General features: G+C 71.9%; 101 protein-coding genes, 1 pseudogene and 1 riboswitch (2 of these 103 running past the window's edge). Of the genes and pseudogenes, 50 read left to right on the top strand and 52 right to left on the bottom strand.

Annotated elements, in window-relative coordinates; all coding sequences use genetic code 11:
- The 8 genes from ACIQIB_RS16165 to ACIQIB_RS16130 all read right to left on the bottom strand — a co-directional run.
- A protein-coding gene (locus ACIQIB_RS16165) for a trimeric intracellular cation channel family protein (protein ID WP_400758466.1) crosses the window boundary here: on the bottom strand, positions 1-249 show its beginning. It extends 411 nt beyond the left edge of the window; 249 of the gene's 660 nt are visible here — the first part of the coding sequence; the start codon lies at positions 247-249; its stop codon lies beyond the left edge, outside the window.
- A gap of 53 nt (positions 250-302) precedes the next feature.
- Positions 303-1,367, bottom strand: a complete 1,065-nt coding sequence (locus ACIQIB_RS16160) for an ABC transporter ATP-binding protein (RefSeq protein ID WP_400758464.1) — start codon at positions 1,365-1,367, stop codon at positions 303-305.
- 34 nt (positions 1,368-1,401) lie between these two features.
- The gene (locus ACIQIB_RS16155; protein ID WP_363610741.1) at positions 1,402-2,472 is read right to left on the bottom strand and encodes an ABC transporter ATP-binding protein; all 1,071 of its coding nucleotides are present in this window, start codon (positions 2,470-2,472) and stop codon (positions 1,402-1,404) included.
- A complete protein-coding gene (locus tag ACIQIB_RS16150) occupies positions 2,469-3,479 on the bottom strand; it encodes an ABC transporter permease (RefSeq protein WP_400758462.1) in 1,011 nt (336 codons plus the stop codon). The genes ACIQIB_RS16155 and ACIQIB_RS16150 overlap by 4 nt, the downstream gene beginning before the upstream one ends.
- A gap of 98 nt (positions 3,480-3,577) precedes the next feature.
- Positions 3,578-5,359, bottom strand: a complete 1,782-nt coding sequence (locus tag ACIQIB_RS16145) for an ABC transporter substrate-binding protein (protein ID WP_363610737.1) — start codon at positions 5,357-5,359, stop codon at positions 3,578-3,580.
- 56 nt (positions 5,360-5,415) lie between these two features.
- Entirely contained in the window at positions 5,416-6,405 is a 990-nt protein-coding gene (locus tag ACIQIB_RS16140; RefSeq protein WP_363610735.1) for an ABC transporter permease, read from the bottom strand.
- 468 nt (positions 6,406-6,873) lie between these two features.
- Positions 6,874-7,815, bottom strand: a complete 942-nt coding sequence (locus tag ACIQIB_RS16135) for an enhanced serine sensitivity protein SseB C-terminal domain-containing protein (protein WP_400758460.1) — start codon at positions 7,813-7,815, stop codon at positions 6,874-6,876.
- 148 nt (positions 7,816-7,963) lie between these two features.
- A complete protein-coding gene (locus ACIQIB_RS16130) occupies positions 7,964-8,758 on the bottom strand; it encodes an enhanced serine sensitivity protein SseB (protein ID WP_363610731.1) in 795 nt (264 codons plus the stop codon).
- A 189-nt stretch (positions 8,759-8,947) separates the two neighbouring features.
- Positions 8,948-9,053: riboswitch (glycine riboswitch) on the top strand.
- 228 nt (positions 9,054-9,281) lie between these two features.
- Between ACIQIB_RS16130 and gcvT the strand changes: the two genes are divergently transcribed.
- The 4 genes from gcvT (at position 9,282) to ACIQIB_RS16110 (ending at position 13,860) form a co-directional block, all read left to right on the top strand.
- The gene (gene gcvT / locus ACIQIB_RS16125) at positions 9,282-10,403 is read left to right on the top strand and encodes a glycine cleavage system aminomethyltransferase GcvT (RefSeq protein ID WP_363610729.1); all 1,122 of its coding nucleotides are present in this window, start codon (positions 9,282-9,284) and stop codon (positions 10,401-10,403) included.
- 161 nt (positions 10,404-10,564) lie between these two features.
- Entirely contained in the window at positions 10,565-10,945 is a 381-nt protein-coding gene (gene gcvH, locus ACIQIB_RS16120; RefSeq protein ID WP_363610727.1) for a glycine cleavage system protein GcvH, read from the top strand.
- A gap of 135 nt (positions 10,946-11,080) precedes the next feature.
- Positions 11,081-12,349: a serine hydroxymethyltransferase gene (glyA, locus tag ACIQIB_RS16115; protein ID WP_400758458.1), complete on the top strand. Its 1,269-nt coding sequence runs from the start codon at positions 11,081-11,083 to the stop codon at positions 12,347-12,349.
- A 143-nt stretch (positions 12,350-12,492) separates the two neighbouring features.
- Complete coding sequence (locus ACIQIB_RS16110) at positions 12,493-13,860, top strand: L-serine ammonia-lyase (RefSeq protein ID WP_363610723.1); 1,368 nt, start codon at positions 12,493-12,495, stop codon at positions 13,858-13,860.
- Positions 13,861-14,025: 165 nt separating this feature from the next.
- Here ACIQIB_RS16110 and ACIQIB_RS16105 read toward each other — a convergent pair whose 3' ends face one another.
- Both ACIQIB_RS16105 and ACIQIB_RS16100 read right to left on the bottom strand, forming a co-directional pair.
- A complete protein-coding gene (locus tag ACIQIB_RS16105; protein ID WP_363610721.1) occupies positions 14,026-15,663 on the bottom strand; it encodes a cytosine permease in 1,638 nt (545 codons plus the stop codon).
- A gap of 295 nt (positions 15,664-15,958) precedes the next feature.
- Positions 15,959-16,684, bottom strand: a complete 726-nt coding sequence (locus tag ACIQIB_RS16100) for a YoaK family protein (RefSeq protein ID WP_363610719.1) — start codon at positions 16,682-16,684, stop codon at positions 15,959-15,961.
- Between the two features lie 167 nt (positions 16,685-16,851).
- On the opposite strand from ACIQIB_RS16100, the gene ACIQIB_RS16095 reads away from it, so the two are divergent.
- The 7 genes from ACIQIB_RS16095 (at position 16,852) to ACIQIB_RS16065 (ending at position 24,235) form a co-directional block, all read left to right on the top strand.
- Entirely contained in the window at positions 16,852-17,346 is a 495-nt protein-coding gene (locus tag ACIQIB_RS16095) for a RidA family protein (RefSeq protein WP_400758456.1), read from the top strand.
- 89 nt (positions 17,347-17,435) lie between these two features.
- Entirely contained in the window at positions 17,436-18,203 is a 768-nt protein-coding gene (locus ACIQIB_RS16090; RefSeq protein ID WP_363610715.1) for an FCD domain-containing protein, read from the top strand.
- A gap of 53 nt (positions 18,204-18,256) precedes the next feature.
- Positions 18,257-19,861, top strand: coding sequence for a gamma-glutamyltransferase family protein (locus ACIQIB_RS16085; RefSeq protein ID WP_400758454.1), 1,605 nt, complete (start codon positions 18,257-18,259; stop codon positions 19,859-19,861).
- A 399-nt stretch (positions 19,862-20,260) separates the two neighbouring features.
- Positions 20,261-21,451, top strand: a complete 1,191-nt coding sequence (locus ACIQIB_RS16080) for a hypothetical protein (protein WP_363610711.1) — start codon at positions 20,261-20,263, stop codon at positions 21,449-21,451.
- Between the two features lie 24 nt (positions 21,452-21,475).
- Entirely contained in the window at positions 21,476-21,661 is a 186-nt protein-coding gene (locus ACIQIB_RS16075; RefSeq protein ID WP_363610709.1) for a hypothetical protein, read from the top strand.
- Between the two features lie 163 nt (positions 21,662-21,824).
- Positions 21,825-23,168 (top strand): DUF6895 family protein, encoded by a 1,344-nt coding sequence (locus ACIQIB_RS16070; protein WP_400758452.1) that lies wholly within the window; start codon positions 21,825-21,827, stop codon positions 23,166-23,168.
- Positions 23,169-23,344: 176 nt separating this feature from the next.
- Positions 23,345-24,235, top strand: a complete 891-nt coding sequence (locus ACIQIB_RS16065; protein ID WP_363610705.1) for a methyltransferase domain-containing protein — start codon at positions 23,345-23,347, stop codon at positions 24,233-24,235.
- 141 nt (positions 24,236-24,376) lie between these two features.
- Here the strand turns inward: ACIQIB_RS16065 and ACIQIB_RS16060 are convergent, their stop codons facing one another.
- The 6 genes from ACIQIB_RS16060 to ACIQIB_RS16035 form a co-directional block, all read right to left on the bottom strand.
- Positions 24,377-25,486, bottom strand: coding sequence for a glycosyltransferase family 4 protein (locus ACIQIB_RS16060; RefSeq protein ID WP_400654721.1), 1,110 nt, complete (start codon positions 25,484-25,486; stop codon positions 24,377-24,379).
- 122 nt (positions 25,487-25,608) lie between these two features.
- On the bottom strand, positions 25,609-26,268 hold the full coding sequence (gene folE / locus ACIQIB_RS16055; RefSeq protein ID WP_363610701.1) for a GTP cyclohydrolase I: 660 nt from the start codon (positions 26,266-26,268) through the stop codon (positions 25,609-25,611).
- A gap of 42 nt (positions 26,269-26,310) precedes the next feature.
- Positions 26,311-26,820: a 6-carboxytetrahydropterin synthase gene (locus tag ACIQIB_RS16050; RefSeq protein ID WP_363610699.1), complete on the bottom strand. Its 510-nt coding sequence runs from the start codon at positions 26,818-26,820 to the stop codon at positions 26,311-26,313.
- A complete protein-coding gene (gene queE, locus ACIQIB_RS16045) occupies positions 26,820-27,455 on the bottom strand; it encodes a 7-carboxy-7-deazaguanine synthase (RefSeq protein WP_363610697.1) in 636 nt (211 codons plus the stop codon). Before queE ends, ACIQIB_RS16050 begins: the two co-directional genes overlap by 1 nt.
- The gene (queC, locus tag ACIQIB_RS16040; protein ID WP_363610695.1) at positions 27,452-28,150 is read right to left on the bottom strand and encodes a 7-cyano-7-deazaguanine synthase QueC; all 699 of its coding nucleotides are present in this window, start codon (positions 28,148-28,150) and stop codon (positions 27,452-27,454) included. Before queC ends, queE begins: the two co-directional genes overlap by 4 nt.
- Positions 28,151-28,791: 641 nt before the next feature.
- Positions 28,792-29,211, bottom strand: coding sequence for an ATP-binding protein (locus tag ACIQIB_RS16035; RefSeq protein WP_400654714.1), 420 nt, complete (start codon positions 29,209-29,211; stop codon positions 28,792-28,794).
- A gap of 163 nt (positions 29,212-29,374) precedes the next feature.
- On the opposite strand from ACIQIB_RS16035, the gene ACIQIB_RS16030 reads away from it, so the two are divergent.
- Positions 29,375-30,187: a helix-turn-helix transcriptional regulator gene (locus tag ACIQIB_RS16030; RefSeq protein ID WP_363610691.1), complete on the top strand. Its 813-nt coding sequence runs from the start codon at positions 29,375-29,377 to the stop codon at positions 30,185-30,187.
- Positions 30,184-30,384 carry a DUF397 domain-containing protein gene (locus ACIQIB_RS16025; protein WP_400758449.1) on the top strand — a complete coding sequence of 67 codons (201 nt, stop codon included), beginning with the start codon at positions 30,184-30,186 and terminating at the stop codon, positions 30,382-30,384. The genes ACIQIB_RS16030 and ACIQIB_RS16025 overlap by 4 nt, the downstream gene beginning before the upstream one ends.
- Positions 30,385-30,688: 304 nt before the next feature.
- Here ACIQIB_RS16025 and ACIQIB_RS16020 read toward each other — a convergent pair whose 3' ends face one another.
- The 3 genes from ACIQIB_RS16020 to ACIQIB_RS16010 all read right to left on the bottom strand — a co-directional run bounded on the left by ACIQIB_RS16020 (position 30,689) and on the right by ACIQIB_RS16010 (position 31,967).
- Positions 30,689-30,892, bottom strand: a complete 204-nt coding sequence (locus ACIQIB_RS16020) for a hypothetical protein (RefSeq protein ID WP_400758447.1) — start codon at positions 30,890-30,892, stop codon at positions 30,689-30,691.
- Positions 30,893-31,051: 159 nt separating this feature from the next.
- Positions 31,052-31,240: a hypothetical protein gene (locus ACIQIB_RS16015; RefSeq protein WP_400654710.1), complete on the bottom strand. Its 189-nt coding sequence runs from the start codon at positions 31,238-31,240 to the stop codon at positions 31,052-31,054.
- A gap of 49 nt (positions 31,241-31,289) precedes the next feature.
- Positions 31,290-31,967, bottom strand: coding sequence for a hypothetical protein (locus tag ACIQIB_RS16010; RefSeq protein ID WP_400758445.1), 678 nt, complete (start codon positions 31,965-31,967; stop codon positions 31,290-31,292).
- A 242-nt stretch (positions 31,968-32,209) separates the two neighbouring features.
- Here ACIQIB_RS16010 and ACIQIB_RS16005 point away from each other — a divergent pair, with 242 nt between their 5' ends.
- The 4 genes from ACIQIB_RS16005 to ACIQIB_RS15990 all read left to right on the top strand — a co-directional run bounded on the left by ACIQIB_RS16005 (position 32,210) and on the right by ACIQIB_RS15990 (position 35,537).
- Positions 32,210-32,869 carry an HAD family hydrolase gene (locus ACIQIB_RS16005; protein ID WP_400758443.1) on the top strand — a complete coding sequence of 220 codons (660 nt, stop codon included), beginning with the start codon at positions 32,210-32,212 and terminating at the stop codon, positions 32,867-32,869.
- A 336-nt stretch (positions 32,870-33,205) separates the two neighbouring features.
- Complete coding sequence (locus ACIQIB_RS16000) at positions 33,206-34,021, top strand: helix-turn-helix transcriptional regulator (RefSeq protein WP_400758492.1); 816 nt, start codon at positions 33,206-33,208, stop codon at positions 34,019-34,021.
- A gap of 28 nt (positions 34,022-34,049) precedes the next feature.
- Entirely contained in the window at positions 34,050-34,178 is a 129-nt protein-coding gene (locus tag ACIQIB_RS15995) for a DUF397 domain-containing protein (protein ID WP_400758441.1), read from the top strand.
- A gap of 786 nt (positions 34,179-34,964) precedes the next feature.
- Positions 34,965-35,537: a hypothetical protein gene (locus ACIQIB_RS15990; protein ID WP_400758439.1), complete on the top strand. Its 573-nt coding sequence runs from the start codon at positions 34,965-34,967 to the stop codon at positions 35,535-35,537.
- Between the two features lie 60 nt (positions 35,538-35,597).
- Here ACIQIB_RS15990 and ACIQIB_RS15985 read toward each other — a convergent pair whose 3' ends face one another.
- Positions 35,598-35,777 carry an HNH endonuclease gene (locus ACIQIB_RS15985; protein WP_400758490.1) on the bottom strand — a complete coding sequence of 60 codons (180 nt, stop codon included), beginning with the start codon at positions 35,775-35,777 and terminating at the stop codon, positions 35,598-35,600.
- Positions 35,778-35,845: 68 nt separating this feature from the next.
- On the opposite strand from ACIQIB_RS15985, the gene ACIQIB_RS15980 reads away from it, so the two are divergent.
- Entirely contained in the window at positions 35,846-36,589 is a 744-nt protein-coding gene (locus ACIQIB_RS15980; RefSeq protein ID WP_400758437.1) for an ATP-grasp domain-containing protein, read from the top strand.
- Here the strand turns inward: ACIQIB_RS15980 and ACIQIB_RS15975 are convergent.
- Both ACIQIB_RS15975 and ACIQIB_RS15970 read right to left on the bottom strand, forming a co-directional pair.
- Positions 36,550-37,536 carry a phosphotransferase family protein gene (locus ACIQIB_RS15975; RefSeq protein WP_400758435.1) on the bottom strand — a complete coding sequence of 329 codons (987 nt, stop codon included), beginning with the start codon at positions 37,534-37,536 and terminating at the stop codon, positions 36,550-36,552. The two genes, ACIQIB_RS15980 and ACIQIB_RS15975, sit on opposite strands and share 40 nt — an antisense overlap.
- A 635-nt stretch (positions 37,537-38,171) precedes the next feature.
- The gene (locus ACIQIB_RS15970) at positions 38,172-38,945 is read right to left on the bottom strand and encodes a glycosyltransferase family 2 protein (protein ID WP_400758433.1); all 774 of its coding nucleotides are present in this window, start codon (positions 38,943-38,945) and stop codon (positions 38,172-38,174) included.
- Positions 38,946-38,976: 31 nt separating this feature from the next.
- Here ACIQIB_RS15970 and ACIQIB_RS15965 point away from each other — a divergent pair, with 31 nt between their 5' ends.
- The 7 genes from ACIQIB_RS15965 to ACIQIB_RS15935 all read left to right on the top strand — a co-directional run bounded on the left by ACIQIB_RS15965 (position 38,977) and on the right by ACIQIB_RS15935 (position 43,812).
- Entirely contained in the window at positions 38,977-39,246 is a 270-nt protein-coding gene (locus ACIQIB_RS15965) for a hypothetical protein (RefSeq protein WP_400758431.1), read from the top strand.
- A 97-nt stretch (positions 39,247-39,343) separates the two neighbouring features.
- Positions 39,344-39,985 (top strand): DUF6461 domain-containing protein, encoded by a 642-nt coding sequence (locus ACIQIB_RS15960; RefSeq protein ID WP_400758429.1) that lies wholly within the window; start codon positions 39,344-39,346, stop codon positions 39,983-39,985.
- Between the two features lie 67 nt (positions 39,986-40,052).
- Positions 40,053-40,881 (top strand): IS5 family transposase gene (locus ACIQIB_RS15955; RefSeq protein ID WP_400758427.1). Its coding sequence is split into 2 segments (ribosomal slippage): positions 40,053-40,363 and positions 40,362-40,881, totalling 831 coding nucleotides; the frame shifts between segments, so codons are not numbered across the junction.
- A gap of 358 nt (positions 40,882-41,239) precedes the next feature.
- Positions 41,240-42,223, top strand: coding sequence for a hypothetical protein (locus tag ACIQIB_RS15950; RefSeq protein WP_400758425.1), 984 nt, complete (start codon positions 41,240-41,242; stop codon positions 42,221-42,223).
- A 312-nt stretch (positions 42,224-42,535) separates the two neighbouring features.
- Entirely contained in the window at positions 42,536-42,895 is a 360-nt protein-coding gene (locus tag ACIQIB_RS15945; protein WP_363604885.1) for a type II toxin-antitoxin system RelE/ParE family toxin, read from the top strand.
- A 63-nt stretch (positions 42,896-42,958) separates the two neighbouring features.
- Positions 42,959-43,369: a helix-turn-helix transcriptional regulator gene (locus ACIQIB_RS15940; protein WP_363604884.1), complete on the top strand. Its 411-nt coding sequence runs from the start codon at positions 42,959-42,961 to the stop codon at positions 43,367-43,369.
- On the top strand, positions 43,369-43,812 hold the full coding sequence (locus tag ACIQIB_RS15935; RefSeq protein WP_400654681.1) for a hypothetical protein: 444 nt from the start codon (positions 43,369-43,371) through the stop codon (positions 43,810-43,812). The genes ACIQIB_RS15940 and ACIQIB_RS15935 overlap by 1 nt, the downstream gene beginning before the upstream one ends.
- Positions 43,813-44,127: 315 nt before the next feature.
- Here the strand turns inward: ACIQIB_RS15935 and ACIQIB_RS15930 are convergent, their stop codons facing one another.
- The 4 genes from ACIQIB_RS15930 to ACIQIB_RS15915 all read right to left on the bottom strand — a co-directional run bounded on the left by ACIQIB_RS15930 (position 44,128) and on the right by ACIQIB_RS15915 (position 48,938).
- Complete coding sequence (locus tag ACIQIB_RS15930; RefSeq protein WP_400654678.1) at positions 44,128-44,685, bottom strand: ATP-binding protein; 558 nt, start codon at positions 44,683-44,685, stop codon at positions 44,128-44,130.
- Between the two features lie 117 nt (positions 44,686-44,802).
- Complete coding sequence (locus ACIQIB_RS15925) at positions 44,803-46,050, bottom strand: Ig-like domain-containing protein (RefSeq protein WP_400758423.1); 1,248 nt, start codon at positions 46,048-46,050, stop codon at positions 44,803-44,805.
- Positions 46,051-46,273: 223 nt separating this feature from the next.
- Positions 46,274-47,446 (bottom strand): Ig-like domain-containing protein, encoded by a 1,173-nt coding sequence (locus tag ACIQIB_RS15920; protein ID WP_363604913.1) that lies wholly within the window; start codon positions 47,444-47,446, stop codon positions 46,274-46,276.
- A gap of 250 nt (positions 47,447-47,696) precedes the next feature.
- The gene (locus ACIQIB_RS15915; RefSeq protein WP_363604878.1) at positions 47,697-48,938 is read right to left on the bottom strand and encodes an Ig-like domain-containing protein; all 1,242 of its coding nucleotides are present in this window, start codon (positions 48,936-48,938) and stop codon (positions 47,697-47,699) included.
- Between the two features lie 209 nt (positions 48,939-49,147).
- Here ACIQIB_RS15915 and glgX point away from each other — a divergent pair, with 209 nt between their 5' ends.
- Positions 49,148-51,358 carry a glycogen debranching protein GlgX gene (glgX, locus tag ACIQIB_RS15910; protein ID WP_363604876.1) on the top strand — a complete coding sequence of 737 codons (2,211 nt, stop codon included), beginning with the start codon at positions 49,148-49,150 and terminating at the stop codon, positions 51,356-51,358.
- A gap of 147 nt (positions 51,359-51,505) precedes the next feature.
- Here glgX and ACIQIB_RS15905 read toward each other — a convergent pair.
- Positions 51,506-51,664, bottom strand: a pseudogene (locus ACIQIB_RS15905) (Crp/Fnr family transcriptional regulator); the annotation flags it as partial.
- 346 nt (positions 51,665-52,010) lie between these two features.
- On the opposite strand from ACIQIB_RS15905, the gene ACIQIB_RS15900 reads away from it, so the two are divergent.
- A complete protein-coding gene (locus ACIQIB_RS15900; protein WP_363604875.1) occupies positions 52,011-53,948 on the top strand; it encodes an ABC transporter ATP-binding protein in 1,938 nt (645 codons plus the stop codon).
- A complete protein-coding gene (locus ACIQIB_RS15895) occupies positions 53,945-55,924 on the top strand; it encodes an ABC transporter ATP-binding protein (RefSeq protein WP_400758420.1) in 1,980 nt (659 codons plus the stop codon). Before ACIQIB_RS15900 ends, ACIQIB_RS15895 begins: the two co-directional genes overlap by 4 nt.
- Before the next feature lie 49 nt (positions 55,925-55,973).
- On the opposite strand, the gene glgP is transcribed toward ACIQIB_RS15895, so the two are convergent.
- Positions 55,974-58,676, bottom strand: a complete 2,703-nt coding sequence (glgP, locus tag ACIQIB_RS15890; RefSeq protein WP_400758418.1) for an alpha-glucan family phosphorylase — start codon at positions 58,674-58,676, stop codon at positions 55,974-55,976.
- A 1,035-nt stretch (positions 58,677-59,711) separates the two neighbouring features.
- Here glgP and ACIQIB_RS15885 point away from each other — a divergent pair.
- From ACIQIB_RS15885 to glgB, 4 genes are all read left to right on the top strand, one after another.
- The gene (locus tag ACIQIB_RS15885; protein WP_400758488.1) at positions 59,712-61,682 is read left to right on the top strand and encodes an alpha-1,4-glucan--maltose-1-phosphate maltosyltransferase; all 1,971 of its coding nucleotides are present in this window, start codon (positions 59,712-59,714) and stop codon (positions 61,680-61,682) included.
- Positions 61,679-63,403: a maltose alpha-D-glucosyltransferase gene (gene treS / locus ACIQIB_RS15880; RefSeq protein WP_363604869.1), complete on the top strand. Its 1,725-nt coding sequence runs from the start codon at positions 61,679-61,681 to the stop codon at positions 63,401-63,403. The genes ACIQIB_RS15885 and treS overlap by 4 nt, the downstream gene beginning before the upstream one ends.
- Positions 63,404-63,682: 279 nt before the next feature.
- Positions 63,683-65,173 (top strand): maltokinase N-terminal cap-like domain-containing protein, encoded by a 1,491-nt coding sequence (locus ACIQIB_RS15875; protein ID WP_363604868.1) that lies wholly within the window; start codon positions 63,683-63,685, stop codon positions 65,171-65,173.
- A 112-nt stretch (positions 65,174-65,285) separates the two neighbouring features.
- A complete protein-coding gene (glgB, locus tag ACIQIB_RS15870) occupies positions 65,286-67,751 on the top strand; it encodes a 1,4-alpha-glucan branching enzyme (protein ID WP_400758415.1) in 2,466 nt (821 codons plus the stop codon).
- A 76-nt stretch (positions 67,752-67,827) separates the two neighbouring features.
- Here glgB and ACIQIB_RS15865 read toward each other — a convergent pair whose 3' ends face one another.
- Positions 67,828-67,965 (bottom strand): hypothetical protein, encoded by a 138-nt coding sequence (locus ACIQIB_RS15865; protein ID WP_400654662.1) that lies wholly within the window; start codon positions 67,963-67,965, stop codon positions 67,828-67,830.
- Positions 67,966-68,092: 127 nt separating this feature from the next.
- Between ACIQIB_RS15865 and pta the strand changes: the two genes are divergently transcribed.
- The 3 genes from pta (at position 68,093) to pyk (ending at position 72,964) form a co-directional block, all read left to right on the top strand.
- Entirely contained in the window at positions 68,093-70,231 is a 2,139-nt protein-coding gene (gene pta / locus ACIQIB_RS15860; RefSeq protein ID WP_400758413.1) for a phosphate acetyltransferase, read from the top strand.
- Positions 70,228-71,442: an acetate kinase gene (locus tag ACIQIB_RS15855; RefSeq protein ID WP_363604862.1), complete on the top strand. Its 1,215-nt coding sequence runs from the start codon at positions 70,228-70,230 to the stop codon at positions 71,440-71,442. The genes pta and ACIQIB_RS15855 overlap by 4 nt, the downstream gene beginning before the upstream one ends.
- Before the next feature lie 94 nt (positions 71,443-71,536).
- On the top strand, positions 71,537-72,964 hold the full coding sequence (pyk, locus tag ACIQIB_RS15850) for a pyruvate kinase (protein WP_363604861.1): 1,428 nt from the start codon (positions 71,537-71,539) through the stop codon (positions 72,962-72,964).
- Between the two features lie 67 nt (positions 72,965-73,031).
- Here pyk and ACIQIB_RS15845 read toward each other — a convergent pair whose 3' ends face one another.
- The 4 genes from ACIQIB_RS15845 to ACIQIB_RS15830 form a co-directional block, all read right to left on the bottom strand.
- Positions 73,032-74,354 (bottom strand): hypothetical protein, encoded by a 1,323-nt coding sequence (locus ACIQIB_RS15845; protein ID WP_400758411.1) that lies wholly within the window; start codon positions 74,352-74,354, stop codon positions 73,032-73,034.
- Positions 74,351-74,950 carry a DUF6114 domain-containing protein gene (locus ACIQIB_RS15840; RefSeq protein WP_400758409.1) on the bottom strand — a complete coding sequence of 200 codons (600 nt, stop codon included), beginning with the start codon at positions 74,948-74,950 and terminating at the stop codon, positions 74,351-74,353. Before ACIQIB_RS15840 ends, ACIQIB_RS15845 begins: the two co-directional genes overlap by 4 nt.
- Before the next feature lie 152 nt (positions 74,951-75,102).
- Positions 75,103-75,768, bottom strand: a complete 666-nt coding sequence (locus ACIQIB_RS15835) for a DUF6230 family protein (RefSeq protein ID WP_363604858.1) — start codon at positions 75,766-75,768, stop codon at positions 75,103-75,105.
- Between the two features lie 712 nt (positions 75,769-76,480).
- Positions 76,481-77,479, bottom strand: coding sequence for a tetratricopeptide repeat protein (locus ACIQIB_RS15830; protein ID WP_363604857.1), 999 nt, complete (start codon positions 77,477-77,479; stop codon positions 76,481-76,483).
- Positions 77,480-77,991: 512 nt separating this feature from the next.
- On the opposite strand from ACIQIB_RS15830, the gene ACIQIB_RS15825 reads away from it, so the two are divergent.
- A complete protein-coding gene (locus ACIQIB_RS15825) occupies positions 77,992-78,558 on the top strand; it encodes a TetR/AcrR family transcriptional regulator (protein ID WP_400654779.1) in 567 nt (188 codons plus the stop codon).
- A 54-nt stretch (positions 78,559-78,612) separates the two neighbouring features.
- On the opposite strand, the gene ACIQIB_RS15820 is transcribed toward ACIQIB_RS15825, so the two are convergent.
- The 3 genes from ACIQIB_RS15820 to ACIQIB_RS15810 form a co-directional block, all read right to left on the bottom strand.
- Complete coding sequence (locus ACIQIB_RS15820) at positions 78,613-80,298, bottom strand: methylmalonyl-CoA mutase (protein WP_400654651.1); 1,686 nt, start codon at positions 80,296-80,298, stop codon at positions 78,613-78,615.
- Positions 80,299-80,489: 191 nt separating this feature from the next.
- Positions 80,490-80,828 carry a DUF3817 domain-containing protein gene (locus ACIQIB_RS15815; protein ID WP_363604855.1) on the bottom strand — a complete coding sequence of 113 codons (339 nt, stop codon included), beginning with the start codon at positions 80,826-80,828 and terminating at the stop codon, positions 80,490-80,492.
- A 119-nt stretch (positions 80,829-80,947) separates the two neighbouring features.
- Positions 80,948-81,475, bottom strand: a complete 528-nt coding sequence (locus tag ACIQIB_RS15810; RefSeq protein ID WP_363604854.1) for a MarR family transcriptional regulator — start codon at positions 81,473-81,475, stop codon at positions 80,948-80,950.
- A gap of 490 nt (positions 81,476-81,965) precedes the next feature.
- On the opposite strand from ACIQIB_RS15810, the gene ACIQIB_RS15805 reads away from it, so the two are divergent.
- Together ACIQIB_RS15805 and ACIQIB_RS15800 are read left to right on the top strand one after the other, a co-directional pair.
- Positions 81,966-83,606, top strand: a complete 1,641-nt coding sequence (locus ACIQIB_RS15805) for a M4 family metallopeptidase (RefSeq protein ID WP_400758407.1) — start codon at positions 81,966-81,968, stop codon at positions 83,604-83,606.
- 434 nt (positions 83,607-84,040) lie between these two features.
- A complete protein-coding gene (locus ACIQIB_RS15800) occupies positions 84,041-85,654 on the top strand; it encodes a M4 family metallopeptidase (RefSeq protein ID WP_400654646.1) in 1,614 nt (537 codons plus the stop codon).
- Between the two features lie 121 nt (positions 85,655-85,775).
- Here the strand turns inward: ACIQIB_RS15800 and ACIQIB_RS15795 are convergent, their stop codons facing one another.
- A complete protein-coding gene (locus tag ACIQIB_RS15795; protein WP_400758405.1) occupies positions 85,776-86,108 on the bottom strand; it encodes a DUF3817 domain-containing protein in 333 nt (110 codons plus the stop codon).
- Between the two features lie 295 nt (positions 86,109-86,403).
- Between ACIQIB_RS15795 and ACIQIB_RS15790 the strand changes: the two genes are divergently transcribed.
- The 4 genes from ACIQIB_RS15790 (at position 86,404) to ACIQIB_RS15775 (ending at position 89,305) form a co-directional block, all read left to right on the top strand.
- Complete coding sequence (locus ACIQIB_RS15790; RefSeq protein ID WP_363604848.1) at positions 86,404-87,042, top strand: AIM24 family protein; 639 nt, start codon at positions 86,404-86,406, stop codon at positions 87,040-87,042.
- Positions 87,042-87,692 (top strand): AIM24 family protein, encoded by a 651-nt coding sequence (locus ACIQIB_RS15785; protein ID WP_363604847.1) that lies wholly within the window; start codon positions 87,042-87,044, stop codon positions 87,690-87,692. Before ACIQIB_RS15790 ends, ACIQIB_RS15785 begins: the two co-directional genes overlap by 1 nt.
- A gap of 260 nt (positions 87,693-87,952) precedes the next feature.
- Complete coding sequence (locus ACIQIB_RS15780; RefSeq protein WP_400758485.1) at positions 87,953-88,750, top strand: AIM24 family protein; 798 nt, start codon at positions 87,953-87,955, stop codon at positions 88,748-88,750.
- A gap of 39 nt (positions 88,751-88,789) precedes the next feature.
- The gene (locus ACIQIB_RS15775; protein WP_363604845.1) at positions 88,790-89,305 is read left to right on the top strand and encodes a MarR family transcriptional regulator; all 516 of its coding nucleotides are present in this window, start codon (positions 88,790-88,792) and stop codon (positions 89,303-89,305) included.
- Between the two features lie 77 nt (positions 89,306-89,382).
- Here the strand turns inward: ACIQIB_RS15775 and meaB are convergent, their stop codons facing one another.
- Positions 89,383-90,339: a methylmalonyl Co-A mutase-associated GTPase MeaB gene (meaB, locus tag ACIQIB_RS15770; protein WP_363604844.1), complete on the bottom strand. Its 957-nt coding sequence runs from the start codon at positions 90,337-90,339 to the stop codon at positions 89,383-89,385.
- A gap of 73 nt (positions 90,340-90,412) precedes the next feature.
- Complete coding sequence (locus tag ACIQIB_RS15765) at positions 90,413-91,606, bottom strand: acetyl-CoA C-acetyltransferase (protein ID WP_400654642.1); 1,194 nt, start codon at positions 91,604-91,606, stop codon at positions 90,413-90,415.
- Positions 91,607-91,889: 283 nt separating this feature from the next.
- On the opposite strand from ACIQIB_RS15765, the gene mce reads away from it, so the two are divergent.
- From mce to ACIQIB_RS15750, 3 genes are all read left to right on the top strand, one after another.
- Positions 91,890-92,333, top strand: coding sequence for a methylmalonyl-CoA epimerase (gene mce / locus ACIQIB_RS15760; RefSeq protein ID WP_363604842.1), 444 nt, complete (start codon positions 91,890-91,892; stop codon positions 92,331-92,333).
- A gap of 501 nt (positions 92,334-92,834) precedes the next feature.
- Positions 92,835-97,616 carry a hypothetical protein gene (locus tag ACIQIB_RS15755; protein WP_400758402.1) on the top strand — a complete coding sequence of 1,594 codons (4,782 nt, stop codon included), beginning with the start codon at positions 92,835-92,837 and terminating at the stop codon, positions 97,614-97,616.
- Between the two features lie 107 nt (positions 97,617-97,723).
- Complete coding sequence (locus ACIQIB_RS15750; RefSeq protein WP_363604839.1) at positions 97,724-98,653, top strand: cellulose-binding protein; 930 nt, start codon at positions 97,724-97,726, stop codon at positions 98,651-98,653.
- A 204-nt stretch (positions 98,654-98,857) separates the two neighbouring features.
- Here ACIQIB_RS15750 and ACIQIB_RS15745 read toward each other — a convergent pair whose 3' ends face one another.
- The gene (locus ACIQIB_RS15745) at positions 98,858-99,169 is read right to left on the bottom strand and encodes a hypothetical protein (protein ID WP_363604838.1); all 312 of its coding nucleotides are present in this window, start codon (positions 99,167-99,169) and stop codon (positions 98,858-98,860) included.
- Positions 99,166-99,960: an alpha/beta fold hydrolase gene (locus tag ACIQIB_RS15740; RefSeq protein ID WP_400758400.1), complete on the bottom strand. Its 795-nt coding sequence runs from the start codon at positions 99,958-99,960 to the stop codon at positions 99,166-99,168. Before ACIQIB_RS15740 ends, ACIQIB_RS15745 begins: the two co-directional genes overlap by 4 nt.
- Before the next feature lie 92 nt (positions 99,961-100,052).
- Here ACIQIB_RS15740 and ACIQIB_RS15735 point away from each other — a divergent pair, with 92 nt between their 5' ends.
- Entirely contained in the window at positions 100,053-101,060 is a 1,008-nt protein-coding gene (locus tag ACIQIB_RS15735; protein WP_363604834.1) for an ATP-binding cassette domain-containing protein, read from the top strand.
- Position 101,061: 1 nt separating this feature from the next.
- Positions 101,062-101,829, top strand: a complete 768-nt coding sequence (locus tag ACIQIB_RS15730; protein ID WP_363604832.1) for an ABC transporter permease subunit — start codon at positions 101,062-101,064, stop codon at positions 101,827-101,829.
- Between the two features lie 42 nt (positions 101,830-101,871).
- Here ACIQIB_RS15730 and ACIQIB_RS15725 read toward each other — a convergent pair whose 3' ends face one another.
- A complete protein-coding gene (locus ACIQIB_RS15725) occupies positions 101,872-102,195 on the bottom strand; it encodes an ATP/GTP-binding protein (RefSeq protein ID WP_363604831.1) in 324 nt (107 codons plus the stop codon).
- A 227-nt stretch (positions 102,196-102,422) separates the two neighbouring features.
- Between ACIQIB_RS15725 and ACIQIB_RS15720 the strand changes: the two genes are divergently transcribed.
- Positions 102,423-103,733 carry an LLM class flavin-dependent oxidoreductase gene (locus ACIQIB_RS15720; RefSeq protein WP_400758398.1) on the top strand — a complete coding sequence of 437 codons (1,311 nt, stop codon included), beginning with the start codon at positions 102,423-102,425 and terminating at the stop codon, positions 103,731-103,733.
- Between the two features lie 135 nt (positions 103,734-103,868).
- On the opposite strand, the gene ACIQIB_RS15715 is transcribed toward ACIQIB_RS15720, so the two are convergent.
- Positions 103,869-104,261 carry an SCO5389 family protein gene (locus ACIQIB_RS15715; protein ID WP_363604828.1) on the bottom strand — a complete coding sequence of 131 codons (393 nt, stop codon included), beginning with the start codon at positions 104,259-104,261 and terminating at the stop codon, positions 103,869-103,871.
- A 474-nt stretch (positions 104,262-104,735) separates the two neighbouring features.
- On the opposite strand from ACIQIB_RS15715, the gene nucS reads away from it, so the two are divergent.
- A complete protein-coding gene (nucS, locus tag ACIQIB_RS15710; RefSeq protein ID WP_363604827.1) occupies positions 104,736-105,395 on the top strand; it encodes an endonuclease NucS in 660 nt (219 codons plus the stop codon).
- A 26-nt stretch (positions 105,396-105,421) separates the two neighbouring features.
- Here the strand turns inward: nucS and ACIQIB_RS15705 are convergent, their stop codons facing one another.
- From ACIQIB_RS15705 to ACIQIB_RS15685, 5 genes are all read right to left on the bottom strand, one after another.
- Positions 105,422-107,722 carry an ATP-binding protein gene (locus ACIQIB_RS15705; protein ID WP_400758396.1) on the bottom strand — a complete coding sequence of 767 codons (2,301 nt, stop codon included), beginning with the start codon at positions 107,720-107,722 and terminating at the stop codon, positions 105,422-105,424.
- 284 nt (positions 107,723-108,006) lie between these two features.
- Complete coding sequence (locus ACIQIB_RS15700) at positions 108,007-108,351, bottom strand: STAS domain-containing protein (RefSeq protein ID WP_363604824.1); 345 nt, start codon at positions 108,349-108,351, stop codon at positions 108,007-108,009.
- 356 nt (positions 108,352-108,707) lie between these two features.
- Positions 108,708-109,577 (bottom strand): 3-hydroxyacyl-CoA dehydrogenase family protein, encoded by an 870-nt coding sequence (locus ACIQIB_RS15695; protein ID WP_400758394.1) that lies wholly within the window; start codon positions 109,575-109,577, stop codon positions 108,708-108,710.
- Positions 109,578-109,774: 197 nt separating this feature from the next.
- On the bottom strand, positions 109,775-110,425 hold the full coding sequence (locus tag ACIQIB_RS15690) for a response regulator transcription factor (protein ID WP_363604820.1): 651 nt from the start codon (positions 110,423-110,425) through the stop codon (positions 109,775-109,777).
- Positions 110,422-111,633, bottom strand: coding sequence for a sensor histidine kinase (locus tag ACIQIB_RS15685; protein WP_400758391.1), 1,212 nt, complete (start codon positions 111,631-111,633; stop codon positions 110,422-110,424). The genes ACIQIB_RS15690 and ACIQIB_RS15685 overlap by 4 nt, the downstream gene beginning before the upstream one ends.
- Before the next feature lie 157 nt (positions 111,634-111,790).
- On the opposite strand from ACIQIB_RS15685, the gene ACIQIB_RS15680 reads away from it, so the two are divergent.
- On the top strand, positions 111,791-112,381 hold the full coding sequence (locus tag ACIQIB_RS15680) for a hypothetical protein (protein WP_400654619.1): 591 nt from the start codon (positions 111,791-111,793) through the stop codon (positions 112,379-112,381).
- A 22-nt stretch (positions 112,382-112,403) separates the two neighbouring features.
- On the opposite strand, the gene ACIQIB_RS15675 is transcribed toward ACIQIB_RS15680, so the two are convergent.
- From ACIQIB_RS15675 to atpD, 4 genes are all read right to left on the bottom strand, one after another.
- Entirely contained in the window at positions 112,404-112,976 is a 573-nt protein-coding gene (locus ACIQIB_RS15675) for a cob(I)yrinic acid a,c-diamide adenosyltransferase (RefSeq protein WP_363604815.1), read from the bottom strand.
- A 60-nt stretch (positions 112,977-113,036) separates the two neighbouring features.
- Complete coding sequence (locus ACIQIB_RS15670; RefSeq protein WP_329489620.1) at positions 113,037-113,537, bottom strand: DUF2550 domain-containing protein; 501 nt, start codon at positions 113,535-113,537, stop codon at positions 113,037-113,039.
- Positions 113,538-113,688: 151 nt separating this feature from the next.
- Entirely contained in the window at positions 113,689-114,072 is a 384-nt protein-coding gene (locus ACIQIB_RS15665; protein ID WP_363604814.1) for a F0F1 ATP synthase subunit epsilon, read from the bottom strand.
- Between the two features lie 184 nt (positions 114,073-114,256).
- On the bottom strand, positions 114,257-115,343 hold the 3' portion of the coding sequence (atpD, locus tag ACIQIB_RS15660) for a F0F1 ATP synthase subunit beta (RefSeq protein ID WP_363604812.1). Its footprint extends 359 nt past the window's final position; 1,087 of the gene's 1,446 nt are visible here — the last part of the coding sequence; its start codon lies beyond the right edge, outside the window; its stop codon occupies positions 114,257-114,259.

Below are 115,343 nucleotides of genomic sequence, written 5' to 3'. Positions count from 1 at the left end.
GACCACCAGGCCGGCCACCAGCGGCGTCGAGAAGTAGCCGAGGTTGGAGAACGCGGCCACCGGTGTGGCCCCGATCACCAGGTCGCGCATCACACCGCCGCCCAGCGCGGTGACCTCCGCCAGCACACAGATCCCGAAGATGTCCATGTTCTTGCGCACGGCGAGCAGCCCCCCGGAGAGGGCGAAGACGAAGATGCCGACGAGGTCCAGCGTCTGCTGCACGTCGGAGGGGAAGATCTGCGAAGTCACCGGACAACTATGAACCCGCGGACACCTCCCCTCCGCCGTGCCTCACCCGGACATCAGGCCCCAGTGGGCGCCTCCCCGCCCGCGGGGGCGTTCTCCGGGAAGTGGCAGGCCACCTGGTGGCCGGTCTTCAGCGCGGCGAGCGGCGGCTCCTGGGCGGCGCAGATCTCCTGGGCCTTCCAGCAGCGGGTGCGGAAGCGGCAGCCGCTGGGCGGGTTGATCGGTGACGGCACGTCGCCCTTGAGCAGGATGCGCTCGCGCCCGCCCTGCTGCCTGCGGCGCGGGTCGGGCACCGGCACGGCGGACATCAGGGCGTTGGTGTACGGGTGCAGCGGGCTCGCGTAGAGCGAGTCCCGGTCGGCGATCTCGACGATCTTGCCGAGGTACATCACCGCGACCCGGTCGGAGACGTGCCGGACCACCGAGAGGTCGTGCGCGATGATCAGGTACGTCAGGCCCAGCTCGCGCTGGAGGTCGTCCAGCAGGTTGACCACCTGCGCCTGGATCGAGACGTCGAGGGCGGAGACCGGCTCGTCGGCGACGACCATCTTGGGCCGCAGGGCGAGCGCCCGGGCGATGCCGATGCGCTGGCGCTGGCCGCCGGAGAACTCGTGCGGGTAGCGGTTGTAGTGCTCGGGGCTGAGCCCGCACAGCTCCAGCAGGTCCTGGACGGCCCGCTTCACCCCGTGTTCGGTCTGCACCTTCTGCAGCCGGAACGGCGCGCCGACGATGGTGCCGACGGTGTGCCGGGGGTTCAGCGAGGAGTACGGGTCCTGGAAGATCATCTGGATGTCGCGGCGCAGCGGACGCATCGCACCGGCGCCCAGGTGGGTGATGTCGGTGCCCTCGAACTCGATCGTTCCGCCGGTCGGTTCGTCGAGCCGGGTGACCAGCCGGCCCATGGTCGACTTGCCGCAGCCGGACTCGCCGACGACGCCCAGGGTCTCGCCCGCGTTGACCGTGAAGTCGATGCCGTCGACGGCCCGCACCGCATCGGTCCGGCGCCGCAACAGCCCGCCGTGGATGGGGAAATGCCGGGTCAGACCGGCCACCCGGAGCAGCGGCTCGCGGTCGGGGGCGGGTGTCGGCGCAGGGATCCCCGCCGTCTGAGTGTCCGTCATCAGTGGTCTCCAGAAAGGTGGTACGAGGCCGGGCTCACAGCCGGGGTGCGATCTCTTCGGCGAAGATGCGGTGCCGGTCGGCGGCCCCGAGGTGGCAGGCCGCGTAGTGCCCGGGGGTGGCCTCGGCCAGCACCGGGATCTCCTCGGCCGAGCGCCCGCCGGTCAGTTCGGCGTACGGGCAGCGCGGGTGGAAGGCGCAGCCGGACGGCACGTTGATCAGGCTGGGCGGGGTGCCCTTGACCGGGACGAGCCGGTCCTGGAGCTCGCGGTCGAGTCGCGGCATCGAGCCCAGCAGGCCCCAGGTGTAGGGGTGTTCGGGCGCGTCGAAGAGGGTGTCGGCGGGTCCGCGCTCGACGCACTTGCCGCCGTACATGACCAGGATGTCGTCGGCGAGTTCGGCGACCACCCCGAGGTCGTGGGTGATGATGATGACGGCCGAGCCGAACTCCTGCTGGAGGTCGCGGATGAGGTCCAGGATCTGCGCCTGGACGGTGACGTCCAGGGCGGTGGTGGGCTCGTCGGCGATCAGCAGCGAGGGGTCGTTGACCAGCGCCATGGCGATCATGGCGCGCTGGCGCATGCCGCCGGAGAACTGGTGCGGGTAGTCGTCGACCCGGCGGTCGGGCTGCGGGATGCCGACCCGGTCGAGCATCTCGACGGCGCGGGCGCGGGCCTGCTTCTTGGTCGCCTGCGGGTGGTGCACCCGGTAGGCCTCGACGATCTGCGCCCCGACGGTGTAGTAGGGGTGCATCGCGGTGAGCGGGTCCTGGAAGATCATCGCCATCTGGCGGCCGCGCAGCTGGCGGACCCGGTCCGGTCCGGCCGCGATCAGCTCCTCGCCGTCCAGCCAGATCTCGCCGCCGATCCTGGCCCGCTTGGTGCGGTGCAGGCCCATGATGCCGAGCGAGGTGACGGACTTGCCGGAGCCGGACTCGCCGACGATGCCGAGGGTCCGGCCCTTCTGGAGGTCGAAGCTGACCCCGTCGACCGAGCGGACCAGGCCGTCGTCGGTGTCGAAGTGGATCCGCAGGTCGCGCACGGAGAGGAAGGCGTCCCGCGCCGCGCCCTCCCCCGCCGGGGCAGCGGTCTTCTGGAGGTCGGTCACGACAGCCTCACCCGGGGGTCGACAGCGGCGTACAGGAGGTCAACCACGAGGTTGCAGAGCACGATGAAGAAGGCGGCGAGCAGCGTGACGCCGAGGATCTTCGGCAGGTCGTTGTCGGTGATCGCGGAGACCGCGAACTGGCCGACGCCCTGGAGCGAGAAGACCTGTTCGGTGATCAGCGCACCGCCGAGCAGCAGGCCGAGGTCCATGCCGAAGATGGTGACGACGGGGGTGAGCGCGGAGCGCAGCCCGTGCCGGACGACCACCTTGCGCTCGGCCAGGCCCTTGGCCCGGGCGGTGCGGATGTAGTCCTCGCTCATCGTCTCCAGCATTCCGGCGCGGGTGAGCCGGGCGTAGAGCGCGGAGTAGAGGAAGGCCAGCGAGATCCACGGGAGGATCAGGTTGCGGGCCCACATCAGCGGGTCGTCGGTGAAGTTGACGTAGTGCGGGTTGTCCAGGATCGGCCACTCGTAGCTGAAGAGCGTGAGCAGCAGCGCGCCGGTGAAGAAGACCGGCAGCGAGACGCCGGCCAGCGCGACGCCCATGGAGAGCCGGTCGAAGATCGACTTCGGCTTGAGGGCGGAGACCACGCCGGTGGCGACACCGGAGACCAGCCAGACCACCGCGGCACCGCTGGCCAGCGAGAGGGTGATCGGGATGCGCTTGGTCAGCTCGGGCCAGACCTCCAGGTGGTTCTTGAACGAGTAGCCGAAGCACGGCACGTGGCAGGTGACCGGGTCCGGGCCGAACTTGTACTCGGCGCCGCTGACCAGTGCCTTCAGGAAGTGCCAGTACTGGGTGTAGAGCGGCTGGTCGAACCCGAGGTTCTTCTTGATCGCCGCGATCGCCTCGGGTGACGGGTTCTTCCCGATGTACTGCGCGGCCAGCTGGTCGGTCGTCTCGCCGGCCAGGCGCGGGAGCAGGAAGAAGATCGCGAAGGTGACCGCGCTGACCACCAGCAGCAGCACCAGGGCCGCGAGCGTCCTGCGGATGATGTAGGCAAACACAGTTGGGCGGCTCCGGCGGCCCGCCGCCGTCCGGGATCCTCCGGACGGCGGCGGGCGCCGCTGCCTTCACCTGCCTTCAGGGATGTGGAGCCAGGCTCTTACTTGTTGGTGCCGATGTTCAGGTAGTCGTACTCACCCGAGAAGGCCGAGGTGGACACCACGTTGGTGGCGCTGTCCGGGCGGTACAGGAAGACCTTGAAGTAGGTCAGCGGCACGTAGACCGCGTCCTCCATGACCTTCTTGTCGATCGCCCCGTAGATCTTCTCGCGGGCCGCCTTGTCGGTGTTGACGGCGGCCTCGTCCAGCAGCTTGTTGACGTCGGCGTTGTTCTCCTGGGCCAGGTTGCTGTTGCCGGAGGCCTTGATCGAGCGGCCGTCGACGATCTGCTGCAGGAAGCCGTAGCCGGTCGGCCAGTCGGCACCCCACTGCATCATCATCAGGCCGATGTTCTTGTCCTGGGTGAACTGCGGGACACCGGCGTGGTCGGTGAAGTACTTGCCCTGCGGGTACTGCTGGATCTCGGCGTTGATGCCGACCTTCTTCAGCGCGGCCTGGATCGAGGTGGCCGCGGCGACCTCGGGGGCGCGCTCGGTGCGGGCGGTGAGCACGGTGCTGAAGCCGTCCGGCTTGCCGCAGGCCTTGAGGGCCGCCTTGGCCTTGCCCTCGTCGCCCTTGTTGTCCTTGGTCTCCCAGACGTTGAAGTCCTGGTGGCCCGGGATGTCCGGCGGGAGCACGGTGCTGGCGATCGAGCCGCGGATCGGGCCGCCCATGGCGGTCTGCACCGAGACCTTGTCGATCGCGTACTGGACGGCCTTGCGGCACTCGATGTTGTCGAACGGCGCGACCTTGGTGTTGATCGCGGTGTAGACCAGGCGGCCGCCGAAGGCGTTGTCGGTGCTGGCCTTGAGCTTCTGGTCGCGCAGGATCTGCGCCTGGGTCTGCGGGTCGACACCGGCGCCGACGAGGTCCACCTGGGCGTTGCCGGCCAGCAGGTCCTTGTCGATGGTGGACTGCTCGATGTTCATCCTGACCACGATCTTGTCCGCGAGCTGCTTGCGGATCGGGTCGGTGCTCGGGTCCCAGTTGGTGTTGGGCACCAGGGTGAGCTGCTTGCCGTCCTCGTAGGACTCGAACTTGTAGGTGCCCGAGGCCACCACGTGCTTCACGTAGTCCGCGCCGGTGTCCTTGGCCTGCGGGACCGGCACCGTCTGCGGGGCGCTGACCAGGTAGTCGAAGTCGGCGAAGGCGTGCTTCAGGTGGAAGACGATGGTGGTGTCGTCCGGCGTCTCGATCGAGTTCAGCCCGCCGGTCTTGTCCTTGTACGGGCCCTCGTACGGCGTCGGGTTGTCGACCAGCAGCTCCTTGAAGTACGTCGGGCCGTTGGAGTTCACCTCCGCCGCGAAGTTGGAGCGCTCCACCGCGTACTTGACGTCCTTGGAGCTGATCGGGGTGCCGTCCTCGTACTTCAGGCCGGCCCGCAGCTTGTACGTCCAGGTCAGGCCGTCCGCGCTGGGCGTGCCCATGGACTCGGCCAGGTCCGGGACCAGCTTGTTGCCCTCGTCGCCGGGGCCCGGCGCGAAGGTGGTCAGCGGACGCCCGTACAGGCGCGAGAAGTTGTAGATGTACGCGTAGTACGTGTTGCCCGGGTCGAAGGAGTCCGGCGTACCGCGCATCTCGTAGGTGACGGTGCCGCCCTTCTTGTCCGAGGCGTTGACGATGCCCTTGGTGGCCGCGCCGGAGGCACCGCCGTCGCCGACACCGGCGGAGGAGGGGGCGGAGGAGGAACTGTCGCTCTTGGACGAGCCGGACGAGCAGCCGGTGACGATCAGGACCGTGGCAGCGGCCGCGGCGGTGAGCGCGACGGTACGGGACCTACGCATGGGTGGGATCAACCCCTTGAGGAAGTGGTGGCGGATCGAAGGGTCCTGAGGAGAAGTCAGTTGCTCTTGGGATCGAGGGCGTCACGCAGCCCGTCGCCGAGCAGGTTGAAGGCGAGCACGGTGAGGAAGATCGCCATACCGGGGACCACCATGTACTGCGGGTCCACCTGGTAGTACTTGATCGCGTCGTTGAGCATGCCGCCCCAGGAGGCCTGCGGGGCCTGGATGCCGACGCCGAGGAAGCTGAGGCCCGCCTCGAAGAGGATGTTGGTCGGGATCAGCAGCGTCGAGTAGACCAGGATCGGACCGACCAGGTTGGGCAGCAGCTCCCTGAACAGGATGAACGGGCCCCGGGCGCCCAGACTGCGGGCGGCGAACACGAACTCCCGTTCGCGCAGCGAGAGGGTCTGGCCGCGCACGATCCGGCCCATGTAGGGCCAGTTGAAGAAGCCGATCACGAAGATCAGCACGGCGATGTGCAGCGGGAGCCCGTGCAGGCCGAAGGCGCCGCCCTGGAGCGAGGCGGAGATCGCGATGGCGAAGAGCAGCAGCGGGAAGGCGAGGAAGACGTCCATCACCCGGCTGATCAGGGTGTCCACCCAGCCGCCGTAGTAGCCGGCCATCACGCCGAGCACCACGCCGATGGTGTTGGACAGCAGGGTCGCCCCGAAGGCGACGAGCAGGGAGACCCAGGAGCCCTCGATGACCCGGGTGAGCAGGTCACGGCCCTGCAGCGGGTCGACCCCGAGCGGGTGGTCCCAGCTCATCCCGCCCCAGTCGCCCAGCGGCAGGCCGCCGAGGTTGGCGTCCAGCAGGTCCTGGTTGAGGGCGTCGGGGTCCAGTCCGAAGACGGACTCGATCGGCTTGGCCAGCAGGGCGAGCAGGATCAGCAGGATCACCACGACACCGCCGGCGACGGCGGCCTTGTCCCGCTTGAAGCGGGTCCAGGCGATCCGGCCGAGCGAGCGGCCTTCGATCTTCTTGGCCGGGCTCGCGGCGGCGGCTGCCCCCGGTTCGCTCCCGGCGGTCTTGATGGGTGCGGTCATGGTCAGTTGGTCCCCTCGCCGACGGTGGCCGGCCCACGGGTGCCGGTCGCCGGTTCGGCGCTACGGCTGGTGCGGACGTGCGGAGGTGCAGGGTTCGGGTGGTGCACGGCGGTACGAGGTACTCGGTGCTGCTGCCACGCGGGATGGGCATCGCGCGGTTCGAGCGGTTCGCGGCGCGCGTTCACCTTTGTGGGGCTCCAAGTACACGCGGTGCGTTGCGCAGAACTCTCTGCCATCTGAACTGGCTTGCGCCAGCCCTGACCACCGACAGATGCCCAACTGTGATCTGTGCGCATGCACCTCCGGATTCTCGGCATATCCCTCTTCACACAGCTGTTACAGGCATGTCAAGATGTGTGACGGCACCGGCCGGAAAATCGTCCGGAAAAACCAGGAAGCCGACCTGACGTCACGTCAAGTCGGCTTCTCGTACTGGTTTTCGACGGTGCGGGGCTCCGGCGCGCCCGGTCAGCGCCCCGGATAGCCGGGCCACGGCTGCTGCTGCGGCGGCTGCCCCGGCCAGCCAGGGCCGGGCGGCTGGGTGCCGTAACCGCCGTACGCCGGCCCCGTCTGCGAGGTGTACGGCGGTGGCGGCACCGGCGGGTAGGGCGCGGTCGCCGGCCGCCCGTGGCCGGCCGGCTCACGGTCGAAGAACGGCCGCGCGTTGGCCCGCATCCAGAGCGCCACCGGGTCGTACTCGTCCCCCATCGCCACCGTGGAGACGGCCAGGCCCTCCGGGGCCACCGCGATCGCCCGCTGCATCAGGGCCCGGACGGCCTCCACGGTCGGTGGCGAACTCTCGTAAAGATCAAGGCCGATGGCCAGGTACGGCTCGCCGACGGCGGGCTGCACCCAGGCCCGGCACAGCGCCCTGACCGCCCGCACCTCGCCCGCCTGCCGCTCCAGCAGCGCGAAGAACTGCTGGGCCGGCACCTGCGGTTCGCTCAGCTTCAGCGGCCCGGCCGGCAGCCGGTCCAGCCCCGCCGCGATCCGCCGGAGGTCCGCCCAGGGCACCCCGACACCGCCGCCGGGGGCGTGCGGATTCAGCCAGAGGCCCCAGCGGGTGCGGTACAGCGAGGCGGCGATCTCCCGGCCGGAGATCACCTCGTGCGCCCGGGCCCAGCCGGACGCCGCCAGTTGCTCGGGCGAGGTGACGGCCGGCGCGTAGCCGTGGCCGCTGATCTCCATGTTCCCGTACTGGGCGTCCGGGCTGCCGGGGGTGCCGTGCCAGAGCAGCATCCAGACCTGGCCCGCGGCAAGGGCGTGCAGCAGCGCCTCGTACGCCTCGTAGCGCTCCGGCGCGACCTCGCGCAGGGCTCGCTCCAGCGCACCCGGATCCGCGCCGGGGCGCCCGGCGGGCGCCTGGCCCCAGGGCCCCGGTGCACCGCCCGCTACCGCTCCCGCACTCATGCGCCCACCTCGCTGCGCCTCTTCTTCTCTCACCCGCCGACCCGGCGGCTGCCTGCACGCACCCTATGGCGCGCCACCGACCGCCGCCACGCCGACGTGTCTGCCTCGTCCCCTCCTCCGGCCCGACGCCGGGCGGGGAGGGAACGCGTCACATCCGTGTGTAGAACGGCCGGACCTGGTTGAGCAACCACTCGACCACGGGATCCTCCACGAGATCGAGTAGTACGAGGTGGACGCCGCCGGGCAGCGGCGCGGTTCCCAGTGCCCGGCCCAGTGCTTCGTTCACGGTGGCCGGCTCGGCCGGGGCCGCCGGGTCGAGCTGGACCCCGATGAACATCACGGTCGGCTCGCCCTCGACGCTGGCCAGCGCCCGCCGGGCGGTCAGCACCCCGGGCAGGCCGGCGAGTTCGGCCCGGGCGGCGGCCAGGAAGGCCTCCGGGTCCTCGCCCGGCACCGGCTCGCGCAGCGCCACCCGGCCGCCGGTCGGGCTGTCCGGGGCCTCCCAGCGGTCCTCGCGCGGCCCGCGCCGCAGCTCGGCCACGCCCTCCGGCGGCACCGGGATGCCGACCGCCGCCTCCGGGTTCACCGCGATGCCGATGCCCAGCGGCAGCCCGCGGGCGAACTCCCAGACCGGCGCGACCGCGAAGGCCATCCCCGGCGCCTGCCGCAGGAACACCTCCTGCGAGGAGAAGACCGGCACATAGGGGTCGCCGGCCAGCTCGACGGTCGGCAGGTTCAGCGACTGGCCCTGCGGATCGGCCCCGGCCGGCAGCGGGATCCACACCTGGCTGCGGGCCAGTACCTCGATCACCCGGGCGGTCGCGCCCGGGTCGCCGAGCGCGGCGGTTAGCACCTGCTCCAGCTCGTTGGCCGGCCATCCGCCGCCCTGCGGCGCCGTCTCCGGGCCGCCCCACCCCTGCTGCTGCTCCGCCGGGTACCCCATGCGCCCCTGTACCGCCCTGTGTCCGTGTGTCGTGCTCGTGCGCCGCGCCGTGCCCGCCGGCGCGCCCGCCGACGCCGAGCAGCCTAGCGGGCCGCCCGGGCCCCCTCTCCCGCCCGGGGCGCAGACGTGCCATGATGTGCGCGTCTCCGCGCTTTCCCGACGGAGGCCCCTAACTCCATACAGGCCGCTCGAACCCGCGCGGGAGAGCCCGGAGTGCCCCGTCAGGCGGCACAGCCGGCGCCGAAGGAGCAAGTCCTCCCCGGAAACTCTCAGGCACCCCTACCGCACGGGTTAGGCACATCTGGAAAGCGGCGCACGGCTCTGCCACGCGCCCACCCACGGTGCAAGCCGCCATGTTGTCCTGTTAGCTGTAAAGAGCTGCGGGCCTGCGTGCGGTGAAGCTCTCAGGTACGACGACAGATGGGGAGACCCAGCCGCCGCATGCCCGCGCGCAGGGTCGGCCCCGAGCGGGACCGGTCCGGCGTGCGCACACCTGAGTGCCCAGACCGAGGAGTCCCAGGCCATGTCGTCCCTCCGCCTCACCGCGCTCGACGCGCTGCACCGCGCCCTCGGCGCGACCATGACCGACTTCGCCGGCTGGGACATGCCGCTGCGCTACGGCAGCGAGCGCGAGGAGCACCTCGCCGTCCGCACCAGGGCCGGCCTCTTCGACCTCTCCCACATGGGCGAGATCACCGTCACCGGTCCGCAGGCCGGCGAGATGCTGGACCACGCGCTGGTCGGCTTCGTCTCCGCGCTGGGCGTGCTGCGCGCCCGCTACACCATGATCTGCGCCGAGGACGGCGGCATCCTGGACGACCTGATCGTCTACCGCCTGCGCGAGGACGCCTTCCTGGTCGTCGCCAACGCCTCCAACGCCCAGCTGGTGCTGGACGAGCTGATCGCCCGCGCCAAGGGCTTCGACGCCGTCGTCACCGACGACCGCGACACCTACTCCCTGATCGCCGTCCAGGGCCCGGAGTCCACCGCGATCCTCGCCGACACCACCGACGCCGACCTGCCCGGCCTGAAGTACTACGCGATCCTCCCGGCCCGGGTGGCCGGCCGCGAGGTGCTGCTCGCCCGCACCGGCTACACCGGCGAGGACGGCTTCGAGATCTTCTGCGCCCCGGCCGACGCCGAGCCCGTCTGGACGGCGCTGACCGAGGCCGGCGCCGACCGCGGCCTGGTGCCCTGCGGCCTGTCCTGCCGCGACACGCTGCGCCTGGAGGCGGGCATGCCGCTGTACGGGCACGAGCTGTCCACCGACCTGACCCCGTTCGACGCCGGCCTGGGCCGGGTCGTCCGGTTCGACAAGACCACCAACGAGGGCGCGTTCATCGGCCGCAAGGCGCTGGAGAAGGCCGCCGCCGAGGCCGAGGCCCACCCGCCGCGGGTGCTGGTCGGCCTGGTCTCCGAGGGCAAGCGCGTCCCGCGCGCCGACTACACCGTGGTCTCCGCCGACGGCACGCCGATCGGCCGGATCACCTCCGGCGCCCCCTCCCCCACGCTGGGCAAGCCGATCGCGATCGCCTACGTGGACGCGGCGCACGCCGCGCCCGGCACCACCGTCGCGGTGGACGTCCGCGGCCGGCCCGAGCCGGTGCAGGTCGTGGCGCTGCCGTTCTACAAGCGCGCCCGCTGAGGGCCCGCTCCGTCCCGCGCCGGGCAGCTCCCCGGCGCGGGGCGGAGCCCGCCTCCGGCCCGTCCGCCGAGGCCCGCTTTCCCCCCCGTAGATCCACGTCGATGCCGTCCGCCCGCCGGACCGCTTCGTCGTACCCGCTTCCCATCCTGGAGAATGACGCCATGAGCAACCCCCAGCACCTGCAGTACACCAAGGAGCACGAGTGGCTGACGGCCGCCGCTGACGGTGTCTCCACGGTCGGTATCACCGCCCACGCGGCCGACGCCCTGGGCGACATCGTCTATGTGCAGCTGCCCGAGGTCGGCGAGACCGTGACCGCGGGTGAGACCTGTGGCGAGCTCGAGTCCACCAAGTCGGTCAGCGACCTGTACTCGCCGGTCACCGGCGAGATCGTCGAGGTCAACCAGGCCGTCCTGGACGACAACGCCCTCGTCAACAGCGAGCCCTTCGAAGGCGGCTGGCTGTTCAAGGTCCGCGTCGAGGCCACCGACGAGCTGCTGAGCGCCGACGAGTACGACGCGCTCACCAACCCCGAGGCCTGATCGTCCGCCGGGGCGGCCGCAGCGCGGCGGCCGCCCCGCGGCCGGCCGTCCCCGCCCTCCCGTCGCCCGCCGCCTCCCTCCCAAGGGCGCGCCAAGCGCGGCACGTCCTTCTCTCCTCCCCGGGAAGACCACACCATGACGGTTCTCAACCAGTCCCTGCACGCTCTCGACCCGGAGATCGCCGCCGCGGTCGACGCCGAGCTGCACCGCCAGCAGACCACCCTGGAAATGATCGCCTCCGAGAACTTCGCCCCGGTGGCGGTCATGGAGGCCCAGGGCTCGGTGCTCACCAACAAGTACGCCGAGGGCTACCCCGGCCGCCGCTACTACGGCGGCTGTGAGCACGTGGACGTCGTCGAGCAGATCGCGATCGACCGGATCAAGGCCCTGTTCGGCGCCGAGCACGCCAACGTCCAGCCGCACTCCGGCGCGCAGGCCAACGCCGCCGCGATGTTCGCGCTGATCCAGCCGGGCGACACCATCCTGGGCCTGAGCCTGGCCCACGGCGGTCACCTGACCCACGGCATGAAGATCAACTTCTCCGGCAAGCTCTACAACGTGGCCGCGTACCACGTCGACGAGAAGACCGGCCAGGTCGACATGGCCGAGGTCGAGCGCCTCGCCAAGGAGCACCAGCCCAAGCTGATCATCGCCGGCTGGTCCGCCTACCCGCGCCAGCTGGACTTCGCCGCCTTCCGCCGGATCGCCGACGAGGTCGGCGCGCTGCTGATGGTCGACATGGCGCACTTCGCCGGTCTGGTCGCCGCCGGCCTGCACCCCAACCCGGTGCCGTACGCGGACGTGGTCACCACCACCACCCACAAGACCCTGGGCGGCCCGCGCGGCGGCGTCATCCTCTCCAAGGCCGAGTTCGCCAAGAAGATCAACTCCGCGGTCTTCCCCGGCCAGCAGGGCGGTCCGCTGGAGCACGTGATCGCCGGCAAGGCCGTCGCGTTCAAGGTCGCCGCCTCGGAGGAGTTCAAGGAGCGCCAGCAGCGCACCCTGGACGGCGCCCGGATCCTGGCCGAGCGCCTGCTCCAGGCCGATGTCGCCGAGGCCGGCGCGTCCGTCCTGTCCGGCGGCACCGATGTGCACCTGGTCCTGGTCGACCTGCGCAACAGCGCGCTCGACGGCCAGCAGGCCGAGGACCGCCTCCACGAGGTCGGCATCACGGTCAACCGCAACGCCGTCCCGAACGACCCCCGCCCGCCGATGGTCACCTCCGGCCTGCGGATCGGCACCCCGGCGCTCGCCACCCGCGGCTTCCAGGCCGAGGACTTCCGCGAGGTCGCCGACATCATCGCCGAGGCGCTGAAGCCGGCCTTCGACGAGGCCGTCGCCACCGGTCTGAAGGCCCGCGTCTCCGCGCTGGCCGCGAAGTACCCGCTCTACCCGAACCTGTAGTCCGGCGCGGGTGACCGGCCTCACCCCGTCGGGCCACCTGCGATCAAGGGGCACCGCGCACACTGGACAGTGCGCGCGGTGCCCCGTTCCGTGCCGGCACCTGCCCGCCTGTCCTTCCACGAGACCAGACAAGGACGTCCCCCGTGGCCATCAGCGTCTTCGACCTCTTCTCCATCGGCATCGGCCCTTCGAGTTCCCACACCGTCGGCCCCATGCGCGCCGCCCGGATGTTCGCCCGCCGACTGAAGTCCGAGGGCCTGCTGGCCGGCACCACCGCCGTCCGCGCCGAGCTGTACGGCTCGCTCGGCGCCACCGGGCACGGCCACGGCACCCCGAAGGCCGTCCTGCTGGGCCTGGAGAACAACTCCCCGCGCACCGTGGACGTCGACCAGGCCGACCTGGACGTCGAGCGGATAAGGGCCGAGAAGCGCCTCAACCTGCTCGGCAGCCAGCCGATCGACTTCGACCCGGACACCCAGCTCGTCCTGCACCGCCGCCGCTCGCTGCCGTACCACGCCAACGGCATGACCCTCTGGGCGTACGCGGCCGACGGCTCCACGCTGCTGGAGAAGACGTACTACTCGGTCGGCGGCGGCTTCGTGGTCGACGAGGACGCGCTCGGCGCGGACCGGGTCAAGCCCGACGACACCGCCCTGCGCTACCCCTTCCGCACCGGCGAGGAACTGCTCCGGCTCACCCGCGAGACCGGTCTGTCCATCTCCGGCCTGATGCTGGAGAACGAGAAGGCCTGGCGGACGGAGGAGGAGATCCGGGCCGGGCTGCTGGAGATCTGGCGCGTCATGCAGGAGTGCGTCCGGGCCGGCATGTCCCGCGAGGGCATCCTCCCCGGTGGCCTCAAGGTCCGCCGCCGCGCCGCCTCCGGCGCCCGCGCGCTGCGCGCCGAGGGCATCGGCCCGGCCAACGCCATGGAGTGGGTGACCCTCTACGCGATGGCCGTCAACGAGGAGAACGCCTCCGGCCGGCGCGTCGTCACCGCCCCCACCAACGGCGCGGCCGGCATCATCCCCGCCGTCCTGCACTACTACCTGAACTTCATCCCCGGCGCCGACGACGAGGGCATCGTCCGCTTCCTCCTCGCCGCCGGCGCGATCGGCATGCTCTTCAAGGAGAACGCCTCCATCTCCGGCGCCGAGGTCGGCTGCCAGGGCGAGGTCGGCTCCGCCTGCTCGATGGCCGCCGGCGGCCTCGCCGAGGTCCTCGGCGGCTCCCCCGAACAGGTCGAGAACGCCGCCGAGATCGGCATCGAGCACAACCTCGGCCTCACCTGCGACCCGGTCGGCGGCCTGGTCCAGATCCCCTGCATCGAGCGCAACGGCATGGCGTCCGTCAAGGCCGTCACCGCCGCCCGGATGGCCCTGCGCGGCGACGGCCGCCACCACGTCTCCCTCGACAAGGCGATCAAGACCATGAAGGAGACCGGCGCCGACATGAAGATCAAGTACAAGGAGACCAGCCGCGGCGGCCTCGCCGTCAACGTCATCGAGTGCTGACCCCCGCACTCCCCCGCTGAGCCGGCCGGACGGCCCCCGTCCGGCCGGCTCAGCGGCGCGACACCCGGCCCCGGCCACGGACGCGCCGTCACCTCCAGGCGCGGCCGGGCGCCGGGCCCGTCCCCCGTGTCCTTCGGCACGTGAGGGGACGGGCCCGGCGCGGGCTCAGCGGTCTGCGGGCCGGCCGGTCGGGGCCGTGCGGGCTTCGAGCAGTACGGCCCGGCGGAACGCCGCGCTGCGTCCCGCGCAGTCGGCGCAGATCGCGGCGCCGTCCTCGGTGCTGGGGTCGCGGTCCATCTCCACGGCGATATAGGAGTGGTCGCAGGTGTGGCAGCGGACGCGGGTCTCCCAGATGTCCTCGACCTCGTCGCGCGGGTCGCCCGGCCGGTCGAGGGCGACGGGTCGGCCGAGCCGGTGGGCCACGGTGTACAGGACGATGCTGAGCACCAGGACCAGGGGGGTGGACCACGTGGTCCCGAAGGTGCCGGTGCCCTCGTACACCGCGATGCCGAGCACCGAGACGATCAGCCAGACGATCGCACCGGGGCCGAACGAGGCCACCCGGCCGGGGCGGAACTCCGGCAGCCCGTCGCGGTCGCCGTGGCGGCTGAGCCACATGTGGGTCAGGGCGATGCCCACCCAGGCGACGACGAACGCGCCCTGCCAGGCCAGCGCGGTGAGCAGGTAGCTGAGGACATCGGTGAGCATGAACAGGTAGGTCAGCACGCCGGCGAGCATCAGGGCGGCGACCCGGGGGACGCGGATCCGCAGCAGCCGCGTGAACAGGGCCTCCAGATTGGTGGAGGCGACGTAGTAGTTCGCCGTGTTGATCCTGGACTGGGTCACCCAGACGACGACCAGGCCCGAGATCCCCATCAGGTTGATGACGGTGTCGCCGATGGCTGTCTCCGACAAGGCGCCGGAGGTGCCGGCCGCCATCACCAGGAAGATCCCGATGAGACCGTTGGCGAGGTACACGAAGAGGTAGAAGACCGGGCCGAAGGTGACGACGCTGTGGTAGCGGCTGTCCTCGGGCTTGCCGAAGCGGGCGAAGTCCACCGTGTACATCATGAAGACGAACACGCCGAGGTAGACGAACAGGGCGTAGAGCCAGCCCGGCGCGCTGAGGTCCGGGGCACTGTCCGGGACGTGGGTCAGCCAGCCCTTGGAGGGGTACTTCACCGCGGCCAGGACGACGGCGACGAGCAGGCCGCCCCAGTACAGCGGCAGCAGGAAGCCGTTGAACTTGTCCATCCAGCGGCGCACTCCGCCGATGACCATCGGCAAGTTGGTGACGACGGCGACGGCGTACCAGATCCGGATATCCAGCACCCCGGTGTAGGCGTGCAGGGCGTGGGCGATGACGGAGCTCTCGAACACGGCGTAGTACAGCGCTGTGGCCGCGAGGATGAGCGGGGCCAGCACGGAGCCGGCGAGGCCGAAGAGCCGTTGCGAGAGCAGGGCGACGGTGAGCCCGGTGTGCGCGGCGTAGCGCGACAGGGCGCCGCCGACGACGCCGAACACGATGACGGCCAGGACGATGCCGATGAGGGTGTTGACGGTGCCGACCGTGACAGCCAGCGTCGCCGCGGTGACGAGGTAGAACATGCCGCTGATCACGGCGTACCAGGTCATCGTCAGGGAGAGCCGGCTGCTGCGCCAGCTCAGTGGGACGACGTGGGTGGAGTAGTCCTCGTTGGCGGCCTCCTTGACCACACGGGGGTCGTCGTGGAAGGAGACGTCCAGGGGCCTGGGTCTGCGGGTGGTCTGCTTGCCGTTGGTCCGGGTGCTGTCTGTGGTCACGGGGGTGTCCTTCTCCGGGCGGTGGTGAGCCGCGGGGTGCTGCCGGGGCGTCCGGAAGGAGGGCAGGCGGCCCGGTGGGGGCGCGAGTTGGGACGCGTACCGCCGTGGGGGAGGCGGTCCGGCGGGGCATGACTTGGCCGGAAGGACCGGGAGGCGTTCCGGCAGGACTGCCTCCGGGGCCCAACGTCTACGCGTTCCCCGACACGGAGTCAAGGTCCGGCGGAAAGATTTCCGCTGTCCTGACGGAATCGTCCGCGCGGGCGGTGCGAATCGACGGAATCCGTTGGCGCCTGGTTCAGCCGCGCCTTCCGTGCAGGCGGCGGCGAGCCACAACGAGCGTGGCAAGCACCAGAGTTGGCGCGATCGCCGCGGCCAGGACAGGGGCGAAGCGCAGCGTGACCGCACCCGCGAGTGCGCCCGCGACCAGGGCCAGGAGGACTGCGCAGCGCCGCAGGACGTCCTTGGTCGAGCCGTGGGACAGGGACTCGGCGACGGAGGTGAGCGTGCCGGTGACGAAGGTCGTGGTGATGCCGGCCCTGGCGATGCGGCGGGCGGTGGCGGTCTGGAGGCCCATGGCCGCTCCGGACAGCGCGACCAGGGCGATGTCGACCGCGCGGCCCGGCTCCGCGCCGGACTGCGCCCAGATGGCCAGAAAGCCCGTCTGCAGGGCGAGGTTGACGCCGAGCGCGGCGCTGATCCGCGGGTGCCAGAGCCAGTCGGACAGGCCGGACCGATCGGTTATCCGGTAGGCGGCGACGAGGCCCGCCGTGAAGGCGATCACGGCGATGCCCGCGCGGGCGAGGTGCATGTCCGCACCGTGCGCCCCGGCGATGCCGAACAGCACGAGATTGCCGGTCATGTTGGCCGTGAAGACGCCGCCGAGCCCCAGGTAGGCCACGGCGTCGGTGGCCCCGGCCGCCGCGGTGAGCAGGACCAGGAGCAGGTCCACCAGGCGCCGGTCGGACCCGGCGGGCGCCGCGGCGGGCTGGTCGGCGGCGGTGTTGGAGCGGATGGATCTCATCTGGGGCGGTCCTTACGGCAGGGTGCGCGGGCGAGATGTCCGGGCCCTCAAGGCCGGAAGCCTTGACAGGCAGCCGGGTGGTGTGGAGAGAATCCCCCGACTTGGTCGGACCATCTGACTATCTTGGCTCACCGGCAGAGCCGTCAACCTCCCCCAAGGAGCAGCGCATGTCACGGACCGATTACGAAGCGCGGGTGGCGGAGCTCGGGCTGGAACTGCCCGACTACAGCAGCCGCCCGTACTACGGCGCCGACTACGGCTCCATGAAGCCCCACCACATCACCGGCAACCTCCTCTTCCTCGGCGGCCACACCGCCGACGACGACCAGGGCAACGTGCGGTTCGCCGGACGTCTGGGCCAGGACCTGACCGTCGAGGAGGGCTACCAGGCGGCCCGCCTCACCGCGCTGAACTGCCTGGGCGGCATCCGGTACGCCCTCGGCTCGCTCGACCGGGTCGCGTCGGTGGTGCGGTCGCTGTGCTTCGTGGTGACCACGCCCGAGTTCGAGGACGTCCACAAGGTCTCCTCCGGGGCCACGGACCTGTTCCGCGACGTGTTCGGCCCCGAGGTCGGACTGGGTGGGCGTGCCACCATCGGCGTCATGAGCCTGGCCCGGCGGAGCTCCTTCGAGGTGTGGGTCACCGTCGAGATCCGCGACTGAGCCCACTCCCGCCGTCCGGCCGGTGTCCTCGGCCGGGGAGCATGGACGCCGTAGGTCATGTTCCGCCCCACCGTTATGGAGGTCGTCAGTTGTCCGTCAACTGGTCGCTCATCACTCCCGAAGCACGTTCCGGCCCGCAGCGGCTGGCCGGACGCATCCACCGGCTGATCGAGGACGGACAACTGGCGGAGGGCGACCGCATTCCTCCCGAACGAGAACTGGCGGACACCTGGCGGGTCTCCCGGGCCACCGTCCGCGAAGCGCTCCGCGAGTTGGAACTGCGCGGACTGGTGGACCGCCGCCCCGGCCGGGGCACCATCGTGGCGGGCATCGCCCGCCCGGCCCTGCGAGACTGGCAGCTGGGCGACATGGACTCGGCGGCCAGGCTCATCCACGAGGTGATGGACCTGCGCTCCGCCGTCGAGCCGCCCGTCGCCGCCCGCGCGGCGGTACGTGCCACCGACACCGACCTGCAGCACCTGAGCGACCTGCTCGCCGAGGCGGACCGGGCGCTGAAGCACGGCCTGCTGCCGCGCCTGGTCCAACTCGACAGCGAGTTCCACGTGGCGCTCGCCAAGGCCGCCCACAACCCGCTGCTGACCCAGCTGCTGGAAACCACCAACCAATGGGTCGAGCTCTCCCGCAACCCCGCCTACCAGAGCACCGAACGGCTCGTCAGCTCGTTGAGGGCGCACGGACGCATCCTGGAGGCCGTCATGGGCCAGGACTCCGAGACGGCCGCGCAGGCCATGTCCGAGCACCTGCTCGAAGTCCACCAGGCGATCGTGGAGACCATCCAGTCCGCGAGCCCGAACGAGCACCAGAGCCCGAGCCAGAGCCCCGGACCCGCTCGCTGACCGGTCGCCCACCGGCCGGGTACCATCCGCACCCCCGACGAACGGCCCCTCCCATGAGCATCCACGCACCCGCTCCCGCCCCGACCGCCTTCGCGCTGGCCACCCCCCACGCCCTCGCCACCGCCGCCGGCGAGCAGGCCGTACGCGACGGCGGGAACGCCGTCGACGCGGCCATCGCCGCGGCCATCGCACTCACCGTGGTCTACCCCCACCAGTGCGCCGTCGGCGGGGACTTGATCGCCCTGGTCGCCCGGCCCGGCCGGCATCCCGTCGCGGTCAACGGCAGCGGAGCGGCACCCATGGCCGCCGACCCGGACGCCCTCGCCGGCGCCGGCGGGATGCCGGTCACCGGCCCGCTCAGCGTCACCGTGCCCGGCGTCGTCGCGGGCTGGGCCACCCTCTCCCGGACCGCCGGACGGCTCCCCTTCGACCGGCTGTTCACCAGCGCCATCGCCTACGCCCAGGAAGGGGTGCCCACCGCGCCCGGCGTCGCGCACGCCCTCACCCTCGAACAGCCCCTGCTCGCACCGGACGAGGGCATGCGCGAGGTCTTCTTCGCCGCCGGCCGGCCGCTCGCCGCCGGCGAACCGCTCGTCCAGCCCGCCCTGGCCCGGACCCTCGCGGCCATCGCCGACCACGGACCGGACGCTCTCTACCACGGGGAGATCGGTGCCTCGATCGTCGGCCACCTGCGGAGCCTCGGCTCGCCCATCACCCGCGACGACCTCGCCCGGCACCGCACCGAGACCACCGAGCCGATCGGCCGGACCTTCCGCGGCGAGGAGTACCTCACCGCGCCACCGAACTCCCAGGGCCAGCACTTGCTGCAGATCCTCGGCGCCGTGGAACGCCTCGATCCGGGCCTCGACCTGCTCGGAGCCGACGCGGCCGTGCTCGCCCGCGTCTTCCGACAGGCCGCGAACGACCGGGACACCTTCCTCGCCGACCCCCGGTACGCGCCCGTCCCCGTCGACGACCTGCTCGGCGCCGCCCGGATCGCCCGGATCGCCGAGGCCGCCACCGACCCGGACGCCCACCCCGGCGGGCCCTCCCCGACCGCAGCCGCGCAGGCCGCCCGCCCCAGCGGCGACACCGTCGCCGTGGTCGCCATGGACGCCGAAGGCAACGCGGTCTCCCTGATCCAGAGCCTCTTCCACAGTTTCGGATCCGGCATCCTCGACCCGGCCACCGGTGTCGTCCTGCACAACCGGGGGTCGTTCTTCAGCCTGCTCCCGGGCGCCCCCAACCGCCTGCGCGGCGGCAGCCGCCCCGCCCACACGCTGATGCCCGTCCTGACCCGGCGGGACGGCGCCGTCACCGGCGCGCACGGCACCATGGGTGGTAAGGCGCAACCGCAGATCCACGCCCACCTCGCGCTGCGCCTGCACGCCGGGGACTCCGTCACCACCGCCCTGCACAGCCCCCGGTGGGTGGTCGGCGGCATGGAGGTGGACGCGCCGACGGACGCCGTCTTCGTGGAACCGGACGTCCCCGCCGCCGCCATCGGCTCCCTGCGCGGCATGGGTGCGCAGGTCCAGGTCGGCGGGACTCTCGACGAGCAGGTCGGCCACGGGCAACTTGTCCGGGTGGGCCCCGGCGGCACGTTGCACGCCGCCGCCGACCCGCGCAGCGACGGGGCGGCGATCAGCCGCGCCTGAAACCGCGACAGGGTCGCCCGGGCCGCGCGCCCTGGTAACCGGAGGAGCCCCTGCCGGGGCTTCCGCACGGCTGGAAGCCCCGCGCGCCCGGCGGAAGGGCACCTCGACCCGCCGTCCGGCCTGACGCAGCGAAGCGGGCGCGGCACGCGGCTGCGCCGCGATCGCGCTGCCGACCGCCCTCCACCTCTGGCGAGCGCACCGGGTTCAGCCGCTCGGCTCGGCGGATTCACTCCCCGGGGTATCTGACGCAGAGTGAGCAGGCCTCCCCCGGGTGCGCGGCTCCCGGGGGTGTAGGAAAATTGTAAATGCCCGAACCTCCGAGGCGTCTGCGCCTGGTGGGCATTGCCAGGTCGGCGCCGTGCACTGGATGGGTCGTCGGTCATCGTGGCTGGAAACGACGTGTGGAGTCCGTTCCGGGAGCTGGGTGACGCCGTCGCACGGGAGTGGCGGGCGCACGACTTCGGGGAGGACGCCTTCGTCGGCATCGCCGTGCGGCGCCTGTCGGAGGCCGCCTGCTTAGACGAGGTCGACGCGCTCGAACTGGCCGCGCGGGCCGCGAGTGAGCCGGTGCTTCCGGCGCAGACGGATCTCGACGCCCGTTTCGGCCAGCCGCCGCTCACGCTGTACAGCACCAGCCGCTTCCACATGACGCTGCTGTACTGGCTGGAGTCGACCACGTCCATCCACGAGCACGCGTTCCAGGGCGCCTTCCGCGTGCTCCACGGGTCGAGCCTGCACAGTTCCTGGCGCTTCGACGAGAGTGCGCGGATCTCGGGGCGGCTGCTCCTCGGCCGCACGACCCGGCTGCGGTCGGAGGTCCTGGCCGTGGGCGATGTGCGCCCGATCCTGCCGGGCGCCCGGGGCGCGCACGCGCTGTTCCACCTCGACCAGCCGTCGGCGACGCTGGTCGTCCGGACCCGGTCCGACCCCGGCGCGCAGCCCCAGTACGAGTACTGTCCGCCGTCGCTCTCGGTCAACCCGTTCGACGAGGACCCGTCGCTCACCCGCCGGCTCCAACTGCTGCACCTCTTACGGCAGGAGGACGAGAAGGGGCTGCGGGAGGCCGTCCGGCGCTCCCTCGCCACGGACGATCTCGTCTCCGCCGTCACCGTCTTGCTGGACGTGTGCGGGCTGGACCTCGACGGCGCCTTCACCGAGGAGGCGATCGGCCTCGTCGCCGACCGGCGGGCGGAGTTCGCCGACCCCTTGCGGGCAGCCGCCCGCGAGGTGGTGCGCGACCACCGGCTGACGGCCCTGCGCCGCCGGGTGAACTCCCCCGAGGCGCGGCTCGTGCTGGCGCTCGCGCTGAACGGCCTGGACCGCCGGGGCTCCCTGGACGCCTTCGCCGCACGGTACGGGGCCGATCCCGTTGGGCGGATGGCTGCGGGGATCGGCGATCTGCTCTCCCAGGCTGACGGCATCGATCCCGTCGAGCCGCTGCCGGAGATCCTCCGCCTCCTGCTGGGCGGGAGCCCGGCCGAACGCGTGGTCCACGAGCTGGGCGGGCGCCCGGAATACCATCCGCGTCTCATCGAGAAGATCACGGACATCCTGCTGCGGTCCCCCACTCTGCAGCGGCTGTTCCGCTAGCCGAACGGAAAGGAGGTGGGAGCGATGACCGAACGCCAGGTGGACCTGCAGAAGCTTGCCCAGGAGCTGTCCGACAGCGAGTTGATCAATTTGGCGGAGAAGCTCCGCGGGCATCTGACGCCCGAGGTGATCAACAGCGAGAAGCAGACCCAGTCGTTCGTGGCATGCAATCCCAACTACTGCGTCGTAGTCCGCCCGCTTGAGGAATGAGGAATGGCATCGTCGACAACCGGCACACGGTGACCGCAGGAGTCGGGGCGCCATCGCCACCGGCCCTGCGGCCACCCCCGAACAAGGCCACCCCGAACAAGGCCGCCCCGAACAAGCGGACCCACGAACAAGGGGACCGGACGCCCGGCGGAGGTTCATCACCATGGCCGGCCCGCGCGACCGCCTGACCGCCCCGCCCGGTGCGGCCCCCCTGGCGGAGTATCTGCACCACCGGATCGACGAGGTACTGGAGTTCGCCGCCGGGCAGCTGCGACACCTGGACGACTACGCCGCCCACTGGCACGACGACCCCGGCGAGATGGTCCGCAAGGAGGACAAGGTCGCCATCGAGACGGCGATGCTCCTGCTGGTGACCGGCCGGATTCCGGGTCACCGGGACGGCGAGGCCTGGCGGCGGCTCGTCGACGAGTGCGTACGGAGGTGCCGCGGCGGCCGGGTGCGCTGCGTGATCGCCCGCCACCCCAGAACGGTGTCGAGTCTGGGCCTGGGCCACCTTTTCCTTTCCGCCCTGGGCTGCCCGGACGAGGACCTGGACCACCTGCTGGAAAACGCGGTCGGGACCGGCCAGGTGGGCATCGAGGAGCATGTGCCGTTCCGTCGCCTGGAATTCGAGTGGGCGCGGCGCGGGGCGGCGCATCCGGCGTTCGCCGAATCCGGCCGGGCGGCGTCGAAGTGGCGTCCGGAGGTGTCGGCCATTGCCTCCGATCGGGACGGTCTTTACGCCACCCGGGAGGACTGCTACGCACTCACCCATACCCTCATGTACGCCACCGACTTCGGCGTGGCCGGGATTCCGGGAATCGACGCGGAAAGGCTCCGGTCCTCGATCGGATCCACCATCTGCTTCGCGCTGGCCATCGACGATTTCGACCTGCTGGGGGAATTGCTGCTGGCCGATGCGGTACTGCCGGGGCACGCCTCGGCGGCCGCACGCTGCGGCTGGGCGGTGCGCACCCGGGTGCTCGACGACCGGGGGGCGCTGCCCGGTCCCACGTTCCGGGACGCGGAGCTGGCGAAGCAGGAACCGGCCGGCCGCGCCGGCTACCGCTTCTACCACTCGTACCACACGACCTACGTCGACGCGCTGCTGTGCGCGGCCGTCCTCTCCCGGCGCCACCACTGGTTCGCCCCGGAACCGGCCGACGGGCCGCGGGCCGACGAACCGCAGGCCGACGACCGGAGGATCCGGCGGATCGCCGGTCTCGCCTGGCCCGGCGGCCCCCGTTCCGGGGCGGCGGCCGCACTTCTCGACCTGTGCACCCGGTCGATCGTGCCGGGCGCCCGCCTCGGGCCGCTGGCCGAGACCGCGATCATCGAGGTCGTGCGGCGGTACGACCTGGTCGCCCTGCGCAGGATCCTCCAGGAAGTCCGCGGCAGTTCGATAGCGGAGTCACGGAGCATCGCGGTGGCGACGCGCTTCCTGGCGAATCAGACGGCGCTCGCCACCTGCCTGGAATCACCGGTCACCCCTCGCAGTAAACCTTGAATTCGGCTCCAGTGAATGCCGGGGCACTGTCCGGTCGTACCGAGAGGTCCATTCCAAGCCATTTCATCAGACCTTTCCGGACCACCATTGACTGGCCACCGCCAATGGCTACGATGGAGACACCCTGCGCCACAATGGAATGCACCCGTGAACAATCTCCTCAGGGGAGCTCTAATTTGAACGCGCCGATATCCACCGCACTGGTTTCCACCGGCCTCGACGCCACGGGTGTGCGCACGCATCCGCTGTGCGGGCCGGCCGACCGCATGCCGGCCGCCTATCGCGGGCCGCACCGGCTGAGTCACGGCGGCTGGCTGGACTTCACCAGCCGGCTGGAGCGCCGGGAGGAGATCTCGCTGATCTGCTCCACCACCGCCGCCAACAAGCGCGCGCTCGACGTCGGCGGCGGCACCGGTGACCTCACCCGCGCCGTGGCCGTCCAGCTGGGCCACTGCACCACCGTCGAGCCGCACAGCCAGCGGGTGGCGACGCTCACCGAGCGCGCGGAGGAGGGCGGCACCGGCACGATCGAGATCATCCCCGGGCACGCGGAGTCGCTGCCGTTCCCGGACGCCTCGTTCGACGTGGTGTTCGCCACCTGGATCCTGCCCTACGTGGACGATCTGGAGCGGTCCGTCGCCGAGTTGGCGCGGGTCTGCGACCGCACCGACCCGGAGGCGAAGGTCGTACTGATCGGCGGCGCCGACGACAACGAGCTGGTGAGCATCCTCAACGAGACCTGCGTCCCGCTGGCCGGCGAGCCCCATGACCACCAGGGCTATCTGCTGGCCACCGCGGCCGAGTTGCTGAGCACGCACGGGTTCCACGACTTCTCGCTGTACCGGACGGAGGCCGCGCTGCACTTCCCCGAGCCCGACCTGGACGACCGGGTCCGGGCGGCGACGACGACGCTGGTCAACTTCTGGTACGAGGACCACCCGGACGCCGGGGCGATGCGGCAGGCGATCGCGCCCGCGCTGCGCCGCCACTTCGCACGCCGCCCGCACGCGATCGGGGACCAGGGTGCCGTCCTGGTCGCCCGGCCCGGATCGGCCGCCAAGTCCTGACCCCCACAGGCCGGTTGAGGGCCCCCGGACACCCCGGGGGCCCTCAGCCGTGTGGTCGCTCAGACACATGGCCGCTCAGACGCGATGACCACTCCACCGCACCGGCCGCTCAACCACGTGGCCGCTCAAGCACGCAGCCGCTCAGACCGCGTCCGGCGCCGCCGCCCGCAGGAACGCCCGCGCGACCGCGACCGGCGTCTGGTCGGCGACCTGCCGCGGCGCCTGCCCGACGGCCGCGTGGTAGGCCTCCGGGTCGTCGACCAGCTCCCGCAGCGCCCGCCAGATCCCCTCCGGCCCCTGCTCCAGCTCCACCATCCGGCCCGCCCCGCCGGTGAGCACGGGCAGGTGCCCGAGCCCGTACCCGACCACCGGCGTGCCCACCGACAGCGACTCGGCGGCGACGTTGCCGAAGGTCTCCGGCGCGTTCGAGCCCATCACGGTGACGGCGGCGCCCGCGAGGAACGGCTGCACCTCCTGCCAGGGCAGGGCGGGCAGGATCTCGACGTCCGGCAGGCCGGCGGCCAGGGCGCGGCATTCGCTGATCACCTGCTCCTGCATGCCGGGCCAGAACTCGAACCCGGCCGCCGCCAGCACGATCTGGACGGGCCGGCCGAGCCCTTCGGCGGGGTAGGCGCGGAGCAGCTCGGCGACGCCCTTCTGCGGATCGGCCCGGGAGAGCGTCCGCACCGGGCCGGTGCGCCGCAGCCGCTCGCGCTCCTCGGCGGTGGGCGGCGCACTGTGGTGCAGCAGGGCGTTGGGCAGGGCCTGCCAGCCGGTGGTGTCGAGCCCGGCGCGGGCGGCCTCGCCGGTCAGGAAGTCGCTGACCGGCAGGACGACGCCCGGCTGGTGCTTGAGGCTCTCGTGCATCGCGTCGTCGGTGCGCAGGAAGTGCACCATCAGCGCGGTGCGCACGCCGGGCGGGGCGGGGTTGAGGAAGCCGAGGCCGGCGCCCGCGTCGACCCAGCAGACCAGGTCGACCCGGTGGGCGGTGAGCAGGTCCCGCACCTCCCGGTCGACGGCGGCGGGTTCGGCGAGCAGGCGCATCACCTCGTCGTACTGGACGGGGCGCGGCAGGGCGAGGCTGGTCAGGCGGAGCAGGTCGGGGTCGTCGGCCGGGTGGGCCGGGCCGGCCGCCACGATGAGGGCGCGGTGGCCCAGTTCGCGCAGGCCGTCGGCGAGCGAGGCGATGCTGCGCTCGATCCCGGCCGGTTCGTCGGGGTTGTGGGTCAGCAGCACGAAGGCGATGTTCACGCGCGTGGTCCGTTCAGGGTCGGAGCAGGTCGGAGCAAGTCGGAGCAGGTCGGATCGGGGGCGAAGGCGCCTGGCGGCGGCGCCGAAGGGGCGCCGCCGCCGGGTGGTCGTGCGGGGAGCGGTCAGCGCCCGGTGTGGGCGGGCGCCAGGGCGAGGACCTGCGCGCGCAGGCCCTGGTCCGTGGTGAACTCCCCGGACAGGTGGCTGGTCACCATGACCGCCCCGTGCGCCTCGGCCCCGCGCAGGGTGAGGCAGGCGTGTTCGGAGCGGATCAGGCAGGCCGCGCCGAGCGAGGTCAGGTGCTTGCTGAGCGCCTCGACCACCTGCTCGCCGAGCCGCTCCTGCACCTGCGGCCTGGCCGCGTACTCCTGGAGCACCCGGGCGAGCTTGGAGAGGCCGACGATGTGGGCGCCCGGCGCCGGGAGGTAGGCGACGGTCGCCCGGCCGAGGAACGGCAGGACGTGGTGCTCGCACACGGCGACGAAGGGGACGTCGACGGCGGCGATGATCCCCTGGTTGACGGACTCGGCCGGGAACTGCACCTTCAGGTGCCGGGTCGGGTCCTGGCGCAGCCCGTCGGTCATCTCGGCCAGGGCCTTCACGAACCGGTAGGGGGTGCGCCGGGTGGACGCGCTGTCGCAGTCGATGCCGAGCGACGTGAGCATGGCGCGCGCGTGGGCGGTGGCCTGGTCCAGGGCGGCCTCGCCGGAGAGCTCGGCCCCGGAGAGGGCGGCCCCGGTGAGAGCCGATCCGGTGAGAGCCGGGCTGTCGATACTGGTCATGTCGTGAACTCCTCGGTGGACAACGGGGACGGCCGGCCGAGCTCAGGCCGGCACATTGCGCCATCCCGCGGCATTGACGTGGGTCTCGTTCACCAGGACCTCCTGGACAAACGCGCCGGGCGCACTGTCCAACGAGCGCAGCGCCTCGTCGGCGACCCGGGCGAGCAGTTCGGCGACGGCCTCGACGGTCGGGTACGACAGTCCTTCGGCGAGTCGTTCGGCCGGGGTCGGGTCGGCGGCGCCGAAGCGGAAGAGCTTGCTCTTGTGCTCGGTCAGCACCGCGGCGAGCGGGTCGTCGGCGCCCAGCATGGCGCCGTGGTCGAGGTGGGTGTCGATCCACGAGCGGATCCGCGCCTTGAACGCGCCGAACTCCACCACCGTGCCGTCGGCGAGGGCCGGCGCCGAGATGCTGGCCTGCATCCACCAGGAGTGCCCGTGGAAGTGGACGCATTTGCCTTCCAGGTGCGGAAGCCGGTGCGCGGTCTCGAAGTTGTGCCGCACCGACACGGTGTGCCGGGCCGCCGCCCCACCGGGCAGAAGCAACGTACTCATCAGGAAATCCCCAGGTACTTGTGGGTTTGCAGGGAGAAGTTCCAGAGCGGGTGGTCCAGGCAGTACTGGACGGCTGCGCGGGTGTTGGCCTCGATGTCGGGGCCGTCCATGGGCTGGAGGCGGAAGGACTCGAACGCCAGGTGCTCGAACTGGGACGGTTCGCCGTTCTCCTGCGGGTAGACCAGCTTCAGCTCGTTGCCCCGCTCGACGATCATCTCGGAGCCGAGCTTCGGGCTGACGCAGAGCCAGTCGATGCCGGGCGGCGGCGTCCGGGTGCCGTTGGTCTCCACCGAGACCTCGAAGCCCCGGTCGTGCAGGGCGTCGACGGCGGGGGCGTCGAGCTGGAGCAGGGGTTCGCCGCCGGTGATGACGACGAACCGCTGCTCGCTGGCGTCCGGCGCCCACACTCGTTCGACGGCGGCGGCGAGGTCCTCCGGGGTGGCGAACCGGCCGCCGTTCTCGCCGTCGGTGCCCACGAAGTCGGTGTCGCAGAACTGGCAGATCGCCCGGTGGCGGTCCTTCTCCAGCCCGGTCCACAGGTTGCAGCGGGAGAAGCGGCAGAAGACCGCCGGGCGGCCGGCGTGCCGGCCCTCTCCCTGGAGCGTGTAGAAGATCTCCTTGACGAGGTAGGTCATGCCGACACGCCCTGGTAGCGGACCGGGTCGGCGATGCCGGCCTCGCTGAAGCCCTTGAGCCGCAGCCGGCAGGTGTCGCACTGGCCGCAGGCGCGGGCGTCCTCGTCCGGGTCGTAGCAGCTGGAGGTCAGGGCGTAGTCGACGCCGAGCCCGATGCCGGTGCGGATGATGTCCGCCTTGGACAGGTGCAGCAGCGGCGAGTGCAGGCGGATGCGGTGCTCGCCGTCGGCCGTCGACTTGGTGGCGAGGTTGGCCATCGCCTCGTACGCCGCCAGGTACTCCGGGCGGCAGTCGGGGTAGCCGCTGTAGTCGACGGCGGTGACGCCGGTGAAGATGTCCAGCGCCCCGACGACCTCGGCGTAGGAGAGCGCGAAGGAGAGGAAGATGGTGTTGCGCGCGGGGACGTAGGTGAGCGGGATGCCGCTCTCCATCTCCTCGTCGCTCCGGCCCTTGGGGACCTCGATGTCGTCGGTGAGGGCTGAGCCGCCGAACACCCGCAGGTCGATGTCGGCGATGACGTGCCGCTCCACCCCCTGCCGCTGGGCGACCCGCTGCGCGGCCGCCAGTTCGACGGAGTGGCGCTGGCCGTAGCGGAAGCTCAGCGCGTAGGGCGTGAAGCCCTGATCCTTGGCGATCGCCAGACTCGTGGTCGAGTCGAGGCCGCCACTCAGCAGCACGATGGCAGGTTTCCCCATAGTGATTCCACTCTTCGGTCGATTACGGCATGACGGGGCCAGTCGAGGGTTGGTGGTGCATCAGAAATGGAAACGAAGTTGAATCCGGCGTAACGACGCATGACTCTGCGGCATTCGAAGTACGTGCGTTCACGGGGGCGCACAGGGACTCGAACACCGCGGAACCGGCCGGCCGGTAAAATTTTCAACAGCCGAAACCCAGGGAGATTCCGGCAGCTCATCCAGCTTTCAATGGGCAGCATGGCCCTGTCAAGGAGTTGGCCGGTTTGCGCGGTCCAGACCACGAGACGGCGGGTCGAGAACGGACATGCCAGGTCAGGCCGTACGCCGCCCACAAGTGGAGGTTTACCATTCCGCAGCATGGATCAGGGCAGATCGCAGTGGTCTTGACCAATCGGGGTACGCCGCCATCACCTTGCCATCCGCCCACCCCGCCCGTTACCGAAAGACTGTCCACGACTGGCATGGATTCGGCCAGGCCGGAGTTCCGGCCCGGCCGAATTGAGCGAGAGGCGCGGGGAATCGGCCACCGAAAGGGAATTCGGCCACGCATTGCCCGAAAGGGCAGGAGGAATGCCCGGATGACCTTGAAATGTTTATCAGAGCCTGCACCGGGAGACCGGCCCCCAGGCGCGCGGCCGCTACAGCGCGCCGCCCCAGAGCTTCAGTTGGAACCACACGGTCTTGCCGCGGTAGCCCTCACCGCGGAGGTGGGCGCCCCAGGAGTCGGCGAGGGCGTCGACGAGGTGCAGGCCGCGGCCGGCCTCGTCGTCGGGGGCGGCCTCGCGGGGCTGGGGAAGGTCCTCATTGGCGTCGGTGACCTCGACCCGGAGCAGGTCGTCGACGATCAGGCAGCGGACACCCACGAGACGGTCGCGCGGGCCACGGGCGTGCCGGCAGGCGTTGGTGACCAGCTCGCTGAGAAGGAGGACGGCGATCTCGGTGGTCTCGTCGGCGACCTGCCAGACGTAGGCCTGCCGGAGCAGTTGGACGCGGGCCCGGCCGGCGCTGCGGGGGTGGCGGGGGAACATCCACTCGATGTCGACAGCCTGAGTGATCATCAGTGTCCTTGGGGGCATGGGGAGGTCGGGCGTCACTCCGTGGGGCGGAGTTCGGCCATTACACGTTCCAAGCGTCGGCAACCGGGCATAGCCTCGGGAGTTACGACGCCGGTACCTCAGCACTTGCACCGCAGGTTGACCGGCACGAGGAGGGGATCCGGAGATGGCCACGCCCAAGCAGAACCCGACGGCATGGAAGTACTGCGGCGACCAAATCAAGCGCTGGCGCGCCCAAGCCGGTGTCACTCGAGATGAGTTGAGCACAGCCTCGAACTACGACTGCGAGAGCGTGCGGTCGATGGAGGCCGGACGAAGGAAGCCTTCACTGAAGCTCCTCACCGTTGCCGACGAGTTGTGCAACGCACGAGGCATGCTGCTCGGGGCCTACCAGTACCTGGCCTCGGAGAGCCCGCCTACTCGCACCGACTCGTACCGCGACGCCGAAGACGAGGCCATCGCGATGTACTCGTATGAGCCTCTCTACATCCCCGGCCTGCTACAGACGGAGGAGTATGCGAGAGCGATCTTGAGCAACACCATGCCGCCCGTGGACGATGCGACGGTCGAGGATCGCGTCAAGGCTCGGATGCTCCGACAGGAGAAGCTGACCCTCCGCCCCACCGTGCTGTACAGCTTCGTGATCTACGAGGCAGCCCTCCACGCCGGCCTGGGCGGCCCAGGAACGATGCAGCGACAGCTGCACCGCCTGCTGGAGACCGAACAGTTGCGCAATGTGCGAGTCCAGATCCTGACCATCGACCGGGCCATCCCCTCGGCCCTCTCCGGATCGATGGTTGTCATAGAGACGGTCAATCACGAGCACTACGTATATGTGGAAACCCATGGAACGAACGCACTCCACTCCGACCCGAAGGTCGTGAGCGAGCTCAGCACGCGGCACGCGATAATCCGCGCGCAAGCCCTCAGCGTTGAGGATTCCATGCAGTTCATCAGAAAGGTAGCGGAGCAACTATGAGCGTCGCAGCACCGTGGATCCGGTCCAGCTACAGCGACTACGAGGGCGGCAACTGCGTCGAGGTGGCTGCCCACCCCAACCTCGTCCACGTCCGGGACTCCAAGGACAAGGCCGGCCCGCAGCTCGCCTTCTCGCCCTCCGCCTGGGCCGCCTTCCTCGCCTTCGCGGCCGAAGCTCAGGTGTCGGCGGTCGAGTGACCTTCTAGTGGAATGGTTGGGTAGCCACCTCCCACCCACCCACCCAAGTACCGCCACAGTCAGCACATATGACCAACGACGTGAGAGTCGACCTCACCGTGACGCCGGAAGAGGTCATCCACTGCCCCAACGCCCGTCGGTCCGCCCGGATCCTCCGGGACGTCCTGCCGACGGAGAAGGCAGCAGCTGTCCCGGCCCTCGCCCGGCGGCGCGCCGCCGGGCGAGGGCTTGACCACTGCGCCGTCACCACAGGAACGCCCACGTCGACCGGCGCTGGGCGGGCAGCCAGGCTTGGCGGCGAGGCTCAGACGGATTCCTGCTTGGGCGCGTATCGCAGCACGACGACGTCACCGAGCTGCTGGACGCCGATCAGCCGCATCCGGTGGGTGCTGCACCACGCATGATCCTGGACTGGGAGCGCCGGGGGCTCCTCCCGTTCGGCTATGACCCCGCCGATCTGTGAGCGAGCAGCCTCCCCGTACCCACCCGGCGTTGGCGAAGCGAACAAGAGTGCACATTGCCTTTGACCCGCTGGTTCGTGGTGAGTGACCAGCGTGCGCAACGGTAGGCGAAGCCCCGCCCGTGCGCCGCTGTGGCGTGCACGGGCGGGACCGGATCTGGGTGGCGCTGCCAGACCGCCGGTAGGGCCCGGGGCGAGGGCGGCCCGTCAGCTCTGCCGCGGAACCGGGTGGTCAGGAGAGTCGAGCCAGGCCGTCTGGCCCTCCGGGGTGACCGTCAGGCCGAACCGCTCGTGCCCGGGGCCGTCCTGGTCGGCCCACCACCGGTACGCGGCGGCCACCTCGTCCCACAGCCGGCGGGGGCCGGACTGCACCACCTCGTACTCCGTGCGGTCCAACCATCTGTTCGAACTCCACAAGCAGGAGTGGGCAGCCGGCGGCGAAGCTTCAACCGACCGCTCGAAGCCGTTCGAGCAGTTCGGCGACGGAAGCGGTCTGCGCGTATCGCGACAGCTCTGGTTCGAGGTCGCGGATCATCGTCACGCACCTGGGGGCGTCGATCCGGCTGGCCAGGTCGAGGGAGCGTGTGGCGGTCTCCGCGGCGATGTCGGGTTCGCCGTCGCGGAGGTAGGTCTCGGCCTGGTAGGTCAGGAACACGGATCTGGTCTTGGAGCGGGTGGCGGGCAGCAAAGCAATGCCCTCGTCCATGAGCTGGTGGGCCTGGCGGCGCTGACCGAGGTCCGCGAGGCAACGGCCGCTGTCCGCGGCCAGGTCGGCGTGCGACATCCACGAGCACCAGGCGGGTGCGGGATCATACGGCGGGGTATCCAGCGCCTTCTCTGCGGCGGCGAGGGCCCGGCGGCACAGGCCGCCCTCGTCGAGCACGGCGAGGGCGCGGGCCTGTCGCAGGTGAAGGAGGGACCGCGCGGTGGGGTGCTGAGTCCGAGGGATGGCGTGGTCGAGGATGTCGGCGGCGGCTCGTGCGTCCTTGAGCCACAGCAGTTGATACGCGAGATCGGACAGGATGCCCGCGCCGAGGTCGCGCTGGTGGGCGGTGTGGGCGTTGTGGAGAGCGGCGTGCCAGAAGCGGCCCGCGGACGCGTGGCGCCGTTCGTCGAAGTGCACACCGTTCGGGATACAGCGAGGGGCCTTTGAAACCCCGCCCGGCAGACGGCCGGGCGGGGTGGTTGTGGCGTGGACTACCGGTCGTCGCCGATGGCGAAGACGGCACGTACGGCGGGGGCGCAGCGGGGGCAGGCGAGGGCTTCCGCCCCTGAGCCCTTGGCCGACCCGCAGCAGTGGGCAGTCCCGATCCCAGCCCGCGAATCAGGTCGTGCCACCTCTCAGATGTCGCTATGGTCTCCTCCGTGCAGAGACTCGCCCTGTTCGATCTGGACAACACACTGGTGGACCGGGGTTCGGCCTTTGCCCGGTGGGCGCAGGAGTTCGCCGCCCTCTGGGGGCTCGGTCCCGAAGTCGTCGAATGGCTGACGGAGATCGACGACGACGGCCTCTGTCCCAAGGCCGAGTTCTTCGCCACGGTCCGTGAACGCTTCGGCCTGGCGGCGTCGGTCGAGGATCTGTGGGCACAGTATCGGCGGCGTTACCCAGAGTTCATGCGGTGTGAGCCGGCCGTCCTCTCGGCCTTGTCGGAGCTGCGGGCGGCGCAGTGGCGTGTGGGCGTAGTGACCAACGGCGTCCACGAAACGCAGCTCGGCGCGATGAAGCACGCCGGGCTCACTGAATTATTGGACGGCTGGTGCATCTCCGAGGCCGAGGGCCTTCGCAAACCAGATCCTCGGATCTTCTCCCTCGCCGCGCAACGCTGTGGTGTCGGCGGACCCTGGACCGGCTGGATGGCCGGCGACAGCGTCACCGCTGACATCGCCGGGGGCCGCGAAGCGGGACTGCGGACGATCTGGATCCGCCGCGGTCGCTCCTGGCCTCGCGCCGAGACAGCACCCGATTACGAGGTCGACAACGCTCTTGATGCCATCAAGATTCTCCTCGACCGGTCCGAGGCTTGAGCGGCTCTCCTCAACACTGCCCTCGGCAACGGAGCCGGGCCCTCCCGGGCTGAGCCTGTCAGGGACACAGCCGAGGGGGCCCGGGACAGTCAACCTATCGACCGAGCAGCGACGAACCCGGTGACAACACCCGGAACATGAAACGTCGTGACGAAACATCACCCGATAGGGGTGGCTCCGAAACTCATTGCCGATCTTGCTCGGCCGACCTCACCGCGAGCTTCCCGAACGGAGCAATGTGGCTCTCATTCCCGTTGCCCGAGTGGCTCTCGTTGAACATGCCGAAAACAGGAGCTCCACCCGGAGAAGTCGCCCCGCCACTTCTATGGCTCGGAGATCCGCCGCCTCCGTAAGGCCAACGGCAACATGTCGCTTGGGCGACTCGCCCAGATCCTCAACTTCTCGAAGGGGCACCTCAGCCGGATCGAGAACGGCGAGTCGAAGCCACCCGAGGGCCTGTCCGAGAGCTTGGACGCCGCCTTCAACACAGATGGCTCGTTCCAGCGGTACTACGTGCTCGCGAAGAAGGAACCGTTCCCCGACAAGTACTCGACCTACCTCAAGTTGGCCAGCACTGCCATCGGGCACGAGTCGTACACGCTGACCGTGCCGGGCCTGCTCCAATCGCAAGCCTTCGCCAGCGCGGTGCTCCACGCTGGCGAGCCGTTCGCCACCCCGGGCGAGATCGAGGACTGGCTGACGACCCGAATGGCACGTCAGACCCGCGTCTACCAAGAACCGCCCGCGTGCCGGTACTGGTTCATCTTGGATGAGTGGGCACTTCGTCGGCCGGTTGGCGGGGCTGCTGTCATGGCCGAGCAGCTGTCCCTGATCCTCGCCGCGTGCCAGCTCCGGCATGTCACGATCCAGGTGCTTCCCCTTGGCTCTGGTGCGCACTCGGAACTGGGCGGTTCCTCCCTGATCTTGTTGACCACGGCCGACCACGCAGTGATCGCCTATGAGGAGGGCAGCCGATCGGGCCGCTTGTTCGATGACACGCAAGACGTGGCGCATCGGCAAGGGCTCTACGATCTGCTGAGGGCTCAGTCCCTATCTCCACAGGACTCTGAGACCGTGATCAGATCGGCATGGGAAGGATTCACCGATGCACTCCGAGGAACAGCCTGCCCGGTGGCGGAAGAGCAGCTATAGCAACGGTCAGGGCGGGGACTGCATCGAAGTGGATGACAACCGTCCCGGCACGGTACGTGACTCCAAGGACCCTGACGGCCCCCGGCTGCGATTCACCCCCGACGCCTGGGCGGCGTTCATCCACGCTGCCGTGGACGGCGAGTTCGGCGACGTTTGAGCCGTTCCTCAACACGCGAAGAACCCCCGACCGGAGAGGTCGGGGGTTCTGTTGCTTGCGCGCTGATCGGCGTCACCCGACCTTCGGCCGTCTCAAAGACGCGCCGTCGGAGTGCATGGTTACCCCGTGTTGTGAGGTCGCAGACCACCGCCAACCAGCAGGTCAGCCCCGGTCTGCTGCCCGTCTGACGGCCTTGGAACCCGTACAGCCTCCGAGTGGCTATACGCTAGCGGGGGGCGAAACGGACATAAGGGGGTCTACCCCCGGGGTCGGACAGGGCCGGGCGCGACGACCGAGCATGACTATGCGGGCCAGCGAGCATGACTATGCTCCGCGGCTTCGTGGCCTCAGAGGTCGGCAGGATGCCGACCAACCGGCCTCGCCCGCCCTGGCTGGGGCCTCGCCGCCCGCGCTGCCACGCCCTCGTATGCACTCTTGCGGCCGTGGTGCCAACCGCACAGTGCTTGAAGGTTCTCAAGGCTGTGGTCGTCGCCCGGCTGGATGTGGTCCACGTCCGTCGCCGGCTCCGCGCATCAATCGCCATCGCGCATGACCGCCACACACCGCCAATCGTCATGGCGCAGAACTGTCTGACGCAGCGTTGGCCAGTCTGCTGGCAGACGCTCTCGCCGATTGCTCGTAGACCATGGCACGGGCGATACCTCTAATCCGTTCTGTCGGTGGACGAAGGGCGCTAGTTCACCCATTCGAGTGGTTGATGTGTTTCGGGTAATCGCAGTGGGCAGTGCTCCGGCGACAAAGAAGCCACGGAGAGATGAGATGCCCATGGATGCGAGCACAGTGACGCTGGATCAGTTCACGCGGTGGCTCCAGCTGGCCGACCGGACCGGGGACGGGGACGGGGACGGGGACGGCATGGTCAGCAAGGAGGAGTGGCTCGCGTACGTCCGGAGCGGCAGGGGTGCGATGGACGGACTGTGGGATGAGCAGGAAGCCGCCAAGCTCTTCGATGACCTTGACTCAGACAAATCCGGCTTCCTCGACCGGGGCGACACCGAGGCCATGATCGAGCGCGAATGGGCTGCGCGCGAAGCTTCCACCACTAGGGTCAATAAGCTCAAGCCCCCCTATCCCACCGGGGAGGTGCGGATCATCAACACCAAGCTGAATAAGTCCACCGGCGGTCAGTATCAAGACGGCATCATCAAAAAGGTATGGCAAGGCGACGGTGGCGATGACGACTACGGGGTCACGCTATACCAGCCCGTTTACGGCAAAGAGGTGACCGTCTACCCCAAGGGCTCGGATCTGGTCGTCGAGGCCACGCGGAACGCTGGCTACGCCAGCGAGGCCAAGGACAACCAGCGTGAGAAGGAACGCAACTCCTGGACGAACTAGGGAAATCCTCCTGCGCTGACGCGTTTCGTTAGCCCCCCTTGTCGCCCCGGTGTGGACCTCTCAGAGCCCGTGCCGGGGCGTCGTGCTTTCAGAACGGCGGGCGCGCACCTGAAAGTCCGCCCGGGTCTTCGCCGCATGGCATGACAGGCAGAGGAGTTGGACGTTCCCGGCCACGTCCTCCCCGCCGTGGGCGATGGGCGTGATGTGGTCGACCTCCAGCCCGGAGGCAAGGTGCGAGATGCCGCAACAGGCTTACGTGCGACCGCTGCCCGGCCGGTGCGGCCGCAGCCGCCGACGCCGCCCGCGAGGTGGCCGACATGTACCAAAGCGGCGGCGACCCGCGCGTCCTGGTCCAGGCGTACGCCGCGGGGACGGAGTACAGCGTCGAGTCCCTCACGCAGGACGGCACCACGGCGCACCTCGCCGTGACCCGGAAGCAGGTGACCGGCGGCCCGAATAGAGTCGAGACGGGGCACAGCCTCCCCGTTCACCTGCCCCCGGCTGTCGAGGCAGCCGTGTACCGGGAGGTCGAAGCGGCGGTCCGGGCGGTCGGTATCCGGCACGGCGCCTCGCACACCGAGATCATCGTCGCGGCGGACGGGCGGTGCGAGGTCATCGAGATCGGCGCCCGCCTCGCCGCCGGGCACATCGGGGTCCTGATCCAGCACGCCCTGGGCATCGACGTGTGGGCGGCCCTGCTCGATGTCGCACTCGCCTGCCAGCCCGCGCTCGCCCCCACCGCCCGCGGATACGCGACCGTCCGGTTCCTGACCAGCCCGCGCGCCGGACGGCTGACGTCCCTCTCCGGATTCCCGAAGACGGGACCGGGCGTGCCGTTCGTCCGCTGGCGGGCTGCGATCGGCGGCGCGGTCCACGAGCCGGGCGCCAACAGCCACCGGCTGGGGTCGTTCGTGGTCACCGGCCCGGATGCCGCCGAGGTCGAGGAGCGGGCCGACGCGCTCCTGCGGCAAGTCCGCATCCGGGTCGAACCGGTCCCGGAGAACGGGCCCGGTCAGGTCAGACCGGTGAGCACCTCGGCCATCGCGCCGTAGCTCTCGCGGACCGCGTCCGTCTTGGCCAGCCGGTGGCGCTCCAGGCGGATCGCGCCCAGGTGCCGGGCCTCGTAGACCCTCGCCCGCCACACCGCTGCGGGCGAGCGGTCCAGGGCCCCGTAGGACTCCCAGAACGTGGTCCGTTCGTCGTCCTTGGCCGTCGCCATGCGGATGGTCCAGTCAGCGGCGGGGTCCCCGAACCAGGTGCGGTCGAAGTCCAGCACGCCGGTGATCACCGGCTCGGGAGCTGCCGGGTCCATGAGGGCGTTGACGGTCCACAGGTCCCCGGTCAGCAGCCTCGGCTCGGTGACCTCGTCGAACACGGCGCTCTCGTGCGCGGCCGCTGCGGCGACCTTCCGTACGTCGGCCGCGTCCAGGCCGGCACCGTCCAGGTCGGCGGCGATCTCCTCCAGCGACGCGATCACCGTCTCGCTCCACGTCCCGTACCCCGGACCGCCGACGGGCCCGAAGTGCGGGCCCCGCACGTCGTGCACGGAGCGGGCGATGGCGCCCATCTGCCGGAAGAACACCGGCCAGGCGGTACGCGGGTACGTCCCCAGGTGCTCCGGGGCCGGGATGCCGTCCAGGTGGGTCTGGATCATCCAGTCCCGGCCGATCACCTCGTGCGACCAGTCCGCGGCGAGGACTTGGGGCATCAGTGGTGCGATCACGGCCAGCCACGGCTGGCTCGCGTACTCGTTTCGCATCAGGTGGCGCTCGCTGAGGAACTGGCGGGCCTCCGGCGGCGCGACCCGCAGGATCACCGGCCGGTCCCGGCCGGCCAGGATGACACGGTAGACGTTGTTGTACATCCCCGTGCCCAGCTCGATGGCGGACACCGGCGCGGCGGCGTCCCCGAAGGCCCGTCGGCAGACCTTCCCGATCTCCTCCGCGGACAGTGACTGCTGGAACGCCTCCGAGGCGCGCTCAACCGGCTGGAAGTCCATGCCGCTCAGGATGCCCTGCTCGCCGGCTGTTCGTCACGTCCATCGCGTACGGCGCTACGGCCGGAACGCATCCGTCCTGGCGATGCGGCCCGGATCAGGACAAGGCCGGCCCGCAGCTCTCCTTCTCGCCCTCTACCTAGGCCGACTTCCTCGCCTTCGCGGCCGAAGCTCAGGTGTCGGCGGTCGAGTGACCTTCTAGTGGAATGGGTGGGCACCCACCTCCCACCCACCCAAGTACCGCCACAGTCAGCACATATGACCAACGGTCACCAGATCGCCACCATGCACATCCGCCATGTAGCGTGCGCACCACGTCGAGGCCGGTCAGCTCTTGAGCGTGGCGTCCAGGAACTCCTGCACCGGTTCGCAACCCCGACAGAGCCTGGGCCGCCGCCGAGCACCTGTCCGGGGTCGAATGCCTGGCCGGGATACCCGGCACGGTCGGCGCCGCTTGTTCCTGCGCGCGCCGGCCGGAGCCGGCTCGACCGCGTGGCCGACTGACGGCACCGGTGACCCGCCGAGTCCCGCCCTGCGGGTCCAGCCGCCGAGCACGCGGCACGGCCACGGGGCGGGGCCCGGTCGGGCGCCACCCGGAAACGGTCGCGCACCGGGCTCCCCGGGCTCGTGAACGGGTGCTAGATGTGCGACTTCCGCACTGAGTGCCATGCCGCTCCGGCCAGAGCCCGCGTCGACCGGAACACCGAGAGCTGTTCGTGCCGACGGTAGAGGTTCCAGTTGTACGGGACGAGCGACAGCTTGTTCGACGAGAGCGACCCGGCCCGCTGCGCCCGGTACACCGCCAGGGGTTCCCGCAGCGCCCGCGAGGGAGTCCCATCCCGCATGATCGACAACCAGAGCGCGTAGTCCTGCCTCTTCGGCATGTCCGGCATCAGCCTCGTCCCGACCACCCTGCGGTCGTACATGGCGGTCAGGGCGCCGATGTGGTCCTGGACCAGCATCGCGCTGTAGTCCACGCGCTCCGGCGCCCACACCACACGCCCGTTCGGGACGAAGTCGGCGGCCTCGCCCGAGTGCAGGGCGTCCATCTTGTAGTAGGAGGTGAACGTGAGGGGCGTCCCGGCCGTCGCGGCGAAGGCGAGCTGCTTCTCCAGTTTCGTCGGGAGCCACATGTCATCGCTGTCGAGGAAGGCGATGTAGTCACCCCGGGCCCGCGCGATGGCCAGGTTGCGGGCCCGGGCCGCGCCCCCCTGCCGGGCCGCTGCCTCCGGCAGGACCCGCTCGTCCTGCCGAGCCAGCTCTCTCAGCAGATCCATCGAACCGTCCGAAGACGCGTCGTCCGTGATCAGCAGTTCGAGATCGGTGTGGGTCTGCGCCAGCACCGACCGAACTGCGGGCCCGAGCGTGGCCACCGAATTGTGCACAGGCATCACCACGGAAACCAGGGCCACAGCGGTGCTCCTTACCCGGATCGGAGTCGTCATGGATGTTGTTGTCGCCGGCCAAGGCTACGTGGGACTGCCGCTCGCCGTGCGCGCCGCCGAGGTGGGCCATCGCGCCGTCGGCCACGACGTGGACCCACACCGCATCAAGCAGCTCACCGCCGGCGATTCCTACGTGGAGGACGTGGCCTCCTCGCGGCTCCGCGCGGTGCTGGACACCGGGGCCCAACTCCGCGACCGCCGACGCCGCCGCGCTGGCCGGCTTCGACATCGCGGGGTCGTTCTCGTACACCGGCGGCCGGTGAGCTAGGGGCTGTCTCCTTGATCGGGCCGGGTGGGCGGCCGGGCCGGAACAGTCCGGTGGCCCGGGGCGGGGTGTGTCGGTGTGGTGCGGCAGGATCACCTGCATGACGGACGGAATCGCCTGGCTCGCGGAGCCACAGAGCATCGCCTTCGGCGGCTACAGCGTGACGCTGGCCCGGGGACTCGGGATCGAGGCGCTGGCGGCGCGGATCGCGGCCTCGGCCCAATGGTCGGAGCGCACGGTGGAGCCGGTCGGTGAGCTCACCGGGGACGGGCTGGTCGAGGCGTTGGATTCCGAGTACGGGGACGCCTTGGACGGAATCGGGCTGCGGCTGGGGGTGAGCGGCGGGTGGACCTTCGCGGTGGCGTACGGGGGCTGGTTCGGGGAATTCCGGGACGATCCGGCGATCTCCGAGGGCGGGGCCGAGGTCTTCCTGGTGGAGTACGAGGAGGAGAACGGCAAGCCGGTGCCGCCGACCTTCCACTACCACCGGGACGGCCGGACGGTCTGCTCGTTCAATCTGCACCTGGACGACTCCTGGGGCAACGGCCAGGTCATCGGAGACCCCGATGTCGCGGGTACGGTCAAGGAGTTGCTGAATGCAGAAGGCCTGCCGGACGAGGAGCGAGCGGGCCGCGAGGTGCACCGGACCACCCTGGGGGTGCTGGGGCGGCACTTCGGTCTGACACTCCCCCGGGCCCTGGTACTGGAGGCCCCGCTGCCGGCCGTCCTGCTCGCCGACTAGAACGTGACTCTTTGATGGGCTGAGCTGTTGATCGGATGTGTCTGTCCGATTGGTAATCAGTGATGCGATGTGGGACCGGATCGAGCCCTTGATGCCGGCCGATCCGGTCCGCGGGCGGCGATGGGCGAACCACCGCCGCACTCTGGAGGCGATCGCGTGGAAGTACCGCACGTGCTCGCCCTGGCGGGATCTGCCCGACGAGCTCGGCTCGTTCAAGACCGCCCACAAGCGGCTGCTGCGCTGGGCAGTCGACGGTACCTGGGCGAAGGTCTTCGCAGTTGTTCTCGCCGCAGCGGACGCGGGCGACGACATCGGCTGGACCGTCTCGGTAGACTCCACCGTCTGCCGGGCCCACCAGCACGCCGCCGGTGCCCGCAAAGGGTGACACCGGCCGAGGAGAGCCAGCCGACCACGCGCTCGGACGCTCGCGGGGCGGCCTGAGTACGAAGGTTCACCTGGCCTGCGACAGCAACGCCCGTCCGCTCGCGGTTGTCCTCACCGCCGGACAAGCGGGCGACGCGCCCGCGTTCACCGCCGTCATGGCAGCGATCCGCGTCCCACGCACCGGTCCGGGACGACCGCGAACCCGCCCGCAGGTGGTGCTCGCGGACCGCGCCTACTCATCCCGGGCGATCCGTGCCCACTTGCGCAACCGTCACATCCGGGCCGTCATCCCACAGCCCGCCGACCAGGTCCACCACCGCCAGCGACGTGGTCCTCACGGCGGCAGGCCGCCTGCCTTCGACCCCGAGTCCTACAAGGAACGCAACACCGTCGAGCGGTGCATCAACCGCTTCAAGCAGTGGCGCGGCCTGGCCATGCGCACCGACAAACTCGCCATCGCCTACCAGGCCGCACTCCACCTCGCTGCCATCCTCATCTGGGTCCGCAGATAACCAAAGAGACAGCCCCTAGCTCATCAGCCCGGTGTTGCCCGTGTCCGCCGACGGTCCCGGCCCGGCCGCGAAGGCCAGGCCGACCCGGGAATCTCCACGTGCAGCGCGTCCGGTCCAGCTTGACGGTCGGCCGAAGCTCAGGTGTCGGCGGTCGAGCGACCTTCCAGTGGAATGGGTGGGTAACCATCCCCCTCCCACCCGCCCAAGTAGCGCCACAGCCAGCAGATATGACTAATGGTCACCAGGTCGCCACCATGCGCATGCGCCGTGTAGCGTGCGCACAAACGAATCAACCCCCGCCGGTGCTTGCGACACCAGACGGGGGTTTGACCAGCACGATCGAATCGAGCTCGATCTAGTGGCTACCCACGACCTTACCGCCGCCACCCCCTCCGACGCGCCCAGCATGGCCGCGTCGGGCTACGGAAAGAAGTCCGCGCCGGGCCAACGCCCGCGCCGCGCCGACGACTTCGCACACCTGCCCGGCCGCGAGGCGTACCTGGCAAGCCTGATCGACCGCCTCCCCGAGGGCGCCGCGATGGACACCAAGACCCTCGCCCGCGATCAGCCCCACTACGGGCAGCAGGCCGTCCGCACCGCCCTCAACAACCTCTCCGTCGCCGGGCATCTGCGCCGCATCCGCGAACGGGTCGGCGCCGACCGCACCCAGTGGGTGTTCCGCACCTACTTCTCCCGCACGGCCCGGGACGACGCCTGGTGGGCGCACTTCCTGGCCACCGGCGACCCCGCCGAGGTTCACCCGGACGAGCGCCCCGGCCCGCGCGCACCACGTCTCCCCCCGCACCGACCCCCGCACCGGCCCCCGCGCTCGCCCGCCTACGACGCCCTGGCCGCCCTCGGCCTGGCGGACGCCCGGCTCGCGCTGTCCGCCACCGAGTGCGCGGACCTCGAACCGCTCGCCGCCCAGTGGCTGGCGCGCGGGATGCCGCCCGACCTCTTCGCGGCCACCCTCACCGCGGGCCTGCCGCCCTCCGTGCACAGCCCGGCCGCGTTCACCCGCCGCCGCCTGCTCGACAAGATGCCGCCCGAACGCCCCTGGGCACCCGCGCCGCCCCCGTCCACGCGGATCATCGATTGCACCGACTGCCGCACGCCGAGCCGCCCGCAGGCCCTCCTCGGCGGCCTCTGCCGGGCCTGCCGCACCGGCGCGGCCACCTCGCCGCCGCCCCCGGCCCGGCTCTCCCCCGCCGCCGTCCACACCCACGCCACCCACGTGCGCAACGCCGTCCTCGCACGCAGAGCCGCCCGTCAGACCGGCCGGAACTCCTCACCCCGAACCCGCCAGGCCACCCCCAACGCACCCGCACCACAAGCACGGTGACCGCAGCCCCGGCGCCTTCCCCCAGAAGCGCCCCTTCGATCAGCTGCCAGGTGCGGTGGCGCTCATGCCGTGGGCGGCACGTGGAGACAGCTGCGACAGGGACCGGGATCTCCTTGACCGCCGGGCAGGTACGGCAATGCCGGCGCCGGCAGATCGGGAACCCGCAGGACTGCTCGCGGGAATCCGGTCGGTCGCCGGGGACGAGGGGGACGACGGCACCGTTGGGGACGAGAACCGCCACCGTGCGCACCGGGCACACCCCTAGACTTACCTGACGATCGCATCAGTCGGGGGGCATGGGCGGGGTGGGCGGTGGAGGAGCGAGGGTGGGCCTTCTACGAGGGCGCGGACGGCTCCGCGCCGGTGAACAAGGAGCTTGAGAAGGCCGGGCTCGCCCGGTACGAACTCACCAAGCTCGCCGTCCTGATGGACCGGGTCAAGGCCCGGCAGACCCTGCCGGGCGATGTGAAGAACGTCGGGCACGACCTGCTGGAGGTGCGGCTCACCGGCAACCGCCGCATCTTCCGCCTCCTCTACGCGGAGGAGACGGACGGGCTGGTCCTGCTCGCGCTGTCGTTCTTCCAGAAGACCTCCCGGAAGGCCCCGCCGAACGAGCTGGACACCGCCGAACGGCGGCTCAAGGAGTGGCGCAACCGTCGCCCGAAGGAGTGAGCGTCCCGTTCTCGGTATCGGCTTTGGGCGATAATGTTGAAGCACTCGGAGGGGAGGGCGACCATGGCACCCACATTGCATGATCTTCTCGGCATCGATCCGGACGATCCCCGCACCGCAGCCGGCCTGGAGGACGCACAGGCCTACGCCGAGCTGGTGGAGACGCTGGTCGTGGCCCGGACCAAGCGCGGCCTCACCCAGCGCGAGGTGGCGCAGCGCATGGGGACGTCCCAGTCCACGGTCTCGGAGTTCGAACGCGTCGGCGGCGACGCCCGCTACTCGACCCTGCAGCGCTACGCCCGGGCCGTCGGCGCCCGGCTGCACAGCATGGTCGACCACACCGGTGCGGACCTCACGCCCGCCTGGAAGCCCGCGCCGGTCGAGGTGCACGTCCAGGTGGCCGTCCGCGGGCGCGGTCACCGGGCCAGGCCGGCGGCCTGGGGCGACGACAGCCAGCGACCGGTGACGGTCTGATGGCGGGCCTGTCCACCCGGCGGCAGGTGCGGCGCTTCCGGACGTTCGACGAGATCGCGGACGCCACCGAGCTGGAGGAGGTCACCTTCCTGGAGGTGTCGGGCCGCCGCCTGTTCGATCAGCAGGAGCCGCGCGACGAGGCCGACAACCGCACCACGTTCCTGGTGTGGCTGCGGCAGGGCGACGACGGCACCACCCTGGAGGTGCGCTGCCGTCTGGAGCTGGGCAGCGCCCAGGCGGACTTCGCCGTGGACGCGGTGGCCGCGTTCTCCGTCGGCGAGCCGTTCGAGCTGCCGGCCGACCTCCAGCAGCAGTTCGTCGACAAGGTCGGTGTGACGGTGCTCTACCCGTACCTGCGGGAGTCACTGCACAGCACCGCGGCCAAGCTGGGCGTGGACACGCCGATGCTCTCGCTGCGGAACCCGTGGCGCACGATCCAGTAGGCCATTGCCTCGGCACTGTGAATAATCACAGGCGGTGGCGTTAACTCATGCAAATTCCAAAGGTGAACTAGGTTACAAGCCTTTCAATCGAAGCCATCTGGTTTGCCCGCATGCTGAGATCCATGCGATAGTCGGAGCAGTCCAACGGCGGACGACAGTGACCCCGCCCTGGGCGCGAACTACGGCTGGCCCGACCTGGCGCAGCCGTCGCCCATCGCGCGGCACGCACCCCCTTGGCCGGCGCGATGACTTGCAGGGGCCCCCACGCACCGAACCACGGTGACCTCGGGGGCCCCACATGTTTTCCCGGGCGGATCAGTGACGCTCGCGGACCTTCAGTTCGAACCAGACGCTCTTGCCACGCGGCATCAGGTCGGCGCCCCAGCGGTCGGCCAGGTCGTCGACGATTCTGAGGCCGCGCCCGCGCTCGTTGACCGGGCTCGTGTCGGCCAGGATCATGCAGGGCAGCGCTCGCGAGGAGTCCCGTACCTCCACCCGCAGCCAGCCCGGCTTCCGCGCCAGCTGGAGGCCGATCGTCCGGCCCGCCGCGTGCCGCACCGCGTTGGCCACCAGCTCGCTGGTCAGCAGCTCGCCGACCTCCAGCTGCTGGTGGAGCTCCCAGGTCTGCAGCACCGAGAGCACCAGCCGACGGGCCAGCGGACCGGACTCGGGCCTGGACGGGAGCCGCACCTCGCCCGGCCCCGACTCGTCGCTCAGCCGGTCGAAGTACATATGCTCCAGCTCCTTGGAGCTGAGCCTCTCCAGGGCCGCCAGCGCCTCCTGGAAGCACATCCACGATGCCTCGGTGACCAAGCTGGACACCTGAAGTGATGACTGATCTGTTTCGCCCCAACCCGCCATGCGGTCCATCATTGCGGAACGCAAGCGGCCGCGTACGGACAATGAGCAAACGATCACCGTCGCGTCGGCATATGCCGGATGCAACCCGGGCCGACCCCGCGTCAAGCCCAGGTTGCCGCGAACCCGCTCCTACCAGGCACTCCAGGGCAGGTTCCAACCGCTCAGACCGTTGTCCGGAGCCACCTGGCCGCGCGAGGAATTCTGCACGGTCACGATGTCGCCGACGAGCGAGCCGTCGTAGAACTCGCCCGCCGAGGTCGAACTCCCGCCGCCCTTGACGTCCTTGAGGCCCACGCAGCCGTGGCTGACGTTGTCCTCGCCGAAGGCGTCGCTCCAGTAGTTGCCGTGGACGTACGTACCCGAATCGGTCAGCCGCATCGAGTGCGGCACCATCAGGTCGTACGGCGCACCGGTCATCCCGGGCAGGGTGCTGGACTGCATCCGCACCACGCCCTCCTTGGACATGACGACCATGGTGCCGTTCCAGGTGGGGTGCTCGGTCGAACCGGAGGTGATGTCCACGACGGAGCTCCGGCCGTCGTGAACCACCGTCATCCGGTGGGTCCTGGCGTCAACCGTCGAAACCTGGGATCGCCCGATCGTGAAGGGCTCGTCCCGGTCCACACCGCCGTACACGTCCGGGGCGATCTCCACGCTCTTCAGCCGGTAGTGGACGGTGACCCTGGTCCCCGGCTTCCAGTACGCCTCGGGGCGGAAGTCCAGCCGGCGGGCGCCGAACCAGTGGCCCTTCACCACGGTGCCGTCGCTGGTCTCGAAGGTGATGCCCTCGGCGACGGCCTCCTTGTTCTTGACGTCCTTGTCGAAGGCCACCGAGACGATCATCCCGACGCCGTAGGTGGCGTCGTTGTCGACGTTGTCGCGCGCCTTGGCCTCCCGCTCCGGCGTCAGCGTGGTGAAGGCGCTGTCCGCCGTGGCGACCACGCCGTCGGCGTCCGCCGCCATCGCGCTCACCTGGTAGCCGGTGCCGACCGTGAGGCCCGCGGCCGGGGTCCAGCTGCCGCCGTCGGCCGCGATGGAGCCGGGTATCTCCTGGCCGCTCCGGTCGCTCACCTTGACGGTGGTGAGCCTGCCGCCCGCCACCGAGACCTTCAGCGCGCCGTTCGGCGCCACGTCCACCGCGCCGTTCCTCGGCTGGATGTCCAGCACCGCCCGCGACACCTTCGGCGTCGCGCCCGCACCCGCCGGGGCGGCGGCCGAGGCGGTCGGCGCGGCCCCCGCGGCCGCGCCGGCCCCCAGCTCGGCCCTGGCCGCGCCGCCGTCCCCACTGCTACCGCTGCCCCCGCCGCCACAGGCGCTGGTCAGCACCATCACCCCGCCGAGCACCCCGGCGGCCACCACCGTGCGTATCGATCTCACTGTCGACTCCTCCCGTGAACCCGCGAACCCGCGGATCCTTGAACCGCGTTGGCCTCCGAACCACGCGGACCCCGACTGATAGATGCCCCGGCACCCGGGAAAGGTTTCGTCGTCCGGGCGGCGATCCGCCCGGAAACGGCGGCCGGCCCGGTCCCCGCTACGGGGACCGGGCCGGCCGTCGTTCCAGGCCGTGGCTTTACCGGAGCCACCGCCGGGGCAGTGCCTACCAGTTGGCCCAGGTGAGGTTCCAGCCGCTGAGCCCGTTGTCGGGCGCGACCGTCTTCTCCTTGGAGTTCTTGATGGTGACCACGTCGCCGATCATCGAGTCGTTGAAGAACTTGCCCGCCACCGTGTTGTCACCACCGCCCTTGGTGTCCTGCATCGAGACGCAGCCGTGGCTGGCGTTGGTCTTGCCGAACGGGTTCGCCCAGTAGTTGCCGTGGACGAAGGTGCCGGAGGTGGTCAGCCGCATCGCGTGCGGCACGTCCTTGATGTCGTACTCGCCGCCGAGGCCGACGGTCTCCGAGTTCATCCGCGTGACCTTCTCCTTGGACATGACGACCATCGTGCCGTTCCACGACGGGTTCTTCTCGTCCCCGAGGGTCACCGGCACCGTGCTGCTCACGCCGTCCCGGACCACCGTCATCTGGTGGGTGGCGGAGTCCGCGGTGGAGACCTGCGAGCGGCCGATGGTGAACGGCTCGTCCTTGTCCACGTCACCGTAGACGCCCGGCGAGACCTCGACGTTCTTCAGCCGGTACTTGATGGTGACCTTGGTACCCGGCTTCCAGTACTCGGCCGGACGGAAGTCCACCCGGCGGGCGCCGAACCAGTGGCCCTTCACCTCGGTGCCGTCGCTGGTCGCGAAGGTGATGCCCTTGGCGACGGCCTCCTTGTTCTTGACGTCCTTGTTGAAGACCACCGAGACGATCATCCCGACGCCGTAGGTGGCGTTGTCGGTGATGTTGTCGTTGGTGGAGATCTTCTTGTCCGGCGTCAGCGTGGTGAACGAGGTGGTCGACGCGGCCACCAGGCCGTCGGCGTCCTTCGCCTGCGCGTTCACCTTGTACGCCATGCCGACGGCGAGCGCGGCGCTGGGCTTCCAGCCGGTGCCGTCCGCGGTGATCGCCCCCTCGACCGGCTTGCCCTCCTTGTCGGTCACCTCGACCGCGGTGAGCTTGCCGTTCGCCACCGCCACCTGAAGAGCGTTGGTCGGCGCCACGTCCTGGGCACCGTCCTTGGGCTCGACCGTCAGCACCGCGGCGGAGGTCTTCGGCTCGGCCGAGGTCTGCCCCGGCGCCGCCGTCCCACCCGCCGTCGCGGTGTCGTTGCTGCTCCCCTTGTCGCTGCCCTTGTCGTCCGAACAGGCCGCGGTGAGCAACAACACCCCACCCATCATCAGTGCCACCGCACCACGGCGCATTCGACGGCTGGTGATCCCTATCGCGGCATCGGCCGCCCTAACCGGCTTCACGGTCTCTCCCCTCCCGGTGTCCACTCCTGATGGACGCGCGACTACCCGGACGGGTTGCACCTGACCGGCGATCTTTCGCGCCGGTCTTCGGCGCGGCAAGCAGGATAGCCGGGCCATATGAGTGAATCCCGGGCGGAGGCCGGTGAATCACCGGGTTGCCTCTGAGTGAAGATCACCCCGGTGCCAGGGCGCTCCCGGCGAGCCACTGGTCCCAGGGCAGATTCCAGCCGTTGAGGCCGTTCTGCGGCGGGACGACCTCCCCGACGGAGGCCTTCACCTCGATCACGTCCCCGGGAATGGTGTGCTCGAACAGCCAGCCCGCCGGGGTCTCCCTGCTCCCCCCGCCCTTGGCGTCGGCCAGGCCGATGCAGCCGTGGCTGGTGTTGGCGGTGCCGAACACCCTCGGATCGGCCCAGTAGTTGCCGTGCACGAAGGTGCCGGAGGCGGTCAGCCGCATCGCGTGCGGCACGTCCTTGATGTCGTACTCGTCGCCCATCCCGACGCTCTGCGAGTTCATCCTGGTCACCTTGTACTTCTCCGACACCACCAGCGCGCCCCGGTAGGTGGAGTGGTCCGGGCTGCCGCCGGACACCTTCAGCGTCCGCACCACCGTGCCGCCCTGGCCCGCGCGGACGGTGAGGGTGTGCGCGTCCAGGTCCACCGTGCTCACCTGTGCCCGGCCGACGGTGAACACGATGTCCTTGGACTGGGTGCCGAACTCGCCCGGCGCACCCTGGACGTCCTTCAGCCGCAGCGCCACCGAGACCTTCGTCCCGGCCTCCCAGTACCGCTGCGGACGGAAGTCCAGCCGCCGGTTGCCGAACCAGTGCGCGGCCACCGGCACCGCAGGCTCCGCCGTCACGGCCACCGCCCGCTCCACCGCCGCGCGGTCGGTGATCGGCCGGCTGAAGCTCAGCGAGACCGGCATGCCGACGCCGACCGTGCTGCCGTCCTCCGGGGTGAAGAAGGCCACGAAGGTGTGCGCCCGCGCCACCGTCGAGAACGCCGCGTGCCGGGCCGCCTGCCGGCCCCGCCCGTCCTCGGCCACCGCGTCCAGGGTGAAGGCGGTGGCCAGCGGCAGCGGCCCGTCCGGCAGCCAGGAGGCACCGTCCCCGGAGACCGTCCCGGGCAGCTCCGTGCCCTTGGCGTCGGCCAGCCGGACCGAGACCAGCCGCCCCTGCTCCGCCGTCACCCGGACCGGGCCCTCCGGCGGAACGTCCTGGGCGCCGTCGGCGGGCAGCACGGTGACCACCGCCCTGGAGACGGCCGCCGGCGGCGCATGGCCCGCGGCCACCGCGTCACCGCCGCCCGGTCCCCCGGCCGGGCCGCCCCCGCCGGTGCACCCGGTCAGCACCGCCAGGCAGCAGCCCAGCGCCGCCGCACGCCGTGCCCAAACCCGTACTCCCGGCCGCATTCCAGGGCCTCCCGCCACGTCCGTCCGATACCCCGCACAACGAGGACAATCCCGACAGGACACGCGGAGGCCGCGAAAACCCCACACCCGTGGCCGACGCCGAACGGCCATCCGCCGGTAGGCCACCGTTCAGCGGCTTCCGATCAGCAGGATCAGGGAACAAGGAAGTGAACGGGGTCCGGGACACCCCGCTCAGGGAGGGTACGGCCATGGCGTCAGGACAGGAGCTGGAAGCCGCAGCACGGCCGCACGGCGGACCCGCCGCCGAGCCACCGTGGCCGGGCAGCTGGCAACCGCTCGGCGCCCGCTTCCGCACCGACGCCCACGGCCGGCGGGGCACCAACTTCGCGCTCTGGGCGGCCGGCGCCGAGGCCGTCGAGCTCTGCCTCTTCGACGAGGACGGCCAGGAGAGCAGGCACCCGCTCACCGAGCAGAACTTCCAGACCTGGCACGGCTTCCTGCCCGGCGTCCGGCCCGGCACCCGCTACGGCTTCCGCGTCCACGGCCGGTGGGACCCGTGGACCGGCGCCCGGTGGAACCCGGCGAAACTGCTGCTCGACCCGTACGCCCGGGCCATCGACGGCTGTTACACCTCCCACGACTCCGTCTGCGGCGCCGTCCGCAACTGGCCCGAGGCCGACGTGGCGGACACCGTCCGGGACAACCGCGACTCGGCCCGGTACGTGCCCAGGTCCGTGGTCGTCCACGACGACGACGACTGGTACGACGACCACCGGCCCAAGACCCCGTGGGCCGAGACCGTGCTCTACGAACTGCACGTCCGCGGCTTCACCATGCGTCACCCCGGGGTGCCGCCCGAGCTGCGCGGCACCTACGCGGGCCTCGCCCACCCGGCCGCGATCGAGCACCTGACCGGCCTCGGCGTCACCGCCGTCGAGCTGCTGCCCGTCCACCAGCACGCCTCCGAGGACCACCTCCAGGCGCGCGGACTGGTCAACTACTGGGGCTACAACACCATCGGCTACTTCGCCCCGCACGCCGGCTACTCCGCCGCCGGCGGGCGCGGCGGCCAGGTCGGCGAGTTCAAGCGGATGGTGCGCGCGCTGCACGCCGCCGGGATCGAGGTGATCCTCGACGTGGTCTACAACCACACCGCCGAGGGCGCCGAACTCGGCCCCACCCTCTCGCTGCGCGGGATCGACAACTCCGGCTACTACCGCCTCCCGCCGCACCGCGCCCGCGGCTACGCCGACTACACCGGCTGCGGCAACACCCTGGACACCCGGCGGCCCCAGGTGGTCCGGCTGATCACCGACTCGCTGCGCTACTGGGTCACCGAGATGGGCGTGGACGGCTTCCGCTTCGACCTCGCCGCCGCACTCGCCCGGGGCGCCGACGGCGTGGACATGGACCACCCCTTCCTCGCCGCCGTCTCCCAGGACCCGGTCCTCAGCCGGGTCAAGCTGATCGCCGAACCCTGGGACGTCGGAGCGGGCGGCTACCAGGTCGGCAACTTCCCGCCGCTCTGGGCCGAGTGGAACGACAAGTACCGCGACACCGTCCGGGACTTCTGGCGCGGCGCCCGGCCGGACGTCCGCGAACTCGGCTACCGGCTCTCCGGCTCCTCCGACCTCTACCAGCGCGGCGGGCGGCGCCCGTACGCCTCGGTCAACTACATCACCGCCCACGACGGCTTCACCCTGCGCGACCTGGTCTCCTACGACCGCAAGCACAACGAGGCCAACGGCGAGGCCAACCGGGACGGCACCGACGACAACCGCTCCTGGAACCACGGCGCCGAGGGCGAGAGCACCGACCCCGCCGTCACCGCCCTGCGGCAGCGCCAGCTGCGCAATCTGATGGCCACCCTGCTGCTCTCCACCGGTGTCCCGATGATCACCGCCGGGGACGAGTTCGGCCGCACCCAGGGCGGCAACAACAACGCCTACTGCCAGGACAACGAGGTGAGCTGGCTGGACTGGTCGCTGCTGGACGACCCGGCCCCGCGCGAGCTGCGCGAGCTCACCGCCCGGCTCGTCCGGCTGCGCCGCGCCCACCCGGTGCTGCGCCGGCGGGCGTTCTTCTCCGGCCGGGCCCCCGCCCCCGGCGGCCGGCCCGACCTGGCCTGGTTCACTCCGCTGGGCAAGGAGATGACGGAGGCCGACTGGTTCGCCCCGACGGCCTGCCTCGGCATGCTGCTCTCCGGCGCCGCGACGGCCGAACGCGACCCGTCCGGCCGCCCGTTGCAGGACGACAGCTTCCTGCTGCTGCTCAACGCCGGCCCGGAGCCGCTGCCCTTCACCCTGCCCGGCGAGCCCTGGACCGCGCCGCAGACGGCGTACGAGACGGTGCTCGACACCACCGCGGACGCGCCCGCACCCACGTGCCGCCCGCAGGACACCGTGCTGCTGGGCGGGCACTCGCTCCAGCTGCTGCGCACGCCCGCGGCCGGCGACTGATCAGACCTTGTCGGCGACGATCATCAGGTAGTGGAAACTCCCCTCCTTGCAGGTAGTGCCCGTCGATCCGGCTGACCGCCCTGGGCCGCAGACCCATCACGTCGTCGGAACAGCCGGTGACGCAGACGTAGCGGCCGCCGGGCCCCGGGGCAGCATCCGCAGCAGCCGGCGCGAGCCGATCTCCTGCATCTGCGGTACGGACCTGGTCGTGGTGGCGAGATTCTTCGCCGCCTCGACACTGAGGCTCTGCTGGGTCCGGGCCCGGGGGCCCGCCGCTCCTGGAGCCCGCTCGGTCGTGACCGTCATCGTCCTTCCTTCGTCAGCATAGTGACTTTCCGTCAGAAGTTGTCATCGGGTGGCTGCGGAGTGCACACGAGAGGCGCACGAAGCATGGCGATATGCACCATTCGCCACACGCGCCCCTCAAGGCAGCACGCGCCCCGCCCGTCCGGGTGATTCCGTCCGCCGAGACCGTGCGGGGCCGGTCGGGGCCGGTCGGGGCCGGTCCGGGCCCGTCCGGGCCGGGCGGAACCGGGCGGAGCCGGGCAGGCACGCACCCGGATCCGTACGGGTCCGCACAGGTGGCCGGTTCTCGTCGATAGGTCCGAAACCCGGATGAGAAATGACCGGATATCTGCTTACCCTCACCGCGATGGCCGAGAACCTAAACACCCTGCTGCCCGAAGCACCACCACCGCCGGGCCAGCGGCAGGAGGGCCCACCTGGCCTCCAGCCCCAGCAGATCGCACCGACCACACCGACCACACCGACCACCGAGACCGCCGCGCCCGCCGCGCCCGCTCACCGGTCGACGACCCGCTCCCTGCTACGCCTCTGGCCCTACGCCCGGGCGGTCCGCTGGCGGCTGGCCGCCTCGATCACCGCCGCCCTGCTCGCCATGTTCAGCTTGCTTGGCGTCCCGCTGGTGCTCGGCCGGATCGTGGACGGCCCGATCGCCGACCACGACCTCGACGCGCTCTGGCCGCTGGTCGGCCTGCTGCTCGCGCTCGGCCTGGCCGAGGCCGCGCTGTTCTACACCCGCCGGGTGCTCCTGGCCCGCCCGCTGGCCGAGCTGGAGACGGCGATGCGCGGCGACCTCTTCGCCAGGCTCCAGCGGCTGCCGATCTCCTTCCACGACCGTTGGGGCTCCGGTCAGTTGCTCTCCCGGGCCACCTCCGACATGTACACCATGCGGCTGTTCCTGACCTTTCCGCTGGTCTTCCTCATCGTCAACTCGGTGATGTTCCTGGCCGGCACCGCGCTGATGTTCGCCCAGGACTGGCGGCTCGCGCTGATCGTGCTGCTGCCCGCGCTGCCGCTGATCGTGCTGACCCGGCGCTTCGAAGCCGGCTACTCCGGCGCCGCCCGCCTCGCCCAGGACCAGAGCGGCGACCTCGCCACCGTCGTCGAGGAGTCCATCCTCGGCATCCGCATCCTCAAGGCCTTCGGCCGCCACCGCTCGATGACCGAGCGCTTCCACGCGCAGGCCCACGACCTGCGCCGCACCGAGCTGAAGAAGGCCGGTCTGCTGGCCACCCTCTGGGCGGTCGTCGTCGGCCTTCCCGAGCTGGCCCTCGGCTGCGCGCTCGCCGCCGGCGCCTACCTGGTCGCCCACGACGAGCTGAGCGCCGGCGCCCTGGTCGCCTTCCTCTCCACCGCGCTCGCGCAGCGCTGGCCGGTCGAGTCGCTCGGCTGGCTGCTCGCCAGCGCCAACGAGGCCGCCACCGCCACCGACCGCTTCTTCGAGGTGCTGGACGAGCCCGAACCGGCCGACCGGCCCGACCGGCCCGAGCAGGCCGACGCCCCCGGCCGGGAGCCGGGCACCACCGGCGACGGCATCCGGCTCAGCGGCGTCCGCTTCCGCTACCCGGACGCCCCGCCCGACACCCCCGACCTGCTCCAGGGCATCGACCTGCACATCCGCAGCGGCGAGACGATGGCCCTGGTCGGCGCCACCGGCAGCGGCAAGACCACGCTCACCGCGCTGCTCCCCCGTCTGTACGAGGCCACCGCCGGCACCATCACCCTGGACGGCCGCGACATCCGCGAACTGTCCCGGGAGCGGCTGCGCGAACTGGTCTCGGTGGCCTTCGAGGAGCCCACCCTGTTCTCCGCCACCGTCCGGGAGAACGTCCTGATGGGCGCGCCCGGCGCCGACGACGGCCGGCTGGCCGCCGCACTGGCCACCGCCCAGGCCGGCTTCGTCGACAAACTGCCCGACGGAGTGGCGACGGAGGTCGGCGAACAGGGCCTCAGCCTCTCCGGCGGCCAGCGCCAGCGGCTCGCGCTCGCCCGCGCGGTGGTCGGCGACCCGGCCTTCCTGGTGCTGGACGACCCGCTCTCCGCGCTGGACGTGCACACCGAGGCACTGGTCGAACGGGCACTGCGCCAGGTGCTCGGCTCCACCACCGCCCTGGTGGTGGCCCACCGGCCGAGCACCGTCCTGCTCGCCGACCGGGTCGCCGTCCTCGCGGACGGCCGGATCGAGGCCGTCGGCACCCACCACGAGCTGCTGCGCTCCTCGGCGCGCTACCGCGAACTGATGTCGGGCGAGGCCGCCCTCGTACCGAAGGGGAGTCCCGCCCGATGACCACCACGATCGAGCCCACCGAACGGGCCCAGAAGAGCCGGCCGGCCGAGGACGAGCTGCCGCCCCCGGTCGACGAGGAGGACATCCCCGTCCCGCCGGGCGCGCCCCGGGCGCTGCTGCGCTCACTGCTCGGCCCGCACCGGGCCCGGGTCACCATCGCGATGGTGGTGATCCTGGTCCAGCAGGCCGCTCTGCAGTCCGGCCCGCTGCTGGTCGCCATCGCGATGGACCGGGGCGTCCCGGCCCTGCGCGAGCACGACGCCGGCCCGCTGGTCGCGGTGGTCACCGCCTATCTCTCCTGCGCCGTGCTGAGCACCGTGCTGCAGTGGGCGTTCATCAGGATCAGCGCCCGGGTCAACCAGGACATCCTGCTGGACCTGCGCGGCCGGATCTTCCGCCACGCCCAGCGGCTCAGCCTCGACTTCCACGAGCGCTACACCTCGGGCCGGATCATCTCCCGCGCCACCAGCGACGTGGACGCCCTGCGCGAGCTGCTCTCCGAAGGCCTCCAGGAACTGCTGACGGTCTCCCTCTCGGTCTTCTACATCTCGGTGCTGCTGCTGGTGATGGACTGGCAGCTCGGCCTGGTCTCGCTGCTCTCGTTCCTGCCGCTCTGTCTGATCGCCCGCTCGTTCCGGGTCCGCTCGCGCCGGGTCTACCGCCGCTCGCGCACCTCGGCCGCCTCGGTGATCGTGCGCTTCACCGAGACCATGAACGGCATCCGCCCGGTGCAGGCGTTCCGCCGCGAGCGGGCCAACGACGCCGCCTTCGCCGAGGTGAACCGGCAGTCGGCCACCGCCACCGGGGACGGCCTGCTGGAGATCGCCCGCTACGTCGGCCTCTCCCGCACCGTCGCCAACGTCTGGACCGCCGGCGTGGTCCTGCTCGGCGCCTTCCTGGTCACCGACGGCGCGGTGGAGCTGGGCGTGCTCACCGGCTTCGTCCTCTACCTGCACCGGCTTTACGAACCGATCGACCAGCTGGCGATGTTCCTGAACAACTACCAGTCGGCCGCCGCCGCCCTGGAGAAGATCTCCGGCCTGCTCGCCCACGAGCCGACCGTCGCCGAGCCGGCCCAGCCCGTCGAGCTGCCCGCCCTGACGGGCGCGCGAGGCACCCCGCACCGAGCCGAAGGGCGCGCCGGCGCCGAAAGCGACGAGCGACAAGCGACCGACGGAGGAGGGAGTGCCGGAGCGAGGAACGTCGGCGCCGGATCCGAGCGCCCGGAGGCGAGCGCGCGAGGCAGGGAAGTGCGCTTTGAGAAGACCCAGTTCGCCTACCGGACCGGCAAGGAGGTGCTGCCGCCGTTCAACCTGGTGCTGCCCGCCGGGCAGACGGTGGCCGTCGTCGGCGCGACCGGTGCGGGCAAGTCGACGCTGGCCAAGCTGCTGGCCCGGTTCTACGACCCGACCGACGGCCGGATCACCCTGGACGGCGTGGACCTGCGTGACCTCGCCACCGCGGAGCTGCGGCGCGGCGTGGTGATGCTGACCCAGGAGTCCTTCCTCTTCTCCGGCACCGTCGCCGAGAACATCGCGATCGGCCGCCCCGGCGCCACCCGCGAGGAGGTCGAGCAGGCCGCCCGGGACATCGGCGCCCACGAGTTCATCGCCGCGCTGCCGGACGGCTTCGACACCGATGTGCGCAAGCGCGGCGGGCGGATCTCGGCCGGGCAGCGCCAGCTGGTCGCCTTCGCCCGAGCTCTGCTGGCCGACCCTGCCGTGCTGATCCTGGACGAGGCCACCAGTTCCCTGGACGTCCCGGGCGAGCAGGCCGTCCAGCGGGCGATGCGCACCGTGCTGGCCGGGCGGACGGCCGTGATCATCGCCCACCGGCTCTCCACCGTGGAGATCGCCGACCGGGTGCTGGTGATGGACGAGGGCCGGATCGTGGAGGACGGCACCCCGCAGGAACTGATCGACGGCTCCGGCCGCTTCGCCGAACTGCACCAGGCCTGGCGGAACAGCCTGGTCTAGGAGGGTGGGGAGACCGTGTCGGTCTCCCCACCCCACCGTCAGGGCATCATCAGCGCAGCAGCCCCGCGTCCATCCCCGCGGACTCGGCCGGCAGCGTGACCAGGCCCAGCTCGGCCGGCGAGGCCAGGCCCGGATGGGCCGGCAGCACCCGGACGGTGTAACCGAACGGGCCGGTCCGGCAGAGCTCCAGCGAGCCCTCGTACCGGGTGCGGCCGTCCAGGTCCGGGCCGCCCACCGGCTTGAGCGCGAGCAGGCAGGCGTCCGAGATGCCGTCCGACTCGTCCACCCGCCCGGACACCACCTGCACCTCGACGTCGTCCGGCTCCAGCGTGCCCAGCGCGACCTGCACCCGCAGCGCCAGCGCACTGCCCAGCTCCTGCGCCTCGTCCCGGTTCTCCGCCTCGACGTGCTCGACCCGGACGGCCGGCCAGGCCTCGCGGATCCGGGCCTTCCAGCCGGCCAGCACGCGCGCCCCGGCGTACGGGCCCTCACCCGGACGGGCCGCCGCCAGCTCCCGCTGGGCCAGCGCCGCCGGGGCGTACAGCCGCTCGACGTACTCACGGACCATCCGCCCGGCCAGCACCTTGGGGCCGAGGGTGACCAGGGTGTGCCGGACCATGGCGATCCAGCGGTGCGGCAGCCCGTCCGCACCGCGGTCGTAGAACCGGGCGGCCACCTGGTTCTCGATCAGGTCGTACAGCGCGGCGGCCTCGATGTCGTCCCGCCGCTCGGCCTCGACGCTCTCCGGGTCGAGCACCCCTCCGGTGCCGTCGGCGGTGGGGATCGCCCAGCCGTTCTGGCCGTCGTACCACTCGTCCCACCAGCCGTCCAGGACGGAGAGGTTGAGGCAGCCGTTGAGCGCGGCCTTCATCCCGGAGGTGCCGCAGGCCTCCAGCGGGCGCAGCGGGTTGTTCAGCCAGACGTCGCACCCCGGGTAGAGGTGCTGGGCCATCGCCATGTCGTAGTCGGGCAGGAAGACGATCCGGTGCCGGACGACCGGATCGTCGGCGAAGGCGACCATCTGCTGGATCAGCCGCTTGCCGCCGTCGTCGGCCGGGTGGGCCTTGCCCGCGACCACGATCTGCACCGGCCGGGTGGGGTGCAGCAGCAGGGCGCGCAGCCGCTCCTGGTCGCGCAGCATCAGGGTGAGCCGCTTGTAGGAGGGCACCCGGCGGGCGAAGCCGATGGTGAGGACGTCCGGGTCGAGCACCGAGGAGACCCAGCCGAGCTCGGCCTCGCCCGCGCCGCGCTGGCGCCAGGAGGTGCGCAGCCGCTGGCGGGCCTCGTCGACCAGCTGGGCGCGCAGGTTGCGGCGCAGCTCCCAGACCTCGGTGTTGCCGATCCGCTCCAGGCCGGTCCAGCGCTTGGCGTCGCCGGTGGTCATGGCGGCCTCGGCGCGGTCGGCGCCGAGTTCGGCGGCGCCGAGCCGGACGACGGCCGGGTCGATCCAGGTGGCGGCGTGGACGCCGTTGGTGACGGAGGTGATCGGGACCTCGGTGACGTCGAAGCCGGGCCAGAGGCCGTTGAACATGGACCGGCTGACCTCGCCGTGCAGGGTGGAGACGCCGTTGGCGCGCTGGGCGAGCCGCAGGCCCATGGCCGCCATGTTGAACAGTTTCGGGTCCCCGCCGCGCCAGGTCTCGGCGCCGAGTGCGAGCACCTGCTCGGCCTGGACGCCGGGCAGGGCGGCGTCGCCGCCGAAGTGGCGGGCGACCAGCTCGCGGTCGAAGCGGTCGATGCCGGCCGGGACGGGGGTGTGGGTGGTGAACAGGGTGCCGGCCCGGACGGCCTCCAGGGCGGCGGCGAAGTCGAGCCCGGGGCCGGCCGCGTCGTCGGCGATCAGTTCGCGGATCCGCTCGACGCCGAGGAAGCCGGCGTGGCCCTCGTTGGTGTGGAAGACCTCGGGCGCGGGGTGGCCGGTGAGCCGGCAGTAGCCGCGGACGGCGCGGACGCCGCCGATGCCGAGCAGCATCTCCTGGAGCAGCCGGTGCTCGCTGCCGCCGCCGTAGAGGCGGTCGGTGACGTCGCGTTCCGCCGGCGAGTTGGCCTCGATGTCGGAGTCGAGCAGCAGCAGCGGGACGCGCCCGACCTGGGCCTTCCAGACGTGCGCGGCCAGGGTGCGGCCGCCGGGCAGGGCGAGGTCGATCCGGCAGGGGGCGCCGTCACTCTCCCGGAGCAGGCTGACCGCGAGTTCGTCCGGGTCGAGCAGGGGGTAGCGCTCCTGCTGCCAGCCGTCCCGGTTGAGGGACTGGCGGAAGTAGCCGTGCCGGTAGAACAGGCCCACGCCGATGATCGGCACACCCAGGTCGCTGGCGGCCTTGAGGTGGTCGCCGGCCAGGATGCCGAGACCGCCGGAGTACTGGGGCAGCGCGGCGGCGATGCCGTACTCGGGCGAGAAGTAGGCGATGGCGGCGGGCAGCGGGGTGCGGACCGCCTGCTGGTCGTCCCCGGCCGGGGAGCTCTGGTACCAGCGCGGGCCGGTCAGGTAGTCGCGCAGGTCCTCGGTGAGGTCGCCGAGCCTGCGCAGGAAGCGCCGGTCGGTGGCGAGTGCGGCGAGCCGGGCGGCCGGGACCTCCCCGAGCAGGCGCACCGGGTCCTCACCGGACGCGGCCCAGACCTCCGGGTCCACGGACCGGAAGAGGTCCCTGGTCTCGGGGTGCCAGGACCAGCGCAGGTTGAGGGCCAGCTCGTGCAACGGCTGGAGTTGTTCGGGCAGGACGGTGCGGACGGTGAATCTGCGGATTGCCTTCACGGCGTGAAGCGTAGCCCCGGCAATCGTCATGAGGGTGCGTCAAGTGGGCTATTGGGACTCCGTTCGGCCTATTGATGAGATCGCATTCGGCGCATTGGACTGCACAGGGGGCGCGCGAGGCGCACTTTCCGAGGGAACGCGCTACCAATGCGTGAACGCTGCGGAACAGATCCATTTCCACCGGAGGATCCGCCCCGGACGACGCCCGAAACTACTGTCGTACCGCTGCGAAAACCCTGCCCCCGGTGCGACGATGAACGAAGGTCGTTGATGCTGCGGGGAGTACGGCGAAGGGTGGCGCCCTTCTCGAAGCAGCACGTCCGAATCCTTTTCGCGTTGATCGATCCTCATCCTCCTTAGCCCATTCGGCGCTCGCCGCGCACCGACGCGTGTCCTCCGACTCGGCCTGCTCGTTCACGGGTGGGTCGGGAACCCCCCGGGGTGTCCCCGCAGAGGCGTGCGCCGGGACGCACACGGGTTCCGGGACCTCCCGCCACAGCCTCGGCGGGAGACGGGCAGGTTGCCGGGGACGACGGCGCGGGCAGGCTTCCGGTCGCACGTCCTCCCCACCCAGCAATCCTCCCGGTACTCCCCTGGCCCGCGCGGCCCGCGGGAGCTGCCGCCGATCTCGGGCAGGAGTTTGGCATGCACGGCGACACGCGGGACCAGTCCACACCGGTGGCCGACACACTCGACGCAGCGGTCGCGGAATCCGCCGGACGGATGGATTCTGACAGTCGGGCAGACACGGCGATGCCGGGGCCCCGAGGGGCCGGGGCCGTCCCTCCGGAACGGGCCGAACCGGCCCGGCACCCGGGGGCCGAGGAGCACCGGGCCGCGGCACCGCGCAGGCGCACCACCACGAAGCGCCGCACCGCCGCCGCCACCGGCACACCCGCCGGGCCGACCGGCGCACCCACCGGCACACCCGCGGCCGGGTCCGCCACCGCGCGGGCCGGTACGCCCGCGAAGGCCGCCCCCCGCAATGCCCCCGTCCGCAAGCCCTCCGCCCGCAAGACGACAGAGAGCGACACCGTGATCGGCCGCATCCCCGTCCTGGACGTCAGCCCCCTCGTCGACGCCGGCCGCCGCCCGGCCAAGGCCGTCACCGGCGAGTCCTTCCTCGTCAGCGCCACCGTCTTCCGCGAGGGCCATGACGCGGTGAACGCCAATGCGGTCCTGCGCGACCCGCGCGGCCGCAGCGGCCCCTGGACGCCGATGCGCGAGCTCGCCGAGGGCAGCGACCGCTGGGGCGCGTACGTCACCCCGACCGCACCCGGCCGCTGGTCCTACCTGGTGGAGGCGTGGAGCGACCCGATCGCCACCTGGCGCCGGACCGCCGCCGTCAAGCTGCCCGCCGGGATCGACACCGCGCTGGTCCTGGAGGACGGCGCCCGGCTGCTGGAGCGGGCCGCCGCCAACGTGCCGAAGAAGGAGGGCCGGGCACACGTGCTGTCCGCCGCCGACGCGCTGCGCGACACCGGTCTGCCGCCGCTCTCCCGGCTGGCCGCCGCGCTCGCCCCGGACGTGCTGGACCTGCTGGCCCGGTACCCGCTGCGCGAACTGGTGAGCGCCTCCCGCCCGCTGCCGCTCCAGGTGGACCGGGAGCGCGCGCTCTACGGCTCCTGGTACGAGTTCTTCCCCCGTTCGGAGGGCGCGGTGGTGGACCCGAACGGCGTCGAGCCGCCGGTCTCCGGCACCCTGCGGACCGCCTCCGAACGGCTGCCGGCCGTCGCCGCGATGGGCTTCGACGTGGTCTACCTGCCGCCCGTCCACCCGATCGGCCGAGCCTTCCGCAAGGGCCCGGACAACACCCTGACGGCCGGTCCGCACGACGTCGGCTCACCCTGGGCGATCGGCTCGCCGGAGGGCGGCCACGACGCCGTCCACCCGGACCTCGGGACCATCGAGGACTTCGACCACTTCGTCGCCGAGGCCGAGGCGCTGCACCTGGAGGTCGCGCTGGACTTCGCGCTCCAGTGCTCCCCCGACCACCCGTGGGTGAACAAGCACCCGGAATGGTTCAGCCACCGGGCCGACGGCACCATCGCCTACGCCGAGAACCCGCCGAAGAAGTACCAGGACATCTTCCCGGTCAACTTCGATCAGGACATGGATGGAATCGTCAAGGAAACCATCCGCATCCTCCACTTCTGGATGGCCCACGGGGTACGGATCTTCCGGGTCGACAACCCGCACACCAAACCGGTGGTGTTCTGGGAGAGGGTGCTCGGCGACATCGCCCGCACCGACCCCGATGTGCTGTTCCTGGCGGAGGCGTTCACCCGGCCCGCCATGATGCACACCCTGGGGAAGATCGGTTTCCACCAGTCGTACACGTACTTCACCTGGCGCAACACCAAACAGGAACTCACCGAGTACCTCACCGAACTCTCCGGTGACGCCGCCGCCTACATGCGGCCCAACTTCTTCCCCAACACCCCGGACATCCTGCACGAGTACCTCCGGACCGGTGGCCGGGCGGCGTTCGCGATCCGCGCCGTCCTGGCCGCCACCCTCTCCCCCAGCTACGGCGTCTACGCCGGCTACGAGCTGTACGAGAACGAGCCGGCCCACCCCGGCTCCGAGGAGTACCTGCACTCGGAGAAGTACGAGCTGCGCCCGCGCGACTGGACCCGGACGGACACCCTCGCCCCGCTGCTCACCGTGCTGAACCGGCTGCGCCGCCGGCACCCCGCCCTCCAGCAGCTGCGCGGCCTGCACTTCCACCCCACCGACAACGACCAGGTGCTCGCCTTCTCCAAGACCGCGACCACGCCCGAGGGCCTCACCGACCACGTCATCACCGTGGTCAACCTGGACCCGCACCACGCCCAGGAGGCCACCGTCACGATCGCCCTCCCGGGCCGTGAGGCGGACGTGCCGTTCACGGTGCACGACGAGCTCACCGGCGCCGCCTACACCTGGGGCCGGCACAACTACGTCCGGCTCGATCCCTCTGCCGAGCCGGCTCACCTCCTCACGGTTCGGAGGAACCCAGCGTGACAGTGAACGAGCCCGTCCCCGACACCTTCCCCGAGACCTCGAAGAAGAACCTGGACCCGGAGTGGTTCAAGCGGGCGGTCTTCTACGAGGTGCTGGTGCGGTCCTTCCAGGACAGCAACGGCGACGGGATCGGGGACCTCAAGGGGCTCACGTCCAAGCTCGACTACCTGCAGTGGCTCGGGGTCGACTGCCTCTGGCTGCCCCCGTTCTTCGCCTCGCCACTGCGCGACGGCGGGTACGACGTGGCCGACTACAAGTCGGTCCTGCCGGAGTTCGGCGACCTCGCCGACTTCATGGAGTTCGTCGACGCCGCGCACGCCCGCGGCATGCGCGTGGTCATCGACTTCGTCATGAACCACACCAGCGACCAGCACCCGTGGTTCCAGGCCTCCCGGGAGGACCCGGACGGCCCGTACGGCGACTTCTACATGTGGGCCGACGACGACAAGCAGTACCCGGACGCCCGGATCATCTTCGTCGACACCGAGAGCTCCAACTGGACCTACGACCCGGTGCGCAAGCAGTACTTCTGGCACCGGTTCTTCTCCCACCAGCCGGACCTCAACTACGACAACCCGCGGGTCCAGGACGAGATGATCGCCGGGCTGCGGTTCTGGCTCGACCTCGGCATCGACGGCTTCCGGCTGGACGCGGTGCCGTACCTGTTCGCCCGCGAGGGCACCAACTGCGAGAACCTGCCGGAGACGCACGAGTTCCTCCAGCGGGTCCGCAAGGAGATCGACGCCAACTACCCCGACACCGTGCTCCTCGCCGAGGCCAACCAGTGGCCGGAGGACGTCGTCGACTACTTCGGCGACTTCGGCTCCGGCGGCGACGAGTGCCACATGGCCTTCCACTTCCCCGTCATGCCGCGGATCTTCATGGCGGTCCGCCGGGAGTCGCGCTACCCGGTCTCGGAGATCCTCGCCAAGACCCCGCGCATCCCGCACGGCTGCCAGTGGGGCATCTTCCTGCGCAACCACGACGAGCTGACCCTGGAGATGGTCACCGACGAGGAGCGCGACTACATGTACGCGGAGTACGCCAAGGACCCTCGGATGCGGGCCAACGTGGGCATCCGCCGCAGGCTCGCCCCGCTGCTGGAGAACGACCGCAACCAGATCGAGCTGTTCACCGCCCTGCTGCTCTCCCTGCCGGGCTCGCCGGTGCTCTACTACGGCGACGAGATCGGCATGGGCGACAACATCTGGCTGGGCGACCGGGACGGCGTCCGCACGCCGATGCAGTGGACGCCGGACCGCAACGCGGGTTTCTCCTCCGCCGACCCGGGCAGGCTCAGTCTGCCGCCCATCATGGACCCGGTGTACGGCTACCAGGTGACCAACGTCGAGGCGCAGCAGAGCAGTTCGAGTTCGCTGCTGCACTGGACGCGTCGCATGATCGAGATCCGCAAGCTCAACCCGGCGTTCGGCCTCGGCACGTACACCGAACTGCCCTCCAGCAACCCCGCCGTGCTGGCCTTCGTGCGCGAGCACGAGGGCGACCTGGTCATGTGCGTGAACAACTTCTCCCGGTTCGCGCAACCGACCGAACTGGACCTGCGGCAGTACGGAGGACGGTACCCGGTCGAGCTGATCGGCGGGGTGCGCTTCCCCTCGATCGGCGAGTGGCCGTACCTGCTGACCCTCGCCGGGCACGGCTTCTACTGGTTCCAGCTCCGGCAGCCCCCGCGCCTGAGCGGGACCAGGCGGTCGAAGTAACGATCCGCCAGAGCCGCCCCGGCACCTCCGCTGCACCCCCTCAGCACATTCCGCACCACCGACCGCACCAAACCTCCCGGGGGCGCGGGAGTTTGACCCCGCGCCCCCGGAGGTCTTCGGACCACCGCGTACGGAGAACAGCCCAACGGCCACCCACACGAAGGCGTGACACCTGAGCCCCGCTCGCGTGCCGTCGCCGCCGCGCCGCCGAATTCCGGAAGACTGACGGACCCGGCCAGACCCGTCGGGCAGTCCGCCCGCTTCCGGGGAAAGGGAGTCATGTCCGAAACCTCCCGTTCTCAAGCCCACGTTCACCGCGACACCCCCGCCGGTTCCGCCGCGCCGGTGGGCGCGCGCGGCACCGGGGCCCGGAGAACCGCCCTGGGGGTCAGCGAACTCGTCCAGGCAGCCCTGCCGCTGATCGCCGAATGGCTCCCGACCCAGCGCTGGTACGCCGGCAAGGGCCGGCCCATCACCGGCCTCACCCCGGCGGTCGGCACCCCGCTCCAGGTCGGCGACCCCGCCCTGCTGCACCTGCTGCTGCGGGTCGAGCACGCCACCACCGCCGGCGCGCCCCACGGGGACATCTACCAACTGCTGCTCGGCATCCGCTCGGAAGGCCCCTCGGACATCGAACCGACCGCCGTACTCGGCCGCCTCAGCCAGGGCCCGTACGACGGCGCGACGCTCTACGACGCCGTGCACGACCCCGAGCTGACCGGGCGGCTGCTGGAGCATCTCGCCACCGGCGACCGGTTCGGCTCCCTCTCGTTCCGCCGCACCCCGGGCTCCGGACTGCCCGCCAACCTCCCCGGCCGCGCCTCCACCGCCGAGCAGTCCAACAGCTCGGTCATCTACGGCACCTCCTACATCCTCAAGCTGTTCCGCCGGATCCACCCCGGCACCAACCCCGACCTGGAGCTCTCGCTCGCGCTCTCCCGGGCCGGCTCCACCCGCATCCCCCGGGTCGCCGCCTGGTTCGAGAGCCGGCTGGAACGCGCCGAACCCGCCACCCTCGGACTGCTCCAGCGCTATCTGCCGGAGGCCGAGGACGGCTGGGAGCTGGCGCTGGACCAGGTCGGCCGGCTCAAGGGCGACCGCTCCCCCGGCAACTTCGCGATCGAGGCGCACCGGCTCGGCCGGGCCACCGCCGAGGTGCACCGGGTGCTGGCCCGCTCGATGCCGGTCGCCCGGCTGGACCGCGCCCAGACCCGGCAGCTGGCCACCGCGATGGCCGACCGGCTGGACAGCGCGGTCGCCGCCGTCCCCGGCCTGCTGCGCTACCGGGCCGCCCTGCGCACCGCCTTCCAGCAGCTCGCCGACGCCCACCCGGACGGCCTGCCGGTCCAGCGCATCCACGGCGACCTGCACCTCGGCCAGGCCATGCGCACCCCGCACGGCTGGGTGCTGCTGGACTTCGAGGGCGAGCCGGCCAAGTCCGTCGCCGAGCGCCGCGAGCCGCAGACGGCGCTGCGCGACGTCGCCGCGATGCTGCGCTCCTTCGACTACGCCGCCGCCCACCTGCTGGCCGGCGGGCCGGCCGACCCGGAGCTGGCCCACCTCGCCGCCGCCTGGGCCCAGCGCAACCGCACCGCCTTCTGCGCCGGCTACACCGCCGGCGGCGGCACCGACCCGGCCGCCTCGCCGGAGCTGATGCGCGCCCTGGAGATCGACAAGGCGGTGTACGAGGTGGTCTACGAGGCCCGGCACCGGCCCGGCTGGCTGCCGATCCCGCTGGCCGCGATCAACCGCCTCGCGCTGACCGTCTGAGCACCCCCCGCTTCCGCGCCTTCCGTACCCACGCCTGCCCGCCCGCCCCGGAGAAAGCCCACCCCGCCGCCGACGATCCCGCGGCCATCCGATTCCGCAGGAGGACCCCGCCGTGACGCCGCTCGACCCGCCCGGCCGCACCACCCGCCCCGTGCCAGCCACCTTCCTGGCGGACGCGGACTCCCCCCAGCGCGAACCCGTGACGGCCCGGTCGGCCGAACCGCGGCCGTCGGCGACCGCCCGCACGCCGGCTGCCGACGCCGTGCCCACCAACGCTGCGCCCTCCTGTGCCGTGCGCTCCAACGCCGTACCCACCGGCGCCACGCCCTCCGGTGCCGCTCCCGTCGCCCCGGCCACCGCGACCGCCGCCGTGCCCACCGGCACCCTGCGGCTGCCCGAGGCACCGCTGCCACCGGCCGAGGTGGACCGGCTGCTCCGCGGCGAGCACCACGACCCGCACGCCCTGCTCGGCGCCCACCCTGTGCACGGCGGCACCGCCATCCGGGTCCTGCGCCCGTTCGCCGAGCGCGTGGTGGTGGAGACCGCCCACGGCCCCGCCGAGCTCACCCACCAGCAGAACGGGCTCTTCACCGGCCTGCTGGCCGGCACCGAACTGCCCGACTACCGGCTGCTGGTGACCTACCCCGGCGGTGAGCCGCTGGTCCAGCCCGACGGCTACCGCACCCCGCCCACCCTCGGCGAGCTGGACCTCCACCTCATCTCCGAGGGCCGGCACGAGCAGCTCTGGCAGGCCCTCGGCTCGCATGTGCGCACCGTCGACGGGGTGGACGGCACCGCGTTCGCGGTCTGGGCGCCGAACGCCGTCGGCGTCCGGCTGATCGGCGACTTCAACCACTGGGACGGCACCGGGCACCCGATGCGCTCGCTCGGCTCGTCCGGCATCTGGGAGCTGTTCGTGCCCGGCCTCGCCGAGGGCACCCAGTACAAGTACGAGATCCACACCCGGCAGGGCTGGGTGCTCGACAAGGCCGACCCGCTGGCCCGCGCCGCCCAGTGCCCGCCCGGCACCGCCTCCGTCGTCACCTCCTCCGCGTACCGCTGGCAGGACGGCGACTGGATGGCCCACCGGGCCCGCACCGCCCACCACCGGGCCCCGATGTCGGTGTACGAGCTGCACCTGCCGTCCTGGCGGCCCGACCTCACCGGCTACCGGGAGATCGCCGAGGAGCTCCCGGGCTACCTCAGGGACCTGGGCTTCACCCATGTGGAGCTGATGCCGGTGATGGAGCACCCCTTCGGCGGCTCCTGGGGCTACCAGGTCTCCGGCTACTACGCCCCCACCGCGCGGCTGGGCGGCCCGGACGACTTCCGGTACCTGGTCGACACCCTGCACCGGCACGGCATCGGGGTGATCGTCGACTGGGTGCCGGCGCACTTCCCCAAGGACGACTTCGCGCTCGCCCGCTTCGACGGCGAGCCGCTGTACGAACCGGCCGACCCGCAGCGCGCCGAGCACCCCGACTGGGGGACGCTGGAGTTCGACTACGGCCGCACCGAGGTCCGCAACTTCCTGGTCGCCAACGCGGTGTACTGGTGCGAGGAGTTCCATATCGACGGCCTGCGGGTGGACGCCGTCGCCTCGATGCTCTACCTCGACTACTCCCGCGAGGACGGCGGCTGGACCCCCAACCGGTTCGGCGGCCGGGAGAACCTGGACGCGGCCGCGTTCCTCCAGGAGATGAACGCCACCGTCTACCGGCGCTGCCCCGGCGTGGTCACCATCGCCGAGGAGTCGACCGCCTGGGACGGCGTCACCCGGCCCACCGACAACGGCGGCCTCGGCTTCGGGCTGAAGTGGAACATGGGCTGGATGCACGACTCGCTGGTCTACATGTCCAAGGAGCCGGTGCACCGCAAGTACCACCACAACGAGATCACCTTCTCGATGGTGTACGCCTACTCGGAGAACTACATCCTGCCGATCTCGCACGACGAGGTGGTGCACGGCAAGCAGGCGCTGATCTCCAAGATGCCCGGCGACTGGTGGCAGCAGCGCGCCAACCACCGCGCCTACCTGGGCTTCATGTGGGCCCACCCGGGCAAGCAACTCCTCTTCATGGGGCAGGAGTTCGCCCAGGGCGCGGAGTGGGACCACGAGCAGGGCCCGCAGTGGTGGGTGCTCGACGAGCAGTGGCCGGCGGCCGGCGACCACCGCGGCGTCCGGGACCTCGTCCGCGACCTCAACCGCACCTACCGCGCCAGCCCCGCGCTCTGGGAGCAGGACACCACCCCGGACGGCTTCCGCTGGCTCGACGGCGGCGCCGCCGAGGACAACCTGCTCTCCTTCGTCCGCTACGCCGCCGACGGCACCCCGCTGGTCGCCGTCTGCAACTTCTCCCCGGTCGTCCGGCACGGCCACCGGGTCGGCCTGCCCGCCCTGGCCGGCCGCGACCAGCTCTGGGAGGAGGTGCTGAACACCGACGCCGAGACCTACGGCGGCAGCGGCCTCGGCAACTCCCGCCCGGTGAAGGCCGAACCCACCCCCTGGAACGGCCAGCCCCGCAGCGCCGAACTCGTCCTCCCGCCCCTCGCCACCCTCTGGCTCCGCCCGGTCTGACCCGGCCCGCCGGCCGGTGCCGGACCGTTGCGTCCCGTACCGGCCGGCCCGGGCCCGCCCCGGGCGGGGCGTTCCGTCACACCGGAGCCGCCACCGGGAAGCCGAGATCGGCCGCGGCCCTGGCCGGCTCCTGGTCACAGGTGATGAACTCGGCGAGCTCCTCCCGGTGGACGGTGCCGGCGACGTGGCGCGGCGACGGGTCGCGGGACCACACGACAGCCCCGGAAGGGACCTCCGTCCCTTGCCTCCTTCGGCTTCACGCGCATGCGTACACCTGTCCTAAATGCGAAGGTATGGTCACTGGTGACGACGGCATGGGACGACGGGACGGAGACACCCACGTGGCGCGCAGCGTGTACGTGACCGGTATCGACCGGGGGGACGGCCGCCAGGCGGTCGAACTCGGGGTCATGGAACTGCTCACCCGCCAGGTGGACCGGGTCGGGGTGTTCCGGCCGCTCGTCCACGCGCCCGCCCCCGGCGAATCCGGCTCCGACCACGTCGTGGAGCTGCTGCGCACCCGCTACCGGCTCGACCTGCCCTCCGCCGAGCTGTACGGCCTCACCTACGAGGAGGCCGCCGCGTTCCAGGCCACCCACGGCCAGGACGAGCTGGTCTCCACCCTGGTCGACCGGTTCCGGGCGCTGGAACGGCACTGCCAGGCGGTGCTGGTGCTCGGCACCGACTTCGCCGACACCAACATCCCGGACGAGCTGGCCTTCAACGCCCGGCTCGCCAACGAGTTCGGCGCCGCCGTCCTCCCGGTGGTCGGCGGCCACGCCGAGGACGCCGAGGCCGTGATCGCCGAGGTCCGCAACGCCCACCGCGCGTACACCGACCTCGGCTGCGCGACCCTGGCGATGATCGCCAACCGGGTCGCCCCCGGCGCCAAGCAGCGGATCCAGCGCACGCTCACCGAGAAGCTGCCGATCCCCGCCTACGTCATCCCTGAGGAGCCGGCGCTGGCCGCGCCGACCGTCGCCCAGCTGATCGAGGCCACCGGCGCCGACGTCCTGACCGGCGACGCGGCCGGCCTGGCCCGGGACGTCCGCGGGTTCGTCTTCGGCGGCGCCATGCTGCCGACCTTCCTGGACGCACTGACCGAGGGCGCCCTGGTGGTCACCCCCGGGGACCGCGCCGACCTGCTGATCGGCTCGCTGGCCGCACACGCCGCCGGTGCCCCGCCGATCGCCGGCGTCATGCTGACGCTCGGCCAGCACCCCGGCCCGAACGTCATGGCACTGGCCGCCCGGCTCGCCCCCGGCACCCCGGTCGCGGTCGTCCCCGAGGGCAGCTGGATCACCGCCGCCGCCCTCACCCACCTGGAGGGCAAGCTCTCCGCGGCCAGCCCGCGAAAGGCCGAGATCGCCCTCGGCCTCTTCGAACTGCACGTGGACACCGCCGAGTTGACCAACCGGATCGAGGTCGGCCGGTCCGAGCGGGTCACCCCGATGATGTTCGAGCACGAGCTGCTGGAGCGCGCCCGGTCCGCCCGCCGGCACGTGGTGCTGCCCGAGGGCACCGAGGAGCGGGTGCTGCGCGCGGCCGAGATCCTGCTCCGCCGCAACATCTGCGACCTCACCCTGCTCGGCGAGACCGACGCCGTCCGCCGCAAGGCCGCGAGCCTCGGCATCACCCTCCCGCAGCCGGGGGGAGACCCGGCCGCCGACCGCGTCCAGGTGCGGATCGTCGACCCGGCCACCAGCCCGCTGCGCCGGCAGTTCGCCGAGCTGTACGCCAGGCTGCGCGCCCACAAGGGGATGACCGTCGAGCTGGCGCTGGACGTCGTCACGGACGTGAGCTACTTCGGCACCCTGATGGTCCAGGAGGGCATCGCCGACGGCATGGTCTCCGGCGCGGTGCACTCCACCGCCGCCACCATCCGGCCCGCCTTCGAGGTGATCAAGACCTCGCCGGGCGCCGCGATCGTCTCCTCGGTCTTCTTCATGTGCCTGGCCGACAAGGTGCTGGTCTACGGCGACTGCGCGGTCAACCCCGACCCGGACGCCCAGCAGCTGGCCGACATCGCCATCCAGTCCGCCGCCACCGCCGCCCAGTTCGGCGTCGAGCCGCGGGTCGCGATGCTCTCCTACTCCACCGGCACCTCCGGCTCGGGCGCCGACGTGGACAAGGTCCGCAAGGCCACCGAACTGGTCCGCGAGCTGCGCCCGGACATCCTGGTCGAGGGCCCGATCCAGTACGACGCGGCGGTGGACGCCCATGTCGCGGCCACCAAGCTGCCGGGCTCCTCGGTGGCCGGCCGGGCCACCGTGCTGATCTTCCCGGACCTCAACACCGGCAACAACACCTACAAGGCGGTCCAGCGCTCGGCCGGCGCGGTGGCGGTCGGCCCCGTCCTCCAGGGGCTGCGCAAGCCCGTCAACGACCTCTCGCGCGGCGCCCTGATCCAGGACATCGTCAATACGGTCGCGATCACCGCGATCCAGGCACAGGGCCGCACCGAAGGAGCCCAGGCATGAGTGGCGGCACCCGTGTCCTCGTCCTGAACGCCGGCTCCTCGTCGGTGAAGTACCAGCTGATCGACATGCTCGACGGCGCCCGGCTGGCCTCCGGACTGGTCGAGCGGATCGGCGAGGCGAACGGCCGGCTGGTGCACACCCCGCGCTCCGGCCAGCGGCGGGAGACCCTCCAGGTCTTCCCCGACCACGACGCCGGGCTGAAGGCCGTCGCCGAGGAGCTCGCCGCCGACGGCCTCGGACTGGACTCCCCCCAGCTGGCCGCGATCGGCCACCGGGTGGTGCACGGCGGACTGCGGTTCACCGAGCCGACGGTGATCACCGACGACGTGCTCAAGGAGATCCGCCGGCTGATCCCGGTGGCGCCGCTGCACAACCCGGCGAACATCACCGGCATCGAGGTGGCCCGTGCCCTGCGCCCGGACCTGCCCCAGGTCGCCGTCTTCGACACCGCCTTCCACGCCTCGATGCCGGAGTACGCGGCCCGGTACGCGGTGGACAAGGCGGTCGCGGACGAGCACCGGGTGCGCCGCTACGGCTTCCACGGCACCTCCCACCAGTACGTCTCGCGGGCCACCGCCCGGCTGCTCGGCAAGGACCCGGCCGAGGTGAACGTGATCGTGCTGCACCTGGGCAACGGCGCCTCCGCCTCGGCGGTCGGCGGCGGGCGCTGCCTGGACACCTCGATGGGCCTGACCCCGCTGGAGGGCCTGGTGATGGGCACCCGCTCGGGCGACATCGACGCGGGCGTGGTGTTCCACCTGCACCGGGTCGGCGGGCTCTCCATCGACGAGATCGACGACCTGCTCAACCGCCGCAGCGGCCTGCTCGGCCTGTGCGGCGACAACGACATGCGCGAGATCATGCGCCGGGCGGAGGAGGGCGACGCGGACGCCGGGCTCGCCTTCGACGCCTACATCCACCGGCTGCGCAAGTACATCGGCGGCTACTACGCGGTGCTCGGCCGGGTGGACGCGATCGCCTTCACGGCGGGCGTCGGCGAGAACGCGGCGCCGGTGCGCGCGGCGGCCACGGCCGGACTGGACGAACTGGGCATCGCGGTGGACCCCGAGCTCAACTCGGTGCGCTCCGGTGAGGCCCGGATCATCTCGCCCCCGTACGCGCGGGTGGCGGTCGCGGTGGTGCCCACCGACGAGGAGCTGGAGATCGCCCGACAGGCGTTCGCCCTGGTACACCGGCAGTCCGGGGAATGACACGCCGTCGTCTCGGCTCCCGGAATCCTTCGTCGGCGATTCCTCACGATTCGTGCCGAATGCACCTATAACACGAACGGATAGACTGATCCATATGCGCCGAGCGAAAATTGTCTGCACCCTGGGTCCGGCGACGGACTCCTACGAACAGCTGAAGGCCATCGTCGAGGCGGGCATGAACGTCGCCCGACTGAACATGAGCCACGGCACCCACGCGGACCACGAGGAGCGGTACCACAAGGTCCGCCAGGTCTCGGAGGACACCGGCAAGGCCATCGGCGTCCTTGCCGACCTCCAGGGTCCCAAGATCCGTCTGGCGACCTTCGCCAACGGTCCGGTGACCGTCGACAACGGCGACGAGTTCACCATCACCACCGAGGACGTCCCCGGTGACCAGCACATCTGCGGTACCACCTACAAGGGCCTGCCGGGCGACGTCAAGGCCGGCGACCCGATCCTGATCAACGACGGCGTCATCGCCCTGGAGGTCGTCAGCGTCGACGGCCCGCGGGTGAAGACCGTGGTCGTCGAGGGCGGCGTGCTCTCGAACAACAAGGGCATCAACCTCCCCGGCGCGGCCGTGAACGTGCCGGCCCTGTCCGAGAAGGACAAGGACGACCTGCGCTTCGCGCTGCGGCTGGGCGTCGACATGGTCGCGCTCTCCTTCGTCCGCAACGCGGACGACATCAAGGACGTCCACGAGGTCATGGACGAGGTCGGCATCCGCGTGCCGGTCATCGCCAAGATCGAGAAGCCGCAGGCCGTCGAGGCCATGGAGGAGATCGTCCTCGCCTTCGACGCCATCATGGTGGCCCGTGGCGACCTGGCCGTCGAGTACCCGCTGGAGCGGGTGCCGCTGGTCCAGAAGCAGCTGATCACCCTGGCCCGCCGGAACGCCAAGCCGGTCATCGTCGCCACCCAGATGATGGAGTCGATGATCCACGCCTCGCGCCCGACCCGCGCCGAGGTCTCCGACGTCGCCAACGCCATCCTGGACGGCACCGACGCGGTCATGCTGTCCGCCGAGTCGAGCGTCGGCAAGTACCCGGTCGAGACCGTCCGCACCATGAGCCGGATCGCCGAGAAGGCCGAGGAGGAGCTGCTCTCGCACGGCCTCCAGCCGCTGAACCCGGGCCGCAAGCCGCGCACCCAGGGCGGCTCGATCGCCCGCGCCGCGTGCGAGCTGGGCGACTTCCTCAACGGCAAGGCGCTGATCGCGTTCACCAAGTCCGGTGACACCGCGCGCCGGCTCTCCCGGTACCGCTCGCCGATCCCGGTGATCGCGTTCACCCCGGACAACGCCACCCGCAACCAGCTCTCGCTGAGCTGGGGCGTCGAGGCGCACGTCACCGAGCAGGTCGAGACCACCGACGAGATGGTCGCGCAGGTCGACCGCGAGCTGCTGAGCATGGGCCAGCTGGGCGAGGGCGACACCGTCATCGTCACCGCCGGCTCGCCGCCCGGCATCCCCGGCAACACCAACATGGTCCAGGTGCACCACCTGGGCACCCGGAGCGAGTGACACCCGGTCCGCAGAACGCCCCGTGGGGCGGCTCCTCCACTGTGGAGGGGCCGCCCCACGGGCGTTGTCAGGTGTTGCTGTAGGGCTCGTCGTCGTTGTACAGCCGCATGCCCGGGATCCGGAGCGTGCCGCCGAACTGGCCGGCCTGCTTGGCGGTGACGCCGGTCAGCTCCAGGTCCAGCGGGACCGGGACGGATCCGATCAGGTCGTAGAGCCAGCGCGGCAGGGTGTCCGGGGTGAGGGTGAGCTCGCCCAGGTCGATCGGCAGCGGGAGGCCGAGCACCTTCGAGAGGTGGCCGGAGAGCCGCTCCACGTACATGGTGACCGCGCCCTTGCGCATGGTCGAGGTCGAACCGTCGGCGCTCTTGACGTGGAAGGTCTTGCCGTTGCCCTCCAGCGTCGACATGTCGAGGTTCTCGATGTCCACGGTGTCGACCACGAACTTCAGCACCCGCTTGGTGCCGGTGGGCGTCTTCACGTCGTAGACGCCGTGGAAGACCGCGCCGTGCAGGCCCAGCCGGCTGGACCGCAGGGTCCAGTTCTGCTCCGGGACGACGTGCCCGGGCGCGGCCGCGCCGGCCGTCAGACCGCGGGCGTCCACCGCGCAGTTGGGGTTGGCGCTCGGCGAGCCGGAGGCGGCGGACGGGGCGGCGGACGGCGCCGTCCTGGGGCTCGCCTTGCCGCCGCCGGGCGCCTTCGGGCCGGACGAGGCCTGCGGCGAAGTCGTGGACGACGGCGTGGACGACGGCGCGGCGGTCGGGCCGCCGTCGGCGGTGGGCGTGGACGAGGCCGGCGGCTGCGGGGGCTGGACCGGGTCCGCCGCGCGGGCGGCGGCGGTCGGGGCGGTCGTGGCGCTCGGGCCGGAGGCCGGTGGCGTGGCGGTGGCACCCGCCGTCGGACCGGGCGAACCGCCCGGGTCGGCCAGGTGGGTGACTCCGCCGAGGAGGTCGTCGACGAGCCCGGCCGGGGCGGCGGTACCGGCGCCGCCGGCGGCGGTCGGGGTGTCGGTCGGGGTGTCGGTCGGGGCCGGCGCCGTGGGAGCGGTCGAGGGAGCGGTCGTCGGCACCTGCGTCGGCACGGTCGTCGGAGCCGTCGTCGGCGCTCCGGTGGGCGTCGCGGACGGGCCCGGCGGCTCGGGCAGCTCGCTCTTGGGGACGGGCGTCTCCTCCACCGGCGCGACGTCCGGGACGCTCTCCGGCGCGGTGGCGCACGGCTTGCCGCCCGAGGGCTCGGCGACGGCCGGGCTCGGCGTGTAGGCGGCGGCCATCAGCAACGCGGTCGGCACCGCGGCCATCGCCAGCGCACGGCCTCTCAGCCGGACCCGGGCGGGCGTCCGGGGCGCCGCGTGCCGTGCCGAGCGCTGTTCCGGCTGCTCCTGCGGCTCGGTCACCGCCCCTCCTCGGCGTCACCGGTCCGCGACGGGACGGTGCCCTCGACGGACTGGGCCGGGGCCGCGTCCGGGGCCGGCGGCGCGGCCTGCGCGGGGACGGCCGGGAGCGGCGCGGTGGCACTCTCGGCGGCGGTGCTCTGCGCCATGGCGGTCTCGGCGACGGCCGCCTCGGCCTCCGGCTCCGGCAGCGGCAGCGGCGCCCAGGCCAACATCAGCCCGCCGCCGATCAGGCCCGGAAGCAGCGCCGTACCGAAGCCGGACAGGTTGGAGACCGGGATCGAGACCAGCACGAGCAGGGTGGTGGCGACCCCCGCGAAGACCCGGATGGCCGGCTGGAACCAGGCGGTCAGCCCGAGCACGATCAGCAGGACCCCGATGATCAGGGACCCGGCTCCCGCCGTGGTCGCCATGGTCATCGTCATCCCGCTCAACGACAGCTTGGCGTACGGGAAGTACATGATCGGCACGCCGGCGATCATGGCCAGCAGGCCGCCGTAGAACGGGCGGGACCGGCGGAAGTTGCGGAACACCCGGCGCAGCCACTGGGCGGGGTGCTCGTGCTCGGCGGGCCGCAGCTCGGCAAGGGCGCTGGACACGGTGCAGCTCCTCGATGGTGTGAACGAGGGAGGGAACGGGACGGGGAGGACCGGGGGCGGCGCGCGCACCATCCCCGGTCCCCCGATGCCGCCGACCGGCGCCGGGCACAGCGCCCGCCACCGGTCGGCGGCCAGGGCGTGTCAGACACGCCTCAGTAGCACTCGTGCCCGCCGTCGGTGTGCAGCGCGAGCTTCAGGCCCTGGAGCTTGAAGGTGCCGGCCGAGGTGGCCCAGGCGGTCTGCTGCACGTTGGTCAGGTCGGCCTTCTCGGCGGCCTGGGCGAAGCCGACCCCGCCGGAGGGCTTGCCGGTGCCGAGCGCCGACTTCCAGCCCGCGGTCGCCTGGCCCTTCAGGGTGGAGGCGTCCTGACCGATGTTGATGTTGGTGAACTCGGCGTCGGCGTTGAGTGAGTCCAGGTCGATCAGCAGGTTCTTCGCGGAAACCTGCCGCGCCGGGTCGTCGCTCTGGCCGGCCTCAAGACGCAAGGTGATCTTCGGCAGCTTCCACGGCAGGCCCGGGATGATGTTCGGGTCGGTCACCACCGACTGGCAGAGGCCCTTGATCGTGGCCGAGTCGAAGGCCGACACCGCGATCGGGTGCGGGGTGCCGTTGACCTCGGCGTCGATCGAACCGAACTGCGCGAAGTTCTGGCCGTGCAGCTCCTCCGCGGTGACCTTGAACTGCTGGCCGGAGACGCTGAACGAAGCGGCGAGCGCGTTGTTCGCCAGGCTGACGCCGACCGCGGCGGTGGCCGCGAGACTGGGCACCATCACCAGGGCGAAGCGCTTCCAACGGGTCTTGCCGTAGGTCTGGGACATGCGAGTCCTCCTTCTAGGACGTACATCTCCGGCTCACCGGCGGTGCGTCCCGCACCGCGGGGGGCCTGGGATGGGAGAGAGCTACGTCCTCGGTAGCGAAGAGCGCCGCAGGCGTCGTCGGACCCGGGAGCGGCCGGCACACGGCGGCACTCCCGTCCCTTCGCCGGCCGCCCTTGCGAGGCGGCGGGCAGGGCCGACGACATCGGCGATCACCCCCGAGCGACAACCAGCGACCGCGCGGGCCGCGCGGCCGGACGAAGGACAGGAACCGCCGTGGGACCGCGGATACCCCCCTGCCCTCCCTGCCGTCGGCCATGGCCGACGGCTCACCCGGTGGGGATCCCGCGCTCCGCCCGCCGACCGGCTGTCGGAGGGGGTGGAGTCTGGGACCGGGCGTCGCCGATCGTGCTGGAATCCCGGGCGAAGCACAAGGGGTTCATTACTGACGGGTAATCCAACATCGGGCGGTAATGATCATGACATTGGCCACCTGAACACTCTGCGTGACCTCTTGAAGAATTCGTAACGGCCAAATCCCCCGGAAACGCCAGCGAAACACCCGTGGACGGTCACCTGAAGTGACCGTCCACGGGTGTTGTCAAGATTTGGTAAACCTCTGACGCGATGACCGGATTGTCGCCAAATCGCCAGCGACACCGCAGGTCATTCGGCGTGCCGGCGAGGGCGCGTCAGAGCGGGGTCGGAAGGGCCGTCAGAACAGGACGCGGGCCAGCGCGGTACGCGCCGCCGTCACCCGTGGGTCCGTCGTGCCGATCACCTCGAACAGCTCCAGCAGCCGCACCCGGGCGGTGTCCCGGTCGTCGCCGAAGGTCCGGCCGACGGTGTCCACCAGGCGCCCGAAGGCGTCCTCGACGTGTCCGCCCACCAGGTCCAGGTCGGCCGCGTCCAGCTGCGCCGCGACGTTCTTCGGGTCGGCCGCGGCCGCCGCGCGGACGTCCTGCGGGTTGAGCCGCTCCACCCGGCGCAGCAGTTCCGCCTGGGCCAGCCCGAGCTTGGCCTCGGTGTTGCCCGGCTGGTCGACCAGGACGTTCCGGTAGGCCTGGACGGCACCGCCGAGGTCACCCCGGTCCAGCGCCTCGTGGGCGGCGGCCAGCGCCGGGTCCTCCGGCAGGTACGGGGCGGCGGCCTCGCCGGGGACCGCGCCGGGCACCGCCGCGCCGCCGGCCACGCCGAAGCGCTGCTCGGCGACCAGGATCAGCTGGTCCAGCACCTTGCGGACGTTGGCCTCGCTCTCGGCCCCCTGGAACAGCGGCACCAACTGCCCGGCCACGACGGCCATCACGGCCGGAATGCCCTGGATGCCGAACTGCTGGGAGAGCTGCGGGCTGGCCTCCACGTCGATCTTGGCGAGCACGATCCGGCCGGCGTACTCCTCGGCCAGGCGCTCCAGGATCGGGCTGAGCTGCTTGCAGGGCCCGCACCACTCGGCCCAGAAGTCGATGACGACCGGAACCTCGGTGGAGCGCTGGACGACCTCGGCCTCGAAGGTGTCCTCGGTGACATCGATGACGAGCTCGTAGGCAAGCGGGGCCGGGGCGACTCCGGCCGCTTCGGCGGCGGCCGCCTGACGGGCCCGCTCGGCCCTGGCCTGCTCGGCCTTCTGGGCAGCCTCGCCGGCTGCCTTCACTGCGGCGAGGTCGACCGCACCGCGCAGGGCGGAGCTGTTGGGACGCGAATTCCGTGGCTGCATGGCACCATCCTCCCCCGTCCGCACCGCCGACGGGCACCAACCGCCGGGAAATCCCTCCGCGCGGGCTGCGCGGCTTCCGTTCCCTGACGGGCGGCCCCGTACCAGGTAGCCTGAACCGTTCGGCGCGGATCCCCACCCGCACCCGCGCCGCTCCCGTCCCACGGGTCGCGGCGCCTGGTTGTCACTGCTTTCGCTACGAGCCGTAGCGTAACTGGATCGAGGGCCCCCGCCGCAAGCCCCGTCGGCCATCCCGGGACGTGAGCTGCCCCACTTTCCCCGGCACCCCGGCTGCCCCGGACGGCGAACAGTCGCTACCGTTACCAGCCCCACCCAAGTTACTTACCAGTAGATCGCAAGGAGGCCCGGTGTCGGCCGCCCAGCCCCCCTTGACCCCGGAGCACCCGGCAGTCCGGGAGCACCCCCCAGCAGCCGCGGCGGCCCGGGAGGCCCCGGGGAGCCCCGACGGCGCCGCGACCAGAGCCAAGGGGCGCCCGCGCAGCGCCGCCGCCGATCTGGCGATCCTGGACGCCACCCGCGAGACCCTGGCCGAACTCGGCTGGGGCGGACTGACCATGGGCCACGTCGCCACCCGCGCCAAGGTCGCCAAGACCACCCTGTACCGGCGCTGGCCGTCCAAGAACGAGCTGGTGGTGGACGCCGTGGCCAGCCTCTTCGACGAGCTGGTCATGCCCGACCTGGGCAGCCTGCGGGCCGACATCGAGGCCGTGGTGGTCCAGTTCGCGGACCTGCTGGCCCGCCCCGAGACCCAGGCGGCGCTGCTCGCGCTGTTCGCCGAGGGCACCCGCGACCCGCAGCTGCGCCGGCGGATCCGGGAGGCGATCGTCGACCCGCAGAAGCACCTGGTCCGGCAGGGCCGGGCGGCCGCCCAGGCGCGCGGCGAACTCGCCCCGGACGGCGATCCGACGGCGGCCTGCGAGGAGATCGACATCATCTTCGACACCATCGCGGGGACGGTCGAGCACCGCGTCCTGGTCAGCGGCGAGCCGATCACCGCCGACTGGACCCGCCGCTTCACCAGCCTGCTGCTCGGCCCCTTCCCCAGCCTGCCGGCCGCGTGAACGCGCGGAGCCGCCCCGCACGCCCGTGCGGGACGGCTCCGGACGCCGACGGGGTCAGAAGGAGGCGGACTCCCGGTAGGTGCCCCACTCCTCGCGCAGCGCGTTGCAGATCTCGCCCAGGGTGGCCTCGGCCCGCACCGCGTCCAGCATCGGCGGGATCATCGACGCGCCCGAGCGCGCCGCCGCCAGCATCGCGTCCAGCCCGGCCCGTACCGCCGCGTCGTCCCGGCCCGCCTTGCGCTCGGCCAGCACCCGCACCTGCTCGCGCTCCACCTCGTGGCTGACCCGCAGGATCTCCAGCTCGGGGGTGACGCTGCGCGGATGGCAGTTGACACCGACCACCCGCTTCTCGCCCTTCTCCACCCCCTGCTGGTACTGGAAGGCCGCCTCGGCGATCTCCCCGGTGAACCAGCCCTCCTCGATCCCGCGCAGGATGCCGGAGGTGATCGGCCCGATCCCGTGGTCCTCGCGGCCCTTGTCGAGGATCCGCTGGAAGATCGCCTCGGCCTGCTCCTCGATCCGGTCGGTGAGCGCCTCGACGTACCAGGAACCGCCCAGCGGGTCGGCCACGTTGGCGACGCCGGTCTCCTCCATCAGCACCTGCTGGGTGCGCAGGGCGATCTCGGCGGCCTGCTCGGAGGGCAGCGCCAGGGTCTCGTCCAGGGCGTTGGTGTGCAGCGAGTTGGTGCCGCCGAGCACGGCCGACAGCGCCTCCACGGCGGTGCGGACCACGTTGTTGTACGGCTGCTGCGCGGTGAGCGAGACGCCGGCGGTCTGGGTGTGGAAGCGCAGCCACTGCGCCTTGTCCGTCTTCGCGCCGAAGCGGTCGCGCATCCAGCGGGCCCAGATCCGGCGAGCCGCGCGGAACTTGGCGATCTCCTCGAAGAAGTCCAGGTGCGCGTCGAAGAAGAAGGAGAGGCCGGGGGCGAAGACGTCGACGTCCAGGCCGCGGGAGAGGCCCAGCTCGACGTAGGCGAAGCCGTCCGCCAGGGTGTACGCCAGCTCCTGCGCGGCCGTGGCCCCGGCCTCGCGGATGTGGTAGCCGGAGACGGAGAGCGGCTTGTACGCCGGGATGCCCCGGGCGCAGTACGCCATCAGGTCGCCGATCAGGCGCAGGTGCGGCTCGGGGGCGAAGAGCCACTCCTTCTGGGCGATGTACTCCTTGAAGATGTCGGTCTGCAGGGTGCCGTTGAGCACCGCCGGGTCGACCCCCTGGCGCTCGGCGGCGACCAGGTACATGCAGAAGATCGGCACGGCCGGGCCGCTGATCGTCATCGAGGTGGTGACCTCGCCCAGCGGGATGCCCTGGAACAGCACCTCCATGTCGGCGGCCGAGTCGATGGCCACGCCGCAGTGGCCGACCTCGCCGAGCGACTTGGCGTCGTCCGAGTCGTAGCCCATCAGGGTGGGCATGTCGAAGGCGACCGAGAGGCCACCGCCGCCCGCCTCCAGGATCATCCGGTAGCGCTCGTTGGTCTGCCGGGCGTTGCCGAAGCCGGCGAACTGGCGGATCGTCCACGTCCGCCCGCGGTAGCCGGTGGGGTGCAGGCCCCGGGTGTACGGGTACTCACCCGGCCAGCCGATCCGCTCGAAGCCCTCGTAGGCCTGCCCGGCGGGCGGGCCGTAGACCGGCTCGACCTCGTCACCGGAGAGGGTGGTGAAGTCCGCGTCCCGCTTGCGGGCACTGTCGTACCGCTGCTGCCAGCGCTGCCGGCCGCGCTCGATCTCCTCGGCGTCCATGGACCCGAACTCCGCTCCGTACGGCCGCCACGGTACCGGGGCGGCACAACTATGAGGACGTCCTACCAATTTACTCGGACGTCCTAGTACTTGTCGATGGCGACGGGTCGGAGGATGCCCACGCCACGCCCCGGACATGCGCGAGGGCGCCTCCCCATGATCGGGAGAGGCGCCCTCGGGAACGCGTACGGTCAGACGCCGGCCGGCTGGCGGGCCTCACCGGCGGGCAGCCGCTCGACGGCGTCGCGCACCACACGGCGCTCGGCGACGAAGGAGGCGAACGGAATGCAGCCGGCCGCCAGGGTGAAGATCATCCGACCCAGCGGCCACTTGAGCTTCTGGCCGAGCAGGAAGGTGACCACGAAGTACCCGATGTAGAGGTAGCCGTGCAGCATCGCCACATAGGTGGTGACGGACTCGGCCGTGTCGAAGCCGTACTTCGCGACCATGAAGCCGCAGAACACCAGCAGCGCAACACCGGTCGCAATGGCCAGGGCCCGGTACCAGCCCAGCAGGGGGGTCGCCTTCATACTTCTCATCGCCTCACTCGGCAGGATCGGCCGGTACGCCCCGATCCGCGCACCGCTCCAACGAGGGTAGCCGCCCTCACGGGTACCGCCGCGCAGCCCCCGGGCGCCTTCCACCGCTCCTACCGCGCCGCCTCCGCGTCCGGCCCGGTGAAGTCGCCCGCGGCCACCCGCAGCGGGCGGAGCAGTTCGAACACCTGGCGGCACTGGTCGGCGCCGTACTCCTCCAGGCCGAACTCCATCGCCATCAGCTCCCGGGTGGCCTCCTCGACCACCTCACGGCCGCGGTCGGTGATGGCGGCGAGCACGCCGCGACCGTCCAGCGGGTTGGGCCGGCGGGCGACCAGGCCGGCCCGCTCCAGCCGGTCGACGGTGTTGGTGACGCTGGTCGGGTGGACCATCAGCCGCTCGCCGATCTTGGAGAGCGAGAGCTCGCCGGTCCGGCTGAAGGTGAGCAGCACCAGCGCCTCGTAGCGGGCGAAGGTCAGCCCGTACGGCTTGAGCACCGCGTCCACCCGGGAGAGCAGGATCTGGTGCGCCCGCATGATCGAGGTGATCGCCGCCATCGAGGGGACTCCGCCCCAGCGGCGGGTCCACAGCTCGTCGGCGCGGGCGATCGGGTCGAAGTCGAGTGCGAGGGGCTTGGCCACGTCCTTACCGTACCGGCGGGCGGGACGGGTGGTACCAGGCGTCCTGATGGTGGACAAGTGTGACGCGTGGCGGGATCACGCCAGCCGGGGCCACAGGTACATACCAGGACATTGCGGGAGCGTGAACCCCCGCCAATCCGCCCGCACCGGCCGTCGGCCGGCCGCCGATCGGGCGCGCGGCCCGGTATCAGGCCTCGGTTCGGGCGGTAACCCACCGAACGGCCGGGTGTTTTGACCGTTTCGCCCCGCTGTTGGCGATCCGCCGGACTGGCGAGACCTGGCCAATCGATGATCGAGACCTGTCATTTCACTTGTTGGATTGTCATGCTTTCGCCCAGCCCCGTCCGGCGGGCACCGCCCCACTCACCGGTGCCCGCCGCTCGACCGCACGGAGCAGCACGTCAGCGCCCGTTCCGCCCCTCAGGTGCCAACCCCGGCACCCCGGGACGAGGCGCGCCCGCACCCGCGGTATCTCCGGAAGGACCTGTACGTGAAGCGAAAGCTCGCAGTCGGCGCCGTACTCTCCGCCGCCGCCCTCCTCACCGGTGTCATCCAGGTCGGCACCGGCATCGCCCAGGCCAGTCCGACGCCCACCGCGCAGGCCCGGGCCGCGCAGCAGCACGCCGCCGCGATCGCGCTGGCCGGCGGCCAGGCCGGACCGCTGGCGAAGGCGCTCGCCCTGGGCGGCCAGGAGCAACTGGTCGCCAAGGACGCGGTGGTGGACCCGGACGGCACCCGGCACCTCCGCTTCGAGCGCACCTTCGCCGGCCTGCCCGTCCTCGGCGGCGACCTGGTGGTGCACCAGGGCACCGACGGCGCGCTGAAGTCGGTGGACAAGGCCGTCACCGCGCGGATCAGCGTGCCCAGCCTCACCCCGAAGCTCTCCGCCGACAAGGCCGCCGCCCAGGCCGCCGGCGCGGTGCAGGCCACCGTCGGCATCGCCGCCGACAAGGACGACTCGCCGCTCACGGAGGTGCACCGGACCGGCGCCGCCAGGCTGGTCGTCTGGGCCGCCGACGGCAACCCGCGACTGGCCTACCAGACCGTGGTCGAGGGCCTGCACGCCGACGGCACCCCGAGCAGCCGGCAACTGGTCACCGACGCCGCCACCGGCGAGGTGCTCTCCACCCACGAGCAGGTGCAGACCGCCGGCGGCACCGGCACCGGCGTCTTCGTCGGCAACGTCCCGCTGACCACCACCCAGAGCGGCTCGGCGTACCAGCTGAAGGACGCCTCCCGCGGCGGCCAGTCCACCAGCGACCTCAAGGGCCGCACCTCCGGCTCCGGCACCCTGTACACCGACGCCGACAACGTCTGGGGCGACGGCACCGTCGCCAACGGCCAGTCGGCCGCGGTGGACGCCCAGTTCGGCGCGGCGGCCACCTGGGACTACTACAAGAACACCTTCGGCCGCAACGGCATCAAGAACAACGGCGTCGGCGCCACCAGCCGGGTCCACTACGGCAAGAACTACGTCAACGCGTTCTGGAGCGACAGCTGCTTCTGCATGACGTACGGGGACGGCGTGGGCAACACCCACCCGCTGACCGCGCTGGACGTGGCCGGCCACGAGATGACCCACGGCGTCACCTCGGCCACCGCGGGCCTCAACTACTCGGGCGAGTCCGGCGGCCTCAACGAGGCCACCTCGGACATCTTCGGCACCATGGTCGAGTGGTACGCCGACCTGCCCTCCGACAAGCCGGACTACCTGATCGGCGAGAAGATCGACCTCAACGACAACGGCACCCCGCTGCGCTACATGGACAAGCCCTCCAAGGACGGCGGCTCGGCCGACTCCTGGTCCTCCGGCGTGGGCAGCCTGGACGTCCACTACTCCTCGGGCGTGGCCAACCACTTCTTCTACCTGCTGGCCGAGGGCAGCGGCGCCAAGACCATCAACGGCGTCAGCTACAACAGCCCGACCTCCAACGGCTCGACCGTCACCGGCATCGGCCGGGACAAGGCCGCCGCGATCTGGTACCGCGCACTGACCGTCTACTTCACCTCCACCACCAACTACAAGGCCGCCCGCACCGGCACCCTGAGCGCGGCGGCGGACCTCTACGGCGCGGGCAGCGCCGAGTACAACGCGGTGGCGGCCGCGTGGAGCGGCGTCAACGTCAACTGACGCCCGGGCGAACGGCGCCCGGGGCCCACGAGGCCCCGGGCGTCTCGGCGCCGGCGCGGTGGCGGCGGCCCCCGAGGGGAACGGGCGCGCGGTAGCAGCGGGTGCCCGGACCGGCAAGGGTGGCCGCTGGCGGGATCCCGCCAGCCCGACGAACCGCCCGATAACGGGGCATTCACCCCTGCCGAACCATCCGCACCGCCCGCTGGCGAGACCTGGCCAATCGCCGGAGGCGCCCTGTCCTTTCACCCCCTGCATTGTCATGCTTCTGCCCAAGCCCCGTTGGGCGGCCGTCGCCCCCACCCATCCCATCGACCGGCCGTCAAGAACCGCACGGGAGCAGCACGTCAGCGCCCTACCGCCCCACGGCGCCAACCCCGGCGCCCCGGTATGCGGCGTGACCGCGCACACGCGGTTTCGTGGAAGGGACCCCGTACGTGAAGCGAAAGCTGACAGCCGGAGCCGTACTCTCCGCCACCGCCCTGCTGGCCGGCGCCATCCAGGTCGCCGCCGCTCCCGCCCAGGCCGCCACCCCCTCGGTGGCGCAGCAGCGCGACGCGCTGATCGCCCTGGCGGGCGGGCAGACCGGCCCGGTGGCCAAGGCGCTCGCGCTCGGCGGCCAGGAGCAACTGGTCGTCAAGGACGCCGTGGTGGACGCCAACGGCACCCGCCACCTGCGCTACGAGCGGACCCTGGGCGGCCTCCAGGTGATCGGCGGCGACCTGGTGGTGCACCAGCGGGCCAACGGCTCGATAGCCTCGGTGGACCGGGCGTTCGCCGGGCAGCTGTCGCTGCCGAGCCTGACCCCGAAGCTCTCCGCCGCCACGGCCGCCACCCAGGCGACCGGCGCGGTGCGGGCCACCGTCGGCATCGCGGCCGACAAGGAGGACGCGGCGATCAGCCGGGTCGACGGCGCCGGCGCGGCCACCCTGGTGGTCTGGGCCGCCGACGGCAGCCCGCGGCTCGCCTACCAGACCGTGGTCGAGGGCCTGCGGGCCGACGGCACGCCGAGCCGCCAGCGGCTGATCACCGACGCGGCCACCGGCGCGGTGCTCGCCGCGCACGAGGAGATCCAGACCGCGACCGGGACCGGCAAGGGCGTCAACGTCGGCTCCGTCACGCTGACCACCACCCAGAGCGGCTCGACGTACCAGCTGAAGGACGCCTCCCGCGGCAACCAGTGGACCGGCAACGCCGCCAACGGGAACGCGCTCTACACCAGCACCACCAACGCCTGGGGCAACGGCCTGCCCTCCAACACGCAGTCCGCCGCGGTGGACGCCCAGTTCGGCGCGGGTGCCACCTGGGACTACTACAAGAACACCTTCGGCCGCAACGGCATCAAGAACAACGGCGTCGGCGCGAGCAGCCGGGTGCACTACGGCAGCAACTACGTCAACGCCTTCTGGGACGACTCCTGCTTCTGCATGACGTACGGGGACGGCTCCGGCAACACCCACCCGCTGACCGCGATCGACGTGTCCGGCCACGAGATGACCCACGGCGTCACCTCGGCCACCGCCGGGCTGATCTACTCCGGCGAGTCCGGCGGCCTCAACGAGGCCACCTCGGACATCCTCGGCACCATGGTCGAGTGGTACGCCAACCTGCCGGTGGACGTGCCGGACTACCTGATCGGCGAGAAGCTCAACATCAACGGCAACGGCACCCCGCTGCGCTACATGGACAAGCCCTCCAAGGACGGCGCGTCCAAGGACTCCTGGTACTCCGGGGTCGGCAACGTGGACGTCCACTACTCCTCGGGCGTGGCCAACCACTTCTTCTACCTGCTGGCCGAGGGCAGCGGCGCCAAGACCATCAACGGCGTCAGCTACAACAGCCCGACCTCCAACGGCTCGACCGTCACCGGCATCGGCCGGGACAAGGCCGCCGCGATCTGGTACCGCGCGCTGACCGTCTACTTCACCTCCACCACCAACTACAAGGCCGCCCGCACCGGCACCCTGAGCGCGGCGGCGGACCTCTACGGCCTCGGCAGCCCCCAGTACAACGCGGTGGCCGCGGCCTGGAGCGCGGTGAACGTCAACTAGCACCTCACCAGCCACCTCCGGAAACGGCGACAGGCTGCCGCGGCCCACTGGGAGAGGGGGGCCTCGGCAGCCTGTCGGCCGTTACCGGTCCGCGCGCGGCGGGCGGCGGGCGGTCAGCGGGTCACGCGGCGGCGGGCTCGCGCTCGGCGGCGGCCGGGTGCTCGCCGCGCTCCTCCTTGGCGAGCATCCGCTCGGCGAAGAAGCCGCCGGTGGGCAGCACCGAGAGGACGAAGAGCAGGACACCGCGCTTGAGGTCCCACTTCTGCGCCTGCCAGGCCATGATCCAGAAGACCGCGTACAGGATGAACAGGGCCCCGTGGATCGAGCCCATCACCGGGACACCGTCGAAGCTGGTGGTGCGCTTGAGCACCGAGCAGACCAGCAGCAGGATGAAGGAGACCCCTTCGGGGCCGGAGACCAGGCGCAGTCGGTGGACGGCGGCGTTGCTCTTCACGTTCGGTTCCTCACCGGGGCGGGGGCGGCGGAGTGCGCGGTTCGGGAGCCGGGCATGCGCACAGTGCTTGTGAACGGGCTCACAAGCCGTCACCCATTATCACCGACCCACCCGCCTGGACGACCCCGGGGGCCGGACACGTGCCCGATGTCACAGGACCGTCCGGATCGCCGCCGGCCGGGACCGCGCGCGCGTCCGCCGCCCGCCCCGGCCTGAGCTGCGAATTTGTCCCAGGCCCGTACCAGAACCTCCCCGCCCCTCCCCCGAGGGCGCCCGGTCCCGCTAGATTGCGGCCGTGGCACAGTTTCGACTCCAGGGGTCCAAGGTGCTCGCCGTCGACATGACGGGCGACGCCGTGAAAGCCAGAAATGGCTCGATGGTCGCGTACAGCGGCCAGATGAACTTCAAAAAGCTCACCGGCGGCGGCGACGGCCTGCGCGGCATGGTGACCCGACGGCTGACCGGCGAGCAGATGACGGTCATGGAGGTGAAGGGGAAGGGCACCTGCTACTTCGCCGACAAGGCCACCGAGATCAACCTGGTCCGGCTGAACGGCGAGACGCTCTACGTCGAGTCGGACAACCTGCTCTGCACCGAGGCCACGCTGAAGACCGGCACCAGCTTCACCGGTCTCAACGGCATGTCCTCGGGCAACGGCCTGTTCACCACCAAGGTCGAGGGCCACGGCTGGGCCGCCGTCACCTCCAAGGGGCCGGCGGTCATCCTGCGGGTCTCCCAGGGCATGCCGCTGCGGGTGGACCCGGGGGCGTACGTGGCGCACACCGGCAGCCTGCACCGGAGCCTGAAGTCGGGCGCCGGCTGGAGCACCTTCATCGGCGAGGGCGGTGGCGAGGCCGTCCAGGTGGAGTTCACCGGCGAGGGCCTGGTGTACGTGCAGCCGTCGGAGAAGGCCACCATCGGGGGTGACGTCTGATGCCGTTCACGAAGGTCAACAACAAGATGGTCGAGGCCCGGGTCGTCCCCGGGCAGCGGCTGTTCAGCCAGCGCGGCGCGATGCTCGCGTACACCGGCGAGGTCCGCTTCACCCCGAACATCACCGGCGGGCAGGGCGGGGTGATGTCGATGATCGGCCGCCGGGTGGCCAACGAGGACACCCCGTTGATGACGGTCGAGGGCCAGGGCACCGTGATGTTCGGCCACGGCGGCCACCATGTGCACGTGATCGAGCTGGCCGGCGACACCCTCTTCGTGGAGGCGGACCGGCTGCTGGCCTTCGACGGCTCGCTGCAGCAGTCCACCATGTTCATGGGCTCGCAGGGCGGTGTGATGGGGATGGTCCGCGGCCAGGTCACCGGCCAGGGCCTGTTCACCACCAAGCTGGACGGCCACGGCTCGGTGGCGGTGATGGCCCACGGCGGTGTGTTCGAGCTGCCGATCACCCCGAACCAGCCGGTGCACGTCGACCCCCAGGCCTATGTCGCGCACCGCGGCCAGGTCCAGAACAAGCTGTCCACCGCGCTGGGTTGGCGCGACATGATCGGGCGCGGCTCCGGCGAGGCGTTCCAGCTGGAGCTGTCCGGGAACGGCACGGTGTTCGTGCAGGCGAGCGAGGAGAAGCTCTGATGTCCTACCCGCCGCCGCCCCCGTACGGCCAGCCGAACAGCCCGTACGGCCAGCAGCCGCCGTACGACCAGCCCACCCAGCCCGGCTATCCGGCGCCCCCGCCGCCCGGCTACGGCCCGCCGCCGGGGCCCGGGTACCCGCCCCCGCCGCCGCAGGGCCACCCGCAGCAGGGCGGCTACCCGCCGCCCCCGCCGCAGGGCTACCCCGCCCAGCCGCAGCAGCAGTACGCCCAGGAGCAGTTCGGCGGCGCCCAGGCCCCGCTGCCGACGGCGCAGAGCGGCTCCGGCCCGGTGGTGTACGACGCGCACAGCCTGCCGGTCAACGACAACGTCAACCCGTACGCCTTCTCGGTGGACCTGAACGGGGCGTACTTCCTCCAGAAGGGCAAGATGATCGCCTACTACGGCGACATCTCCTTCAAGGGCGTCGGCTCCGGCGTGCTCGACCGGATGATCGGCCAGCACTTCAACTCGCCGATGCACGCGGCGGACTGGGTGGTCGCCGAGGGCCGCGGCAGGCTGCTGCTGGCCGACCGCGCCTTCGACCTCAACTCCTACGACCTGGAGGACGGCAACCTGACCGTCCGCTCGGGCAACCTGCTGGCCTACGAGCCCACGCTGCGGCTCAAGCAGTCGATCATCCCGGGCTTTCTGACCCTGATCGGCACCGGCAAGTTCGTCGCGGCCTCCAACGGCCCGGTGCACTTCGTCGAACCGCCGATCCGGGTGGACCCGCAGGCGCTGGTCGGCTGGGCGGACTGCCCGGCGCCGTGCCACCACTACGACCACGACTACATGCACGGGGTGATCGGCGGGCTCCGCCGCCTCACCGGGCTGGGCGGAGCGTCCGGCGAGGAGCACCAGTTCGAGTTCATCGGCGCCGGCCAGGTGCTGCTGCAGTCCACCGAGATCCTGCTGGCCGAGCGCGCGGTGGGGGACGTGCACGTCGAGGCGGGCGTGCCGATGGGCGGGGTTCCGCCCCAGCCCGGACAGGGCCACGGCGGGGGCGTGCCCGGCCTCGGTAACCTGGGCGATCTCGGGCGACGTTTCGGCCTGTAAATTTGTACAAGATTTAACTAAATGGGGTATGCTGTCCCCATGGATGCGCACACGATCGACGCCGCGGACGTCTCCCCCTCGCCACCCGGGGAGGAGACGCCCTGGCTGACGGCCCGGGAGCAGCAACTCTGGCGCGCGCATCTGGAGGTCTCCAGACTGCTGGACTACCAGCTCGGCCGTGAACTCCAGCCGCACAACCTGGCGATCAACGACTACGAGATCCTGGTCGTGCTCTCCGAGGCACCGGAGCGCCGGATGCGGATGACCGACCTGGCGACCGCGACCCTCCAGTCCAAGAGCCGGCTCTCGCACCAGATCACCCGGATGGAGACGGCCGGCCTGGTACTCCGCCAGGAGTGCCCGGGCGACCGCCGCGGCCTCTACGCCCACCTCACCGAGCAGGGCTGGGAGACCATGCAGAAGGTCGCCCCGGACCACGTGCGCAGCGTCCGGGCGCACTTCATCGACCGCTTCACCCCGGAGCAGCTGGACGCGATGTACGAGGCGCTGGCACCCGTCGCCGAGCACCTGCGCGGGCTGCGCGGACGGGCCTGACCATCGGTGAGGGCCCGGCCTCCCCCCGTCGGGGAGGCCGGGCCCTTCGGCGTCCCGGCCCGGAAACCGGCCCCGGCTCAGCTCTGGGTCAGCCCGGCGACCAGTTCGTCGGCGGCGCCGTACGGGTCCAGCCCGCCGGCCACCACCCGCTCGGCCAGGGCGGTCAGGTGACGGTCGCCGCGCAGGTCGCCGATCCGGGCCCGCAGCGCGGCCAGCGCGATCGCCTCGATCTCGTCGGCCGCCCGGCGGCGACGGCGCACGGCCAGCTCGCCGTGCTCCTCCAGCCAGGCCCGGTGCTTCTCCAGCGCCTCGACCACCTCGTCCACACCCTCGCCGCGGGCCGCGACGGTCTTCACGATCGGCGGCCGCCAGTCCCCCGCCTCCCGGGCCTCGCCGAGGCCGAGCATGTGGTTCAGCTCCCGGGCGGTCGCGTCGGCGCCGTCCCGGTCGGCCTTGTTGACCACGAAGACGTCGCCGATCTCCAGGATCCCGGCCTTGGCGGCCTGGATGCCGTCGCCCATGCCGGGGGCGAGCAGCACCACGGTGGTGTCCGCCTGGGCGGCGATCTCCACCTCGGACTGGCCCACGCCGACGGTCTCGACCAGGATCACCTCGCAGCCGGCCCCGTCCAGCACGCGCAGCGCCTGCGGGGCCGTCCAGGAGAGCCCGCCGAGGTGGCCGCGGGTGGCCATCGAGCGGATGAACACCTCCGGGTCGGTGGCGTGCTCCTGCATCCGGACCCGGTCGCCGAGCAGCGCGCCGCCGGAGAACGGCGAGGACGGGTCCACGGCCAGCACCCCGACCCGCTTGCCGAGCCGGCGGTAGGCGGAGACCAGGGCGGAGGTCGAGGTCGACTTGCCCACGCCGGGCGAGCCGGTCAGCCCCACCGTGTACGCCTGCCCGGTGTAGGGGGCGAGCGCCGCCATCGCCTCGCGCAGCTGGGGCGCGCCGTTCTCGACCAGCGAGATCAGCCGGGCGACCGCACGCGGACGGCCCTCCCGGGCCTGCTCGACCAGCGTCGCGACATCGATCATCGGGCAGCTCCTCACGGGATCGGGGCCGCGGACCCCCCCTGGCGGTCCGCGGCCCCGAAGGCAGGTCGGACGATCAGGCCTTCGGAACCCTGACGATCAGCGCGTCGCCCTGGCCGCCACCGCCGCACAGCGCGGCCGCGCCGACACCGCCGCCGCGCCGCTGGAGCTCCAGCGCCAGGTGCAGCACCACACGGGCGCCGGACATCCCGATCGGGTGGCCGAGCGCGATCGCGCCGCCGTTGACGTTGACGATGTCCGAGGAGACGCCCAGGTCCTTCATGGACTGGTGGGCGACCGCGGCGAAGGCCTCGTTGATCTCGATCAGGTCGAGGTCGGCGACCTCCAGGCCCTCCTTGGCCAGCGCGTGCCGGATCGCGTTGGACGGCTGCGACTGCAGCGAGTTGTCCGGGCCCGCGACATTGCCGTGCGCGCCGATCTCGGCGATCCAGCTCAGGCCCAGCTCCTCGGCCTTGGCCCGGCTCATCACGACCACGGCGGCGGCCCCGTCCGAGATCTGCGAGGAGGTGCCGGCGGTGATCGTGCCGTCCTTGGCGAAGGCCGGGCGCAGCCGGGCCAGGCCCTCGACCGTGGTGTCGGCGCGGATGCCCTCGTCCTGGCTGAAGACGACCGGCTCGCCCTTGCGCTGCGGGATGGCGACCGGGACGATCTCGGCCTCGAAGACGCCGTTCTGCTGCGCCTTGGCGGCCCGCTGGTGCGAGGCGGCGGCGATCTCGTCCTGGACCTCGCGCGGGATGCCCAGGCGGGTGTTGTGCTTCTCGGTGGACTCGCCCATCGGGATGTTCTCGTAGGCGTCGGTGAGCCCGTCGTACGCCATCGCGTCCAGCAGCTCGATCGCGCCGTACTTGTAGCCCTCGCGGGACTTCGGCAGCAGGTGCGGGGCGTTGGTCATCGACTCCTGGCCGCCGGCCACCACGATGTCGAACTCGCCGGCCCGGATCAGCTGGTCGGCCAGCGCGATGGCGTCCAGGCCGGAGAGGCAGACCTTGTTGACGGTGAGCGCCGGGACGTTCATCGGGATGCCCGCCTTGACGGCGGCCTGACGGGCCGGGATCTGGCCGGCGCCGGCCTGCAGCACCTGGCCCATGATCACGTACTGGACCTGCTCACCCGTGATGCCGGCCCGCTCCAGGGCCGCCTTGATCGCGAAGCCGCCGAGGTCGGCGCCGGAGAAGCCCTTGAGCGAACCGAGCAGGCGACCCATCGGGGTCCGCGCACCGGCAACGATCACAGAGGTGGTGTTGGTCATGGGACGGGCCCCTTCGCACGTCGTGGCCAGGTGAGGATGCCGCTCAATGTACTGACCTGTTACCCGCCCGTCACCGGAACGACGGTGTGATCGAGCGCACTGGCACTGTCCAGTCAACACCGTGTCAACGCGGTTCGGGTGAACCACGGGCGTGTGAGCAGACTCGCACGCCGAGCACTGGCGCGTTCCAGCGGCATGCGCTGCACTGTTGCCGTCCCGCCGCCCGCCCCGCCGCCCGCTCGGATCGCCCGCTCGGACGGCCGGCCCAGACCCGGAGGTCGCCGTGCTGACCCGTATCGACCACATCGGCATCGCCTGCTTCGACCTCGACCGGACGGTCGAGTTCTACCGCACCACCTACGGCTTCGAGGTGTTCCACAGCGAGGTCAACGAGGAGCAGGGGGTCCGCGAGGCCATGCTCAAGATCAACGACACCGGCGACGGCGGCGCCTCCTACCTCCAGCTGCTGGAGCCCACCCGGCCCGACTCCACCGTCGCCAAGTGGCTGGAGAAGAACGGCGAGGGCGTCCACCACATCGCCTTCGGCACCGCCGACGTCGACGGGGACTCCGAGGCGATCCGCGCCAAGGGCGTCCGGGTCCTCTACGAGCAGCCCCGGACCGGCTCGATGGGGTCCCGGATCACCTTCCTGCACCCCAAGGACTGCGGCGGCGTCCTGACCGAACTGGTCACCTCCGCCGGGGGCGACGGGCAGCAGGCGCACTGAGCGCCCGGCGGGTGCCGTCCGGCGACGGCACCCGCTTCCCGCCGCCCGTTCGCTCAAAACCCGTCAGTAATCTCACCCCGCACCCGGAAAACCCCCACGCGCCCATTCCCCCACTGGGCGCTCCCACTACAATGCCCGAGTGCGCGAAGACTCCGGGGGACGGGGACGACGAGCACGGCCGATGACAGGCCGTCCGCCCCCGGGGTGGCCGGCCCGTCGCAGGGGAGTCCATTACGCGGGCACGGCTGAACAGTCTCAGTTCGGATCTGTCACCATATTCTCCACAAGGCAAGAGTTCGCCCAGGAGTCCACTCGGACGGGGGAACGCGGAACCACCGCGCTTCCACGGCCAGGGCTCCGACGACCGTGGCGGACGCCCCCGACCAGAGGGGGCCGTCCACCGGCTGCGGATGCAAGGACCAGTCGGACCGGGCCCCGGACAAGCGGGAACCCGAACCGGCCGGGTCGAGGACGCGACCAGGAGATGGATGGGACCGCGGAGTGCGGGGCTACGACCGCTACGAGGTTGACGATCACCTCTCCCAGTTCGAGGCCGAGATGGATCGGACTCGCAAGGAGCGGGACAAGTCAGTCGAGCATGCCGAGGACCTCGCCTACCAGGTGGAGGTGCTCCGGGCCAAGCTGCACGAGTCCCGTCGCATGCTCGCCCAGCCGCGCGCCTTCGACGCCGTTTCCGGCCAGGCCGAGCAGATGCTCCGCACCGCCGAGATGCAGGCCCAGCAGCTGCGCGCCGACGCCGAACGGCAGCTGCGCGACTCCCAGGCGGCCACCCAGCGGCTGATGGCCGAGGCCGCCGAGCGCACCGCCCGGCTGGAGGCCGAGCTCACCGCCCGCCGCCGCCAGCTCGAGGAGGAGCTCGCCGAGCTGCGCCGCAGCGCCGAGCAGCACGTCAACGAGAACGTCAACTGGGCCGAGCAGACCCGGGCCGGCACCGAGCAGGAGGCCCAGCGCCTGCTCCAGGAGGCCCGCGCCGAGTCCGAGCGGATGATGGCCGCCGCCCGGGCCGAGGCCACCGCCCTCGCCGACCAGGCCCGCGCCCAGACCGCCGCCGACGTGGACGCCGCCCGCGGCGAGGCCCAGGCCGCCGCCGAGGCCGCCCTCCAGCGGGCCCAGAGCGACGCCCAGCGACTGCTGCGCGCCGCCTCCGAGCAGGCCCAGCAGGCCAGCGCCCAGGCCGCCGCGGACGTCAACGCCGCGCGCGGCGAGGCCCAGCAGCAGCTGGCCGGTGCCCACGCCGCCGCCGGACAGCAGCTCGCCTCCGCCCAGGCCGAGATCGGCCGGCTCAAGGAGCAGGCCGCCGCCGAGCAGGCCCGCGCCGAGCAGGAGCTCGCCCACGCCCAGGCCGAGATAGAACGGCTGCGCGCCGAAGCGATCGCCGAGGCCGAACGCACCCGCCGGGAGGCCGCCGAACTGCGGGCCCAGGCCGAGGTCGCCGCCGAACAGCTCCAGGCCGACGCCGAGGCCGCCGCCGAGCGCAAGGTCGCCGACGGCGAGGCCGCCAACGAGCAGCGCTCGCAGACCGCCCGGGCCGAGGTCGCCCGGATGGTCGCCGTCGCCACCAAGGAAGCCGAGGCCATCAAGGCCGAGGCCGCCACCAAGAAGGCCGAGGCGGAGGCCGCCAAGGCCGCCGCCGCCGAGGAGAGCGAGCGGCTGCGCGCCACCGCCGAGTCGGTGGCCGGCCAGCTGCGGGCCGAGGCCGAGGCCGCCATCGCCGAGCTGCGCGCCACCGCCGAGCGCGATGTCGCGGAGCTGCGGGCCCAGGCCGAGGCCGCCGCCGCACAGCTGCGTGCCGAGGCCGAGGAGGAGGGCCGGGCGGCCGGCGCCAAGGACGCCACCGTCCACCTCGCCAAGGCCGCCAAGACGGCCGAGGAGGTGCTCGCCCGGGCCGACCAGGACGCCGGCACCGCCCGGAGCGAGGCGGCCGCCGAGGCCGAGCGGATCCGGACCGAGGCCGCCGCCGAGGCCGAGCGGCTGCGCGAGCAGGCGCAGGCCGCCGTCGAGCAGGCCCAGAACGCCGCGCTGGACGACGCCGCCGGCATCCGCGAGCGGGTGCAGCAGATGCAGGACGAGGCCGCCCGGCTGCGCGCCGAGGCCGAGGAGCTGCGCTCCCAGGCGGCCGCCGAGGCCGACCGGGTGCGCGGCGAGGCCCGCCGCCAGGCCGTCGTGCAGATCGAGGAGTCGGCGAAGACCGCCGAGGAGCTGCTCACCAGGGCCAAGGCCGACGCGGACGAGCTGCGGGCCGGTGCGGCCGGTGAGATCGAGCGGCTGCGCGCCCAGGCCAAGGAGCAGGCCGCCGAGACCCAGAGCCGCGCCGAGCAGACCCTCACCCGGGCCCGGGCCGAGGCCGAGAAGATCACCGCCACCGCCGAGCAGCAGGGCCAGGACGCGCTGGCCGCCGCCAAGGCAGCGGCCGCCGAGAACCGGACCGCCGCCGAGCGCGAGACCGCCGAACTGCGCCGCGAGGCAACCGAGTTCGACCATCGGGTGCGCGCCGAGGCGAACGCCTCGGCCGAGGCCGTCCGGGCCGACGCGCAGGCCGAGGCCGCAGCCGTCCTGGACGCCGCGGTGGCCGACTCCGAGCGGCTGCGCACCGAGACCGACGCCGAGCTGGCCCGCTCCCGTGGCGAGGCCGAGGCGGCCGCCGACGCGCTGCGCGAGGAGAGCCGGCGCGAGCGCGAGGAGGCCTCCGACGGGCTGCTCCGCGAGCGCGAGGAGACCGCCGAGCACCTGGCCGCCGCCAAGGCCGCACGCGAGCAGGCCGAGCAGGCCGCCGCCGAGCTCACCGAACGGACGGCCGCGGAGACCGCCGCGCAGCGCGAGGCCGCCGAAACCCACGCCACCCGCGTCCGCACCGACGCTGAACAAGCCGCCACCGAACTCACCGAACGGACGGCCGCGGAGACCGCCGCGCAGCGCGAGGCCGCCGAAACCCACGCCACCCGCGTCCGCACCGAAGCCGAACAGGCCGCAGCCGAACTCACCGAGCACACGGCCGCGGAGACCACCCGCCTCCAGGCCGAAGCCGAACAGGCCGCCACCGAACTCACCGAGCGCACCGCCGCGGAAACCGCCGCGCAGCGCGAGGCCGCCGAAACCCACGCCACCCGCGTCCGCACCGAAGCCGAACAGGCCGCCACCGAACTCACCGAGCAGACCGCCGCAGAGACCACCCGCCTCCGGGCCGAGGCCGAACAGGCCCTGGAGGCCGCCAAGGCCGCCGCCGAGCGGCGGCGGACCGAGGCCGCGGCCGCGGCGAAGGCGGTGCGCGAGAAGGCCGAGGCCGAGCTGGCCCTGGCCGCCGAGCAGGCCTCGACCGTCCGCGCCGAGGCCGGGCGGGAGCTGTCCGAGGCCCGCGCCACCGCCCAGAACATCCGCACCGAGGCGGCGGGGGTGCTGGAGCAGGCCCGCGTCGACGGCGAGGAGCTCGTCGCCGCCGCCAAGGCCGAGGGCGCCGAGCTGGTCGCCGTCGCCGAGGACGAGGCCGCCGAGGTCCGCCAGTCGGTGGCCGGTATGTACGAGGCCGCCTCGCAGCAGATCGCCGAGCAGCGGGCCACCGCCGAGCGGGAGGCCACCGAGGTCCGCGACCGGGCCGAGCAGGACGCCGCCGAGCTGCGCGACACCGCCGACCGCGAGACCACCGAACTGCGGGCACTGGCGGAGCGGGAGACCACCGAACTCCGCGAGCGGACCGACCGCGCCGTCGCCGAGCTGCACGAGGCCGCCGACCAGGAGACCGCCGAGCAGCGGGCCCTGGCCGACCGCGAGACCGCCGAGCAGCGCGCCCTCGCCGAGCGGGAGACCACCGATCTGCGGGCCAGGACCGCCGCCGAGGTGGCCGCGCTGCGCGAGCAGACCGCGCTGGAGCTGGCCGCCGAACGCGAGGCGGTCGAGTCCGAACTGGCCCACCAGCGCGTCGAGGCCCAGGCCTACGACGAACAGCTGCGCGCCGACGCCGAGGCCGAGCTGCGCGCCGCCCAGGAGGCCGCCGACCAGCAGCGCGCCGAGTCCGAGGCGCTGGCCGCCCGGACGGTGGCCGCCGCCGAGGAGCGGGCCGCCGCCACGATCGCCGAGGCGGAGGAGTTCGCCGCCTCGCTGCGGGCGGAGGCCGAGGAGTACGCGCTGGCCACCCGGACCCTCGCGGACGACTACGACACCGCCACCCACGCCCGGGCCGACGCCTACGACGCCGACACCCGCGAGGCCGCCGAGCAGTTCGACCGGGCCACCCGGGACCAGGCCAACTCCGTTCTGGAGAAGGCCTTCGCGGACGCCGAGGCACTCGGCGAGGACGCCCAGACCACCGCACTGGCCACCACCGCCGCCGCCGAGGAGCAGGCGGACGCGATGGTCGCTGCCGCTCGCAAGGAGGCCGACCGGCTGGTCGCCGCCGGCGAGGCGGCCGGCCAGAACGAGGTCGAGAAGGGCCGGGCGGACGCCGACGCGCTGCTCTCCGAGGCCCGCCGGGACGCCACCGCGATCCGCGAGCGCGCCGAGGAGCTGCGCGAGCGCACCGACGCCGAGGTCGAGGCGCTGCACGAGCGCGCCCGCAAGGAGAACGCGCAGGCGATGAAGTCGGCCGGCGAGCGGGTGGACGCCCTGGTGACGGCCGCTCAGGAGCAGCTGACCGAGGCCGAGGAACAGGCGGTGGCCACCGTCGCCGAGGCCGAGGACCGGGCGGCGGCGCTGGTCGCGGCCGCCGAGGAGCGCGCCAACGAGCTGACCTCGCAGGCGTCCGCCGAGGCCAGCAAGGTCCGGATCTCGGCCGTCCGCAAGGCGGAGGGCCTGCTGAAGGAGGCCGAGACCAAGCTCGCCGACTCCACCAGCCGCGCCGAGGCCCTGATCGTCAAGGCCGAGGCCAAGCTGAAGTCCGCCCAGGACGACGCGGAGGAGCGGGTCGAAGCCGCCTCGACCGAGGCGGAGAAGCGGCTGCGGGCCGCCGACGAGACCGCGGACGAGCAGATCGAGCTGGCGAAGGCGGAGGCCGAGCGGCTCCTCACCGAGGCCCGGGCCGAGGCGAAGCGGGTCACCGGCGAGGGCCGGCGCGAGCTGGACGAACTGGTGCGGCGCCGCAAGGACATCAACACCGAGATCTCCAGGGTGCAGGACGTGCTGTCCGCGCTGGAGGCGTTCGAGGCGCCGTCACCGGTCGCACAGACCAACGGGGGAAGCAGCAACAAGAAGGACGGGGGTGCCAAGGCCGGTGCCGGAGTGGGCGCCCCCCGGTCGGGTGGCAATCGCTCCGGTGGCGCACCACCCGATTGAGCGGACATTCTCCGCGATGCAACGGCATTTCGCCGACGACACTCCGGTAACGTGTCAGGATTCCCTCAACCACCTCAGCGGTTTGACGACAGGAAGCCCAGAACCCCATGAGCGACAGTCACTCCCCTCACGGCTTCGACCTGGTGCGCCGTGGGTACGAGCGCGCCCAGGTCGACGAGCGGATCACCAAGCTGGTGGCCGACCGTGACAGTGCCTTGACCCGGATCAGTGCGCTGGAGAAGCGCATCGAGGAGCTCCACCTCGAGACCCAGACCGCCCAGGCGGCGGTCACGGAGACGGAGCCCTCCTACGCCGGTCTCGGCGCCCGGGTCGAGAAGATCCTGCGGCTCGCCGAGGAGGAGGCCAAGGACCTGCGCGAGGAGGCGCACCGCGCCGCCGAGCAGCACCGCGAGCTGGCCGAGGCGGCCTCCCAGCAGGTGCGCAGCGAGGCCGAGAACTACGCCAAGGACCGCAAGGCCAAGGCGGAGGACGAGGGTCTGCGGATCGTCGACAAGGCCAAGAGCGACAGCGCCCAGCTGCGCGCCGAGGCCAACAAGGACGCCCAGAACAAGCGCGAGGAGGCGGACGCCCTCTTCGAGGAGACCCGCACCAAGGCCGCCCAGGCCGCGCTGGAGTTCGAGACCAACCTGGCCAAGCGCCGCGAGCAGTCCGAGCGCGACCTGGCCGCCCGTCAGGCCAAGGCCGAGAAGCGCCTCGCCGAGATCGAGCACCGGGCCGAGCAGCTGCGCCTGGAGGCCGAGAAGCTGCGCACCGACGCCGAGCGCCGCGCCCGCCAGACCGTCGAGACGGCCCAGCGCCAGTCCGAGGACATCGTGGCCGACGCCAACGCCAAGGCCGACCGGATCCGCAGCGAATCCGAGCGCGAGCTGGCGGCGCTCACCAACCGCCGCGACAGCATCAACGCCCAGCTGACCAACGTCCGCGAGATGCTGGCGACGCTGACCGGCGCGGCCGTGGCCGCCGCCTCGCTGCCGAACGACGACAGCATGGGCGTGCCCGCCCAGCAGTCGCGCTGACGCATCACCGACAGGCCCTCACCCGCCCGGGTGGGGGCCTGTTCTGGTTCCCCGCCAGTCCCGCCGCCCGCCCGGCCCCGGCCGGTCCGCCGGATCGCGCCGGATCACGGTGGGCGGGGACCGGCCCGTCCGGCACCCCGCCCACCCCGCCCACCGCGGCCACCGCGGCCACCGCGGCCACCGCGGCCATCACAGCCACCGCGCTCAGCGCGGGTACGCGCCGTCCGGCCGCTGGTACCCGCTGCTCAGCTGGTTGCCCTCGTCGTCCGACACGGTGCCGAACCACGAGGTGCACCAGACCGTCACCGAGTCCGGCCAGTACTGCACCTCGAAGGGGTGCCCGGGGCCGTAGTCCCCGTACGAGGTGACGATGAACGTCTCCCCGGGCCGCATCCAGTAGTCCTCGCCGAGCGGCTCCAGGGTCAGCTCGACCAGCGCCTCGCCGCGGTTGGTGACGGGCATCCGGCCGGTCACCTCCAGCGCCGAGAAGTCCCAGCCCGCCGCGTCGCCACTCATCCGGCGACCCGCGCCAGCAGTCTGCGCACCGCCGCGTCGAACGCCTCCGGCGCCTCCAGCGCGCTCAGGTGCCCCACGCCCGGGACGACGGTCAGCTCGGCGTCCGGCCTGGCCCGGACCATCAGCTCGGCCTCGGACAGCGGCGTCAGGCCGTCCTTCTCCCCCGCCACCACGGCGGTCGGCACCCGTACCCCGGCCAGCACGTCCAGGGCGTCCGGCCGGGCCGCCATCGCCCGCTGCGCCCAGGCGACGGCCGCCGGTGACGCCTCCGCGATCATCCCCTCCACCCGCTCCACCAGGTGCCCGGAGTCCGGCCCGAGCTGCCCGGCCGCCGTCCGCTCGTCGAGCAGCAGCCGGACGCTGTCCCGGGCCAGGACGGCGGCGGCGATCCGCTCGCGGTTGGCCCGGGCCGCCTCGGTGTCGGCGGTGGCCCTGGTGTTGGCCAGCAGCAGGCCGGCCAGCCGCCGCGGGTGGCGGCGGGCGAAGGCCAGCGCCACGTACCCGCCCATCGAGAGCCCGCCGACCACCGCCCGTTCGATGCCGGCCGCGTCCAGCAGCAGCGCGACATCGTCGGCGACGGCGTCCAGCGAGGGCTCGTCGGTGCCCAGCCCGGTGCCGCCGAAGCCGCGCTGGTCGGGGGCGAGGACGCGGGCCTCGTCGCCGGTCAGTCCGGGCAGGGTGTCCAGTTGCGCGGACCACATCGAGGCGTTGTGCGGAAAGGCGTGCAGCAGCACGAGAGGTGTTCCGGTGCCGCTCTCGCGGACCGACAATGCGGAGGGGAGCTGGGTCATGGGCCCACCGTAGTTCGGCGCACCCGGCGGGCCCACTCAGCGGGCCGCCATGTCCGCTTTGTCATATCCTGACGGAGAGTAAGGGAGCGCGAATGATCGAGTTGCACGACCTGACAAAACGTTACGGCACGACCCTCGCCGTCGACCGGCTGAGCTTCCAGGTCCCGCAGGGCGTGGTCACCGGTTTCCTCGGCCCCAACGGCGCGGGCAAGTCCACCACGATGCGCATGATCCTCGACCTCGACCGACCCACCTCCGGCCGCGTCACCATCGACGGCAAGCGGTACGGACAGCTCAGCGAGCCGCTCAAGTACATCGGCGCGCTGCTGGAGGCCAAGGCCGTCCACCCCGGCCGCACCGCCCGCGACCACCTGCTCTGGCTCGCCCAGAGCAACCGCATCCCGACCGGCCGGGTGGACGAGGTGCTCAGCCTGGTCGGTCTCACCTCCGTCGCCCGCAAACGCGCCCGCGGCTTCTCCCTCGGCATGGGCCAGCGCCTGGGCATCGCCTCGGCGCTCCTCGGCGACCCGGAGATCGTGATGTTCGACGAACCGGTCAACGGGCTCGACCCGGAGGGCATCCTCTGGATCCGCAACCTGATGAAGCGCCTCGCCGCCGAGGGCCGGACCGTCTTCGTCTCCTCCCACCTGATGAGCGAGATGGCCGTCACCGCCGACCACCTGGTCGTCATCGGCCGGGGCCGGCTCCTCGCCGACCTGCCGATGCCCGAGTTCATCCGGCGCAACTCCCGGTCCGCCGTCCGGCTGCGCACCCCGCAGCCGGAGCTCCTGCTGGACGCGCTGGCCGGCGCCGGGCTGCGCGGCGAACCCGGCCCCGACGGCTCGTACGAGGTGGTCGACGGCAACCTCGCGGCGCTCGGTGAACTGGCCGCCGTCCACGGCGTGGTGCTGCACGAGCTCAGCCCCCAGCAGGCCTCACTGGAGGACGCGTTCATGCAGATGACGGCCGACTCCGTGGAGTACCACGCCGGGGCCGGCGAGGGCTTCGACGCGGCCGGCGCGCCCGGCGCCTGGGGCGCCCGGTGGCACGACGACGGCGCGGCGCGGAAGACCGTGCCGGCCCGGCAGGAGGAGAACTGAGATGGCGTCCTTCCCGGCGGTCCTGCGCTCCGAGTGGACGAAGATCCGCAGCGTCCGCTCCACGGTCTGGACGCTCGCGCTGACCTTCGTGGTCACCCTCGGCCTCGGCGCGCTGCTGTCCCTGCTGACCAACAACAACTTCACCGAGTTCCACCGCAACGAGCAGACCCCGTTCGACGCGACCGGTACCGCCTTCTCCGGCATCATCCTCGGCGAGCTCGCCATCATCGTCTTCGGGGTGCTGGCGGTCGGCAACGAGTACAGCAGCGGGATGATCAGGGTCACCCTGGCCGCCGTCCCCCAGCGCGGCACCCTGCTCACCGGCAAGGCGGTGGTCCTCGGCACGCTGGCCCTGGCGGTCTCGCTGGTCACCGCGTTCCTCACGTTCTTCGCCGGCCAGGCGCTGCTCGGCGACCACTCCACCGGCCTCGGCGAACCGCACGTGCTGCGCGCGGTGTTCGGCGCGGCGCTCTATCTGACGATGCTCTGTCTCTTCTCGGCCGGCGTCACCGCGATGCTGCACAACCAGACGCTGGCCCTGGGCGTGCTGGTGCCGTTCTTCTTCCTGCTCTCGCCGATCCTCTCGGCGGTGCCGAAGGTCAGCACGCTCGCCCACTACTTCCCCGACTACTCGGGTTCGCGGATGATGCTGGTCTACGAGCAGCACGGCCAGCCGTACGGTCCCTGGGCCGGCTTCCTGATCTGCCTGGCCTGGACGCTGGCCGCGCTGGTCGGCGGGGCGCTGGTGCTGAAGAACCGCGACGCCTGAGCCCCCCGGTCTCCCGGGCCCCGACGCGGCGCCCCGCCGGTCTCAGTACCGCGGGGCGCCGCGGCCGCGCTGGACGTTGGAGGCCCGGCGGTCGCGGGCGCCCCAGCAGGCCCGGTGCCAGTGCCGGCGGTCGTCCACCCCGGCACCGTGCGCCGGCCAGGCCACCACGTGGCCGACGCCCGGCGGGATCTCCTGGTCGCAGCCGGGGCAGCGGTAGTAGCGGCCGGCCGTCCCGGCCACCGTCTGCACCACCCACTCGTCGCCCTGGTAGGTCTCCGTGCGGCGCAGCGAGCCGCCGAGCGGGGCGGCCGGCTCCGAGGCCTCGCGGTCGGCTGCGCTCTTGATCCGGTTGCGGCGGGGCGACACGTCTGGCTACCTCTCTGCGGGGGTTCGAAACCGTTCCAGCCTACGGCCGGGAACTCCTCCCCCGGGCCCCTATCACGGCATCGTCCGGCACTTCGGTGTTTCCGGTGATATCCACCCGTTCTCCAGAGAAATTCAGGGTTCAGCGTGCCATTGGCACATGACATGGGCTACTCACGAGGGGACAGGCGGGGCCCGCAGACCCTGCGCGCACCCGAGGAGGCCCACCGATGACCAAGACCAGCCCCCGAGCCACGACCCGTCGGCCCGTCGGGGTCCGGCCGCCCGCCCCCGGCCCCGCGCTGACGTCCGCCGCCGGGGTGACGGCCGTGTCCGACACCCCGCTGCCCACCCCCCAGCGGGCCGCCGTACTTCCCGCGGACACCGCGCCGGTACGGGTCGGCGCGTTCCTGCTCTCGGCGCAGTTCCCCGGGCAGACCCACGGCGAGGCGCTGGACCGCACCGTCCGGGCCGCCGTCGAGGCCGAGCGCGCGGGCCTGGACAGCGTCTGGCTCGCCGAGCACCACTTCGTCCCGTACGGGGTCTGCCCGAACGCCGCCACGCTCGCCGCGCTGCTGCTCGGCCGCACCCGCCGGATCGGCATCGGCACGGCGGTCAGTGTGCTCTCCACCGCCCACCCGGTGACGCTCGGCGAGCAGGCCGCGCTGCTGAACCTCACCTCGGAGGGGCGGTTCACGCTCGGGGTGGGCCGCGGCGGGCCCTGGATCGACCTGGACGTCTTCGGCGGCGGCGTCGACGCCTTCGAGCAGGGCTTCCCGGAGCGGCTCGACCTGCTGCTGCGGTGGCTGCGCGGCTCCCGGGTGGGCGCGGACGGCCCGCAGTTCAGCTTCCCCGAGGTGGCCGTGGTGCCCCGGGCCGCCGAGCCGCCCCGCCGCCCCGGCCTCGGATCCTGGCTGGGCCTCGGCGATCAGGCCGGGCTGCTGCGGTTCCCGCGCCAGCGCAAGGACGCCGACGGCCCCGACGGGGAGCTCGGCAGCAGCGGGCGGCCGGTGGCCGGCCCGCCGGTGGTGGTCGCCTGCACCTCACCCGGCGGGGTCAGGCTCGCCGCCGAACGCGGCCTGCCGATGCTGCTGGGCATGCACTCCGGCGACGAGGACAAGCTGCGCATGCTGGAGCTGTACCGGACCGCCTGGCTGGCCGCCGGGCGCGGCGAGGAGCAGCTGCGCCGGGTCGGCCGCCAGCATGTCGCGGCCGGCGTGGCCCAGGTCGAGGACCGCACCTCGGCCGCCCGGGCCACCCTGCTGCGCGCGATGCCCGGCTGGTTCGAGTACGGGCTCGGGGCACACCGGACGGTCGACGGACGGGAACGCAAGATGCGCGACCCGCGCGAGTACACCGAGCTGCTCTGCGACCTGCACGCGGTGGGTACGCCGAAGCAGTGCGCCGACCGGCTGCTGGCCACCGCCGAGCGGACGGGCATCCGCCGCTTCGCGCTGCTGGCCGAGGGCAGCGGCGACCGCGACGCGACGCTGCACAACATCGCCCGGCTCGGCTCCGAAGTGCTGCCGCAGCTCGGCTGACCGGTGCCCGACGGGCGGTGCGGACACGGGGGCCGGCGGGGGCCGGTGGGGAGGCCGTCGAACGGCCCGGGCCGCCCCTCCTCCGGTCAGGAGGCGGAGCGGCCCGGTGGCGTTCCGACACGGCCCGGCGGCCGGTCAGCAGTCCCGGAGTTCCTCGGACTGGTTGAGCAACTGTTCCCGGACGGAGGTGAAACGGTCGAACCGCGCCTCGTTGGCGTCCGAGGGCAGGAACACCGCCACCCGGTGACAGTTCTGAAAGGCCAGCCGGACGCCGAAGTGCCGCTGCAGGGCACCCCGGATGGCATCACTGGCGAGGGCCCGGAGGAGCTGGCCGCGGGCCTGCTCGCCGGGCGGCGGTACCTGGTTGTCGGCGAAGTCGGTGCCGTCGACCTTCGCCTGGGCGACCAGCGAGCTGATCAACTCCCAGGCGTACGGCAGGGAGACGCGGACGCAGTCGACGAATTCCCGCTCGTCGACCTCGCCCCGCTCGGCCTTCTCCAGCAGGGCCGGTGAGACGTCGAGCGACATGGATTCTCCTCTCGCGGTCCACCCGCGCGGCGCCCGGGTGGTGATGCGTAGTCCAAGCTGAGGGTGAGGGTGGGCGAATCGCGCGTGATGTCCGGAACACCGTCGAACGGCTGTTTCCGGCACCGTGCGAGGGCGGCGGCGCCGCAGGACGTGTCGAGGGCGCCGACCGCTCAGAACAGCGTGGCAGCCAACGGTGGGCCCAGCCGGTTATTCCTGCGGATTCCTCCGGAAATACGCCTCGGTGCACCAGATTGGCCAGATCCCGTCGGATCGTTCATCTGAAGTCTCCGTCCCCGTTGACAGCGCTCCCGCAAGCATGCCGTCACACACGGTAGCGGCCCATGGGTGTGAGCGCCAGAGCGCGGCGGGCAGTCCTCGGACCGCCGGGCCTCCATGTTCGCGGGGTTCGTGCTTTCTTCACCCGGGCGTCGCGGAATCGCATCAACTGGCCCCGGTGGGCTAGCGTGGTCGACCGTGCGTCTCGTAATTGCCCGCTGCTCAGTCGACTATGCCGGTCGGCTCTCCGCCCATCTGCCCTCCGCCACCAGGCTCATCCTGGTCAAGGCCGACGGCAGCGTCAGCATCCATGCCGACGACCGCGCCTACAAGCCGCTCAACTGGATGTCCCCGCCGTGCGCTCTCAAGGAGGCCGACGGGATCTGGACGGTGGTGAACAAGGCCGGTGAGAAGCTCATCATCACGCTGGAGGAGGTGCTGCACGACTCGTCCCACGAACTCGGGGTCGACCCGGGTCTGATCAAGGACGGTGTCGAAGCGCATCTCCAGGAGCTGCTGGCGGACCGGATGGAGGTGCTCGGCACCGGCTGGTCACTGATCCGCCGCGAGTACCCGACCGCCATCGGCCCGGTCGACATCCTCTGCCGCGACGCGGACGGGGCGACCGTCGCCGTCGAGATCAAGCGGCGCGGCGAGATCGACGGCGTCGAGCAGCTCACCCGCTACCTGGAGCTGCTCAACCGGGATCCGCTGCTCGCCCCGGTGAAGGGCGTCTTCGCCGCGCAGGAGATCAAGCCCCAGGCCCGGGTGCTGGCCACCGACCGGGGCATCGGCTGCGTGGTGCTGGACTACGACGGGCTGCGCGGCATCGACGACGACAAGCTGAAGCTGTTCTGACCGGCTGTTCCCCACCCCACCGGTCCCTACCGGGGCGTCCCGGGCGGCGAGGGGGTTCCGGTCGGCGGTGAGGCCGACCCGGACGGCGTCGTGGGTACCGCGCTCGTCGGCGGGTCCGACGGAGGGGTACTCGCCGGCGCGGTCGGCTGGCCCGATGGCTGGCTCGGTGGCTGCGCCGGCGGAACCACCGGCGGCTGCGGCGGCGCTCCGGAGGCCGGCGGCTGCGGGCTCTCCTCCGTCGCGCTCGGCGACCTGGTGGGCTTCTTCGTCGTGGACGGCGAGTGCGACGGCGTAGTGGTGGTCGCCGACGGCGTGGGGCTCGTCCGGTCCGCCGTCGCAGGCTCCCCCGATTCGCCCGGGTCGCCCGGTACGTCGGTGCCGCCGGAGGCGGTCGGACGGGGGCTGGTGCCGGAGCGCGGCAGGACCGGGGTGCCGGGCAGGCCGGAACCGTCGTCGGTGCTGCTGTGCGGATCGGTGCCCTTGTGCTCCTCCGGGCCGGCGACGCTCAGCGCGACCGCCGTGCCGAGCACCCCGAGCGCGAGCACGGCCGCCGAGGCGGCGACCACGGTGCGCCGCTTGTGGCCGGCCGTGCCGGGGGTGGTCTTGAACCGCCAGGGCACCTGGGCTATCGACCTGATGCCGGGGCGCCGCACGGGCGCCGGGCCGGACGGCTCGGCGGCCGGCAGCCGGCGGCCGTCGGCGCGCAGCAGGTCGAGCATCCGGCCGGCGGCGACGACCCCGCGCTGCTCACCGAGAGCGGCCCGCAGGGCGAGCGCGGCCTCCAGCTCGGCCACCGCCCTGGCAGGCTCCCGGGCACAGATCGCGTACACGCCCAACTCGTGGTGGAACCAGGCCTCGTCGGCCTGCGAGCCGGCCCGGCGGGCGGCCTCCAGGCCCAGCTCGAGCGCACGCTCCCAGGCCCCCCAGCGCAGCGCCAGCGCCAGCGCGGGGGCGGCGGCCCGGGCCAGCCGCAGCACCGAGGCCGTCCGGCCGGCGGCCCGGTCGGCCAGCAGCGCGCCGATCACCACCTCCGCCTCGGCGGCGATCTGTTCGGTGGAGACCGAGCTGTGCCCGACCCACCAGGCGAAGTGCTGGGCGGCGCCGTCCACGCTGTCGCGGGCCGGCCAGTGCGGGGCGAGGAGTTCGAGCGCGCCCGCGGTCAGCCGGTGATGGCCGCCGATGGACACCGCGAGCCCGGCGTCGGCGAGTTCGTGCAGCGCGTTCTCGCCCTGGCCGACGTCGATCAGCGCGGGCAGGTGCGGCGCGGTCGGGCACTCGCCGCCGAGCGCGACGGCGAGGCGCAGCACGGCCTGTGCGGGCTCGCTCAGGCCCTCGGCGAGCCGGACGGCGGGCGAGGCGCTCTCGGCGACGGACGGCAGCGGGACGGTCCGGCGCAGCGCGCCTTCGCGGACCGCGGGGTCGGGGTCGTGGACGGGCTCCCGGACCGCGCCGAAGACGTCCAGCCGGTCCTCCTCGGCCGCGACCAGCGCGTCCACCGCGACATCCCGCTGCCGCAGCAGCGCGGCGGCCTGGACGAAGCGCAGCGGCAGGCCCTCGGACTCGAACCAGAGGTCGACCGCCCAGGCCTTCTCGGTCTCGTCCAGCGGCCGGCCGGCCAGCCGGGCGGCGAGCCCGAGACAGGCGGACCGGGAGAGCCCGGCGACGAGGTGGTCCTGGAGCCGGGAGCCGGGCGGCAGGACCGGGCCGTCGGGGGCGACGGAGATCAGGAAGGCGCAGTCGGGGGCGGCGGCGAGCAGCCGCTCCAGCTCGGGCCCGGCCGGTTCGACCTCGTCGATCACCACCACCGCGCCGACCTGGGCGAGGTGCTCGGCGAGCGTGCCCGGATCCGGCCGGTAGCCGGGGGCGTGATGGGTGGCGGCGAAGAGGTCCTGGAGCAGATCGGCGGCGGTGCGGCGGTGGCCGCAGAGCTGGACGACGCCGCCGGGGGCGAGGTCGCCGGCCGCCTCGGCCACGGCGGACAGCAGGGCGCTGCGGCCCGAGCCGGCCTGGCCGACCAGGCGTATCGAGCGGCCCTCGGCGAGCAGGGCGAGCAGCCGGGCCGTGTCGGCCTCGCGGTCGAGCAGCGGCAGGTCGGCGGGCCCGGCGCCGAGGGCGAGCGGTCCGACCGCGCGGCCCGGGCCGCCGACCGGGCCGCGGGCGGGCTCGGTACGCCCGATCCGGCGGGGGCGGGGCCGCCACTCCTCGGGGCAGGGCCGTGCCTCGGAGCCGTCCGGGGTGCCGACGCTCACCAGCAGGCCGCCGGAGACCAGCTCACCGCCCCGGATGCGCACGGCCTCCTGCCGGAACTCACCGGATGGCTGTCCCACGTTCTGCTCCCCGCCCCATGCCCGGCCGTCCGGCGCCCCACGCCGACCGGCCGACGACTGCGTACGGCCGCGTACGGGTCGGGGCGGCTCCCGGCCGAAGGCTGGGGAGCCGGACCTGGCCCCGGCGGCCGTCTTCCTGAGGGCAGACTCTTGCACATCCGCGCCCGCCGGTGCAGGGCGGTCCCGCCCCGGGCACCGGGCCGTCCCGGCGAGGCGGGCGGAGCGGGCGGAGGGCCGGTCCGGCGATGCGCCGCGCACGCCCGGCGGGACCTCCCGGACGGGCCCTACAGCACCGGCCCCAGCGCGGGCAGGGTGGCGCCGAGCGGCTCGGCGACGACACCGTCCACGGCGAGGATGCGGTGCAGCCGGGTGGCCACCAGCAGCCGCTGGAGCTGGGCCGGGACGGAGCGCAGGACGAGCCGGCGGCCGATCCGGCCGGCCCGCCGGTGGGTGCCCATGATCACGCCGAGACCGGTCGCGTCCCAGAACTCCAGCCGGGCGAGGTCGAGCACGAGGTCGCCCCGGCCGCCGTCGACGGCCTGGTGCAGCCGGGCCCGCGCGTCGGCGGCGGTGCGCACGTCGAGGCGGCCTTCGATGGCCAGCGCCGTCTGGTCGCCGGTGATGCGCATGCTCTCCTCCTCGGCCTGGCAATCCTGGTACCGGGTCGTTCCGCCCCGGCCGCGCCGGGCCTGGAGGCGGGGTGTCCATCCGGGCGGGCCTGTAGCCCCGCGCCCGGGCCCGGCCGGAATGCCGGGTTCCCCCTGATCTGACGGCGAACCAGCACCACAGGTTGCTGGTTCAGGCCAGATCTGAGTCAACTTCACTCGTCCGAGGGAATATACGCAGTAAGTCTCCATACCTACGCTCGATTCCCGCCCAAATCACCCGTCTGCGGCACCGGCGTGAGGAAACTCACCCGGCTCCGGCCGGGCCTGCCACGCGGTGCCACGACCGCGCGGCCGCCCCGGTCATTCGTCTGCGGAGCTCACGCGCCCGGGTGCGGGTAGAAGCCCCGGCCGCTCTTGCGGCCCAGGTCACCGGCGGTGACCATGCGGGCCATGATCTCCGGCGGGGCGAACTTCTCGTCCTGGGTCTCGGCGTAGATGTTGCGGGCGGCGTGCAGCAGGATGTCGACGCCGGTGAGGTCCGCGGTCTCCAGCGGGCCCATCGGGTGGCCGAAACCGAGCCGGCAGGCGGTGTCGATGTCCTCGGCGGTGGCGACGCCCGACTCGTACAGCTTGGCGGCCTCGACGACCAGCGCGGTGATCAGACGGGTGGTGACGAAGCCGGCCACGTCGCGGTTGACGACGACGACGTCCTTGCCGACGCCCTCGGCGAAGGCCCGGGCGGCGGCCAGCGTCTCGTCGCTGGTCTTGTAGCCGCGCACCAGCTCGACCAGCTTCATCAGCGGCACCGGCGAGAAGAAGTGCACGCCGACGACCGACTCGGGGCGCCGGGTGGCGGCGGCGATCCGGGTGATCGGGATGGCGGAGGTGTTGGAGGCCAGCACCGCGCCGTCCTTGGCGAGCTTGTCGAGCTCCCTGAAGACGCCCTCCTTGACGTCCAGCTGCTCGAAGACCGCCTCGACCACGATGTCGGCCTCGGCGACGGCGCCCAGGTCGGTGGTGGTGGTGATCCGGCCGAGCGCCGCCTCGGCGTCCCCGGCGCTGAGCCTCCCCTTGGCGACGAACTTGTCGTACGAGGCGCGGATGCCCGCGAGACCGCGCTGCAGCGCCTCCTCGGTGACGTCCCGCAGCACGACCGGGTGCCCGGCCTGCGCGGAGACCTGGGCGATGCCGGCCCCCATCAGGCCGGCCCCGATCACGGCGATCTGCTTGCTGGACGCGTTGCTCATGGCTGGTCTCCCGGATGCCGTCGCCGCCCTGCGGGCGGGCCCTGAAGGCGGCTCAGGGCAGGGATCACCCACCTGGAGCCGCGTCGCTCATGCGCGGACTCTAATGCCCGCGACGGCCCCGTGGTGCCAATCGAGAGTGTGATCTGTGCCCGACCCGGTCCGTCACCGAAAGGTCGGACGGCAGGACCGTCCGATGCTCAGACGGTCAGCCCGAGGTCCTGCGCCAGGATCGCCGCCTGCACCCGGCTGCGCAGCCGCAGCTTGGCCAGGATCCGGCTGACATGCGTCTTGGTGGTCGCCTCCGCCATCTCCAGCCGGCCCGCGATCTCGCCGTTGGACAGCCCCGCGCCGACACAGGCCAGCACCTCGCGCTCGCGCGGCGTCAGCCCGGCCACCAGCGCCCGTACGTCGGGCCCCACCGTCCGCTCCGGGCGGGTGAAGGTGCCGATCAGCCGCCGGGTCACCGAGGGCGCCAGCATGCCGTCCCCCCGCGCCACCGTGCGGATGCCCTCGACCAGGGTGTCCGCCTCCAGGTCCTTCAGCAGGAACCCGGCCGCGCCGGCCCGCAGCGCGCCGTAGACGTACTCGTCCAGGTCGAAGGTGGTCAGCACCAGCACCTGGGCCGCCCCGGCGGCCACCACCTCCCGGGTCGCCGAGACGCCGTCCAGCCGGGGCATCTGGACGTCCATCAGGACGACGTCCGGACGCAGCTCCAGCGCCAGCCGTACCGCCTCCTCGCCGTCGGCGGCCTGCCCGGCCACCTCGATGTCCGGCTCGGCCCGCAGGATCATCACCAGCGCCGCCCGGACGGCCGCCTGGTCCTCCGCCACCAGCACCCGGATCGTCATGCCCGTCCCTCGCCCTTCTCCGTCACCAGTGCGCGCGGCAGCACCGCGCGCACGCTCCAGAGCCCTCCGCCCGGGCCCGCCTCGAAGCTGCCGCCGAGCAGCCCGGCCCGTTCCGCCATGCCCACCAGACCGGCCCGCGCACCCGGCAGCCGCCGGTCCTCGCCACCGCGGTACGGGCTGTCGACGGCGATCCGCAGCTCGTCCGCCCCGAACTCCAGGAGCAGCCGGACCGTCCCCGGCCCGGCGTGCTTGAGCGCGTTGGTCAGCGACTCCTGGACGATCCGGTACGCCGCCAGCCCGACCGGCGCCGGCAGTTCGCCGCGCTCGCCCCGCTCGGTCAGCTCGAAGGCCAGCCCGACGTCCTGCCCGGCCGCCCCGGCCTTGGCCAGCAGACTGTCCACCGCGGCCAGGTCGGGCGCGGTGTAGGACTCGTCGACCGCTCCCCCGCCGCTGTCCCGCAACAGGCCGATCATCCGGCGCATTTCGGCCAAACCCTGGACGCTGTTCTCCCGGATCACCGCCAGCGCCGCCACCAGCGGATCGTCCTCGGGCCGCCGCTGACGGCGGGCCAGCGACTGCGCGCCGGTGGCATGGATCGCGATGGCGGACAGGTGGTTGGCCACCACGTCGTGCAACTCCCTTGCCATCCTGGCCCGTTCGGCACCCACCGCCTCCCGCCGGTCCATCTCGGAGAGCAGCGCGGTCTGCTCGGCCCGCAGCCGCTCGTTCTCCGCCTCCTGACGGTGCTTGCGCACGACGTCACCGGTCCACACCGGCCCCAGGAAGATCAACGCGGTGACCACCATCACCGCGATCGCCTTCGGGGCGTCGGTGTAGACCAGCGTCAGGGTGCTGAGCACCAGCACCGAGACGCCACCGCTCAGGTGCAGGACGCGCGACATCCGGCGGCTGCCGTAGATCACCGCCGCGTAGAGCAGGTCGGTGTACATGATGGTGGTCGCCAGCAGCGCGCCGTAGAAGACGCTCACGGCGAAGGCCAGCCCGCCGACCGTCACGGTCAGGACCGGCCGGCGGCGCCGGAACGGCTCCAGGGCCGCCGTCACCAGCAGCGGCGCCAGCACCGCCCAGCGGGGGACGGTCGCGGGCTCCTCGTACACCCGGAACGCGATCAGCACCAGGCCGCCGAGCAGCCCGAGGAGGGCGATCGCGCGGTCTTCCTGCTGCGGGGTGAGGACGGGTCTGCGCACGGCCCCATCAGATCACCCCCGGCGGGGTGCCCGGCTCCGGTGCGGGGAGGAGCCGCCGTACATCGAAGGATGCAGCCCGGGCTCGCCTTCCGCGACGATGACGGGCCGGGCCGCGCACGGAAGGCTGGAGGCACCGCCGAGAGCCCGGGAGAACACCGTGATCGTCACCCTCATCGTCGCGGCCGAGGTGGCCTTCTGGGCCGTGCTCGCCCTCGGCCTCGCCACCCGCTACCTGCTGCGCCGCCGGCGGCTGAGCACCGTACTGCTGGTCGGCCTGCCCGTGGTGGACCTGACCCTGTTCGTCCTCACGGTGCTCGACCTGCGCGGCGGCGCCACCGCGAGCTGGACGCACGCGCTCGCGGCGAGCTACGCCGGTTTCTCGATCGGCTACGGGCCGTCCCTGGTCCGCTGGGCCGACCGGCACTTCCTGTACCGCTTCGCGGGCGGCCCCAAGCCGCGGCGCTCCCCCAAGTACGGCCCCGAGCGGACCCGCTACGAGTGGCAGATCTGCGGCCGGACCGTGGTCTCCGCCGCCATCACCCTCGCCCTGATCACCGCACTGGTCCCGCTCTCCGACGGCTCCGCCCGGTTCGACACCTTCACCGGCTGGTACCTGCGGCTGAGCATCGTGGCCGTGGTCAACGTGATCGTGGCCGCCTGCTACTCGCTCTGGCCCAAGGAGGCACCGGCCGGCGCCATCGTCGAGGACGGCCTGGTGGTCGGCTGGAAGGTCCCGCAGCAGCAGTAGCCCACGCGGGCCCGGGCCCGGCTCAGCGGTTCTCGCCGGGCACCCAGAGCACGTCGCCGCGCTCCTTGTTGGCCGAGCGGGCGAGGATGAACAGCAGGTCGGAGAGCCGGTTGAGGTACTTGGCGGTCAGCGGGTTGACGGTGTCGCCGTGCGCCTCGATCGCCGCCCAGGTGGACCGCTCGGCCCGCCGCACCACCGTGCAGGCCAGGTGCAGATAGGCCGCTCCGGCGGTGCCCCCGGGCAGGATGAAGCTGCGCAGCTTCTCCAGCGACTCCAGATAGTGGTCGCAGTCGGTCTCCAGCCGGTCGATGTACGACTGCAGGACCCGCAGCGGCGGGTACTTCGGGTCCTCGACGACCGGGGTGGAGAGGTCCGCCCCCACGTCGAACAGGTCGTTCTGCACCCGGACGAGCACCGCCACCACGTCCTCGGGCAGCGCGCCGGCGGCCACCGCCACCCCGATCGCCGCGTTCGCCTCGTTGGCGTCGGCGTACGCGACCAGGCGCGGATCGGTCTTGGTGGTCCGGCTCATGTCACCCAGCGCGGTGGTGCCGTCGTCGCCGGTACGGGTGTAGATACGCGTCAGATTGACCATGCGGCCCAGCCTAGCCGTGAGGTTAGGCGGCGTTAACCCTTCCCTCGGGGAGTCTCGTCGCTACGCGACGTTGACTCTCTGCCCGGGCGGGGCCGCCTCGAGCCAGGCCAGGAAGCCGGTCAGGGCGTCGTCGCTCATCGCCAGCTCCAGCGGAGCGCCGTTGTGCAGGCAGCGGAGCACGACCGAGCCGGAGAGCAGGGCCAGCTCCTCCTGCCCCTCGGGGTAGCGCCGGCCGAGCACCTCGATCTCCCGGCGGGGCAGTACCCGGCGCGGGCGCGGGGCGTACGAGAAGACCCGGAACCACTCGATCGAGTCACCGCTGTACCGGCCGATACCAAAAACCCACCCCTTGCCATCGGTCTGTGGGACCGGGGCCGAGGTGGGTTTGCCGTTCTCGTCGAGGTCGGGCTGCGTCGAGGCGTCGGCGGGCATTTTGAGCCGGTAACTGCAGTCGAACGTGCCGCCGACCCGCTGGATCACCCGGCGTCGTACCGCGAATGCCACGAGGCCGATCACACCCAGGGCCACGACCGCCGCACACACCACAAGGGCGAGGACCATGCTCACCTACCTCCTCGCTACCCGCGTTCCCCGTATGTCGGTCCTATCAAGCGACCGCGTTGACCTACCAACTGAGACGACAGTCCCGGGGTCACGCTCGCGCGTCCCCGGGACCGTCGGTCGACCCCTCAACCGAGGGGTCTGGTGCGACTCAGGCGTGGGCCTTGAGGCCGCGCGCCGCGAACAGGCGGACCTCCGCGCGCCGCTCGGCGTGCTCGTCCAGGGAGGACTGTGCCTGCTCCAGCGCGCGCTCGGCCCGCGCGACATCGATCTCGTCCGCCAGCTCGGCGATCTCCGCGAGCAGAGACAGCTTGTTGTCGGCGAAGGAGATGAACCCTCCGTGCACCGCGGCGATCACGGTGCCGCCGTCCACCGTGCGGATGGTGACCGGGCCGGTCTCCAGCACGCTCAGCACCGGGGTGTGACCCGGCATGATGCCGGTGTCACCGGAGGCCGTACGGGCGACAACGATGGTGGCCGCACCGGACCACACCTTGCGGTCGGCTGCGACCAGCTCGACGTGCAGCTCAGCCAACGTGGGCTCCTAGGCTCATGCAACGCCCGATTACTCGGGAGTTTCGGTAAGAATAACGGGCCCGCGCCTCCGGCATGAAACCGGCGGCCCGGATTTGACCGGAATCACAGCCGATGCGACGTGAGGGGTGGGTCCCAGGGCTGGGGCCCACCCCTCACGGTCACTCAGCTGCTACCGGCCGCGACTACTTCTTCGCGAGCTCGGCGGCGTTCTTCTCGAGGTCCTCGATGCCACCGCACATGAAGAAGGCCTGCTCGGGGATCGAGTCGTACTTGCCGTCCGCGATCGCGTTGAAGGCCTCGATGGTCTCCGACAGCGGCACGGTCGAGCCGTCGACGCCGGTGAACTGCTTCGCCACGTAGGTGTTCTGCGAGAGGAAGCGCTCGATGCGACGGGCACGGTGGACGATGACCTTGTCGTCCTCGCTCAGCTCGTCGATGCCGAGGATCGCGATGATGTCCTGGAGGTCCTTGTACTTCTGCAGGATCCCCTTGACGCGGATGGCCGTGTCGTAGTGGGTCTGCGCGATGTAGCGCGGGTCCAGGATGCGGGACGTGGAGTCCAGCGGGTCGACGGCCGGGTAGATGCCCTTCTCGGAGATCGGACGGGAGAGAACCGTCGTCGCGTCGAGGTGGGCGAAGGTGGTGGCCGGCGCCGGGTCGGTCAGGTCGTCCGCGGGGACGTAGATCGCCTGCATCGAGGTGATCGAGTGACCGCGGGTCGAGGTGATGCGCTCCTGCAGGAGGCCCATCTCGTCGGCCAGGTTCGGCTGGTAACCCACCGCGGAGGGCATACGGCCGAGCAGGGTCGACACCTCGGAACCGGCCTGGGTGAACCGGAAGATGTTGTCGATGAAGAGCAGAACGTCCTGCTGCTCCACGTCACGGAAGTACTCCGCCATGGTCAGCGCGGAGAGCGCGACGCGCAGACGGGTGCCCGGCGGCTCGTCCATCTGGCCGAAGACCAGCGCGGTCTTGTCCAGAACGCCCGAGTCGACCATCTCGTCGATCAGGTCGTTGCCCTCACGGGTACGCTCACCGACACCGGCGAAGACCGACACACCACCGAAGTTCTCGGCGACGCGGTAGATCATCTCCTGGATCAGAACGGTCTTACCGACACCGGCACCACCGAACAGACCGATCTTGCCACCGGTCACGTACGGGGTGAGCAGGTCGATGACCTTGATGCCGGTCTCGAACATCTCGGTCTTGGACTCGAGGTCCTTGAAGTCCGGGGCCTTGCGGTGGATCGGCCAGCGGACCTCCACC

Source organism: Kitasatospora sp. NPDC092286, from assembly GCF_044755565.1.
Classification (GTDB): Bacteria; Actinomycetota; Actinomycetes; order Streptomycetales; family Streptomycetaceae; genus Kitasatospora.
The sequence above is the reverse complement of the archived record's forward strand: the minus strand, read 5'-3'. Positions and strand labels throughout refer to the sequence as shown.

Coding starts and splice junctions, on each gene's coding strand:
- ACIQIB_RS16160 (WP_400758464.1), bottom strand. CDS start 1,367: ATGACGGACACTCAGACGGCGGGGATCCCTGCGCCGACACCCGCCCCC.
- ACIQIB_RS16145 (WP_363610737.1), bottom strand. CDS start 5,359: ATGCGTAGGTCCCGTACCGTCGCGCTCACCGCCGCGGCCGCTGCCACG.
- ACIQIB_RS16140 (WP_363610735.1), bottom strand. CDS start 6,405: ATGACCGCACCCATCAAGACCGCCGGGAGCGAACCGGGGGCAGCCGCC.
- ACIQIB_RS16135 (WP_400758460.1), bottom strand. CDS start 7,815: ATGAGTGCGGGAGCGGTAGCGGGCGGTGCACCGGGGCCCTGGGGCCAG.
- ACIQIB_RS16130 (WP_363610731.1), bottom strand. CDS start 8,758: ATGGGGTACCCGGCGGAGCAGCAGCAGGGGTGGGGCGGCCCGGAGACG.
- gcvT (WP_363610729.1), top strand. CDS start 9,282: ATGTCGTCCCTCCGCCTCACCGCGCTCGACGCGCTGCACCGCGCCCTC.
- gcvH (WP_363610727.1), top strand. CDS start 10,565: ATGAGCAACCCCCAGCACCTGCAGTACACCAAGGAGCACGAGTGGCTG.
- glyA (WP_400758458.1), top strand. CDS start 11,081: ATGACGGTTCTCAACCAGTCCCTGCACGCTCTCGACCCGGAGATCGCC.
- ACIQIB_RS16100 (WP_363610719.1), bottom strand. CDS start 16,684: ATGAGATCCATCCGCTCCAACACCGCCGCCGACCAGCCCGCCGCGGCG.
- ACIQIB_RS16095 (WP_400758456.1), top strand. CDS start 16,852: ATGTCACGGACCGATTACGAAGCGCGGGTGGCGGAGCTCGGGCTGGAA.
- ACIQIB_RS16085 (WP_400758454.1), top strand. CDS start 18,257: ATGAGCATCCACGCACCCGCTCCCGCCCCGACCGCCTTCGCGCTGGCC.
- ACIQIB_RS16075 (WP_363610709.1), top strand. CDS start 21,476: ATGACCGAACGCCAGGTGGACCTGCAGAAGCTTGCCCAGGAGCTGTCC.
- ACIQIB_RS16070 (WP_400758452.1), top strand. CDS start 21,825: ATGGCCGGCCCGCGCGACCGCCTGACCGCCCCGCCCGGTGCGGCCCCC.
- folE (WP_363610701.1), bottom strand. CDS start 26,268: ATGACCAGTATCGACAGCCCGGCTCTCACCGGATCGGCTCTCACCGGG.
- ACIQIB_RS16050 (WP_363610699.1), bottom strand. CDS start 26,820: ATGAGTACGTTGCTTCTGCCCGGTGGGGCGGCGGCCCGGCACACCGTG.
- queE (WP_363610697.1), bottom strand. CDS start 27,455: ATGACCTACCTCGTCAAGGAGATCTTCTACACGCTCCAGGGAGAGGGC.
- queC (WP_363610695.1), bottom strand. CDS start 28,150: ATGGGGAAACCTGCCATCGTGCTGCTGAGTGGCGGCCTCGACTCGACC.
- ACIQIB_RS16035 (WP_400654714.1), bottom strand. CDS start 29,211: ATGATCACTCAGGCTGTCGACATCGAGTGGATGTTCCCCCGCCACCCC.
- ACIQIB_RS16030 (WP_363610691.1), top strand. CDS start 29,375: ATGGCCACGCCCAAGCAGAACCCGACGGCATGGAAGTACTGCGGCGAC.
- ACIQIB_RS16025 (WP_400758449.1), top strand. CDS start 30,184: ATGAGCGTCGCAGCACCGTGGATCCGGTCCAGCTACAGCGACTACGAG.
- ACIQIB_RS15990 (WP_400758439.1), top strand. CDS start 34,965: ATGGATGCGAGCACAGTGACGCTGGATCAGTTCACGCGGTGGCTCCAG.
- ACIQIB_RS15975 (WP_400758435.1), bottom strand. CDS start 37,536: ATGGACTTCCAGCCGGTTGAGCGCGCCTCGGAGGCGTTCCAGCAGTCA.
- ACIQIB_RS15965 (WP_400758431.1), top strand. CDS start 38,977: ATGGATGTTGTTGTCGCCGGCCAAGGCTACGTGGGACTGCCGCTCGCC.
- ACIQIB_RS15960 (WP_400758429.1), top strand. CDS start 39,344: ATGACGGACGGAATCGCCTGGCTCGCGGAGCCACAGAGCATCGCCTTC.
- ACIQIB_RS15940 (WP_363604884.1), top strand. CDS start 42,959: ATGGCACCCACATTGCATGATCTTCTCGGCATCGATCCGGACGATCCC.
- ACIQIB_RS15935 (WP_400654681.1), top strand. CDS start 43,369: ATGGCGGGCCTGTCCACCCGGCGGCAGGTGCGGCGCTTCCGGACGTTC.
- ACIQIB_RS15930 (WP_400654678.1), bottom strand. CDS start 44,685: ATGATGGACCGCATGGCGGGTTGGGGCGAAACAGATCAGTCATCACTT.
- ACIQIB_RS15920 (WP_363604913.1), bottom strand. CDS start 47,446: ATGGGTGGGGTGTTGTTGCTCACCGCGGCCTGTTCGGACGACAAGGGC.
- ACIQIB_RS15915 (WP_363604878.1), bottom strand. CDS start 48,938: ATGCGGCCGGGAGTACGGGTTTGGGCACGGCGTGCGGCGGCGCTGGGC.
- glgX (WP_363604876.1), top strand. CDS start 49,148: ATGGCGTCAGGACAGGAGCTGGAAGCCGCAGCACGGCCGCACGGCGGA.
- ACIQIB_RS15900 (WP_363604875.1), top strand. CDS start 52,011: ATGGCCGAGAACCTAAACACCCTGCTGCCCGAAGCACCACCACCGCCG.
- ACIQIB_RS15895 (WP_400758420.1), top strand. CDS start 53,945: ATGACCACCACGATCGAGCCCACCGAACGGGCCCAGAAGAGCCGGCCG.
- ACIQIB_RS15875 (WP_363604868.1), top strand. CDS start 63,683: ATGTCCGAAACCTCCCGTTCTCAAGCCCACGTTCACCGCGACACCCCC.
- ACIQIB_RS15855 (WP_363604862.1), top strand. CDS start 70,228: ATGAGTGGCGGCACCCGTGTCCTCGTCCTGAACGCCGGCTCCTCGTCG.
- pyk (WP_363604861.1), top strand. CDS start 71,537: ATGCGCCGAGCGAAAATTGTCTGCACCCTGGGTCCGGCGACGGACTCC.
- ACIQIB_RS15835 (WP_363604858.1), bottom strand. CDS start 75,768: ATGTCCCAGACCTACGGCAAGACCCGTTGGAAGCGCTTCGCCCTGGTG.
- ACIQIB_RS15830 (WP_363604857.1), bottom strand. CDS start 77,479: ATGCAGCCACGGAATTCGCGTCCCAACAGCTCCGCCCTGCGCGGTGCG.
- ACIQIB_RS15820 (WP_400654651.1), bottom strand. CDS start 80,298: ATGGACGCCGAGGAGATCGAGCGCGGCCGGCAGCGCTGGCAGCAGCGG.
- ACIQIB_RS15815 (WP_363604855.1), bottom strand. CDS start 80,828: ATGAAGGCGACCCCCCTGCTGGGCTGGTACCGGGCCCTGGCCATTGCG.
- ACIQIB_RS15785 (WP_363604847.1), top strand. CDS start 87,042: ATGCCGTTCACGAAGGTCAACAACAAGATGGTCGAGGCCCGGGTCGTC.
- ACIQIB_RS15775 (WP_363604845.1), top strand. CDS start 88,790: ATGGATGCGCACACGATCGACGCCGCGGACGTCTCCCCCTCGCCACCC.
- meaB (WP_363604844.1), bottom strand. CDS start 90,339: ATGATCGATGTCGCGACGCTGGTCGAGCAGGCCCGGGAGGGCCGTCCG.
- ACIQIB_RS15765 (WP_400654642.1), bottom strand. CDS start 91,606: ATGACCAACACCACCTCTGTGATCGTTGCCGGTGCGCGGACCCCGATG.
- ACIQIB_RS15750 (WP_363604839.1), top strand. CDS start 97,724: ATGAGCGACAGTCACTCCCCTCACGGCTTCGACCTGGTGCGCCGTGGG.
- ACIQIB_RS15745 (WP_363604838.1), bottom strand. CDS start 99,169: ATGAGTGGCGACGCGGCGGGCTGGGACTTCTCGGCGCTGGAGGTGACC.
- ACIQIB_RS15740 (WP_400758400.1), bottom strand. CDS start 99,960: ATGACCCAGCTCCCCTCCGCATTGTCGGTCCGCGAGAGCGGCACCGGA.
- ACIQIB_RS15735 (WP_363604834.1), top strand. CDS start 100,053: ATGATCGAGTTGCACGACCTGACAAAACGTTACGGCACGACCCTCGCC.
- ACIQIB_RS15730 (WP_363604832.1), top strand. CDS start 101,062: ATGGCGTCCTTCCCGGCGGTCCTGCGCTCCGAGTGGACGAAGATCCGC.
- ACIQIB_RS15720 (WP_400758398.1), top strand. CDS start 102,423: ATGACCAAGACCAGCCCCCGAGCCACGACCCGTCGGCCCGTCGGGGTC.
- ACIQIB_RS15715 (WP_363604828.1), bottom strand. CDS start 104,261: ATGTCGCTCGACGTCTCACCGGCCCTGCTGGAGAAGGCCGAGCGGGGC.
- ACIQIB_RS15700 (WP_363604824.1), bottom strand. CDS start 108,351: ATGCGCATCACCGGCGACCAGACGGCGCTGGCCATCGAAGGCCGCCTC.
- ACIQIB_RS15695 (WP_400758394.1), bottom strand. CDS start 109,577: ATGAGCAACGCGTCCAGCAAGCAGATCGCCGTGATCGGGGCCGGCCTG.
- ACIQIB_RS15690 (WP_363604820.1), bottom strand. CDS start 110,425: ATGACGATCCGGGTGCTGGTGGCGGAGGACCAGGCGGCCGTCCGGGCG.
- ACIQIB_RS15675 (WP_363604815.1), bottom strand. CDS start 112,976: ATGGTCAATCTGACGCGTATCTACACCCGTACCGGCGACGACGGCACC.
- ACIQIB_RS15670 (WP_329489620.1), bottom strand. CDS start 113,537: ATGGTCCTCGCCCTTGTGGTGTGTGCGGCGGTCGTGGCCCTGGGTGTG.